Below are 113916 nucleotides of genomic sequence, written 5' to 3'. Positions count from 1 at the left end.
GGTGCGCCCCGACAAGCCGATCTGCAAGATCGAGACCAGTGTCCGCAATGCCCAGGGCGAGCTCTGTCTCAGCGGCACGGCGACGGTGTTCACCGTTCCGCTGCAAGGCGTATGAACACGGTGGGCGACAGCCGGCTTGGCGTGGCCGCCGACAGCGAACGCTGGCGCGTGTTGTCGCTGCTTTGCCTGGCGGTCGTCCTGTCGCTGACCACCTGGTTTTCGGCGACCGCCATCCTGCCCGAGCTGAAGCAGGAGCTTGCGCTCGGCTCTGGCGCCGAGGCCTGGCTAACCAATGGCGTTCAGGTCGGCTTCGTGATCGGCGCGCTGGCGGCGAGCCTGGTCAACCTTCCCGACCTGGTGCGGCTCGGCCGTCTCATGGCAGCGGCAGCATTGGTTGCCGCGCTTGCCAATGCCAGCCTGCTGTTTCACCCCGATCCGGGCAGCGCCATCGCCGCGCGCATCGTTACCGGCGCAGCACTCGCCGGCGTCTATCCCCCGGCCCTGAAGCTGGTCGCAACCTGGTTCACGCGCGACAGGGGGCTGGCGCTCGGCGCGGTCATTGGCGCGCTGACCATCGGCTCGGCGCTGCCGCATCTCTTCCGCGCCGCCTCTAGCGCGCTCGACTGGCGGCCGGTGGTCGCTGCCGCCAGCCTCGCGACGGCCATCGGCGCGCTGATGTTCCTGCTGTTTGCCAAGGAAGGGCCCTATCCCTTCGGCAAGGCGGTGTTCGAGCCGGCGCGCATCGGCCAGGTGTTTCGTGAAAAGCCGCTGCTGCTGGCCAATCTCGGCTATCTCGGCCATATGTGGGAACTCTACGCCATGTGGGCGTGGCTGCTTGCCTATACGCGCGCCGCTTTCGAGGCGCAGGCGATCGGAACAGCCGCTGCCGCTTCGCTGTCGACCTTCTTCGTGGTCGCCTCCGGCATCCTCGGCTGCCTACTCGGAGGCTATCTGTCGGACCGCATCGGCCGAACGGCGACCACAGCCGGCATGATGATCGTGTCGGGAAGCTGCGCCCTGCTGATGGGCTTTCTGTTCACCGGGCCGCTCTGGCTGTTCATGCTGGTCGCCATCGTCTGGGGCATTTCGGTGATCGGCGATTCCGCGCAGTTCTCCGCCGCCATCACCGAGCTTGCCGACCGCCGCTTTGTCGGCACGGCACTCTCGGTGCAACTCGGCGCCGGTTTCGCACTGACGGTGCTCGCCATCTGGCTGACACCGCACTTTGCCGACCTCATCGGCGGCTGGCGCTGGGCCTTCCTGCTACTGGTCCCGGGACCGGTTCTGGGGGCCGTGGCCATGCTGTGGTTGCGAAACTTGCCGGAGAGCGTGAATATGGCTGGCGGCCTCCGTTAGGGAGGACGCTGCCGCTTCTTGAGTCGCGGCAAATGATTTTGCGGCGGGACCGAATGGAACAAACGACCAGAATGCGTGGGCGTCCTCGCTACGACCAGGAAGATGCCGGAGCCGCCGAGGCGTTCCGCTCGATCGGCTCCAAGGTCAAGCTCAACCGCGACGAGGCGGCACCGCTGTGGGTGCAATTGCGCAACCAGGTCGAGGAAGCCATCAACACCGGCCTGCTGGCGGCCAATTCGCGCATCCCTTCCGAGCAGGCGCTGTGCGACTTCTTCGGCGTCTCGCGTCCGGTCGTGCGCGCCGCGATCGGCTCGCTGTCCAGCGAAGGCCGCATCATCAAGATGCCGCGCAAGGGCATGTTCGTCGCCGCACCGCGCGAGCATGTCGACTTCATGACCGCCAATCTCGGCGTGTTCGACGACCTGACGGCGAAGGGCCACAAGGTCTCGACGCGCACGCTCGAAATCTACCGCTGCCCGCCGAACGAGAAGGAATCCAGCGTCTTCGGCATTCCCGCCAATGGCAGCGTGGTCCGCATCAGCCGCGTCTACATGACCGACGGCGCGCCGATCACCATGACGCGCATCAGCCTGCCGGGACACCGGGTGCCCGGTCTCGAAAACATCCTGTCGGAAAATCAGTCGATTTTCGGCACCATCCGCGCGGTGTTCGGCCTGACGGTGAAGCGCGCCGACCGTTGGCTGCGCGCGGCTTTGCCCACCAAGGAAGAAGCCGAGCAGATGGGCGTTGCCGCCAACACCCCGCTGATCGAGATCGAGTCGATCGCCTATGACGCGGATGGTGCGGCGCTCGAATATTACGAGGCCTTCTACAACTCCTCCGTCGCCCGCATCCACATGGCGGTCGAGCAGCCGTCGGCGACGGTGAACGGTGTCGATCGCACCTGAATCACATCCGTGAAAAAGAATCCGTTTTCTGGTTATAACCAGATTGACGCACCCAGGAAGCTTCTGTAACGTCCTTGTCATGGGGTCGGGAGGAGCCTGACCCTGGAGGCATTATCAGGATCGATCGGCTTGCGACGCCGCCTTGGCGGCGAGGGGAAGATTTTGCCCGCGTGCAAGCCTGGTCCCGATGGAGGATTTGCGTGGATTACCGGTCGCAATTCGACCTGACGGGCGAAGTTGCCGTCGTCACCGGCGGCGCCAGCGGCATCGGCTTGGAGGCCGCCAAGGCGCTTGGCACTTGCGGCGCGCGCATCGTCCTTCTCGACATGAATGCCGAAGGGCTGAAAGCCGCCGCCGACGAGCTTGCGGCGGCCGGTGTCGCAAGCGTCGACGGCCGCGTGCTGGACGTCACCGATCCGCAAGCCGTCGAAGCGATGGCCGCCCGGATCGTCAGCGATTTCGGCCAGGTCGACATACTGGTCAACAGCGCCGGCATCGCCCGCCTCAACACCGCGCTCGACACATCGGACGAGGAATGGCGCCTGGTGATGGATGTCAACGTCAACGGCGTCTACTGGGTCTCGCGCGCTTTCGGCCGCTCGATGGTCGCCCGCAACAAGGGCTCGATCGTCAATCTCGGCTCGATGTCGGGCCTGATCATCAACCGTCCCCAGACCGCGCCCTCCTACATGGTGAGCAAGGGCGCCGTGCACATGATGACCAAGGCGCTCGCCGTCGAATGGGCGAAATCGGGCGTACGCGTGAACGCCCTGGCGCCGGGCTATGTCGGCACCGAGATGACGCTGAAAATGCGCGAGCGCCCCGAACTCTTCAACACCTGGATCGACATGACGCCGATGGGCCGGCTCGGCGAGCCGCACGAGATCGCTTCGGCGATCCTGTTTCTCGCCTCGCCGGCGTCGAGCTACGTCACCGGCGCGATCCTGTCGATCGATGGCGGCTACACGGCCTGGTGACGGGCCGAGCAAGGATTGGAATATCGCATGACCGTTTCGGACCTAGAGGCACGCCAGGCAATCATCGATGCCTGCCTCAAGATGAACGCGCTGGGCATCAACCAGGGCACCTCAGGCAATGTCAGCCGGCGCCATGGCGAGGGCATGCTGATCTCGCCGACCAGCACGCCTTACGATACGCTGGTGCCCGAGGACATCGTCTTCATGGCCTGGGACGGCGAGGTCGACGGGCGCCTGCCGCCGTCGAGCGAATGGCGTTTCCATCTCGACATCATGAAGGCGCGGCCCGAGGTCAACGCGGTCGTCCACGCGCATCCGACCTATTGCACGACCATCGCCATCATGGGCAGGAAGATACCGGCGATCCATTACATGGTGGCGGTCGCCGGCGGCAGCGACATTCGCTGCGCCCCTTATGCCACCTTCGGCACGGCGGAGCTTTCGGCGCATGCGGTGGAGGCGCTGCGCGACCGCAAGGCCTGCCTGCTCGCACAGCACGGCATGATCGCGGTCGGTTCCAGCCTCAGCCAGGCGATGTGGCTGGCGGTCGAGGTTGAAACGCTGGCGCGGCAGTATCACGGCGCCCTGCAGATCGGCGAGCCGCCGATCCTGTCCGAGGAGGAGATCGAAAACGTCATCAAGCGCATGGCCAGCTACGGCCTGCGCGACAAGGAGGCTGCTGCCTGAGCGGCGGCCATCTGACACAATCCTCCGGGAAGGCCCGGAGCGATCAACAAGGGAGGAAATGAAATGACCGGATCCATGAAAGGCCTCGTCAAGGCGCTTGCTTTGGGATTGGCGGCGGCTTGCAGCCTGGCTGCCATCTCAGGCGCAAGTGCCGAGGAACTGTCGCTCAAGGGCAAGCGCATCGGCGTGTCCGCTATCGGCACCGACCACTATTGGGACCTGATGGCGTTCAAGGGCATCCAGGACCGTGTCAAGGAACTCGGCGGCGAAGTGATCGCGCTCGACGCCGGCCGCAAGGACCAGCAGCAGATCGCGCAACTGCAGACGCTCATCGCACAGAAGCCCGACGCCATCATCGAGCAGCTCGGCAATCTCGAAGTGCTGAACCCGTGGCTGCAGAAGATCCGCGATGCCGGCATCCCGCTGTTCACGGTCGACACCGCGACGCCGCACGCCATCAACAACACCACGTCCAACAACTACAACATCGGCGCCGAGATCGCGCTGCAGATGGTCGCCGACATGGGCGGCAAGGGCAATGTGCTGGTCTTCAACGGCTTCTACAGCGTGCCGGTCTGCAAGATCCGCTACGACCAGCTGAAATATGTGCTGACTTCGTTCCCGGATGTGAAGATCGTCGAGCCGGAACTGCGCGACGTCATCCCGAACACCGTGCAGAGCGCCTATTCCAACGTGACGGACATGCTGACCAAGTCGCCCGAGAAGGGCTCGATCGGCGCGGTGTGGGCCTGCTGGGACGTGCCGCAGATCGGCGCCACGCAGGCGGTCGAGGCCGCCGGCCGCAACGAGGTCAAGACCTACGGCATCGACGGCAGCCCGGAAGTCATCAAGATGGTGATGGATCCGAAGTCGTCGGCAGGCGCAGTGGCCGCGCAGCAGCCCTATGAGATCGGCAAGACATCGGTTGACAATGCTGCCAGATATCTTGCCGGCCAGAAGGTTGCGCCCTTCACCTTCGTGCCCGCGGTGCTGATCAACAAGGAAAATGCCGCCGAAAAAGGAAAGCTGTTCCTCGACGCCGCCGAAAAGGCAGGCGTTAAATAGGCGGAACGAAACAGCGGGCAGCCATCCCAGGGAAATGGCCGCCCGCCACCATCAACCAGGATTGACGGCCATGCAGACAGCAAAGCGTGAAATTGCTGTATCGATGACGGACATATCGAAGCGGTTCGGTCCGGTGCGGGCGCTGGAGAACGCGAACCTCGAGGTCGCGCGCGGCTCGATCCTCGGCCTTGTCGGCCAGAACGGCGCTGGCAAGTCGACGATCATCAAGGTGCTGGCCGGCATCATCAGGCCGGACAGCGGCACCATCGTCATCAATGGCGAGACCGTGACCTCGCTGTCGCCGGCATCGGTGGAAAAGCTCGGCGTGCATTTCATCCATCAGGACAGGCTGCTGGTGCCGACCGCGACGGTGGGTGAGGCCGTGTTCCTCGGCCACGAAATCGGCCTCGGCCCGTTCGTCAGCCGCCGGGGCATGGAGCGCAAGGCGGCCGATTTGTTGAAGCGGTTCTTCGGCATGGAATTGCCGGCGGGAACCCTGGTCAAGGACCTGACCACGGCACAGCAGAAAGTGGTGCAGATCACGCGGGCGCTGGCGCAGAAAGCGTCTGTGCTGGTGCTCGACGAGCCGACGGCGGCCCTTGTCAAACGCGAGGTCGACAGCCTGTTCGATGTGCTGCGCCGGCTGCGCGACGACGGCATCGCCGTGGTCTTTATTTCCCACTACATGCAGGAAATCGAAAAGCTCTGTGACCGCGTCACGGTGATGCGCAACGGCACCGATGTCGGCACGGTCGACCCGCGTGAGACATCGATCGACGAGATCATATCGATGATGATCGCCCGCGATGTCGGCGAGATGTTTCCCAAGCGTTCGGTCACGTTGGGCGCGCCGGTGCTCGAAGTCGCCAATTTGCGGCTTGGTGGCGGTTTCGAAAACATCGGCTTCAACGTTCGCGCCGGCGAGATCGTCGGCCTCACCGGCCTCCTTGGATCCGGCGCCAAGGAAATCGTGCAGTGTCTGTTCGGCCTCAAGACCGCCGATGGCGGCTCGATCAAGGTCGAGGGCAAGCAGTTGTCGCTGTCGACGCCGGTCAAGGCGGTGCGTGACGGCATAGCCATGCTGCCGGAGGATCGTCGCGCGCACGGCGTAGCGCTCGGCCTGTCGGTGCGCGAAAATATTTCGCTTGCCAGCCTGCGCCGTTATTCCAAGAACGGTCTGGTCAGCCGCGGCAGCGAGAACCAGGCTGTCGACGGCCTGATCAAGGAACTGTCGATCAAGACACCGCATCGCGACGCCCTGGTGCGCGAGCTCTCCGGCGGCAACCAGCAGAAGGTGGCGATCGCCAAATGGCTGAGCTGCCAGTCGCGCGTCTATGTTCTGGACGAGCCGACGGTGGCCGTCGATGTCGGCGCCAAGGTCGAGATCTACAATCTGTTGAACCGGCTGGCGGGCGAGGGCGCGGCGATCCTGCTTCTGTCGTCCGACCTGCTCGAACTTGTCGGCGTCTGCGACCGGGTGCTGGTCGTCTATCGCGGCCGGCTTGCCGGCACCTTCTCCGGCCCGTCGATGAACAGCGACGCGCTGCTCGCGGCTTCGTCCGGCGCCCGCTCGAACGCTGATGGAGTAGCGGCATGAGCGCGACAACTGTCCACGTCGAAGCCGGCGTGTCCGACGAAACCAGCGCCACAGGCAAAAGTGCCGGCCGGCGCTTCGCCACCCTCGTCGTGCGGCTCGGCGCCATTGCCGCCTTCGCCGCGATCATGGCCTATTTCGTCGTCTTCGCGCCGGGCTTCACCTCGACCTTCAACCTGATCAATGTCGTCGAGCAGTCGGCGATCCTGGGCGTGCTCGCCTATGGCATGACGTCCGTCATCATCGGCGGCGGCTCCGATGTCACCGAAGGCGGCATCGACCTGTCGATCGCCGCCAATATGGGGCTTTGTGCGGCCGTCTACGCGACGCTGCTGTCGATGGGCTATGGCGACTTCCTTTCGGTGCTGGCGGCCGTCGCCGTCGGCATGGTGGTCGGCGCGCTGAATGCCCTTGCCGTGGTCGGTCTCGGCATCCTGCCGCTGCTGGCGACGCTTGCCGTGCTCAACGTCGCCGCCGGCATGGAACTCACGCTCACTCAGAACACGGTCGTCGGCGCATCCTCCCCGCTGCTCGGCTTCCTGGTTTCAGGCAGTTTCCTCGGCATCTCCGCGCTTGCCTGGGCGCTGATCGTCTTCTCCGCGATCATGATCGTGATCATTCACGGCACCGCCTTCGGGCTTCGGCTTTACGCGGTCGGCGGCCATCCCGAGGCCGCGCGCGCGGCCGGCCTCAGCGTCCCCTTCTATGTATCATTCACCTATGTGCTGAGCGGCTTCTGCGCGGCGGTGGCAAGCATCCTCACCGTTTCGCGGCTCTCGGCCAGCACGCCCGGCTCCGGCGAACTGCTTTTGTCGGTGCTGGCGGCGGCCTTGCTCGGCACCGTCTTTTCCCGCCGCTTCGTGCCGACCATGGGCGGCACGCTGCTCAGCGTGCTGTTCATCGGCCTGCTCGCCAACGGCTTCCAGTTGCTCAACGTCTCGAGCTACTGGGTCAACGGCGTGCAGGGCGCGTTGATCCTGCTGGTGGTCGCCATCACATCCTTTGCTCGCGGTTCGGAGGGGTCACGATGAGCGTCTCGGCCAACGACAGTCCCAAGGTGGGCCTGCGCGCCTTCCTTGCCAAATACAGCGTGCTCATCGCTTTTGCTGCGATCGTCATTTTCTTCGCGGTGGCGAGCCCGACCTTCCTGACGCCGGCGAACCTCTTCAACGTGTTGGTCAACAATGTCGTCATGCTGGCGATCGTGGCGCTCGGGCTCACCATTGTCATCTCGTCCGGCGGTATCGATCTTTCGGTCGGCGTGTCCGTCGACATGGCGAGCATGGTCTTCGTGATGCTCTTGGCTGCCGGTTACAGCGGCGTGGTCGGCGTCGGTGGCGGCCTGGGTGCTGCCCTGGTCGTCGGCATCCTCAACGCCATCCTCATCACCAGGCTCAACATCAGTCCGTTCCTGGCAACACTTGGCGTGCTGTTCATTGGCCAGAGCACACAGCAGCTTGCCACCAGCGGCGGCCAGCCGATCTACCTCACCAGCGGCTATGCCGCCGACCAGTTCAACGCCATCGCCCGCACCGCGCTCTTCGGCGTGCCGACACCGGTGATCGTGCTGATCGTCTCAGCCATCGCGGTCCATGTCTTGCTGCACCGCTCTGTCTTCGGCCGCTATGTGCAGGCGATGGGCGCGCAGCCGGGCGTCGCGTGGTACTCCGGCATCCGCGTACCGCGCGAACTGTCGATGGTGCATGTGCTGTGCGCGCTGCTTGCCGGCGTCACCGGTATCCTGCTGTCAGCAACGGTCAAGTCTTACGTGCCGCTCTCCGGCAACGCCTTCCTGCTCGACGCCATCGGCGCCACCTTCATCGGCACGACGCTGAGCCGTGAGCGCAAGCCCTCGGTGGTCGGCACGCTGCTCGGTGTCCTGCTGCTCGCCATCGTCAAGAACGGGTTGCTGCTCGTCGGCTGGAATTTCTACTGGCAGCAGGTCGGCATCGGCGTGCTGGTCTTCCTGGTGCTGGCCGTGAGCTTCGGCCTGCGCCGCGCTAACCATTGAGTTCGAAAGGTCAGCCAACCATGCCACAATTCGACGTCAGCTCGATCGGCTTCTATGTCCTGGACATTCTGGGACGGCCGGTGTCGCGTATCCCCGAGGGCGGCCGGGCCGACTATATCGAGGAGATCCGCATGACGGTCGCCGGCACGGCCGGCGCGACCGGCATGGATTGCGCCATCCTCGGGCTGAAGACGCGGGCCGTCACCACGCTCGGCACCGACGATATGGGGGACTGGTTCCTCGCCAAGCTGAGGAAATATGGCCTGGAGTGCGGCCTGGTGCGCCGCGACGGCAGCGTCCAGACCTCCTCCACCATCCTGCCGGTGCGGCCGAACGGTGAGCGTCCGGCATTGCATGTGCCGGGCACCGCCACCTTGTTCGAAGTCGCCGATGCCGATCTTGATGCCGCACTCGACGCCTCCGTCGTCCATGTCGGCGGCACCGGCCTGTTGAAGCGTTTCGATGGCGCGCCGACAGTCAAGCTGTTGAAGCGCGCCAAGGAGCTCGGCCGCATCACAACCTTCGATCTCATCCAGGCGACGCCGGAGACCTGGAAGCTGGTCGAGCCGTGCCTACCTTACATCGACTATTTCGTGCCTAGCATCGACGAAGCCGGCGAGATGGCGCACGACCGGGATCCGGCCCGCGTTGCCGCCTTCTTCAAGGCGAGGGGCGTGAAGAACTGCATCCTGACCCTCGGCGCCGATGGCGTGCATGTCTCGCCGCAGCATGGCGAGGATTTTCACCTGCCGGCCTTCGACGTCGAGGTCTTCGACACCACCGGCTGCGGCGATTCCTTCACCGCCGGCATCATCGTCGGCATCGTCAAGGGCTGGGACCTTAAACAGTCAGCTCGCTTCGCCAGCGCCGTCGCCGCCAAGGTGGCGATGGGGCTCGGCTCCGACGGCAAACTCGTTTCATTCGACGACACGGTCGCGGCGATGAATTCACTTCCGGTCAAGACATCAAAGGTGCAAGCAGCATGACCATTCTTCCTGAGGCCAAGGGCAAGACGGCTCTCGTCACTGGCGCCAGCCGCGGTATCGGCAGGGCGCTCGCCAAGGGGCTAGCCGACGCAGGCTTCGACGTCGCCGTCACCGACCTGCCGTCGCAGGCCGCAGAGCTTGCCGTAACCAAGGCGGAGATCGAGGCGGCCGGCGGCAAGGCCTATGTTTACACAATGGACGTCAGCAAGAAGCGCGAGATCGAGGCAACAGCGCAGGCGCTGCTCGAAGCGGCCGGCAGCATCGACGTGCTGGTCAACAATGCCGGCATCCTGAAGCCCAGCCTGCTTCAGGACCTCGACGAGGCCAGCTGGGATGCGCATTTCGACATCAACGCCAAGGGCGTGCTGATGATGTGCCAGGCCGTGCTGCCACATATGCGCGCCAGGAAATCGGGCAGGGTGATCAACATCGCCTCAATCGCCGGCCGCCAGGGCGTGCCGACGCAAGGTCACTACGCGGCGACGAAATCGGTGGTGATCACGCTCACCCGTGTGCTGGCGCAGGAGGTCGGCATGGACGGCGTCACCGTCAATGCCATCTGCCCCGGCATCATCCTGACCGAGATGGGCAAGAACAATCTCGGCAGTGAGGCGGCCATCCGCCATTGGGAAGATGTCGCAGCGCTGAAGCGTCTGGGCGCGCCGGAGGACGTCGTCGGGCCGGTGCTGTTCTTCGCGTCGGACCTGTCGGCCTTCGTCACCGGCCAGTCGCTCAACGTCGACGGCGGCATCTACTACCACTGAGGCCGGAGCGTGGCTCGCGCGATCGCCTCGCTTGAAGAGGCTGATAGAAGTGGAGGCATCCAGCCCGGGCACTCCAAAAACGGACAGCCTCCTTCCGGCCCCGCCGCCGACCGCGTAAGAGGCGGCAACCGGGAAGGGCGCGAGGCGCAACAGCGGCCAGAATTTTCCGTCCCGCGAAGCTTGAATGCGCATAGCGCCCCCGGCAAGCGTCACCCGGATGTGGAAGTCCTCCAGTTCCTTGAAGGGCTGCGAAACCGACCAGTCGGACTTGCCGTCGGTGATGACGGTGCTGAGGAAGAGTTCGCCATCGGTGAACTCCACGCCGGTCTTGACCCAGCGTTTCTCGTCGATACGAACCATGAGGCCTGCTTGATCACAGGGTACGAAATTCGCCCTGGATGCGAATCCTGGCGGTGAAGTCGTCAGTCGCCGGAAAGCCGAGGAAATGACCGCTGTCCCGGGTGAAATTGTAGTGGGTTTCTCGCCAGAAATCGGTCTTGGCATCAGTGGTCATGGTGAGGCTCGCATCCTCCGCCAACCAGCCTGCCGGCTGGTCCGAGTTATGGCTCTTGATCTAAGCAACGCATGTCGCCCAAAAGTGGCTCCGGGTTTTTTGGGAGAACGACATGCATAAAGCCATAAATCTAAAGCGCGCCGCCTGATTCTGTTCAAACGCACTGCGTTTCAGGAGAGCTTTCGCAGCAGGAAGTCGAAAAACCTTTCGTCATCTGCCCGTGACACATTTATCCGGATGCCTGCCGCCATTGGACTCTGTTTGTCGATGCAGAAGACGCTTCCAGGCGCTATGAAAATGCTCTCCTTGGCGCCCAGTCGGGCGAGTTCTATGTCGTCGATGCCTCCGGGCAGCATGAGATAGAGGTAGTAGCCACCGCCGTTGCCGGCGAAGATCGAGTAACCATTCCGGCTGAGGGCTGAATGCACGCGAGTTGCTGCCGTCTCGATGCGTTGGGCAAGGCGCTTGAGGTGGCGATCATAGTGGCCTTCGGATGTCAGGCGGTGAAGGAGCCGTTCGACGTGGCCAGAACTGTTCACTGTTGTCAGCATCTTCAGTTCTGCAAGTGCAGCGACCTTGTCGGTGCGGCCTGCGATATGGCCTGATCTCAAGCTCGCGGATAGGGTCTTGGAAAAGGTGCCGATCGAAATCACGTGGTTGAGTTGGTCGAGCGTTGCAAGCCGATTGGGTGGAACCAGCGAGAGATCCGCGAAGGGATCGTCCTCAATGATGGTGACGTTATGCCTCGCTGCGACGGTGAGAATTGAATGAGCGACCGATAGGCTAATGGAGCCGCCGGTTGGATTATGGCCAATTGACTGCGTGAAGAACAGTTTTGGCCGCTCCGCGGAAACCTTCTCCGCAAAGTCTTCGATATCCGGTCCGTCAGGCAGGCGCCGGACGCCAATGACTCGGACCTGCGCCAGTTTGAGCTTGGCGAAGAGAGGGTAATATCCGGGCTCATCAACGAGCACGACGTCGCCAGGTGCCAGGAACGCCCGAACGACAAGATCGAGCGCATGATTGGCACCGAACGTGAGCAGGATTTCCTTTTCAGTCGCTTGAATGTGTTGGTTCACCAGGCGTCGCGCAATCTGCTGCCGCAAAGGCGGAAAGCCCCAGGCGGACCCGTAGGCGTCCGCTCCCGGGGAAGGGCCGCGACCGAACAACCCAAGATGACGCCTTATCTCGGACTCCTCGGTCCATGCCGGGGGCGGGCGGCCGTCACCAACTCGAATCTCGAAACTCTCCTCCAACTGCGCATTGAGAAGCGAAGCGATGTCGACGGCTTCTGATACGTGCTTTGGCCTCGTTCCGTTCATTTGCGCAGTCTTGCTGACCGTGAATCCGGACCGTGCCTTCGGCGTCACATGACCGGATGCCGCCAATCTGTCGTAAGCTTCGACAATGGTGTTCTTCGACACGCCGTATTCGCGGGCCGCATTCCTGATCGAAGGGAGCTTGCTTCCCGGCGCCCGGTCGCCCGCTGCAATATCCTGGACCAGCCGCGCTGCGACATTCTCCGCAAGAGTTTCACCGGATTTGCCGCTTGGATTTGTCGCCCTCAACGTCGCCTCCTATGGGTACAGATTCAGACAAATTCTTGGATCTGTACCTTTCGTGAGATGGTAACAATGATCATTCTTGTTTCAAGAAGAAAAATCGCACATCGCGTGGGAGGCGCCTGTGACCGACACAGAAAACGGCGGAACGCGTCCCGCAATAAATTCGCGCATCGAGAACCTGCGGAATCTTTCACCAGCTGAGAGACTGGGCCGGGTGGGCGATATCGTGTCGCTGACCGATGCAGAGCGCAACGCCTTCGCTCCCAACGGTCTGCCCATTATGCTTGCCGATGGCATGATAGAGAACGTGATCGGCACGTTCGAACTTCCAATCGGCGTTGCCACCAATTTTACGATCAACGGCCGAGACTACTTGATACCTATGGCCGTCGAAGAGCCTTCGGTTGTCGCCGCAGCGTCCTACATGGCCCGTCTCGCCCGCAAGAGCGGTGGCTTCCTCACCTCGAGCACCGGGCCGATCATGCGGGCACAGGTGCAAGTTCTTCAAGTGCGCGACCCGCATGGTGCGCGGGCACGCATCCTGAGGGAGCGAGAGGCGATCATTGCTGCTGCAAATGTCAAGGACAAGATCCTGATATCGCTTGGCGGAGGGTGCCGCGATGTCGAAGTCCACATCTTTGATCAGACAATTGCGGGTCCGATGGTTGTCGTTCACCTGATCGTCGATGTGCGTGATGCCATGGGCGCAAACACGGTCAACACGATGGCCGAAGCCGTAGCGCCGATGATCGAAGCGATAACCGGCGGCGTCGTGCGACTTCGCATTCTGTCCAACTTTGCCGATCTGCGCATCGCACGCGCAATGGTTACAGTCGCCCCCGAGACGCTGCAGACCGAAGAGTACAAGGGTGATCGTATCGCCCGCGGCATTGTCGAAGCATGTGCCCTTGCCATCGTCGACCCCTACCGCGCCGCCACCCACAACAAGGGCATCATGAACGGTATCGATCCGATCGTGGTGGCCACCGGCAACGATTGGCGGGCCATAGAAGCTGGCGCGCATGTGTGGGCTTCGCGCTCAGGGCGCTACACGTCATTGTCGACTTGGGAGCTTGATACCAAGGGTCACCTGGTTGGTACCCTGGAAATGCCCATGGCTCTGGGCCTTGTGGGTGGTGCGACAAAGACCCATCCGGCGGCCCGCGCCGCCCTCAAGATCCTCGGCGTTGAGAGTGCTCAGGAGCTTGCCGAGGTGGCGGTGGCCGTTGGACTTTCCCAGAACATGGGCGCATTGCGCGCACTGGCCACTGAGGGCATCCAGCGAGGCCACATGGCGCTGCATGCCCGCAACATCGCAATTGTAGCCGGCGCGACCGGGGACGAGATCGACAGGGTGGCGTCGACGCTGTCTGCGAACCATGACGTGCGCGTCGATCGCGCCAAGGATGTGCTCGAGCTGATCAGGGCGGAAAAGGTCTAAGATCATGCCGTACCGCGATGCTGAAAAATCACTTGCTGCCGGTCGGCGATGCGGCGGCCGGCAATGTTCAATTGCGCGATCCAAAAATCCGGGCAGATATCTCCCAGGCTTGTTTTCTGGGAGAATGACGTGACCGAAACATTTCAAAATGACGCGATTCCAACGCGGACGGGCCCTCTAAGCGGATTGACCGTTCTCGACATCACACGTGTTGTCGCCGGCCCCTTCTGCTCCATGTTGCTGGCTGACCTTGGTGCGACCGTGATCAAGGTGGAGCATCCGGACGAACCGGACTACGCTCGTACCTTCCCGCCTTTCGTCGGCGAAGAGGGAGGGGAACTCAGCGCATTTTTTTCGCAGTTCAACCGAAACAAGCTCGGAATTACGATCAATCTGAAATCCGCTGAAGGCAAGGCGCTTTTAAAAAAGCTCGTGTGCCGGGCCGACGTGCTGGTCGAGAATTTTCGACCGGGAACCATGGACAGACTGGATCTCGGTTACGAGGTGCTGAAAGCCGAAAACCCCAAGCTGATCTATACCGCGATCAGCGGTTATGGTCGCAACGGCCCAAACGCATCAAAGCCCGCCTATGACAACACCGGGCAGGCTTCAGGCGGGTTGTGGTCGATGAACGGCTACGCGGACCGGCCACCGGTTCGCGTGGGCACCATTATCGGCGACCTCGCGGCGTCCTTGTATGCTGCTATCGGCACTCTCGCCGCCCTGCGCGAGGCGGAAAAAAGCGGCCTCGGACAGGTGGTTGACGTCTCACAGCAGGACTCTGTGCTTACGCTGACGGAAAATGCCGTCGTCCGCTACACGGCGAAGAACGAGATCGCGTCACCACTCGGTAATGAACATCCCTTCGTGCGCCCCTACGGCCAGTTTCCCTGCAAGGACGGCTACGTGTTCTTCGGAGGCTACACGGACAAGTTCTGGGCAATTACCTGCACTCTCTTCGGCGAGCCGGACAAGGCGTCCGACCCTGCGATCGACACGATGGAGAAGCGCTTCGATCCGACAGTGGCGGAGACGAAGGTCAATCCGCTGCTCAACCGCTGGTTCAGCCGCTACACCAAGGCCGAACTGGAGGAAATTGCAGGCGACAAGATCCCGCTGAGCGCGATCAAGACGATTGCGGAAGTCGTCGAGGACCCGCACATCGCCGCGCGGAACATGATCGTCAAAGTTCCGATTGCCGGCAAACTTATCGGCATGTTTGGGCTGCCGATAAAGCTTTCGGGAGCGGTTGAGGCCGCGCCCCAATCGGCGCCCGCGCCAGGAGAGCACAATGAACTGATCCTCGGGAAATTGGCAGGCCTTTCTCCAGGGGAGCTGCATGCGCTCAAGGCCGGGGGAGCGATCTAGATGGGGATTGATCTTACCCAAGACGGTTACGTCGCCACTGTCCGGATCAATCGGCCCGAGAAGCTCAATGCGCTGACCTTGGCCATGTATGAGGATCTGGGCCGCGCCTTCAAGGCCGCCAAGGATGATGATGGCATTCGGGCAGTCGTCCTCGCGGGCGGCGAGCGCGCCTTCTGCGTCGGAGCCGATCTGAAGGAATCCATTCCGGCGCTTGCCGCGGATACGCTCGACATCTCCGCCTGGGACCCGGCCCATATCAAGTTTCCCGGATTCTTCAAGCCGATCATAAGCGCGATCCGGGGCATGTGCCTTGGCGGCGGCTTCGAGATCATGCTTGCGACCGATATCCGGATTGCGGCGCATGACGCCATTTTCCAACTGCCCGAAGCGACGCTCGGTTTTGTGCCTGCCGGCGGGACGCTGGTGCGCCTCGTCAGGCAGATCGGTTACGCCCACGCGATGGAGATCATGTTGACCGCGCGGCGCTTTACGGCGGCCGAAATGATCGCCAAGGGCGTGGTCAATCACGCGGTGGACGGCCAGGACGTCGAGCGTGTCGCTCTCGAAGCAGCGCACCATATTGCAAGCCTGAGCCCGACCGCCGTCCAGACGATCAAGGAAGCGGCACTCACATTGCAGGACTTGCCGCTGGCAGAGGCGTTCCGCCAGGAAGCGATACTCGGGCAGCGGACTTTCAGGAGCGACGATGCCAAGCGTGGCCTTGCCGCTTTCGCCGGAAAGGGGAAGTGACCGTGTCGAGCACCCCTCAAAACCTGGCATCGAATGTCACGCGCAAAGGCGTCGGCCATCGCATGGGCGTGACGCAGGAGCTGATCGTATTCCTCGTATCGATCGCTCTCTTCGCCTATTTCTCGATCACGCTCGACAATTTTCTCAGCCGGGACAACATCCTCAATCTGATCCGAAATGTCGCCATGCTCGGGATGCTGAGCCTCGGCATGGCTGTCGTCGTGATCGGCCGCGGTGTGGATCTTTCGCTGGTCGCGGTGATGGCCGTGTCGCTGACGTTTTCGATTGTTCTCGCCAACCAGGGCTACGCGTTTTCAACGGCTCTGGTGCTCGGTCTTGCCTTCGTCATCGTCGTCGCGATCGTCATGGGCTTTCTGATCGCCTATGTCGAAATCCCCGCGATCTTCGCAACGCTTGCTGTTTCGGCGATCGTTTATGGACTGGGGCGCGGCGTGATAGCCACGCTCGATGTCAACAATGTGCCGGACAATCTGAACTGGTTCCTGTTTCTGGGCCGCGGTAGCTTTCTTGGTATCCCGATACCGATCTGGCTTTTCGCGGTCTGTGCTGCCGCCCTCTATTTCTTTCTTCGCAGGACGGGGCTCGGACGGTTCATCTACGCTATCGGCGACAACATCTCGACTGCGCGGATCACAGGTATTCCCGTCAGGCCGGTCATCATTCTCCAATACGTGCTCTCGGGCGTGATGGCCTTCCTGGCTGGGTGCGTGACGGCGGCCTCGGTCGCCAGCATGAATATGAGGATGGTCAATTCGACACTCATCTACGATGTTCTGCTGGTGGTCATCCTGGGAGGCATCGGCCTCACTGGCGGACGGGGAGGCGTCCGCAACGTGCTGGTCGGCACGATTCTGATCGGTCTCCTGCTCAACGGCATGACGATCCTCGACATCTCCTACACCGTCCAGAACCTGGTCAAAAGCACGGTGCTGCTTGGCGCCTTGATCGTGGACGCACTTCTCAACCCTCGCGATGAACAGACTTCGCAGCAGGGAGATATCTGACGCTCAATATCATCCAACGGGAGGAAACCAACATGATGATAGTCAAGTATGCCGCAGCGGCGGTAGTGGCCGGCATTCTCTCATTTGGCGCCGCCCACGCGCAGGATGGCATGGTCGACGAATTGAGGCAGCCGACGTTTGATTCACTCGCCGGCAAGAAGGTAGTCTTCGTGCCGATGTCCATGAGTTTCGATCTGCCGGAGGGTTGGGCGGCGATCATGCAAAAGGAGGCGAAGCGGCTGGGCTACACCCTCGATATCCGCGACGCCAACTGGAGCACGGATACCGGCACGCGAGCATTGACCCAGGCGATCACCGAAAAACCCGACGTGATCGTGGTGCAGAATTTCGACGTCGCGTCCTACGCACGCACGCTGAAGAAGGCCGAGGATTCGGGGATCAAGGTCATCCAGGTCAACATGAAGTCGAGTTACCAGACGGACGCTTTTGTCGGGGCGGACTGGTATGGCATCGGCCAGTATGCGGCCAATCGCATGATCGAGAAATGCGGCAAGGCGAGCGGCAAGAGCGGCAAGATCGCGATCATCCAGGGGCCGGCGACGGCTGCGGCAAGTGTCTATCAGCTCAATGCGATCTCCGAGACGCTGAAGGGTCATGACGACATCAAGATCGTTTCCAGCCAGACCGGCGACTGGGATCAGTCGAAGGCACGCGGTATCGCACAGACTGTGATCCAGCAGAATCCCGACCTGTGCGGCATCATCGGCTTTTGGGATGTGATGGACGCTGGAACGGGCGCCGCGATCCAGGAGTCCGGAAAGGATATTTATCTGATCACATCCGGCGGCGGCAACAAGACGGCATGCCAAGGGGTGGAAAACGGAACGTTCAGGGAAGTCATCTCCTACGACGTCGAAGGCCAGGGCCGCGATCTGAACAATGCGATCAAGGTGCTGCTGCAATCGAAGGAAGCAGCAGGCGCTGTGAAGTTCGCGCTGTACACGCCAAACAAGATCATCAGCAAGGAAACGATGTCGACGACCAGCTGTTGGGATCTGGACCAGCTCAAAAAGTGATGTCCCATCAGGTCATCGCGTGTGAACGCGGTGACCTTTTCAGCAGTGTCTGCAGTTAGGGTTTTCAGATGGAAGCGATCGAGCGCCTCTACTTTCGCTATTTTCCCGAAAAGGTGCTTGGCGAAGTGCTGACCAAGCGCTGGAGCGACAACGCCGTTCCCGTGCTTGCGACGATCTTGACGATCGGATTTTTTCTCCTCCAGAATCCGCATTTCTTCACGCTGTCGAGCCTGACAGAGACGTCGCGCCAGCTGTCGGAGTTTTCGCTGGTCGTCGTCGCCATGGGCATAGTATTGCTTGCAGGTGGTCTCGATCTCTCGGTTGGCAGCGTATTTGCCCTGGCCAATATCACGGCCCTTGTTTGCATCACCTTGCTAGAATGGCCGGTCTGGGCCGCCGTGATTGCCACGCTGGCTGTTGGCGCCCTGTGCGGCGCAGTCAATGGCTTCCTGATTGGCTATCTGCGCATCCGGGCGTTCCTGACAACACTGGTTACGCTCATCATCATTCGATCGATCGTCGATATCATCCTGCTGCGTTACGCAGTTCAGATATCGGCGGTTTTCCCAGAGTCCGACCTCTGGTTCTTCATCGGAGAAGGCCAGGTCCTTGGCATTCCCTTCTCGTTCCTCGTCGCCATCGTCGTCATAGGGCTCTGGCACGTCATCCTGACCAGGGCACGCGCCGGGTGGCATATCACTGCGGTCGGCGGCAGCCGTCGGTCCGCCTACAATGCCGGCCTGCGGGTCAAGTTCACCATCTTCACCACCTATGTCTGGTCGAGCGTGCTTGCGTCATTGGCCGGCGTGTTTTTCGCGGCACGCCTTGGCAGTGCTGGATCAGATACCGGAGTCGGCCTCGAGATCGCGGCGCTGACCGCCGCCGTTCTTGGAGGCAACAGTCTGGGCGGCGGCCGTGGGTCGGTGGTAAAATCCGTACTCGGTGCGGTTGTTGTGCTCATTCTGACCGACAGCATGGTTCGCGTGGGGATCAGTGGCGGCATCAGTTCGATGATCCTCGGCATTGTTCTGCTCGCAGTGGTGGCCATCGACGTCCGTTGGCTGAAGAACCGGCACAAGCTTCTGAACAAGGTGTATGTGTCGCCCGGTTACTTCCGTCTCCCGGCTCTTCCCGAGACAGACGCAGGATCTGGAAGCCCCTACGCGCTCAACGATCGACTGAAGGACGTGTCGCTCATCGGCAAGGGCGAGATCGAAGGTCCAGAGGACGTAATTTTCGATCGCAACGACAATCTCTACTGCCCAAATAGGCACGGCGACATCGTTCGCTTCTTCGCGCCGGACTACATCAAGTGGGAGATATTCGTTCATATTGGCGGCCATCCGCTGGGCCTGGCGTTTGACGCCAACGAGAACCTGAATGTCTGTATCGGTGGCATGGGGCTCTATCAGGTTTCGCCGGATCGGCGGGTCAGAAAACTGACCGACGAGACCAAGCGGACGGTCCTTTCGGTGATCGACGATTCCCGCTTGAAGCTTGCCGACGATCTCGACATCGCACCGGATGGCCGCATCTTCTTTTCGGAGGCAACCATCCGTTACGACATGCACGACTGGGCGACAGACGCGCTGGAGAGCAGGGGCAACGGTCGCCTGATCTGCTTTGACCCACGCGACGGTTCGACCAAAACCATCCTCAGAAATTTGCAATTCCCGAACGGGGTCTGCATGGCCGGCGACGGTCAATCGTTCTTCTTCGCCGAGACTTGGGGCTGCCGTGTAAATCGATACTGGTTCGAAGGTCCCAAGAAGGGCACGTGTGAAACGACGATCCCAAATCTTCCGGGGTATCCCGACAACATCAATCGAGCCTCGGACGGCAGCTTCTGGGTGGCTCTTGTCGGCATGCGATCGCCGGCTCTCGATCTGGCGATGAGAATGCCGTCACTGCGCAAACGTATGGCCAAGCGCGTTGCCCGCGATGAATGGCTGTTCCCGAACATCAACACGGGGTGCGTGCTCAAATTCAAGCCGAACGGCGAAATCGTGGAATCCTATTGGGACCTAGGAGGCAAGAACCACCCGATGGTGACATCGATGCGCGAGCACAAGGGATATCTGTATCTCGGCGGGCTCTACAATGATCGGATAGGTCGTCTCAAGCTGCCCGGTGCCGATCCAACCTGGACGTCACAAGCCTCCTACTGGGGAGCAAACGCATGAGCATGTCTGGCCGCATCGGCAGTATCTTTGACAAATTCATGGGTGGGCGCGGCGATCATTCCATCACGGTTCCGGTCATGGACGGCGCACTCAAGCCCAACAACTACCTGGAGCGTATCGACAGCGTCTCGACAGTAGAGGCGGCGGACAATCTGACGACTGCGAGTGGGCAAGTACTACTCACGTCGGGCAATCGGCTGGTTGAACTTCACGACAACGCAAGCACCTCTGTCCGAGGCACTTACGATGCCGAGATCACCTTCTTGTCCGCATCCCCGCAGGGGGCTCTTGCCCTGGGATTGGACAAGCTTGGTATCGCGATCGTCGGTGGCCGCCATGACGGCAAGCGACTTGCCGCGAACCTGTCCGGCCAGCAGCTCAACTGTCCAACGGCCGCTGTTTTCCTGGATGAAGACACGCTGGTCGTTTGCAATGGTTCGAGCGCCCATTCGGCCCCCGAGTGGAGCCGCGATCTCCTGAATCTTGGCCGCAGCGGAAGCGTCGTGAAAATTGATCTGGGAACTGGAACTGCGAGCCTCATCAAGGGAGGACTGGGATTTCCCTCGGGCGTTGGCGTTGCGAGGGACGGCAAGCTGATCATCTCTGAAGCGTGGAAACATCGGCTTTTGGCGCTGGACGTCGGCGGTGGCGGCTTCAAAACCGTGCTTGCGGATTTGCCCGCGTACCCCGGACGGATTCAGCCAGCCAGCCAGAATGGATACTGGCTGACGATGTTTGCGGTCCGCTCCCAGCTGCAGGAATTTGTGCTGCGCGAAAACCGTTACAGGCGCGAAATGATGGAAACCATCGCGCCGGAATATTGGATCGCGCCTACGCTTTCCAGCGGACGCAGCTTCAAGGAACCGCTGCAAGCAGGCAGCGTCATACGGCTGGGCATCCACAAACCCTGGGCGCCGACACGCTCCTATGGCCTCCTGCTTCGCGTCGATGACGGCCTTCAGCCCATTTGGAGCGCCCACAGCAGAGCCGATGGCCACCGGCATGGCGTCACATCCTGTGTCGAAATCCGCGACAGGCTGCTCATCGCCTCCAAAGGCCGAGGCGAAGTCCTTGCGCTCGGTCATCTCGCGCCGACCGAGCCGGACGACCTCTCGGTTCTTGTGGGGTCCGCAGCATGACACCGATTGTCGAGCTCAAGGCCGCTACAAAGGATTTTCGCGGCAATCCCGCTTTCTCGGACGTCGACTTTCAGCTGCTGCCCGGTGAGATTCACGCGCTGCTCGGCGAGAATGGCGCCGGAAAGTCGACACTGACGAAGATCATTGCCGGCGTCTATCCGCTCAGCAGCGGCAAGATGTTCATCAATGGCCGTGAGGAGAAGCTCGCAACGCCGGCTGAGGGGCTCGCGAAAGGGATAGCCATGGTCTACCAGGAAAACAGCCTGGTTCCGTCGATGTCCGTCGCCCAGAATATTTATCTCGGAAAAGAGAAACCTCTGAACCGGCTTCGTGGCATTTACATTTCCGCCCAGCAATTCCTCCAGTCCCTGAACTTCCATGTCGATCCTTCAGCCATCGTGGGCTCTTTAGGCGCTGCACAGAAGCAGATGGTCGAGATCGCGCGAGCAGTGCACCACAAGGCAAAGGTAATCATCTTCGACGAGCCGACGGCGACCCTCACGCCGGAGGAAAAGAGCTACTTCTTCAAGCTGATCAGGAAGCTGAAGGACGAGGGTGTCTCCATCATATTCATTTCGCATGCGCTTGAAGAGGCGCTCATGGTTGCGGATCGGATTACAATCCTGAGAGATGGCAGGCTGGTGGCCTCGGACAAGGCCGCCGCGTTCGATCGTCAGATGATCATCCAGGCGATGGTCGGTCGAACAATGACAGATGAGATCTACAGTAATGCCTCGCGCATGCGCGCCCCGAGGCCGCGTGGCACAAAAGTGCTCTCGGTGGAGAATCTCTCGATGGGCAACATGGTGCGTAACACATCGTTTTCGCTGTATGCGGGGCAGGTGACCGGGATTTTCGGTTTGGTCGGCTCCGGCCGGACCGAAACGCTGAAAGTGGTGTGCGGGGTACTGAAACGCGATTTCTTTCATGGGGGAGAGGTCAAGATCGATGGCCAATCCAGGCGCTATCTGGTGCCCGCGCCGGCCGTGCGTGACGGCGTTGTCTATGTGACCGAAGAGCGAAAGGCAGAAGGCTTCTTCGAGACGATGAGCATTGCCGAGAACATCTATATAGGCCAGCTCGGCGGACAATCCTTTGGCGGTTTCAACATCGTATCGATGAAGCAGGCACGGTCCGTCGCCGAGGAGTGGCGCAAACGCCTCAATGTGCGGGCCATCGACCCGGACGCGAAAGTCATCGAACTGTCCGGCGGCAATCAGCAGAAGGTCGTGATCGCCAAGGCGCTCGTCCAGAAGCCAAGACTTGTGGTCTTCGATGAGCCGACGCGCGGCGTCGATGTCGGCGCTATCGCCGAAATCCATACCTTCATAAACCAGCTTGCCGACCAGGGGATCGCGGTCGCGGTGATCTCGTCCTACCTGCCGGAGATACTCAGCCTTTCCGACCGCATCCTCATTGCCCGCCAGGGCAAGATCGTCGAGGAAATGGACCGCCGGATTGCCACGGAAGAAACGATCATGTACGCGGCCGTCCATTAATGAGCGGCGATCGCAAGGTCACGATTGTCGAAGTGGGTCCTCGTGACGGCCTGCAAAATGAGAAAAACATCGTCTCGACCGAGGATAAGCTTAAGCTCATCCGTCTGCTGGCAGATGCGGGTCTCTCTCGTATCGAGGTCACCGCGTTCGTCTCGCCAAGATGGGTGCCCCAGATGGCCGATCATGACGCGGTGATGCGGCGGACGCCGGCGCGAGAAGGCTTGATACGCTCCGTGCTGGTGCCCAACGACAAGGGTGCCATAGCCGCGATTGCCGCGGGCGCCGACGAGTTGGCCGTCTTTACCAGCGCCTCGGAGACCTTCGCGTCCAGAAACATCAACTGCACCATAGCCGAAAGCCTGGAACGGTTCGTGCCGGTGATCAGCCTCGCGAGGTCGCATGGCATTCCAGTTCGCGGCTACGTGTCTTGTGCCGTCGATTGTCCTTACGAGGGCGAAATCGCGCCCGACGCAGTCGCAATTGTTTCTTCGCAACTGATGGACCTGGGTTGCCATGAGATCTCGGTAGCGGAGACGATCGGCCGGGGATTGCCGGAGCGCGTAAGTCTCATGCTGGAACGCGTACTCGACCGGGTTCCAGCACCGATGGTGGCCTGCCACTTCCATGACACTTCCGGGCGAGCTCGTGCGAATGTGGACGTCGCGTTGGATTGGGGCATCGCTACGTTCGATAGTTCCGCGGGCGGTCTAGGGGGCTGTCCTTATGCTCCAGGTGCTGCAGGCAACATTGGCACCGGAGTTATCATCTCCCATCTGATGCAAAGAGGCTATGCTACCGGGATAGACTCCAATATACTGCAACTTGCTGAGGAGTTTGCTTTGAGTTTGAGGAACGGTTGCAACTCTGGCAACTAAAAGAGGTGAATAGCTCCTAGATTTGTGGACGCCTTCTTTCCAAATCTTGAAGCATTGAGGCCTTGATGGGGACCAGCAGTTTCGGTGACGATTCAAACGCGATGCGGCCGCGAGCACGGCGGGTCCGCTGCGGGTCTCTCCGGCGTGCTCGCCATATGAATGGCATCTGCGCTGCGGTCGTGAAACTCCCGCGACTGTTTCCGCCGCGAACCTTGAGGCAGTCAACGTCGTTTGACAATCACCTTTGGGCTTTGCTGAAGGGCTGGCAAGAACACTGCCCGACAGTTGACGGCCCGGCAGCGATGGGCGACAGCCGTGGAAAGGCCGCCGCCCCACGCCGGTTATCAAGGCAGGTGGTTCAACGTAAACACGTGCACCACCATCCCCCACGTCACTTCTACGGGTTCAGATCCATCGAGAACCACTTTTCGGAGATTTTGGCCAACGTGCCGTCTGCGCGCGTTTCCTCGACTGCCTTATCGAGTATTGCCTTGAGCTCAGGCTCCTGCTTGCGGATGCCGAGCAGGCATTGGTGGCCATGATGCCGCCCGTGAGCAGAGGGCCGCTCGCCTTCAACGCGCCATTGCTTGCCTTGGCGCGATCATTGACGAACACGACATTGTCGAACTGGCCATCGATGCGGCCGCCTTCGAGATCGCTTTGTTTGGCCGATTTGTAGGTACGGACTTCTACGGCGCCGGCAAAGTTCTCCTCGACGAACTGCAACTGGCTGGTGGACAGGGATGCGCCGAGCGTCATGCCCTTCAGCGCTTCCTTCAGATCCGCCACGGCCTTCTGGCCTTCCGGCGTATCGGTCGACAGTCTTTCTCCAGTGTGCGGCAGGCGTGCCGGTCGCCGGCGAGTAACGCTCAGGCTATGAAGATCATGGACAGTTTCGGGGTCGGTGGCTCCCTTACCGAATACTACGCAATAGACTTTGCGGCGGATGTGGTCCTCACTGGCCACGATGGCCCGGGTCACGCGAAGATCGCCAAAGGGCGCACGAAGGTGCGCCCTTTCCAAGTCTATCATGGCAAGGTCGGTTCCGGCATGAGCGTCGAAATGTCTATCAAGCGCGGGCCGGTAACGCTACTTTCCGTTGTCGAGAGGGACGGCAAGGTCCATCTGCTCCGTGCCGAGGGTTCGTCTGTTGCCGGGCCGATCCTGGAAATCAGAAACACCGGCTTCTTGATACCAACAGGATGCCCAATACCATCGGAAATACCATCCCGTTGGACCAAGTGCGCCCAAATCTTCGTGAAATGCGGCTAGCCACGACATTCCCTATAAAAAAATAAGCGATTTCATAGATTTGCAGACACAGAAGCGTAGAGGCTTCGGCGAGAGGGAATGTCGGGAGAAAAGGGGATGGTGCCCAGAGGCGGATTCGAACCACCGACACGCGGATTTTCAGTCCGCTGCTCTACCAACTGAGCTATCTGGGCCTGTTCCGGCTAAAGAATTCTCATTCGCCGGATTTCATGGAAGCGCCGTGGGCACCCCTTGAAAGCGGGTGGGTTATAGCACGGGAATCCGGCCTGTCCAGCGCCTAAGCGTTGATTTCCGAAGGAAAAGAAAGCCGGTCCTGCCAACCCATAAACCACCAGCGATCATGGGGGGTGACAGCCCTATAGATCGGCCTCATTTCGGCTCGTCGGGGTCCGTTTCTTCCTCGTCGTCGCGGGCTTTTATAACATAGGCGCCCTTGAGCCAGCGGTTAAGATCGACGTCCTTGCAGCGCGTCGAGCAGAACGGATAGGTCTCGCGCGCCGATTGCTTGCCGCATTCGGGGCAGGGGCGCCGGGGACGGAGCGGCGTGACGTTATCGTCCGAGCTCATGACCGCGCGGACGTCCAGCTGGTGTGCACCTTGAAACCTTCGCCGGCCAGCAGCGCCACGGTCTCGTAGAGCGGCAGGCCGACGACATTGGTGTAGGAGCCGACAAGCTTGACGACGAAGGAGCCCGCGAGGCCCTGCACGGCATAGCCGCCGGCCTTGCCGCGCCATTCGCCCGAGGCCACATAGGCGTCCATCTCCTCGCGCGGCAGCCGCTTGAACCGCACGCGCGTCTCGACCAGCCGCAGGCGGACCTTGCCGCCCGGCGTGATCAGGCAGACGCCCGAATAGACCCGGTGCGAACGGCCCGAGAGCAGTCCGAGGCAATTGGCGGCATCGTCGATCGTTTCGGCCTTGGGCAGGATGCGCCGCCCGACGGCAACCACCGTATCGGCGGCCAGCACGAAGCCGGGCGCATAATCGGCTTCCGTCTTGAGCGAGGCCAGGGCCTTCTCGGCCTTTTCCTGCGACAGCCGCTTGGCCAGTGAGCGCGGATGCTCGGCACGCAACGGCGTTTCGTCGACATCGGCGGGCAGCACACGGTCGGGCTCGAGGCCGGCCTGCTGCAGCAGTTCGATCCGGCGTGGCGAACCCGAAGCAAGCACGAGCTTCTGCAAAATGCTCATCGCGATTCCAGCCGAGCTCTTGGGGTGTGCTTACTTGAAGCGATAGGTGATGCGGCCCTTGGTCAGGTCATAGGGCGTCATTTCGACCAGAACCTTGTCGCCGGTCAGCACGCGGATGCGGTTCTTGCGCATGCGGCCAGCCGTATGGGCGATGATTTCGTGTTCGTTTTCGAGTTTCACCCTGAACATCGCGTTGGGCAACAATTCCGTGACGACACCCGGAAACTCGAGGACTTCTTCCTTCGGCATTCGATACCTTTGCTTGGATGACGGTTCCGGCGCTTAGAGCATGATGCCGAAAAGTGTGCAGCGGTTTTCGGACGACATCATGCTCTACTTCTTGGTTTAGAGGCGGATTCAGATTTCAGGTCGAACAGACCTGAAATCATCCGACTCTAGCCGGAATTTCGGCGGAACCTATATGATAAACGTCCGCTTGTGAACACGCTTAATCCGTCGCGTTTTTTGCGTCTGCGAGCAAAAAACGTCGACTTATCCGCGCCCTCAGCCGTTCACGAACATCGCGATAGGCAGCCATGATCTGCTCGCGCGTGCCGCCGACGTCGGTCGGGTCCGGCGTCGGCCAGTATTCCACCTCGACAGCAAGCGAGCGGGTCAGTTCCAGCGCGGTATGATGCGCCTCCGGCGCCAGGGTGACGATCAGGTCGAAATAGTCGTCCTCGAGATCGTCCAGCGTTCGCGGCTGGCGTTCGCCCAGCGACAGGCCTTCCTCGGCAAGCACGGCATCGACGAACGGATCGCGTTCGCCGCTGCGCACGCCGGCCGAGGCGACGAAGGTAACGGCCGGCAACATCTTGCGCGCCAGCTGCTCCGCCATCGGCGAACGCACGGCGTTCATGCCGCACAGGAACAGGATCGAGCGGGGCAGAGCGGCTGGCAGTTCAGCCTCGCCAGTGCAGCACGCAGACCAGCGTGAAAAGCCGCCGCGCCGTATCGAAGTCGATATCTATCTTGCCGGCAAGCCGGTCCATCAATGTCTGTGAGCCCTCGTTGTGCAGGCCGCGCCGGCCCATGTCGATCGCCTCGATATGGCTGGGCGTCGAGGAGCGGATGGCGTCGTAATAGCTCTCGCAGATCATGTAGTAGTCCTTGACGATGCGCCGCAGCGGCGTCAGCGACAGGATGTGAGTGACGACAGCGTCGCCATCCTCGCGCGTCACGGCAAGGACCAGGCGGGATTCGGCCAGCGATAGTTTCAGCCGGTAAGGTCCCGTGCCACTGTCATTGATGGGCCGGAAGCGGTTTTCCTCGATCAGGTCGAAAATCGCCACCGCGCGCTCATGCTCGACATCGGGCGTCGAACGGCCGATCGATTCGTCGAGTTCGACATCGATCAGCTTTGCGCGGGTTTGATCGGAGCCCGTCATGGTCGTCTACATGTTCAGCCGTATGGAGACGGAGCGTCCGTGCGCGTCGAGGCCCTCGGCCGTGGCAAGCGCGATAGCCGCTGGTGCCAGCGCCCGCAACTGCTCCGGCCCGAGCTTCAGGATCGAGGTGCGCTTGATGAAATCGAGCACGGAAAGCCCCGACGAAAAGCGCGCCGAACGGGCGGTCGGCAGCACATGGTTGGAGCCGCCGACATAGTCGCCGATGGCTTCCGGCGTGTGGCGGCCGAGAAAGACGGCGCCCGCGTTGCGCATGCGCGAAAGGAAGCCCTCGGCGTCCTCGATGGCAAGTTCCACATGTTCGGCGGCGATGCGGTCGACCAGGGGCAGGGAGGCCTCGATTGTCGGGACCAGGATTACCGCGCCGAAGTCGCGCCAGCTCGCCGCCGCGGTTTCGGCACGCGGCAGGCTCTGCAACTGGCGCTCGACCGCCTGCTCGACCGCCTTGCCGAAGGCGGGGTCGTCGGTGATCAGGATCGATTGCGCCGACACGTCGTGCTCGGCCTGGGCAAGCAGGTCGGCGGCGATCCAGTCCGGATTGTTGCTGCCATCGGCCACGACCAGCACTTCGGACGGCCCCGCGATCATGTCGATGCCGACGGTGCCGAACACGCGGCGCTTGGCGGCCGCGACATAGGCGTTGCCGGGGCCGACGATCTTGGCGACGGGCCTGATCGTCTCGGTTCCATAGGCAAGGGCTGCAATCGCCTGGGCGCCGCCGACGCGGTAGATTTCGGACACGCCGGCAATGTCGGCCGCGACCAGCACCAGCGGCGGTATGGCGCCGCCCGAGGCCGGCACGCATATCGCGATGCGTTCGACGCCAGCAACCTTGGCCGGGATGGCGTTCATCAGCACCGAGCTTGGATAGCTTGCGGTGCCGCCAGGCACATAGAGGCCGACCGCTTCGATCGCCGTCCACCGCCAGCCGAGCTCGACGCCGGCGGCATCGGTGTAGCGATCGTCCTTCGGCAGCTGCCGCTCATGATAGGCGCGGATGCGGTCGCGCGCGAATTTCAGTGCCTCTACTGTCTGCGCATCGGCGCCGTCATGGGCGGCGGCGATTTCGTCCTTCGAAACGGCGATGCCGACGCTTTTCAGGTCGGCGCGGTCGAATTTCCTGGAATAGTCGATCAGGGCCGCGTCGCCTTCGGCGCGCACGCGCGCGATGATGTCGCGCACCGCGGTGTCGACATCTTCCGACACCTCCCGCTTGGTCAGCAGGAAGGCGGAAAATTTCTGCTCGAAATCGGCGTCGGTCTGGCGAAGCGTGATGGCCATCGGATGCAGCTCAGGCCTTGTGCACGGGGCGCGATGTCGCTTCCCAGGCGCCGCCGATATCGGCAAGGCGCGCCTCGATGCACTCGACATCGAGCATGATGGTGCCGCCTCCCGAAAAGATCAGTTCGACAATGCCGGCGGGCTTGCTGATCTCGACGAAGCTGATCGCCAGCAGCGACAGGACCTCGGCTGGCTTTTCACGGGCAATGCCGTTGGTCTTGGCGCCGAGCACGCGGTCGAAATGCAGCACGGCCTGCCGCCGCTCATTGTGCTGGCGGAATAAGCCCGATTTCGCTTCCCAGACGAAGCGGTTCATGGTCAGCACGAAGCGCTTGGCCGAAGGCAGGAATTCGAGGTCGCCGATCTTCATCACGGCGTCCTGGACATGGGCCGAGACGATGCTCAGGTCCTGGTCGTCGAGCGCGACAAGCTTGAGGGCATTCATGCGGATTTCGCACCTGAAAGTTGATCTTCAACCTTCTGTTATGCGGTCTTTCCAGTCCGTGCAACCGCGCGGCGGTTCTGTGGACCTAGCTATGCCGAAATCCGCTCGATCACCGCGCCGCAGCCGGACAGTTTTTCCTCCAGCCGCTCGAAGCCGCGATCGAGGTGATAGACACGGTTTACCGTCGTCTCGCCTTCTGCCGCGAGGCCAGCGATCACCAGCGACACCGATGCGCGAAGGTCTGTCGCCATCACAGGTGCGCCCTTCAGCTTCGAGACACCATCGACGATCGCCGTCTGGCCGGAAAGCGTGATGTGGGCGCCGAGCCGGGCCAGTTCCTGGACATGCATGAAGCGGTTTTCGAAGATCGTCTCGGTGATGCGCGACTTGCCCTTGGCCATGGTCATGAGGCCCATGAACTGCGCCTGCAGATCGGTCGGGAACGCCGGGAAGGGCGCCGTCGTCACGTCGACCGGCGAAATGCCGGCGCCGTTGCGCCTGACGCGGATGCCGGAATTGGTTGGCGTGATCTCGGCACCGGTCTGGCTGATGATGTCGAGGGCGGTCTGCAAAAGCTCGGGACGCGCGCCTTCAAGCACGACATCGCCGCCGGTCATGGCGACCGCCATGGCATAGGTGCCGGTCTCGATGCGGTCGGGAATCACCCGCACGCGTGCACCGGACAGCGATTCGACGCCGTCGATGGTGATGGTCGGTGTGCCGGCGCCGGAAATTTTCGCGCCCATGGCATTGAGGCATTCCGCGAGGTTGACGATCTCGGGTTCGCAGGCCGCGTTTTCGAGAACCGTCTCGCCTTTGGCGAGCGCCGCCGCCATCATCAGCACATGGGTGGCGCCGACGGAGACTTTCGGGAACACGTAGCGGTTGCCGACAAGGCGGCCGTTCCTGGTCTTGGCGATGACATAACCGGTATCGACGTCGATATCGGCACCCAGCGCCTGCAAGCCTTCAAGGAAGAGATCGACCGGGCGCGTGCCGATGGCGCAACCGCCCGGCAGTGACACCTTGGCTTCGCCCATGCGGGCAAGCAGCGGGCCGATCACCCAGAACGACGCGCGCATCTTCGACACCAGTTCGTAGGGAGCAGTCGTGTCGACGATGTTGCGGGCCGAGAAATTGATGGTGCGCGAATAGCCCTCATGCTGCTTTTCGCGGCGGCCGTTGACCGAATAGTCGACGCCGTGATTGCCGAGGATGCGGATAAGCTGCTCGACATCGGCCAGGTGCGGCACGTTTTCGAGGGTCAGCGTGTCGTCGGTCAGCAACGAGGCGATCATCAACGGCAGCGCGGCGTTCTTGGCGCCGGAGATCGGAATGCTTCCGGCAAGCTCGTTGCCGCCGACAATTCTGATGCGATCCATGGAAGAATGTCCCCTCGGCCGAAAAAGCCGGTTTCAATCGTTTGAGTGTCGGCCCGTCTAGACCATTGGCCAGTCTGGTTCAAGAAACCGTCTGGTTCAAGAAATAGGATTTCCTGGCGTCCGCACCAAGAGTGGCTGATTTGAGTTAATCTTTTTGCAATTCCTTTGATGCGCCAAGCCCGTCCGGCCGCTGGTCGGCCTCGCCGGTGCGCCGCGAGCGCAACTGCGCCTTGCGCTTCTGCAGGTTTGCCCGCAATTGCTCGGCCAACCGGCCCTTGCGGTCGGTGCCGCCCTTTTTTGCTGGATTTGTCTTGTCGTCCATCGTTTCGTCCCGGCCGGCGATCAGCCGGCGCACTATTCAGGCATAGTCAACATTGTGGCGCGGCCATGTCCGCAAAACCAGTTGGCCCATGCTTTCCCACAGCTGTTGCTTTTGGGCTTGTTCCTGGCTTGCGCTTGTCGGTTCGATATGGCAGAAGCCCCGCCATCGGCTGCGGTAGCTCAGTGGTAGAGCACTCCCTTGGTAAGGGAGAGGTCGAGAGTTCAATCCTCTCTCGCAGCACCATTCTCCAACGACTAACATTATCGCCGGACGTTGTGCCCTTTCATCGCCTCTCGCATCGCCGAAGAGCCACGTCTTCGGGTGCCAATCGCCGGTGCTCTAGACCCAGAGCTCAAGATAAATCGTGCCTACCAGCAGCGCGCCCATCACCAGCAAGAAGACTATGTAGCCCATGCCAAAGGGTTGCGTTCCATCGTCTTCCGTCTCGTTGCGCTTCATCGTCTCGCGTCCCTCGGCTCCTTGAAGTGTTAACGGTAACAGAAACCAATTGGGGATTCCACGTCGACCTTCGTCGGCGAATGAGCATCCGGGTGTGACGGCTCAGTTGTGGGTATGGCCCGGTTCGTCTCGAAGGCCATGGCCGACTTTGTCACGGAAATCTTGCCGGGAGCCAGCGGATGGTTCTGTAAGATAATTTCCAAATTTGACAATATTCTGCAAAATTGTAAGGTAACCATCTTTCCGTCAGCGAGAGGCGATGACCATGTCGATCCGCGAAGAACTGGCCAACACGACCTTGGCGTTCACTTCAGCGGAAGCCAAGATCGTTCAGGCCCTGCTTGCCGACTACCCCATGTCGGGGCTGGGAACGGCGACCCGCCTTGCGCGACGCGCGGGTGTCAGCGACCCGACCGTTATGCGCCTGATGATCAAGCTTGGCTATGCCGGCTTTGCCGACTTCCAGACAAAGCTGCTCACGGAAGTGGAATCCAGGCTGCACTCGCCGCTGCTGATGATGGAGGCCAAGCGACCCGGCGGCTCCAGCGAGGGCACCGCACTTGCCTATTTCCACTCGGTTTCCGACAGTCTGGAACGCACGCGCACGGCCGTGCCGCTGCAGGCCTATACGCGCGCGGTCAACATGCTGCTCGATACCAAGGGCCAGGTCGTGCTTCTGGGCGGCCGCTTCAGCCGGCATATCGCATCCATGCTTGCCGGCTATTTGCTTCAGTTCCGCTCGGGCGTGCGCGACATCGGCTCGCTGAGCCCTGCCGATTTCGACCTGTTGATCGATCTTGGCAAGCGCGATCTTCTCGTCGTCTTCGACTACCGGCGCTATCAGGCGGATGTCGTGCGCTTTGCGCAGCAGGCGCACGAACGTGGCGTCTCCATATTGCTGTTCACCGATATATGGTTGTCGCCGATCGCCGAGATTGCCGACCTGACCCTGGTCGCGGCGATCGACGCCAACTCGCCGTTCGACACGCTGGCAACCGCCGTTGCCCAGATGGAAACGGTATTTGCCCATGCGCTGGAAGATCATGGCGCCGGGGTGCGCAAGCGGATCGAGGATATCGAGAATATCCGCAGCGCCAACGCGGTCACGCTCGATGCCGCCGAAACGTCGCCAACGGATGCCGCCCGGCCGCCCAAGCCGGTCGGCAAGTCCAGGGCTGGGAAGAAATGACGCCGGTTGGCGTCGCGCCCACCGCCGTCATCGCATAGCAGGGGAAACAGAATGCCGGATACTCAAGCCATCATCAGCGCCGTGCAGGCGCAAATCGATGTTGATCGCGACTGGCTGATCGGGCTTGCCCGCGACATGGTCCGCATCCCCTCCGTCAATCCCAAATTCGAACCCAATCCCGCGATCAACCGCGAGGCGGACGTCCAGGCGCTGCTTGAGCCGATCCTCAAGCGGGATGGCTTCAAGACGCAGCAGTGGGATGCGTTGCCCGGCCGACCCAACCTGGTCGGCGAATGGGCGGGCGACGAGGATCGCAGCCTGATCCTGTGCGGGCACATCGATGTCGTGCCCGTCGGCGAGATGAAGGACTGGTCCGTCGATCCGTTCGGCGGCGAGATCACGGATGGCCGCCTCCATGGCCGGGGTGCCGTCGACATGAAGGGCGGCGTCGCCGCCTGCATCGCGGCCGCGCATGCGATCAGGAAGGCCGGCATCGACCTGCAAGGCCGATTGGCAATTCATTCCGTTGTCGACGAAGAGGCCGGGGGCTTCGGTGCGATGGACGCTGTGAAGAAAGGCAAGCTCGCCAAGGCGGTGCTTGTCGCCGAACCGACCTGGGGCGATGTCCTGCCGGTCGAAGGCGGGCTCGAATGGGCGCGGGTGACGATCCGTGGCCGCAACGCGCATTCGGCGCTGCGCTACAACGAGATCTATCCGCAGCGGCACGACAAGGACCGGCTGAAGCCGGGCGTCAACGCGATCGAGATCGCCGCCCGGTTCATTGCCGCCGTGCGTCAGTATGAGCTCGACCGGACGCGGGCGAGATCCCACCCGCTGCTGCCGCTCGGTATGAACACGATCAACATCGGCGTCATGCATGGCGGCACCGGCCTTGGCGCGCACGGCCTGCCGACGGTCATGACCAACCCGGCCATCATTCCGGATGTCGCGGTGCTCGATCTCGACATGAAATTCCTGCCGGACGAGAATTCCGCCGACTATCGCCGTGAGTTCGAGAACTTCGTGCATCATTTCGCGCAGACCGATGCGTGGCTGCGGGACAATCCACCAATCATCCAGTGGGAACTCGGCGGGCTGCATTTTCCTCCGATGAACACCCCGGTCGATCACCCGCTGGTGACATCGCTGATGAAGCGCAAGGCGATGATCGGCAAGGCGCCGCAGGCGCGTGGCTTCGTCGCCGTGTGCGACGCCGCGCACTATGCCGGTGCCGGTGTCGATGGCGTCATCTTCGGCCCGTCGGGCGATGGTTTCCATGGCGCCAACGAATATGTCGAAGTCGAGTCGGTCGTCGAGACCGCCAAGGTGATCGCGGCTTCGGTCATCGACTGGTGCGGCATCCGCTAGAGCAATTTCAGGAAAAGTGTGAAAACGGTTTCCGTCCGAAATTGTGTCAAAACAGAGAGTTAGAGCGGTTCGGTGTTTCCGTGAAACGATGAGCCGCTCTAACGCGGCACCGCAATTCCGAAACGGTCAGGCCGGGCGCTTGAGGCGGCCGGCGACACCACCCCATGCTGCCTTGATCATGCCGGCAAGCCCGCTTGGGTAGGCCAGCATGACGCCGATGATCAGCACCGCCGTGATCATCGGGCGCCAAGCCCCGAAGTCGGCCATCCATTCGGCGAAGATCGTCAGCACGAAGGATGCGATGATGGCGCCATAGATGGTGCCGGTGCCGCCAAGCAGCACCATTGACAGGATGATGGTCGCGAGACTCATGCCGAAGACATCGACCGAGGCGTTGCGCTGGTAGGCGGCATAGAAGGCGCCGGCCATGCCGGTGAAGAAGGCGCTCGCGGCAAGCGTGAGCATGCGCTGGCGCACGATCGAAACACCGCGGCTGATCGCATATTCTTCATTGTCGCGCAAAGCGACGACGCTGGCCCCGGTGCGTGAGCGCACGAAGACGCGCAGGAACAGGGTGCTGGCCACCAGCAGCGCCAAGGCGATGTAGAAATAGGCGAACTTGCCGTCGCGGACCATGTTGTGGTCGAACAGATAGAGGCCGGGAATGCGCACCAGACCTTGCGTGCCGCCGGTGATATCGGACTGGCTGATGATCACCTGCATGACCAGTTGCGCGAAGCCGAAGGTGACCAGGATGATGTAGATGCCCTTCAGCCGCAGGATCGGGATGGTCACCAGGATCGCCGCCAGCGTGGCGATCACGCCGCTGGCAAAAAGCGCGATCCACGGGTCGAGTTCGGCCAGCTTGGTCAGCAGGCTGTAGGCATAGACGCCGATGCCGAACAGCGCGAGGTGGCCGAAATTGAAGACGCCGCCATAGCCGAGGCTGAGATCCCAGTTCGAGGCGACGACCGCGTAGATGAAGACCATGATCAGGACATGGCGTGCATAGGTGTCGCCGAAAATCAGCGGCAGCAGCGCCAGACAGGCAAAGCCGAGCACGAAGCCCGCGGCTTCGTGCTTCCACGGCGTGCGGCCTGGCGCGACAGGGGGTGCCGCCCCTGTGCTGCGTGGTGCGATGAGCGTTGCTGTGTCGGTCATGCGAGGCCTCGGGAACGGCTGGCAAAAATACCCTCGGGGCGCACCATCAGGGTCAGGATCAGCACGCCGAACAGCAGCGCTGGCGTCCAGTACAGGCCGAAATAGTAACTGCAGGCGGCCTCGAAGAAGCCGATCAGATAGGCGGCGAAGATCGGCCCCGATATGCTCGATATGCCGCCGAAGACGACGACGATGAGCGCCTTGAGCAGCGGATCCGCACCCATCACCGGCGACATGAAGCGATAGCCGCCCATGAAGATGCCGGCGAGACCGGCGAGCGAAGCAGCGATGGCGAAGGCGAGCCCGTAGAGCGCGGTGACGTTCAGGCCGACAAGGTGGCTAGCATCCTCGTTCTGTGCCACGGCGCGCAGCGCCAGCCCCAGCCGCGTGCGGTTGAGGAACATCCACAGCGCGGCAAGGATCAGTGGCGTGATGACGATGATGGCGATCTGATGCAGGGAGACGCCGACGCCGCCGATCGTGGTGTTGCCCTCGATCAGTGCCGGGATCTGCTTCGAGCGCGGGCCCCAGAGCGTCAGGGCGCCGTTCTCGATCAAGGAGCCGGCTGCGAGCGTTGTGATGACGACGACCAGCACGATGTTGGGTCGGCCGATCAGCGGGCGCACGACGCTTGCCTGCAGTATCCATCCGACGCCCGCCATGACGATGACGGCGATCGGGAAGGCGACCGCTGCCGGCAGGCCGAGTTCGACCAACTGCCAGGCAATGTAGGCGCCCAGCATCATGAACACGCCATGGCTGAAATTGAAGACGCCGATCGTCGTCCAGACCAGAGCCAGCCCCACCGCCATCATGGCATAGAGCGAACCCTGGAAGAGGCCGCCGAACAGGATTTCCGCCAATGCGCTCATGTTCGGGTCCTAATGGCCAAAATACATCGACATTATCTCGCCGTGGTCGAGGCTTTCACCCGGCTTGATCTCGGTCGCCACCGCGCCGTGATTGACGAGGTAGAGTTGTTGCGTCAGTTCCAGCAGGAATTCGATGTCCTGCTCGACGACGATGAGCGGTACGCCGCCGCGCGAAATGTCCATGACGGATGCGCAAAGTTCGTCTTTGATCTTGGGCGCCAGCCCCAATGTCGGCTCGTCGAGGATCAGCAGCCGCGGATGGCTCATCAGCGCCGTGCCGATCGACACCATCTGTCGTTCCCCGCCCGACAGCGTACGCACGCGTTGGCGCCAGCGCTGCGCCAGCTTGGGGAACAGCTTGACCACCTTTTCGCGGTTCTCCACCTCATGCGGGCGGGCGCGCGATGAATAGGCGCCAAGCGCCATGCAGTCGGCGATGGAGAGATCGGGAAACAGCCGGTTGCCTTGCGGCACATGGATCAGGCCGGTGCCGACGATGGCCCTTGCACTGTGGCCGACAATATCCTGTCCGTCGAACAGGATGCGCCCGCTCTTCGGCTGCAGCAGCCCGGAAATGGCGCGCAGCAGCGTGGTCTTGCCATGGCCGTTCGGACCGAAAAGGCCGACATTGCCGAAGCGGCCGGCCTCCAGTGAAATCTCGTGCAGGACGGTGACGCGGCCGTAGCCGGCGGTGACGCCTTCAACGGTGAGGACGGGGTTCACGCGGCCGCCCTCCTTGTTCCCAGATAGGCTTCGATGACGCGCGGGTCGGCAATCACGCTGGCAGGATCGCCGGCGGCCAGAACGCCGCCATTGTTGAGCACCAGCAGATGCTGCGACAGGCTCATCAAGAAGGTCAGCACATGCTCGATCAGCAGGATGGTGATGCCGCGCTCCGCGGTCCTGCGGATCAGGCCGATCGATGTCTCGATCTCCGGCTTGGTCAGGCTAGAAGCCGGCTCGTCAAGCAACAGCATGCGCGGCCGCATGGCGATCGCGGTGGCGAGCATCAGGCACTTTCGCTCGAACACGGAAAGCTCGCCGGCAAGACGTCCGAACGACGCGGAGCCCAGCCCGACAAACTCCAGCGCCTCGGCGGCCGCATCGCGGGTCACGGCGGCCGATTTTTCCTGCTTGCCATAGCTCGCGCCGATCAGCGCGTTCTCGAACACCGTCAATCCGTCGAAGCTGGTCTCGCGCTGAAATGTGCGGGCCAGGCCAAGACGGGCGATGGCGTGTCCCGGCTTGCCGTTGATCGCTGTTCCATCAAACCGGATATGGCCCCGGTCCGGGCCGAACGGAATGCCGGTGATGATGTTGAACAGCGTGCTCTTGCCGCTGCCGTTCGGGCCGGCGATGCCAAAGATCTCGCCGGCCTCGACCTTGAACGACACGCCGTCGACGGCCTTCAGCGAGCCGAAGCTCTTGGAGACGTCGTCAAGCTCGAGAAGCGCCATCAGTTATTTCATCCAGGGCTGGAGCTTGAAGGCGCCGGTAGCGTATTTCTCTGGGGAGATCAGGGTGCGCTGGCCGTCCCAGATCTGGAAGAAGGTGATCGGAATGTAGTCGTCGCCTTGCGTGGCAAGGTGGGTGGCGGGATCGAATTTAAGCCGTCCCTCGGCGACCTGCTTGTCGGTTTCCGACAGCGCCTTCATGATCGCCGCGTGGTCGGATGCGCCGCCGACCTTCTTGACCGCGTCGAAATAGACATTGGTCATCTCGTAGAGGCCGACACCATAGGTGCCGCTCTCGACGCCGTACTTGGCCTTGAACTTGGCCGCCACCTCATCGGCACGCGGGTTCTTCGGCGTGGTCAGTGCGCCGCCGAGTAGATTGTAGATGACGCCGTCCGACTTCTTGCCGGTGAGCTCGACGAATTCCGGAACGCTCGGCGCATACTGCAGGAAGACGAGGCTCTTGGTCCGCTGCTCCAGGAACTGGTTCAGGAAGGAGGCGGAATTGCCCGGCAGATAGTCGGTGTTGATGACCACATCCGGCACGTTCTCGCGCACCTTGGCAAGGATCGAACGCCAGTCGGTCACCTCGCCGAACGGTACGATCTCGTCGACGGTGATGGTCCAGCCCTTCTCCTTGAAGGTTTTCTTCATGCCCTCCGAGATGGTCTTCGAATAGGCATTGTCCGACGAGATGATGGCTACCTTCTTGGTCGGCAAGGTGATCTTGCCGTCGGCCGCAAGCTTCTCGACGAACAGGGTCACGTCGGTGTTGTAGGCGTCGAAGGAAGGTGTCAGTGACCAGCAGCACATGTATTTGTCTGGGCTCGGCGCGATGATGTCTTTGGTTTGCTGCGAGGTTGCCGCAAGCATGTACGGCATTTCCGCCTCGGCCATGTTGTCGATCTCGAAATTCGTCAGGCTGGCGTATCCGGTCAGCATGAAATGCACGCCCGGGTCGCCAAGCAGGCGCTCGACGGCGCTGGTAACATTGCCGGCGGACTGATCCTTGACGTCGCCGACCACCAGTTCAAACGTGTTTCCGGCAACGCCGCCGGCCGCGTTCGCCTCGTCGATGGCCATCTGCACGCCGCGCTGGAATTCCTGTCCGTCCGCGGCGGCGGGGCCGGTGAGCGGCGCGAGCAGGCCGATCTTGACGACATCGGCGAAGGCGCTCGTCGTGGCGAACGCGCCGATCAAGGCCGTGCTCATGAGAATATTGCGGATTCTGTTCGCTGTGGATTTCGGTGTCATCGTCTTGTTCCCTCTTTGCCTCCCATTCTTCGGGAGTTTGATAATTGACAATCTACGCACAAATGATCTTATTTGAAAAGGAATTTTCAGCGTGTGCGGGTAGGAAAATATTCTCGGACTGGACCGGACCGCAGTGACGATTTATTGCGCAAATGCTTGAAAACAAGGCAACTCGAGGCGGAGCAGGACATGGCGATTTCTCAGAAAATTCTTGAAACCAGCCACGGCAAGATCGCCGTTCGAGAGACTGGCGGAAGTGGAACTGCCGTCCTGCTCGTCCATGGCAACTCCTCTTCCAGTGCCGTTTTCCGCAGCCAGTTGGAGGGTCCGCTGGGCGAGCGCTACCACATGATCGCGCCCGATCTGCCTGGCCACGGGGCCTCCGGCGACGCGCTTGATCCGCAGCGCTCCTACAGCATGGAAGGTTATGCCGATGCCATGACCGAAGTGCTCGGACTGCTCGGCGTCGACAAGGCCATTGTCTTCGGCTGGTCGCTCGGCGGCCATATCGGGCTTGAGATGATCGATCGTTTTCCCGGGTTGCTCGGCCTGATGATCACCGGCACGCCGCCCGTGGCGCCGGAGGAAGTCGGCAACGGCTTCAAGTCGAGCCCACATATGCACCTTGCCGGGCAGGAAATCTTCAACGCCGCCGATGTCGAGGCCTATGCGCGCAGCACCTGTGGCGAGCCGTTCGAGCCCTTTCTCATCGACACGGTGGCGCGAACCGACGGTCGGGCGCGCCGCCTGATGTTCGAGAAGTTTGCTGCCGGAAGTGGCAGAAACCAACGCGAGATCGTCGCCGGCAAGACGCCGCCGCTCGCCGTTCTCAACGGCATCGACGAGCCCTTCGTCAACACCGATTTTGTCGCGAGGGTGACGTTTTCCAACCTGTGGGAAGGCAAGACCCATCTGATCGACAAGTCCGGCCATGCGCCGTTCTGGGATTCGCCGGACCGCTTCAATCCGATCTTCGCCCGTTTCCTGGAAAGCGTGGATCAGCCATAGGACTGTTCCCAGCACAACAGCGGTCGCCGAGGCTGTATGGCCTCGGCGTGGCCTGCTACTTGCGCAGTTGAGCCTCGATCTCGTCGAGGACCTTGTCTTTGCCGATGCCGGTAAGGAAGGCGAGGCCCTTGATCACCGGTTTGGTCACCGAGGCGGAGATCGGCGTGGTGGCGACAATGAAGTCAACATTGTCGGCCAACGACGGCACTTCGGTGGCCTTTGCCTGCTGTGCATTGAAGGTGAGGCCACGCTTCTTCATTTCCTCGGTGACGGCGACGTTGACGGCCGTCGAGGTGGCGATGCCGGTGCCGCAGGCAAAGAGAATCGTTTTCTGTCTGGACATATCTAAATCTCCTTGTTTCAGCCGAGCACGGCACGCACGTCTTCAAGCGTCCTGGCCGTCCTCAGGCCATCGAGCGCGGCGGGGTTCTGGATCGTTGCCATGACGGTCTGCAGCGCTTCAATCTGCTTGTCCTTGTCGTTGATGGCAAGGAGGAACACGAAGCCCACCGGCAGCTTCTCGTCGGGGTCTTCCATGTTGGCGAAGGTGACGGGCGTCTTCAACGTGCCCATGGCGATCCCTGGCTTCAGCACATGCTCCGGGTCTGTATGCGGCACGGCGACATTGTCTGGACGCTCCAGGGGCAGCCCGGTCGGGATCGTCATTTCACGACGCACGACCGCGTCGGCGTAGGAACTCTTGACGTAGCCCAGCATCTCAAGCCTGCCGGCCAGGATGCGGATGATCTGCTCATTGGTCGATGCATCGGATCCAAGCACGATCGCTTCCGGGTCCAGCAAATGCATGAGTCCATCAGACATGTTTTTTGCTCCGTCCATAAGAATCGTGCGCCCGTAAAGGGCGCACGATCGTTTCAAATTCAAGGCGCGATGAGGTTCAAGCCTTGCCTTCCACAGGCTCATCCTCCGCACCAGCGGCCCGCTCCCAGCCGAGCGGATTGCGGCGGTAGAGGACGAACAGCGCGGCGATGACGACGGCGATGACGACGATGCCGATGAGCCCAAGTCCCTGGATCGCTTCGATGATCACATAGGGCACCCACAGGAAGCCGTCGACGACCGAGGTGATCTGCAAGGCCTCCGCCGGCAGCTTGAAGCCCGATGCGACGGCAGCGCTGGTGAACAGCGGCGCCAGTGCATTGGCGACGTAGAAGCCGATCGCCAGCGTCACCGTGCCGATCACCACCATGCGGAACACGTTGCCTTTGACCAATGGCGCGGTCATGGCGACGATGAAGGGGATGACCGCGAGATCCGCGAACAGGATGACGCGGTTGCCCGGCAGGATGATGGACAGGACGATCGCGATCGGCACCAGGATCAGCGACGACGAGATCGCCGCGGGATGGCCGATCAGGATCGCGGAATCGAGGCCAACGAGAAGTTCGCGGTCGCCGGTGCGCTTGCGCACGAACGCCTGGGCTGCGTCAGAAACCGGGAGCAGGCCCTCCATCAGGATCTTCACCATGCGCGGCAGCAGTAGCATGACCGCGGCCAGCGTCATGCCAGTGCCCAGAACCTTGGCCAGCACCACGCTGAGATCACCCGCATTGTAGAAGGCGATCGCGCCAAGGACGAGGCCGATGATGAGGCCCATCACAACCGGTTCGCCGAACACGCCGAACCGGCGCTCGATGGTGTCGGTGTTGATGTTGATGCGGTTGATTCCGGGAATGCGGTCCATGATCCAGTTGAGCACTATGGCGATCGGCAGGATCTGCGCCGAAGCGAGATGCGGCACGGAAATGCCGGGCACGCCGTAGAATTGCTGCACCGCGCGCGCCGACCAGTCGGCGAAGAGCAGCGACAGCGCGGCGACAAGTGCTGCGACCGCAATGCCGTAAGCCAGATTGTCGGTCGCGGCGACGACCAGCGAGCCGACAAAGGCGAAATGCCAGAAATTCCAGACGTCGACATTGAGCGTGCGGGTCATGCGCGTCAGCAGAAGCACGATGTTGACGAGGATGCCGACCGGAATGACCCACAGGCCGACCGACGAGCCGAAAGCGATGGCCGCGGCCGATGGCCAGCCGACATCGATGATGTCACGATGGATGCCGGTGTTGGTGACAATGGCCTTGGCAACGTCGCCGATCGACGTGAACATGAGACCAAGCACCAGATTGATGCCGATGAAGGCGACGCCGATGGTGACGGCGGCGCGAAAAGCCTTGCTGACCTTGGCGCCCAGAACCACGGCGATGATGAAAATGACGATCGGCAGCAGGATCGTCGGGCCAAGCGTGTCGATGGCCCCTTTGAGGCCCGCGAGAATAGTGTCCATTCTTCCTCCCCCTGGAGCATCGATCTATCGGCTCGATGCCTCACAACGATGCTCCGTTGATTTCAACCAAGCCTCTGTTGCCGTTCCGGTACAGAGGCACTCCCCAACCCAACGCGATGCGAAACGCTCCCCGACTTGGATGTGACGGTGAACATTTGCCTTTGTTAGCGAACGAATGTTTTATTGTTGCTGTTCGCAACAATGTCAATTGGTATCCCTTTGGGCCAATAGACCCGCGGTCGGCCCGGGCACACTCACCCAAACGACTGCGTCCGTCGGAATGAATTTGTTGGAAATTGCCGCCGGCTGCCGGTTTCATTGGCAAGCCGGGCCTGATCCCTGCTAATCCGACCTTGGATCAAGAAGCAGTGGACGCTCCAGTATGACCAATGTCGCCCTGACCGGGCTTGCCCGCGATCTCGCAAAGCGCGCCGCCGAGGGCCGCCCGGTGCGCATTGGTGTCATCGGTTCCGGCGAGATGGGCACCGATCTGGTGACGCAGGGCATGCTGATGCCGGGTATTTCGGTCTGCGCCGTCTCGACCCGCCGCCCGCACACCGCGCGCGACGCCATCCGCATCGCCTATGGCGACGAGGCGATGGCGGTTGAGGCTGGCACGCCGTCGAAGGTCACCCAGGCGATCGAGAGCGGCAGGATCGCCATCACCTCCAACGAAATGCTGGTGACCAACCCATTAATCGACGTCGTCATCGACGCCACCGGAAAACCCGGTGTTGCCGCCGATTTCGACCTGATGGCGATGGAGCACGGCAAGCATCTGGTGATGATGAATGTCGAGGCCGACGTCACCATCGGCTGTTATCTGAAGCAGCAGGCCGATCGGCTTGGCGTTGTTTATTCGGTTGGCGCCGGTGACGAGCCGTCAAGCTGCATGGAACTGATCGAGTTCGCCTCAGCGCTTGGCCTGACCATCGTCTCGGCTGGCAAGGGCAAGAACAACCCGCTCAATCACGACGCCGTGCCCGACGACTATCGCGAGGAAGCGATACGCCGCAACATGAACCCGCGCATGCTCGTCGAGTTCGTCGATGGCTCGAAAACCATGGTCGAGATGTGCGCCATTGCCAACGCCACCGGGCTGGTGCCCGATGTTCCCGGCATGCATGGACCCAAGGCCGATCGCGATGATCTCGCCAAGGTGCTGATCCCACGCGAGGCCGGCGGGCTTCTCTTGAAGAAGGGCGTCGTCGACTACACCGTCGGCAAGGGTGTGGCGCCCGGCGTCTTTGTCATCGTCGAGGCGACGCATCCGCGCATCATCGAGCGCATGGACGATCTGCATATCGGGCACGGCCCCTATTACAGCCTCTTCCGGCCCTATCACCTGACATCACTGGAAGTGCCGTTGACGGCTGCGCGCATCATGCTCTTCGGCAAGCCGGACATGGTGCCGCTGCCGAAGCCGGTAGCCGAGGTCTGCGCGGTGGCCAAGCGCGATCTGGCTGCCGGCGAGACGTTCGATGCGATCGGCGAGACCTGCTACCGCTCATGGACCATGACCGTGGGCGAGGCCCGTGCGCAACGCGCCGTGCCAGTCGGCCTGCTGGAAGGCGGCAAGGTGCTGAAGCCGGTCGGGAAAGGCGAGTTGCTGACCATGGATAATGCGGCTCCCGAGCAGACAACGAGGCTGTTCGCCTTGCGCCGGCTGCAGGACGAGATGCTGTATGGGCAGGCTGAAGGATAGAGCCGGAGGCCCTACTTCCCCAGTTCGATCGACCTCAACCGCGCCGCTTCAACCGCCTCAGTCAGCAAATGTGTCAGCCGGTCCTCGCCCATCAGCACGCCGAGCGCCGCCGCCGTCGTCCCGTTGGGGCTGGTGACCTGCTGGCGCAGCACGCCCGGCTCCTCATGGCTTTCGGCCGCGAGCGAGGCGGCGCCATAGACTGTCTGCATGGCCAGCAGCTTGGCGGTCTTGGCAGGCAGGCCGGCTTTCTCGGCGGCAACCGTCAGCGCTTCGATGAAGTGGAAGATGTAGGCGGGGCCTGATCCGGACACCGCCGTCACCGCATCCATCAGGCCTTCGTCGTCAATGGTGGTCACTTCTCCGCTTGCCGACAGCAGGTCGGCGACGAAACGCTTTGTGTCGTCCGAGACCAGCTTGTTGGAAAACACCACCATCATGCCCTTGCCGATGGCCGCCGGCGTGTTGGGCATGCAGCGCATGATCGGCGCGCGATCGCCAAGGACCGCCTCGAACGTGGCGACGGGGGTACCTGCCGCGATACTTACGAACGTGGTGCGGCCATCGCTGAAGCGCTTGTAGGCGGCCGTCACGTCACGGATCACCTGCGGCTTCACGGCGATGACGATGAGCGCCGGCACGGCATCGGCCGGGATCGCGCCTGCATCCGCCGCGGTTCCGCAGCCGAGCGCCTCGGCTCGCTGGCGCAATTCGGCATTGGGCTCGACCACGAAAACCGCTGATGGCGCCAGCTTGCCGGATTTCAGCCAGCCCGAAAGCATGGCGTAACCCATATTGCCGCAGCCGGCGAGAACAAGCTTGATCGTCATGGAAGCCCTCCGAAAGAAGGCTTTCACATAGCGCATGACCCCGAAAATCGAAATCGATTTTCGGGATCATGTGCGAAGAAACGCGACGCTCGCGCATCAGTGCGAAAGCCGCTGTCAGGATGGATCGCGCACCGCGATTGGCCGTAGAGACACCTGTCTGAGGCCGAGCACGCCGAGCACGAAAAACAGCCAGACCGGGTCACCGCGATGGAAGAAGAAGCTTTCGAGGAAGGCGTTGAGCGCCGTGAACAGCACCACCATCATGAAGAAGTCGCCGAGGTAGATGTTTTCCTTCCGCAGGGGAATGCGCATGTAGTCGCGCAGCGGTGCGATAAGGAAGGTGTAGATGGCAACGCAAAGTGCGGGAATGCCCATCAGCACAGCGATGTCGAGATAGCCGTCATGGCCGTGCACGATGGTGCGAATATCCCAGGGCCGGTCGAAGGGCTGGTCCTGGTTGAGCAGCAGCGGCGTGCCCCAGAAGCTTTCATAGCCGTAGCCGGTCCATGGCTTCTTCGCCAGCATGCTGCCTGCGAACTCCCACAGTGTGGTGCGCCCGGTATAGGTCAGGTCCGGGAAATAGACAGCAGCCAGATGCTTCACCGGCGGCAGGAAGACGATGCCCAGCGTGCCGACGGCCGTGCCGATGATCGCCAGCGCGAAAAGGATCGGTGTGCCCAGCCGCATGCCCATCAGGCTCGGAAACATGACGATCAGGATCGAAAACGGCACCAGGCCCGCTGTCGTCTTGGAGCCGGTGTGGAACATGAAGATCATCGCCGCGCAGAAGATGGCGATACCGGTTTTGCGCCGCCCGCGCCGGAAGAGGTAGAGCCCGGCGAAGCTGAAGCAGGCCATGATCGGGCCGGCGATGTTCTTGTGGGTGAACACGCCGCGCCACAGGCCGGCATGTTCCGGCTCGGTCGAATTCACCGTGTGCAGGGCCTCATTGGGGAACACGAAAAGACCGACATAGGAGAGGCCCATGACCACACAGGCCGAGAAGATGATGACGCTTGAAAACGCCTCGGCGTCTCGCGGCAGCACCAGGATGGTGGCCATCGTCAGGATGCCGATCAGCGTGAAGGACGCCGCACGCATCGCCGATGGCGGATCCGTCGCCATCACCACCGAAAGCATGAAGAAGCCCAGCATCAGCAGCCAGGACGGGCTGAGCAGCGAGCGCACCACGCGTGGTTCGGCGAAGGCCATCAGCGAGAAGATCGAGACGGCGCCGAGCGAGCCGAAGCCCAGCTGGTTGACGATGTCGCCGCCATCGCCCGTCAATTCGGCGCCGGCAGGCTGGAAGGGGCGGAAGGACACGATGATGACGGTGAACAGCAGCGCGGCGATTGCGGTCGCGACGCCGTCCCGTGTGAACACAGCGCTCAGTGGCGCGCGTTCAGTTCTTCTCAGGCTGCCGATACTGCTCATTGGCATATCCGAATTCGGCAAGCACCCGGCCGAGTGCGACATGGACTGGATAGGCTGCCGCGGCCAGCGACCCCGTCCGAGCCAGCTTGATCACGCCGCGAAGCGGCGAAGCGGCAAGCAGCGCCAGGCTTTTCAGGAAGACTTTCGTTCTGGCCATCGGGGTGCCGGCCCGCTTCTTCTTTTCGACCAGCGTCGAGATCACGCCGTTGCGCAGGCTGCGGGCGCGAATCCAGTCGGCTTCGACACGTCGGGCCGGAACGGTCTCGAAGACCTTCGCTTCCGCGCACCAGCCAAGCACGAAGCCTCTTTGCGCTGAACGGCTCAGGAAATCGGAATCGCCGCCGCCCATGAAATTGAATTTGAGATCGAGAAAGGGCGGACCCATGGCGGCCAGCACATTACGTCCCACCAGAAGATTGCCCGACGAATAGAGCGCGGACACACGCCCGGTCTCGCGATAGGGCGGCGCGAAGACCGGATGCTCGGCCCATCTCGCATGGGCAGGATCGGCAAAGACCGGTACTTGCGGGCCGCCAACGATATCGGCGCCAAGCGTTTCGGCAGCCTTGCACATGCGTTCGAGCCATTGCGGTTCGGCGATCTCGTCATCGTCGATGACCAGCAGATGCCGGAAGTTCGGGAAGTGCAGGATCGCCGTCTGCCAGCCGGCATTGTAGGCACTGCAATTGCCGCGCTGATGCGCAATGATCACCATGCCGGGGACGTCGCCACGCTCGAACAGCGGCAGCGCCGCCCCGGCGCCGGCACGCGCCTCGGCTTCGTTTTCCATGACGATGACGGCGAAGCGCCGCGAGGTTTCCTGCGCCTTGAGGGATGCCAGCGTTTCCAGCACCTGTTCGGGACGCTTGAAGGTCGGCAGCGTGACGACGACGTCAACCGCTTCGGCCACAAGCCCGGCGGACCGCCCCGCGATCGATACCGAACTGTCCGATGGCAAAGGGTTCATCCGTGTCCAGCCACATGGTGAGTGTGGTTCTGGGTAGCACCACGATGATAAGGTTTCGTTAATCACCTTTCACAGAGAAGCCTGCAAACCCAGGACTTCCAGCGTTCGATTGTGCTCGCTTAATCAAGGGTTCACCGCGCTTTGCTACCGGCTACACCACAGGATAGGTGAGATGCATCTGCTGTTCGCCACATCGATCGTGCCTGACGGCGCTCTCGCCTCGGGCTACGAGATCGCCAACGCCGCGATCATCGCCGCCTTGCGGCGTGCCGGCGCGCGCGTCACCGTCATCGGCTTCAGCTGGCCGGGAAAAGAACCCGTCGACCCCGAAAACACCATCGTGCTCGGCGCCCTTGACGTGCGCACCGAAAACGCTTCGTCGCGGCGGAAACTCGTCTGGGTCGCCAAGGCAATGCTGTCGGGGCTCACATTCGCGTCGGTGAAGTTACGCGCGGTCCCTGACAGTGAGGTTCTCGCAGCCATAGGGCGTGCGGGCCCCTTTGACGGCTATGTGCTGAATTCCGTGCAATTCGCAGGCGCCTTCGAAAAGCTCTTCGACGGCCGGCCATCGATCTTCGTGGCCCACAATGTAGAACATCGCTCGGCGCAGGAGAACGCGGCTGCCGCCGGCAGCATCTTCCAGCGTTTTCTGTTTCGCCGCGAGGCACGCCTGCTCAAGACGATGGAAGAACGGCTCTGCCGCCGCGCGCGCTTTGTCTTCACGCTGGCCGAGGAAGATCGTGCAGCACTTGGTGTCGCGGTCGGCGACCGCTCGACCGTGCTGCCTCTGGTGACGTTCAAGCAGGCGCCGAAACAAAGGGGGCCGCGCCAGATCGATTGCGACGCGGCGCTGATCGGGACCTGGACCTGGCAGCCGAATCGCATCGGGCTCGACTGGTTCCTGGAAAAAGTCGTGCCGCGTCTGCGGCCGGATTTCCGCGTCAAGATCGCCGGCAGCGTGCCGTCGGGCGTTGCCTCGACGCATCCCGGCGTTAAATTCGTCGGACGCGTGCCGGACGCCGAGGCCTTTGTGCGCTCCGCCGCCGTCATCCCACTGATCAGCACGGCCGGCAGCGGTGTGCAGCTCAAGACCATCGAGACGTTCGAGTTGGGTCTGCCATCTGTCGCGACAAGCCGCTCGCTGCGCGGCATAGACCATCGCCCGGCCAACTGCGTGGTCACCGACGATCCCGTAGCCTTTGCCGGCGCGCTGGAGGCCGCGGCGGCCGACGTCAGGGACGTCGATGGCAGCGCATTCCATCGCCGGCAGGTCAAGGCGCTCGATACCGCGATCAGGCACGGCCTGGAAAAACTTGGGCCCGTCAGGCGGGAGGTCTTTGCATGAACATGCATTCCGCCCGCGCTGCGTCTGGCCTCGACAATCTGAAGACCATCCTGGGCATCTCGGTGCTCGCTATCCGCTGGGATGACGCGATCGCGCTGCTGGCCCGCCTGGTTGCCGAGCGGCGCTTCACCAAGATCAGTTTTCTCAACGCGCACAACGCCAACATTGCCTACACGGACCCGGTCTTTGCCGAGGCGCTCGACGACTTTCTCATCCTGCCGGACGGCGTTGGCGTCGATGTGGCCGCCAAGCTGCTCTACGGTGCGCCGTTTCCGGACAATCTCAACGGCACGGATTTCGTCCCCGCCTTCCTGCAGGCGTCGGCCAGGCCGCTTACGGTTGGGCTTCTCGGCGCGACCAGGCTCAATGCCGAAGCGGCCTCGGTGAAACTGGCCGCACTCGCGGTGCAGCACACTTTCGTCGTCATCCATGACGGCTATTTCTCGGCCGCGCAGGAGCAGGGGATCGTCGACCGGATCGAAAAATTGCGGCCGGACGTGCTGCTCGTCGCCATGGGCGTCCCCCGCCAGGAATTGTGGATCGCGCGCCACATCGACCAGCGCCACTGCACGCTGCCGATCGCCGTCGGTGCACTGCTCGATTTCCTCAGCGGAACAGTGCCGCGCGCGCCCTTGTGGATGCGCCAGCTACGGCTCGAATGGCTGTTTCGGCTGGTGGTCGAACCAGGCCGGCTATGGCGCCGCTACGTGGTCGGCAATCCGTTGTTTCTCTGGCGCGTTGTCCGCCAGAAATTGTCGCGCAGGAGAGATCCCGCCGGAGGGGCCTCTTGAACAGCCGTTTCGTTCCAGTCGCGGATGTCGAACCCGGCATGCTTCCCAATACGCCCACGGCGGCGATCGTGACGGCAAGCTATGCGCCGGACTTCGAGCGTTGCCGTCTGTTGTGCGAGACCATCGACCGCCACGTTTCGGGTGCGGCGCATCACTACATCCTCGTCGAACATCGTGACGTGGCCCTGTTTCGACAGTTGCAAAACAACCGTCGCACGATTGTTGACGAGCGGGACCTGCTGCCGCGCTGGCTGCATGCCTTCGACGATCCGCTCAGCCTATTTCGACGGCGTATCTGGCTCAGCCTGAAGACGATGCCGCTGCGCGGCTGGCACGTACAGCAGCTGCGTCGCATCGCCATCGCCGCGCGTGCCAGCGAAGACGTGCTGATCTTCTGCGATTCCGATGTCGCCTTCCTCAGGCCCTTCGATTGCGGCGCCTTCCGGCGCAATGGCAAGGTGCGCCTGTTCCGTCGGGATGGCGTGCTGGCAGGCAGCGGCCACGAGGAACATCGCATCTGGTCACGCAACGCCGGTGCCGCCCTTGGCATCGACGAAGCCGTGGTTTCGACCCATGACTATATTTCGACGTTGATCGCGTGGCGTCGCGAAACCGTGACGGCGATGTGCGCCGAGATCGAGAAGATCCACGGCCGCAACTGGGTTCAGGTTATCGGCTCGGCTCGCAAATTCTCCGAATGCATGATCTACGGCCGCTATGTCGATAGTGTGCTGGGCGGCGCCGGCCATTTCCACGGTTCGGAAGAATTCTGCCGTGTCCACTGGACCGGCGAAGCATTGTCGGACGACGAATTTCGCAGTTTTGTCGCGGCCATGGCGCCCGAACAGGTCGCCATCGGCATGCAGTCCTTCATCGGCACGGACATTGGCCGTATCCGCCGGCTGATCGGGCTCGGCGCCTGATTTCGAGTATCGGGCGTTTCGGGAACGGTAGGCCGCAGCAGCTAGACCGGCTTCGCCGGCTTGCGCATTGCCGAATAGGTGAGCAGCGCCGAAGCGAGATACATCAGCAGGAAGACCACGTTCAGCGACAGCACCAGATTGGATGTGTCGGATATGGTTGTCAGCACATAGGTCAGAAGCACCGCCTTCAGCCCGGCGAGCAGCCCCAGATTGATTGCCCGCACCAGCGTCTGGCCGCGCGCGAACAGAAGCTCGGCCTGGTATTCGACAAGATTGCGAAGGCCGGGAACGCAGATCGCCAGTGCCACCAGAGGCGCGGCTTCGGAGACATTCTTGCCCAGCGCGTTGGGGAAGAAATGCAGCACGATACCCAGCGCCAGCAGCGAGGAGGTGGAGACGAGGAAAACGCCGCCTTCGATGCCGCTCTTGACCGTCAGCCGGGACAACAAGTCCGGTGCTCGCATCATCCGCTGCACCAGCATCATCGAGAAGGTGCGGATGGGGATTGCCGTCAGGTCGACCAGGCGCATGATGATGGCGTAGATGCCGGCCAGATGCGGGCCGCCGATCGCCAGCACGAGCAGCTTGTCGAACTCCGACTGCAGGTAGAACAGCACTTCCGCGCCGGCTACATAGATGGAATCGGCGAGCCGCCGCAGATAGAGTTCCGTCCGCAGCCGCAGGCGCTGGCGCGGGTAGAATAAACCGAAGGCAAGCAGCAGCGACGCTGCATTGGCGCCGATGTAATACCAGGACCAGACACCAACCGTCCGCTCCGCTGAGAACATGAACAGCACGGCGCCGAGCGCCCGCAAGGCTGTCGCCAGGATCGTGAGCAAGGCGGCGCGGCCGAACTTGCCGAGGCCGTTGTTGACGATCAGCGCCACCTCGACCGGACGCCACAAAAGCGCCTCGGCAAACACGATTGCCGCGAACACCGACAGCGGCACGTTGCTGGCGAAGAAAATCAGATAGACGCCGTAGGAGGCCGCGGCCAGCAATGGCAGCGAGACGACGCCGAGCAGGAGAAAACCGGCGGTGAACGTGCCGATCAGCTTGGGGCGGATCGTGGCGGTGCGATAAAGCGCCGAGATGAAGCCGAAGGCAAGGATGCGCGACAGCATCACGCCGGCCGCCGACGCGGTGGCGAACATGCCGAACTCGGAGATCGACAGCGTGTTGGCCAGTGCGATGAAATAGGCGAGCGAAAAGACCAGCCGGCCGCCAGCGCCGCTGATCGCCGAGAAATAGTCGAGAAGCAGCTTCCGTCGTTCGGCCAGAAAGGAGCCGATCCGGGCGAGGGGCCGCCTTTGCGGTATGTCACTGGCCTGTGTCATGCGTCCCGAAAGGATAGATCGGAAAACTTAACGTGCCGTTCTGAAGCCATTGGGTGCAATGGAAAAAAGTACACAAGCAAGGCGGGGAACTTTGCTTTCAATCCACCAAAATTAACCTTTTGTTTCCTATGCCTGTTTAGCGTGGCTTAACGAATGGCCGACCGCCTCCACGCCGCCAAGAGTAAAGCTCAAAGACAATGGTCGACAGGGAAAACCGTGAAGACTGGAAGCGTGAGCGGTCCTTGCTCGCGCTCGGCCAGGCTGTGCGCGGCGAGGAGGACGTCGACGCTTCGTTGGTGTCGATCGGCGATCGGACAGACCCGTCATGGCGCGAGGATGCCGCCACGCGCCATCGCCTTGCCCGTTCACGGCGCGAAGCGCGGGCGCAGCCGATACCGACTGCGACCGCTGAGGCTGGCCAGCCTCGCGCTGACCAACAGTTCACGGCTCCCCCGATACCATCCGAAGCAGCCGCCCAGCCGGAGGAATCATCCGGGTTGGCCGGCTTGCCGTCGGGTTGGCTAGGTGGGAAACGGCCGAACGATTCCAACGCCGAATTGCTGGCGGCCGAGACAGGCCCGACAAGTTACGTGCAGACTGCTACACAGCCACAGCAGCAGCCCACTGCCGCCAACGCTTTCGGTGCCGCGCAGTCCCATATGGCTACGGAGTCCCGATACGCTGGCGAAGAGCATTCGTTTCGCGACGAAGATCCGCAGCAATGGAAGCCGCTGATCGATCCGATGCTGGTGGTCCGCGGCGTTGCCAGGTCGAAGGCGCTGATCGTAACGACGACGATCCTGGGCGCGGCGCTGGGCATCGCGATCGCCCTGTCGACGCCCAAGAAATACGAAGCCACCACCGAGCTGGTCATCGAGCCGGGCGACCTCAAGCTTTCCGACCGGGATCTCACCCAAGCGGTGGGTCAGCCCGATGCCGCGCTGGCTGTCGTCGAAACCCGGATCAAGATGCTCACGTCCGGCAACGTGCTCAACAAGGTCGTTGACAAGCTCAGTCTCGTCGACGACCCCGAATTCAACGGCCAGGGTTCGGGCCGCCTCGGCGTCATGTCACTCGTCCGGTCGATACTGTCGCGCCAGGATGGGCCCGGCGGCGCCGACGACGTCCGCCGCCGGGCGCTGGCCGTTCGCAATCTGGCCGAGAGCCTGTCGGTCGAGCGCTCCGGCAAGACTTTTGTCGTCTCCATCAGCGCCACCACTCAGGATGGCGAGAAGTCGGCTCTCATCGCCAATACGACGAGGGACGTCTTCAAGCAGGAGACTGGTCAATACCAGTCGAACATGGCCGGGCGCGCGACGGACGAACTGACGTCCAAGCTCGACGAGTTGCGCAAGGGTGTCGAAGCGGCCGAGCGCAAAGTCGAGGATTTCAGGGCCACGCATGGTCTTGTCGACGCGCAAGGCCATTTGATTAGTGACGATCAGATGCTGAAGCTCAACGAGCAGCTCTCTGTTGCCCGCGCCCGCACGCTGGAACTCAACGCCCGGGCAGCATCGGCGCGTTCCATCGATGTGAACTCCGTCCTGACCGGTACCTTGCCGGAAGAGATCAACTCCAACACCATGAGTGATCTGCGCTCGCAATATGCGACGCTGAAGCAGGAGGCCGACCGCGCCGCAGTCCGGCTCGGACCGCGTCATCCCGAGCTTCAGGCTCTCGACGCCCAGATTGCCGGTGCGCGCGAGCGCATCGCCGCGGAACTGCGCCGTATCGCCTCTTCGCTGCAGATCGATCTGAAGCGTGCGGTCCAGCTCGAACAGGATCTCGCTTCCCGGCTGGCACAGGCGAAGGTCCAAAGCGGTGACGTCAACAGCGATCTCGTCACCTTGCGCGAGCTGGAGCGTGAGGCCACCGCCAAGCGTGCCGTCTATGAGCAATATCTTCTGCGCTCCAAGGAAACCGGCGAGCAGAAGAACATCAGCACCGCCAACATCAATATGCTCACCGAGGCCGTTGCCCCGCTCGAAGCAAAGGGACCGTCGCGCGCTGTCATTGCGCTTGCTGGACTGGTGCTGGGCCTGGCCTCCGGCGTTGGTCTCGGCGCCATGCGCGGCGCCTATGAGAGCCTGCGTGAAACAGCCAATTCGCGGTCACGTCGCGGCACTGACGAGCGCCGGACACCTTTCGAGGACAAGGCCTATCAGGCGGCGCCCCCGCCCGTTGGCCCAATCGAGATGGTTCGTGCCGATCGTTCCAGCCGTCTCGGTTCTTTGTTCTCGGTGTTCCGCAAGATCATGCCTGCCAAGGCGCCAAGCAAGAGGTTCGCCGATACGCGGCCCAGCCAGCCGATCCCTCCGTCTGTTGCCGCAAAGCCCATGGCACCCCCGCAGCCCGATTACGCACCGCTGCGGCAAGGCGCCTATGCTCCCCTTCCGCAGCAGACGGCTGAGCCGCCTCTGACTGACAACATCATGCCGCAGCAGGCCACACATCCGGCCTATCCTTATCCGCATGCTCAGTCGTGGCAGATGCAGCCACTGGGTGGCTATGCCTATCCGCAGTCGACGGCGCCTTACGCCGGGCCGGCGTACTATCCACAGCAACCGGATCCTGCGCAGTCCGTTGCGCCGCAGCAGGTAGCCTATCCTGGGATTTCGGAGGCTGCCGAGCAGCAAACGCCAATCGAGGAAATCCGCGCCAGCCTGCGTGAGTTCCGCGAGGCGGTCCAGGAGCTCACGGAGAGCCGCGCACGCCGGCGCTACTTCTGAGCCACGAATAAAACATGCCTGTTTCGAGTTAACGGCATGGGACGGCGCATTGACGGGATTGCACCGCCCAATTTTCGTGAAAATGCCACGCAGCTTGTCACCCCAAAGGCCTGCCCTCGGGCTTGACCTGAAGGCGTGCGGTGGTTGGGTCGACATGCATTAAAGCACGCTCGCACGGGTCTTTCAGATGCGGCGCGATTTGGGACAGAATGGTGTACAGGGTGGTTCATGGCTGAAGTGATTGACGGAAAGAGCGTCGCCGAAGACGTGGTGCGGATAGTCAAGACCTTGACGGCCGAGCTTGCCGCGAATGGCATTGCCAAGCCCGGCCTCGCCGTTGTCATCGTCGGCGAGGATCCGGCCAGCCAGGTCTACGTCGCTTCCAAATCCCGCACCGCCAAGGAATGCGGTTTCCATTCGGTCCAGCACACCTTGCCGGCCGAAACGTCCGAGCAGGATTTGCTGAAGATCATCGGCGGGCTCAACGCCGACCCCGCCATCAATGGCATCCTGGTGCAACTGCCGCTTCCCGCCCATATCGATGCGGGCAAGGTCATCCAGACCATCGCGCCGGAAAAGGATGTCGACGGCTTCCATTTCATCAATGTCGGCAAGCTCGGCACGGGCGAACTCGAGACGGCCTTCGTACCCTGCACGCCCGCCGGTTCGATGCTGCTGATCGAGCGCGTGCGCGGCAAGGACCTGTCAGGTCTCAACGCGGTCGTCGTCGGCCGCTCCAACATCGTCGGCAAGCCTATGGCCAATCTCCTGCTTGCCGCCAACTGCACGGTCACCATCGCGCACAGCCGCACAAAGGATCTGCCGGCGCTCGCGCGTACCGCGGACATTCTGGTCGCTGCCGTCGGCCGGCCTGAGATGGTGAAAGGCGACTGGGTCAAGCCAGGTGCTACCGTCATCGATGTCGGCATCAACCGCATTCCGGCGCCCGAGAAGGGCGAGGGCAAGTCGCGCCTGGTTGGCGACGTCGCCTATGCCGAGGCAGCCAAGGTGGCCGGCGCCATCACCCCTGTTCCAGGTGGCGTCGGGCCGATGACCATTGCCATGCTGATGGCCAATACGCTAGCCTCAGCCTATCTTGCGGCCGGATTGAAACGGCCCTCCTTCTGAGAGCGCCTGCTTTGCCCAACCCCACTGTTCCTGCAGAACGGCCGGCCGTGAATGAGACCGTTCAAGGTGGCCGGCAATTCGCCTTCCTGCTGGTCGACAAGTTCTCCATGTTCTCGCTGGCTGCGGCGATCGACACGTTCCGCTCGGCCAACCGGCTGCTCGGCCGCGACTTCTATGGCTGGACCACCGTGTCCGCCGACGGTGATCCGGTCATGGCTTCCAACGGCCTGCCGCTCAAGATCGACTACAGCGTCGCCGACCTGCCGCCGGTAGACATTCTCTTCGTTTCGGTCGGCCTGACGACGGAGTTTCCCGGCAAGAGCAAGGTTCTGTCGGCGCTGCGCAGTTGGGGCCGTCGTGGCAACGCGCTCGGCGCGCTCTCTGTCGGATCCTATCTGCTCGCCGAGGCAGGCCAGCTCGAGGGTTATCGCTGCACCATCCACTGGGAGAACCGCGCCGGCTTCGTCGAGCGCTTTCCCGACATCAACTGCACCGGCAACGTCTTCGAGATCGATCGCAAGCGCTACACCTGCGCCGGCGGCACCACCTCCATCGACCTGATGCTGGAAATCGTGCGCGGGGATTTTGGTTCGAATCTTGCCAATGGCGTCGCCAACCAGTTCCAGCACGAACGCATCCGTTCCGCCGGCGACCGCCAGCGCGTTGGCCCCGAGCGTGACTTGACCGGCAAGTCGGAGAAGCTGCGGCGCATCGTCGAACTGATGGCGGATCATCTCGACGAGCCGCTCTCGGCAGTGCAGCTTGCCAAGTCGGCAGGCCTGTCGGTACGCCAGGTCGAGCGCCTGTTCCTGCGCCATCTCAGCGTGACCCCCGGCCGCTACTACATGCGGTTGAGGCTTGAACGCGCGCGCGAATTGCTGCGCCAGACCAACATGCCGATTCTCGACGTGGCGATCGCCACCGGCTTCACGTCACACTCCTATTTCGCCCAGAGCTACCGGCTGCAATTCGGCAGGCCGCCGTCCGAAGAGCGCCGCACGACATACTGAGCCGGCTTCCTGTTCGGCGGGTGCATGCTGCAATCCTCGCCTTGCCTCATCCATTTGCAGTCATCGCTCGCCGCGCGATGACTGTACTCGGGCTTGTGCCTCGCGGCCGCCTCAAATAGCTTTCGCCTGCGGACCAGAGGCTTCTCAGGAGATTTACATGGTGGGATTTTCACGGAGCGTCGCCGTGGCGCTGCTCCTTCTTTGCACCACGGTGTCCGGCTTTGCCGCCGATCGCGTGATCATCATACTCGACGCTTCCGGCTCCATGTGGTCGCAGATCGATGGCAAGCCCAAGCTCGAAATCGCGCGTCAGTCGCTCAGGACGGTGCTGCAGTCGATCCCTGCCGACAGGGAAATCGGCTTCATGGCATATGGCCATCGCGAGAAGGGCAGTTGCGAGGATATCGAGCTCATCGTGCCCCCACAGCCGAGATCGGCAAGCACGATTACCACAGCCGCCGACGGCCTGAATTTCCTCGGCAAGACACCGCTGACGGCAGCCGTCAAGCAAGCAGCGGAAGCGCTGAAATACACGGAAGACAAGGCCACCGTCGTGCTCATTACCGATGGGATCGAAACCTGTGGCGGCGATCCCTGCGCTCTCGGCAAGGAGCTGAAAGCGTCCGGGGTCGATTTCACCGCAGACGTCGTCGGCTTCGGCCTGAGCGCCGATGAGGGGAGGCAAGTCGCATGCCTCGCCGAAAACACCGGCGGCAAATACATCCAGGCTTCAGACGAGAAGGCGCTGCGCGACGCGTTGGTCGAAACCATCGCCGCGGCTGCGCCTGCCCCGGCCCCGGCCCCGGCGCCCGCGCCACAGCCAGCGCCTCCCCCGCAACCCGCTCCTGCGCCTGTAGCCGCTCCGGCACCCGAAAAGCCCGAATTCAATTTCCTGCCAACTGCTGTGCTCGCCGAGGGCGGCGATCCCCTGACGGACGGCAATGCGTGGGAGATCTACAAGGCGCAGGCCGATGGCACGCGCGGCGACATCGTGACAACCGAATACGGGGCATACAAAGGCAATCTGGAACCGGGCGACTACCTTGTTGTTGCGCGCGACGGCGAGGTGAAGACCGAGCAGAAGCTCAAGGTCGAGGCTGGCCAGGTCTACAAGCCTGTCTTCACGCTGAATGCCGGCACGCTCGTCATTCATCCGCGGCCGAATGAAGGGGCTGACGTTCTGGATGGCGCGACGGTCGAGTTTGTCTATCCGGGTGGCAGCACCACGTCCTATGGCAATTCCACGGTCATCGTGCCGGCCGGCGAACAGCAGGTCACGGTCAAGATCGGCAGCGGGACGGTTACCGAAACCATCCAGCTCGCGGCCGGCAAGACGATCGGGAAGGATGTGATCGTCGGCGTCGGAAACATCAACGTCAACGCATTCTATGTTGCCGGCGGCGACAAGGCCGATGGCTCCGGCATCGACTTCCAGATCGTCAAGGCGAAGAAGGGAATCGACGGCACAAGGGAAAATGTCGACAATTCCTACGGGCCGGACAGCAAGTTCTGGCTGCCGCCTGACGACTATGTGATGATCGCGACGGTTGATCTGGCGGTTGTCGAGCAGCCGTTCACCGTCAAGGTCGGTGAGCATCAGGAGCTGAAAGTCGCGATGGACGCCGGCGTGCTGGCCATCACCGCGCCCGGAGCCGAGAAGATCGAGATCTTCGAGCCGAAGAAGGACGTCAACGGCAACCGCAAATCCGTCGGCTATGCCTATGATCAGAAGTACCAGACAGCGATACCGGCTGGCGACTATGTGGTCGTCGCGGGAAAGTCGGATACCAGCTCGAAGGAAAGCGCGGTGACGGTGAAGGCGGGAGCACGGGCCGAACTTACGGTCCAGTAGGAAGCGTGCTTTCGACACCTCGAAAGGGCGGCCACGAGCCGCCCTTTCTTATGGAGACAAATGCCGTCAGGCCGTGCCGAAGGCGCTGGCGCCATGATCGGCGCGGCCCACCAATTGCCGGAAGCCCGCGAACAATTCGCGCCCAAAACCGAACTCGTTGCCGATGAGGTCGACCTCGGCTGGCCGGCGCAAGGCGAAATCCCCGGCCGGCACCAGAACTTCCAGTGTTCCGACGTCGGCATCGAGCCTGACGATATCACCGTCATGGATCCTGGCGATCGGACCGTTCTCGACTGCCTCCGGCGTGACATGAATGGCCGCCGGCACCTTGCCCGAGGCGCCCGACATGCGCCCATCGGTCACCAGCGCCACATGCTGGCCGCGATCCTGCAGAATACCGAGCACGGTGGTCAGCTTGTGCAGTTCCGGCATGCCGTTGGCCTTTGGCCCCTGGAAGCGGATGACGGCAATGAAGTCGCCGGTGAGCAAGCCTGCCTTGAACGCATCGTTCAGTCCCTGCTGGCTGTCGAACACCTTTGCCGGCGCCTCGATGATGCGCCGCTCGGGCTTCACGGCGGACGTCTTGATGACGGCGTGGCCGAGATTGCCCGAGAGCACCTTCAGGCCGCCGGTTGCCTGGAACGCTTTGCTGAAGGGCGCCAGCACCTTTTCGTCGCCGCTCGCGCGCGGCGAGGCCTCGCGCACCACGCTGCCATCGTCGCCCAGTCTGGCTTCGACCGCATAAGGCCGCAGGCCTTCGCCCCACACCGTCTGCACATCTTCGTGCAGGACACCTTCGTCGAGCAGTTCGCGGATCAGGAAGCCCAGCCCGCCGGCGGCATGGAAATGGTTCACGTCGGCAAGGCCGTTCGGATAGACGCGCGCCAGCAGCGGCACCGCTTCAGAGAGGTCGGAAATATCCTGCCAGGTGATGGCAATGCCGGCCGCCGCCGCCATGGCGATCAGATGGATGGTGTGGTTGGTCGAGCCGCCGGTGGCGTGCAGGCCAACGACACCGTTGACGATCGAGCGTTCGTCGATCATCCGGCCTGCCGGTGTGTAAGCATTGCCGAGCGCGGTGATCGCCAGCGCCCGCTTGGTCGCTTCCCTGGTCAGCGCATCGCGCAGTGGCGTGCCGGGATTGACGAAGGAGGCGCCCGGGGTGTGCAGCCCCATGATCTCCATCAGCATCTGGTTGGAGTTCGCGGTGCCATAGAAGGTGCAGGTGCCCGGCCCGTGATAGGATTTGGACTCGGCCTCCAGCAACTCGGCCCGTCCGACCTTGCCTTCGGCATAGAGTTGACGAATCCTGGCCTTCTCGTCGTTGGGCAGGCCGGTGGTCATCGGTCCAGCCGGGATGAACACCGCCGGAAGGTGGCCGAAGGTCAGCGCCGCGATGACCAGCCCCGGCACGATCTTGTCGCAGACGCCGAGATAGACGGCCGCGTCGAACATGTTGTGCGACAGGCCGATCGCAGCGGCCATGGCGATCACGTCGCGCGAAAACAGCGAAAGCTCCATGCCCGGCTGGCCTTGCGTGACGCCGTCGCACATGGCGGGCACGCCGCCGGCCACCTGCGCGATGCCGCCGGCCTCCCGCGCCGCGTCCTTGATCAGCGCCGGATACGTCTCGAAAGGCTGATGCGCCGACAGCATGTCGTTGTAGGAGGTGATGATGCCGAGGTTCGGCACCTGGTCGCCGCCCAGCGCCACTTTCTCGGATGGGCTGCAGACCGCGAAGCCATGGGCCAAGTTACCGCAGGCCAGCACACCTCGGTTCGCCGAGCGGTTGGATGCTTCGGCGATGCGGCCGAGATAAGCCTCGCGGCCCGGCTTCGAGCGCTGGCGGATGCGCTCGGTGATGGCTTCGATGTCGCGTCTGGCGGTCATGGTGGTCGGTCCTTTCAGGCGAGGTCCCGGAAACATCCTCCCGCCGTTTGCCGGGACCACATTAAATCTCGAATCAGGGCGCCCAGAAAACCTCTACGGGCCTCGGTGCGGCGTCGAGCACGGTACGGATCGGCTTTCGCGGTCCGGGTGCAACCGCACCGTCGAAGGCGGTGCGCTTGTCCTCGCCCTCTATATGCAGCGCGATGAAACCGGCATCGATGATCCGCGCCAGCGACAGCGTCAGCCGCGGCTCCCCGGCGCTTGCCGCATGAACCGGCAGGACGATCCTGTCCGAGGACGGATCCAGCAAGACCGGCAGGTCATCGGCATCCGGAAAGAACGAGGCGGTATGGCCGTCGCCGCCCATGCCGAGGATGACGACGTCGAGCGGCCAGGGCAATGCTTGCAGCGCCGCATTGTCGGAAGCCGCCGCGTCCTCGATGCTTGTGGCCTCATGATAGAGCGGCACGAAACGTGCCGCCTTGGCGGCGTTCTGCAGCAGATTGGCGGCAACCAGCCCGGCGTTGGAGCGCGGCGATGAGGCCGGCACGAAACGCTCGTCGACCAGCGTGACAATCACCTTGTCCCAGGCGATCGGCGTGGTCGAAAGCACCGCAAAGAGCCTTGCCGGCGTGGTGCCGCCGGAGACGGCAAGCAGCGCCGTGCCGCGCTTGGCGATTGCCTTTGTCAGCTTGTCGGCGATCTGGTCGGCCAGCGCTGCGGCAAGTTCTTCGCGCCCGGAAAAGGCGTGCCAGTCGTAGGCGGCGCTGTTCAATTGCTCTCGTGCCATGTCCGCCCATCACGTTCGATCAGCGCTATCGAGGCCGATGGCCCCCATGTGCCTGCCGTATAGCCCTGCGCCTCCTGCCGGGCACTTTCCCAGGCATTCTGGATAGGGTCGATCCATTTCCAGGCGGCCTCGACCTCGTCGCGGCGCATGAACAGCGTCTGGTTGCCACGGATGACATCCATGATCAGCCGCTCGTAAGCGTCGGGCGCGCGGCCATCGAAGGATTGCGCGAAGCTCATGTCGAGGGGGATCTGGCGCAACCGCATGCCGCCCGGTCCCGGATCCTTGATCATGATGAACTGCTTGACGCCCTCGTCGGGCTGCAGGCGGATAACCAGCTGGTTGGCGAAGATCGGCCCGGCGGTGTCGCCGAAGATCGAGTGCGGGATCGGCTTGAACTCGATTGCGATTTCCGAAACCCGGGTCGCCAGCCGCTTGCCGGTCCTGAGGTAGAAGGGAACGCCGGCCCAGCGCCAGGTGCCGATCTCGGCCTTGATGGCGACGAAGGTCTCGGTGTCGCTGTCGTGGCCGAGTTCCTCGACATAGCCTTTTACCGGCCCGCCGGCCGAGGCGCCGGCGCGGTATTGTCCGCGCACGGTATGCTTCGGCGCCTCATTGCCGTTGATGCGCTTGAGAGCCCTCAACACCTTCAGCTTCTCGTCGCGCACGGCGTCGGCGTCCATCGACGACGGCGCCTCCATGGCGACGAGGCAGAGGAGCTGCAGCATGTGGTTCTGCACCATGTCGCGCAGCGCACCGGCCTTGTCGTAGTAGGTGACGCGATCCTCCAGGCCGACAGTCTCGGCCACGGTGATCTGCACATGGTCGATATGGGCGGAGTTCCAGAGCGGTTCGTAAAGTGCGTTGGCGAAGCGCAGCGCCATCAGGTTCTGGACCGTTTCCTTGCCGAGATAGTGGTCGATGCGGAATATCTGGCTTTCGTGGAAATCGTCGCCGACCAGATCGTTCAGCGCGCGCGCCGAAGCGAGGTCGCGGCCGATCGGCTTTTCCAGCACGATGCGCGAATTCGGCGTGATCAGCTTGTTTTCCTTGAGCTTGTGCGAAATGTCGCCGAACAACGATGGCGACACCGCCAGATAAAACGCGCGGATGCTGTCGCTGTCGCCGATCGCCTTTTTCAGTTCGTCGAAGCCCGCGCCGGTCGTCGCGTCCGCCGAGATGTAGGAAAGCCGGGCAAGGAAGGTCTTCAACTCCTTGGCGTCGATGTCGGCGGCCTTCACGTGGTCGGAAATCGCCTGCTTGGCGAAGGCCTGGAATTCCTCGTCGGTCATCTTCGAGCGCGATGTGCCGATGATACGCGTCGGTTCCGAAAACTGGTGGTCGCGCTGGCGATAGTAGAGCGAAGGCAGAAGCTTGCGTTCCGACAGATCGCCGGTGCCGCCGAAAATGATGAAGTCGAAAGGGTCGACGGGGATGATCTGGCTGGTCATGGTCTGTCCGCTTTGACGCCGGTCGCTGTGACGCGGCTGATATAATCTAATCGATTTAAATTTTCCAGTGCCATGGTGTCACATCCAGGACCAATCGCCGGGTATTGATTGGGTCCACATGTACCCTTGACACCGACGCTACCTGGAGGCTTGTCGGCAAGCGATGGGCTCCCGGAAGCTTTCGCAACCGCAGCATAGAACGCGAATGTGACGAAAGCTAAGGGAGAAATCGGCGCGCTGTCTGCCACCGCTTGAGCCACGGCGGTCGGCGGCTTCCTTTGCAAGTTACGGATGGATCTCAATGGGCGGGCAAATCATGCGTCTCGAAAACAAAGTCGCCATCATCACTGGCGCCGCCTCCGGCTTCGGCGAAGGCATGGCCAAGCGCTTTGCCGAAGAGGGCGCACGCGTGGTCGTCGCCGATCTCAATGCCAAGGGTGCGGAGCGCGTTGCCAGCGAGATCGGCGAAGCGGCGATCTGGACGCAGACCGATGTCTCGTTGCGGTCAGAATTCGACGAGATGATCTATGCCGCGAAAAGCGCCTTCGGCCGCATCGACATCATGGTCAACAATGCGGGTTACACGCATCGCAATGGCGACATGCTCAAGGTCGACGAGGAGACCTTCGACCTGATCACCGCGGTCAACATGAAGGCAATCTACCATGCGGCGCTGGCCGTCGTGCCGATCATGGAAAGGCAAGGTGGCGGCGTCATCCTGACCACGGCTTCCACCGCGGGTCTCAGGCCACGGCCCGGCCTCACCTGGTACAATGCATCGAAAGGCTGGGCGATCACCGCGACCAAATCGATGGCGGTCGAACTGGCGCCGAAGAACATCCGCGTCAATTGCCTTTGCCCGGTCGCTGGCGAAACCGGCATGCTGGAGAAATTCATGGGCGCCGATACGCCGGAAATCCGCGACAGATTCCGCGCATCGATCCCGCTCGGCCGGCTGTCGACACCGCTGGACATCGCCAATGCGGCACTCTGGCTTGCATCGGACGAAGCGGCGTTCATCACCGGCGTCGCGCTGGAGGTCGATGGCGGCCGGTGCATCTGAGCGGCCCAGGCGCTTTGGCCCCATTGCCCGGCGTCGCGTCAGGCGCCGGGTTTGATATAGCTCTTGTACACCCAGCCGTGCTTGCCGTTGTAGACGATTTCGCACCACTGCTTGCAACTCACCAACTGCACCGATGTCTTGGCCGGAACGGTCACGATGGCGGCAGCACTCGTCTTCGGGCCGCTTCGCATGGTGACTGGCCTCAGAATGCGTCCGCTGCTCTTCGCCGTGGCTTTTTGAGGCTTTTCCTTGATCTGGCTACCAGTATCCCCGGCGGCCGCAGGCTGTTGTGGTGGCACTCCGGGTTGCACTTCGGGAATGGCGGCGGTCTGCGCGCCATCGGCCGAGTCGCTGGCATCGGCATTGTCGGGCGCCGCGACCTTGGCAAGTTCCGTGGCGGCATCCGTTCCGGCCGCCGGTTCGGCGAATGCCGCGACGGAAGCTGGTTTGTCGGCGGCCTCTGCCGGTTTTGCAGTCTGGGCGGGCGGCGGTGCGGCGGTACTGGCTGCCGGCTTTGCGCCTGATCCCGTCCAGCGGGGATCATCGGAGGCGAGCGCCGTGACCACCACCGCTTTTGCGGCAACAGCTGGCGACACCTTGTCTGCTTTGCGATCCGCTTGCGGCTGTGCCGGCGATGCCATGGCCGCGACCGTGGTCGCGACAGGGATCGTCGCAACCTTGGTCGTCTTTACCGGAACGGTAGGCACGGTCTGCTCGGGATTGGCAATCGCCTGCCGCTCATTGGCCGGCAACGCCAGCCATAGCGCCACGGCCGCGACGCCGAGAAGCGCCGCGGTGCCGGCCGCTGCGATCACGAGATGCGAGTTCGACTGAAGTCCCTGCCAGAACGAGGGCCGCGTATCATAGCCGAATTGCATGGCAAAGCGCCGCTGTTCCGGCGCGCCGAAACCAAAGGGCTCTTTCACTCTTGCCACCTCCATATGAGGGCCGACGTTCTTTCGATCAAATGCCGGAACTCCGGTATCCGATCGGCGTCGGTCCCAAAATCAAAAGCGGGCAGGCCCGCAGAATTCCCCGTTGATCACCCACGGCTGGCATCATTTGCCGCCGATTGTGGCATCAGTGCGCCCTTGTTAAGAATTTTGCAATGTATCGCTAAATCCTGTCCCTCAAGGCAAACCAGTTCAGAGCCAGGAAAAGCAGCGGTGCACGGAAGCGACGACCGCCGGGGAAGGGCGGTATATTCAAATCCTCGATCATCTTCAGTCTATCCCGGTTCCCGGCAACCGTCTCGGCGTAGAGCTTGCCGAAGAAATTCGACAGCATCACGCCATGTCCCGAATAGCCGCCGGCCGAGATGACATTGGGCATCACTTCGCGCACGAACGGCTTCCTCGGCATGGTGATGCCGACATAACCGCCCCAGCCATGCGTGATCTCCACATCCTTCAACGCGGGATAAAGCTCGGCGATCTGGCGGCGGATATGGATGTGGATATCCTTGGGGTCATTGACCGCGTAGACCTCACGCCCGCCAAACAGCAGCCGCCCATCCGTCGATTTGCGGAAGTAGCGTACCACGAAGCGGGAATCATCGACTGATTCGCCGCCAGGCAGCACCTTGGAATCAGCGCCCAGCGGCACGGTCGCGCCGATGAAGGAACCGATCGGCATGATGTGCGCCGCACTCACCGGTTCGAGCGTGCCGCCATAGGCATTGACCGCGACTAGGCATTTGTCGGCGGTGATCGTGCCCTTGGGCGTTGTGACCTTCACCTTGCCGCCGCTCGAGGCGATGCCGGTCGATGGTGTCTGCTCGAACAGCCCAGCGCCTGCTTGCGCTGCCACCCGCGCGGTGCCGATGAGCAGTTTCAACGGGTGGATGTGGCCGGTGCCGGCGTCGCGCGTGCCGCCAAAATATCGTGTCGAGCCCAGTCGTTCCGCCGTCTCCGCGGCGTCCATGAAGGAGATATGCTGGTAACCGAAGCGGTCGGCCATGATCTCGGCATGCGCCTTGTAGTCGTCGACATAGCGCGGCTTGTGCGCCACCGACAGCTGGCCCGGCATGTAGTCGATATCGATCTGGTTGGCGGCGGCGAATTCCAGGAGGTGGGTTTTCGCCTCTTCCGCGAGGTCGAACAATGCCTTGGCGCGGGAGAAGCCGTACTCCGCCTCCATTTCCTCGGCCCAGGCGCGCTGGCCGGTGCCAAGCTGGCCACCATTGCGCCCGGATGCGCCATCGCCGAAGCGGTACGCTTCGATCAGCACGACATCGGTGCCGGCCTTGGCGAGATGGGCAGCCGCCGACAACCCGGTGAAGCCGCCACCGATGATGACGACGTCGCACGTCCGGTCGCCGTCGAGTGCGGGGTATTCCGGTCGAGGCCCGGCCGTGTCCTCATACCAGGAGCGGCCGGGGGAGATCGGGGATTGGTAGGGCATGTGAAGTCCTGGGCTGGGCAGTAGGGCAGTAGGGCAGTAGGGCAGTAGGGCAGTAGGGCAGTAGGGTTAGAGCGTCGAGAGCTTGCGGATAAGAAGCCGCAACAGCTTCCCCACACTCTCGCTGCTTGTCATCAACGCCTCGACCGTTTCGGCAGAAGCGATCCCAACCCGCTGAGCGACAAGGAGGTGTGTCTCCAACTCCTTTAGGGATCCTTGGGCAATCCTGAGAAATTGCTGGTAGGTAGCTCGGCTCTCTCGGCTGTAACCTTCGGCAATGTTGGCCGGTACGGAAGTTGCTGCCCGGCGAACCTGCCCGGTCAACCCATAGAGTTCATCCTTCGGCCACGACTTTGTCGCCTCATAGATCGAAACCGCCAGATCCATCGCTTGCTGCCAGACGATCAGCTCTCTGTATGAGTCGATCTTGGTCGCCATCCCCCTACTGCCTTACTGCCCTATTCCCTTATTCCCCTAAACGTTCAGCAGCAGATATTCCCGCTCCCACGGGCTGATCACTTCCATGAACGTCTCGAACTCCGCCCGCTTGATCGCCGCATAGGTGGCGGCAAAGGATTTGCCGAGCAGCGCGCAGAGTTCTTGATCGCCTTCGAACAGGTCGACCGCTTCGAGCAGCCCGCGCGGCAGGTCGATCTCGGCGGCATTGGCGGTGGTCAGGACGGGCGGCTCGGCCTTGATCTTGTTGGTGATGCCGATGAGCCCGCAGGCGAGCGAGCCAGCCAGCGCCAGATAGGGATTGGCATCGGAAGACGGAACGCGGTTTTCGACACGCCGCGCCGCCGGGTCGGAACGCGGAACGCGGAACGCCGTGGTGCGGTTGTCATAGCCCCACTTGTTGTTGACCGGGGCGGAAGCCGCCTGGGTCAGCCGGCGGTAGGAATTGACGTAGGGCGCGAACATCACCAGCGCGTTGGGCACATGCTTCTGCATGCCGCCGATGAAATGGAAGAAGTCGTCGGTTTCCGAGCCGTCCTCGCCCGAGAAAATGTTCTTGCCGGTCTTCTTGTCGATGATCGACTGGTGGATGTGCATGGCGGAGCCGGGTTGTCCCTGGATCGGCTTGGCCATGAAGGTCGCATAGATCTCATGCTTCAGCGCGGCCTCACGGATCGTGCGCTTGAACATGAACACCTGGTCGGCAAGTTCGATCGGGTCGCCATGGCGCAAGTTGATCTCGAGCTGGCCGGCGCCTTCCTCGTGGATCAGCGTATCGATCTCCAGGCCCTGGCTCTCGGAGAAATGGTAGATATCGTCGATAAGCTCGTCGAACTCGTTGACGCCGGCGATCGAATAGCCGGCGCCGCCGCCGATCGCCCGTCCCGAACGTCCGACCGGCGGGGTCAGCGGATAGTCAGGGTCGGGATTCTTGCGGACGAGGTAGAATTCGATCTCGGGCGCCACGACGGGTTTCAGGCCGAGCTTGTCATAGGCGGCCACCACGCGCTTCAACACGTTGCGCGGCGTGAACTCGACCGAACGTCCGTCCTGATGGACGAGATCGCAGATGACCGCCGCCGTCGGATCCTCTTCCCATGGCACCACGGTCAGCGTCGAAAGATCCGGCATCAGCTTGAGATCGCCGTCGTCCTCCGGATAGTGGAAGCCGTTGCCGTCTTCCGGGTAGCCACCGGAGATCGTCGTCATGAACACCGCCGAAGGCAACGCCAGCGAGGTATTGGAGGTGAATTTCTTCGACGGCATCATCTTGCCGCGCGCGACACCAGCCTGGTCAGGCGTAATACACTCGATGTCCTCGATCCCGCGCCATTCCAGCCACTCGCTGACCTCTTTCCAGTTCTTCACGCCACGTTGGTTTTTCACGAAGGCAGGCGTGCGGGCACGTCCTCCGCGGCTCGACGGACGGACTTCCTTTTTTGCAGGCGGCATCAATCACCAGGTTTGGTTTCGGATGCCCGAGTATAGCCGTGCCCTGCGACCGAAGGGAAGGGGAGCCCGGTCGCCTTTACCGACATGATTGAAAATTGCTCCAGGCAGCTTAGTTTGACTTCCCAAATATCAATCGCCCAAACCTTAAGCTCAGTGACCGAATGCAGCACAATCGCAACCTCACCACGATCGGCTTCGATGCCGATGATACGCTCTGGCAGAACGAACAGTTCTTCCGCATGACCGAAAAGCGATTTGTCGGGATGCTCGCGGACCACGGCGAAGAAACGGATATCTCGGCGCGATTGCTGGATGCCGAGAAGCGCAACCTTGCCGTCTATGGCTTCGGCATCAAGGGATTTACGCTGTCGATGATCGAGACGGCGATCGAGGTCACCGGAGGTCGCGTTCCGGCTGCGGTCATCGCTGACATTCTTGCCGCGGGCCGGGAGATGCTCGGCCACCCGATCGAGGCGCTGCCGCATGCGCGGGAAACGGTAGAAAAGCTTGCAGGCGCCTATCACCTGGTGCTGATCACCAAGGGCGATCTTTTCGATCAGGAGCGAAAACTGGCCCAGTCCGGTCTGGGAGATCTGTTCGATGCTGTGGAGATCGTCAGCGACAAGAGCGCCGCCACCTATGCCCGCATCTTCAGCCGTCATGGCGACGGTCCAGGGAAAAGCATGATGGTTGGAAATTCACTCAAGTCCGACGTGGTGCCCGCCATTGAGGCCGGTGGTTGGGGTATTCATGTGCCGCATGAACTGACCTGGGTGCTGGAGCATGTGGAGCCGCCTGTGGGCGCATCTCGTTTCCGCCAGATAGCTGATCTCGGGCAGCTGCCTGGCCTGATCGAGAGCATCGCCGAATAGGCTGAGCCTGCTCCGCTCAGCCTATTTCGCGTTTATCAGCCAACTTCCGGGTTGCGCCCGAGTTCGATCAGCCGATCGATCACCGGTTGCAGCCGCTCGGTTGTGATCGGCTTGGCGACCACGACATCAACGACGCTCGACAGGCCCAGGCTTTCCGGCGTGCCGTTCTTGGTGGAAAGCAGTATCACGGGAGGGCGTGATCTCCCCGAGGCTCGACGCAGCGCCTCAATGCCTGACAGCAGGCCATCGCAGTCCCTGTTGTCGGGGCCACCATCAAGGACAACGGCGCCTGGAATAAGGGATCGCAAGGTTTTTGCCGCCGTTTCAGGCGATTCGGAGATCGGCTTCAGTCCGGATCGCTCCACGATCTTTGAAACCACCACGCGGTTGATGGGAGATTTCCCCACAACCAGCACCTGGGACAGTTCCGCGGATATCTCCTTGTCCGTTTTCGGGGACACCAGATTCAGGTGTCTTGCAGTCTCGTTCTCGCGATTCACTGGGCACATGGGCGGGCGGGCCGTTCGCTCTATTTCAATGCAGAGTTGAAATTTGAGGGACTAATGGCGTGAGATCGCGGCCCAAGTCAAGTTGAAATGAAGCGTATCAAAAAAGTTGTTGGAGCCGGTAAGATTTGTAGTGCCTCTGTACTGTTGTGTCTGCAAAAATAAAAATCACCTGCGCAGACACTGCGCAGGTGATTGTTCAATCAAGGGGCTTCTCGCTCAGTCGTGGCGCTGCTGCGTGACGATCACCGGTATCAGCAGATCGCCCCAATTGCCGTCACCGCCATGATGCCTTGCGGAGCGCACAAGTTCCACCGAGACGCCCGCCTCGACCGCCTTCATCACGGACTGGTTGAGTCTGTGCAGGTCGTTCGCCAGCATGCGGATCGTTGCTTGCTGGTCGACGCTCATGGTGGTCGCTTGTTCTTCCGCCCGTTCCTTGACGCGGCTGATCGATGCCATTGGTCTTCTCCCTGTCTGTCCATGCCCCTTCGGGCGTTTCCTCTGTCTATGTCCAGCTATTCCGCTGCCGGCTTGAACTGGGCGTGCTCGGTCGATTCATGCATGGCGGTGGTCGAAGACCGGCCGCCGGTGATCGCCATCGACACCGCGTCGAAATAGCCGGTGCCGACCTCGCGCTGGTGCTTGGTGGCGGTGTAGCCGTGGGCTTCTGCCGCGAATTCTGCCTCCTGCAACTCGGAATAGGCAGACATCTGCCGTGCCTTGTAGCCACGGGCGAGCTCGAACATGCCGAAGTTGAGCTGGTGGAACCCGGCCAGCGTGATGAACTGGAACTTGTAGCCCATCGCCCCCAGTTCCCGCTGGAACTTGGCGATCGTCGCGTCGTCCAGGTTCTTCTTCCAGTTGAACGAGGGCGAGCAATTGTAGGCAAGCAGCTTGCCCGGATGGTGCTTGCGCACGCCCTCGGCGAATTTCTTGGCCTGCGCCAGATCGGGCTTGGAAGTCTCGCACCAGATCAGGTCGGCGTGGGGCGCATAGGCAATAGCACGCGCGATGCACGGCTCGATGCCGTTCCTGACCTGGTAGAAGCCCTCGACCGTGCGTCCCGCGTCATAGTCGACGAAGGGCTGGTCGCGCTCGTCGATGTCCGAGGTCAGCAGTTTTGCTGCTTCCGCATCGGTGCGTGCCACCACCAGCGTCGGCGTGCCCATCACATCCGCCGCAAGCCGCGCTGCGTTGAGGTTGCGGATGTGGGCAGCGGTCGGGATCAGCACCTTGCCTCCGAGATGGCCGCACTTCTTCTCCGACGCCAGCTGGTCCTCGTAGTGGACGCCGGCCGCACCTGCCTCGATGAAGGCCTTCATGATCTCGAAGGCGTTGAGCGGCCCGCCGAAGCCAGCTTCCGCATCGGCCACGATCGGTGCGAACCATGTGTCGACCGACAGGCCCTTGCCTTCCGACGTCTCGATCTGGTCGGCGCGCTGTAGCGTGCGGTTGATGCGCTTGACCAGTTCGGGCGCGGCGTTGGCCGGATAGAGAGACTGGTCGGGATACATGGCCGAGGCGGTGTTGGCGTCGGCAGCGACCTGCCATCCCGACAGATAGATCGCCTTCAGCCCGGCGCGGACCTGCTGCATCGCCTGATTGCCGGACATGGCGCCGAGAGCGTTGACGAAATCTTCCTCGTGGATGAGTTGCCACAACCGGTTCGCGCCCATCTCGGCGAGGCTCTGGCGGATCTGCACCGAACCGCGCAGCCGCTTTACATCCTCCGGCGAATAGGGCCGTTCGATGCCGTCGAAGCGGCCTTCCGGTGCCGAGGGGACAAGGTTGTAAAAATCAGTCATTGGTCACTCCGAAGATTCTGCGATCTGCCTCAGGCTGCAGTCAAATGTGCTGCCTTTGTGTGACTGAGTTTACATTGCAGCGCGAAATGGGCCAGAGAAAACCAGGAATCTCGCGGAAAATAAGAGAAAACCTGTGTTGTGTTTGACAGGTGAAGGCTGTAAATTTGTCATACTTGTAAAAGATGCTGTCACGGGTATCATGCGCGGATGTCTGTAAATTCCTGTCAAGGACGATCCGATGGCTGACCAGAAGATCTTTGCCGGTCCGCGGATACGTCGCGTTCGCAACGCCAAGGGGCTGACTCAGACGGCGATGGCCGAGGGGCTTGGCATTTCGCCGTCCTATCTCAACCTGATCGAGCGCAACCAGCGGCCGCTGACGGTCCAGCTGATCCTGAAGCTGGCGTCCGTCTACAAGGTCGATCCTCACGAACTGCAGGGTGAGGCGAGGGGATCGATCGCGGCGCTGAAAGAGGTATTCACAGATCCGCTGCTGGTCGGCGAACTGCCTGGTGATCAGGAACTGATCGAGATTGCCGAGGCAGCGCCCAATGCGTCGGCCGCCGTGATAAAGCTGTTCCGCGCCTATCGCGAGCAGGCGGAACGCCTTTCCGATCTCAATGAACTCCTGGCCCGCGAGGGCAGGGCGACCGCACTTTCGGGCGCCCGGTTGCCGATTGACGAGGTGCATGAGGTCTTTCAGCGTCGTCCCAACCATTTTGCGGCTCTCGAGGAAGAGGCCCAGGCATTCACGTCGGTTCTCGATCCCGGCGACGATCTGTTCGGCGCCTTGAAAGCCTGGCTGAAGCGTGAATATGGCATTGTGGTCAAGGTGCTGCCGGTCGCCACCATGCCCAACTGGCGACGACGCTACGACCGCCATTCGCAGCGCCTTTTTCTGTCCGAGCGCCTGTCGCCATTCGATCAATTGCGCGAGGTCGCGATGGAGGCTTGCCTGATCCGCATGACGGTTGCGGTCGCCGGCGAGATCCAGGCGCTCAAGCTGAGCACCGATGAGGCCCGTCGTCTGGCCCGTTTCGAACTCGGCCGCTACGCCGCTCACGCGCTGATGATGCCATACCAGGCCTTCCATGCGGCGGCCACGCGTGCGCGTTACGATGTCGACGTGCTGCGCTCGCGCTTCGGCGTATCCTTCGAACAGGCGGCAAACAGGCTGACGATGTTGCAGCGCTCCGGCGCTTCCGCGGTGCCGTTCTTCATGCTCGAGGTCGACAATGCCGGCAACCGCTTTCGCAAGGCCGGCAGCCAGGGATTCCCGCAAGGCCGTTTCGGCGGCGGTTGCCCGAAACTCCCCGTTCATGCCGCTTTCACGCAGCCTGGCCAGATCTTCGTCGAGGCGGTGGAAATGCCGGATGGCGCGGAGTTCCTCTGCATTGCCCGTACGCTCGAAGGGCCGCAAGGCTCGTTCTCGGAGCGTCCGCGCCGCACGGCGCTGCTGTTGGGTTGCGACATCGGTTTTCGCGACGAGATCGTCTATGGCGCGGCACTTCCCGGTGCCGCTGGCGCGGCAAAGGCGGGAGCTGTCATGGCCACACCAGTTGGGCCGGCCTGCAGGTTGTGCGAACGCATCGGTTGCCTGGCGCGGGCCGAACCGCCCGTGACGCGCCCGCTTGGCCTCGACGAGATGGTCACCGGTCTGAGCGCATTCGACTTTCAATAAGATTGCGACCCACAATAAGCGCGGTGGCCTTTGCCACAACCATCGCATTTACCTGGATCACGCCCGGTCGACGACTTTGGGCTACGCGAATAGGGCAGGTTTTTGTCGTCCGTTGCGCATCGTTCCATCTCTAGAACCTCGACAGTGGCGCCCATGACCGACGCAGCGTCTTCGCCGATTGCCGTTTTGCCGATCGTTTCCCGGCGCGAAGAGTGCGCCGGCTTCCTGCTGGTGTTCCTGTCAGCGCTGATGTGGAGCTTTGGCGGTACCTTCGCCCGTTTCATCCACGCCGATGACAGCTGGACCGTGGTCTTCTGGCGTTCGGTCTGGGCTGCCGCCTTTCTTGTCTGTTTCATGGTCTGGCGCGATGGCTTGCGCGGTACCCTGAAGCTGTTCCGCGACATGGGTCTGCCCGGCATTGCTGTGGCGTCCTGCTTTGCCATCGCATCGACCTGCTTTGTCGTGGCGCTGTCCTACACCACCGTTGCCAACATCCTGCTGATGCAGGCCGGCGTGCCGCTGCTGGCGGCGCTGTTTGCCTGGGCGCTGTTTCGCGAAAAAGTGTCCGTGGCGACCTGGGTGGCGATTGCCGCCGTCATTGCCGGCGTCGCCATCATGGTGTCGGAATCCCTTGACGGCGCCGTGTCTCCCATCGGCGACGGGCTGGCGCTGCTCATTGCCGTCATGTTCTCGATCGCCACCGTCATCACGCGGCGCTTTGCCCATGTGCGCATGACGCCGGCCACCTGTCTTGGCACGGTACTGGCCGCCGCCTTCGCGGCGTCGCAGGCGTCGACTTTTGCCGTTTCCGGCCACGACATGGGCTTTCTGTTTGCCTTCGGCGTAGTCAATCTCGGCCTCGGCCTTGCGTTCTTCGCCACCGGCGCCAGGCTGATCCCCGCGGCTATAGCCGCGTTGCTCGGCACCTTCGAGCCGATCCTTGGCCCGATATGGGTCTGGCTCATTCATTCCGAGGTGCCGTCGGTGCGCACCATCATCGGTGGCGCGGTCGTGGTCACGGCACTGCTTGTTCATATCGGATTGGAATTCAAGCGTCAGACGCGACCCGTGCGGCCTGGTGTCAGCGGCCTGCCTTCTCCTAATTGATGCGGCCCACGGCTTTGCCATTGACAATGTCGCTGTCGGGCGGGCAGGCTGAGATTACGGCAACAACAAGACAGGCGTATCTTGCCAAGTCTCCCCGCTGGCCCGTTTGAGACCGGATCACATCGTTGTATTTCTGTCCGCGCAGTAGCGAAAGCCTCTGACGGCAACGGAACGCCATCCAACCCACGACATAGAGCCCTCGCCGAACCTGCGTTGGACTGCCACAATACTGGCAGTTCGCGCTTGTCGCCCCCGGGAAAGCTCAATAGTCTGAAACAAAATGCCGGCAGCGCACTTGCTGCGCCAAGCCGGCGACGGAACACTCACCAAAGGAGAACAGCATGATCCGCAAAGCGCTCTGGCTTTCGGCAACCTCGGCATTCCTGGCGCTTTTCACGCCGGGCAGTCACGCGGAGGATCGCGTGGTCAATGTCTACAATTGGTCGGACTACATCGACCCGACGATCATCGACGACTTCACCAAGAAGACCGGCGTCAAGGTCGTCTACGACACCTTCGATTCCAACGAGATCCTGGAGACCAAACTGCTCGCCGGCGGCAGCGGCTACGACGTCGTCGTACCGTCAGCCAATTTCCTTGCGCGCCAGATCCAGGCCAAGGTCTTCCAGAAGCTCGACAAGTCGAAGCTGCCGAACATTTCCAACATGTGGGACGTCATCACGGACCGGACCGGCAAATACGATCCCGGCAACGAGTATTCCGTGAACTACATGTGGGGCACGGTTGGCATCGGCTACAACATCAAGAAGGTGCAGGCCGCGCTCGGCACCGACAAGATCGACAGCTGGGACGTATTCTTCAATCCGGAGAAGCTGGCCAAGGTGAAGGACTGCGGCGTCTATGTGCTGGATTCGCCAGCCGACATCATCCCGGCGGCGCTGAAATATCTCGGTCTCGATCCGAACAGCACTTCGCCCGACGATATCGCCAAGGCCGAAGAGGCCATGCTGAAGATCCGGCCCTACATCCGCAAATTCCACTCTTCCGAATACATCAACGCGCTCGCCAACGGCGATATCTGTCTGGCGGTTGGCTGGTCGGGTGACGTGTTCCAGGCCCGCAACCGCGCGGTCGACGCCAAGCAGGGTGTGGAGATCGGCTATTCGGTGCCCAAGGAAGGCGCACAGATGTGGTTCGACCAGATGGCGATCCCTGCCGACGCGCCGCATGTCGCCGAGGCGCTTGAATTCATCAACTACATGATGACGCCGGAAGTGATCGCGAAATCATCGAATGTCGTGCTTTATGCCAATGGCAACAAGGCTTCGCAGCAGTTCGTCGACAAGGCGCTGCTGGACGATCCGTCGGTCTATCCCGACGCGGAGACGGTAAAGAAGCTCTATACCGTTGCGCCCTATGATCCCAAGACCCAGCGCGTCATCACGCGCAGCTGGACCAAGATCGTCACCGGCCAATAACATCCTCGAACAGGTCCCGGCAGCCAGCTGCCGGGACCTGGCATCGTCAGGGCGTGGGACCGAAAATGGGGACCGGTTTTCCGAAAGGAATCGTGCCCAAAACCAGACAGCTACAAAACAAGACAGCTACAGGTCGGTTCAACCACGTTGAAACGGACTTGGGGCAAGCAGAGACGGAGTGGGACATGAAATCGCTTGGCAGCATCCGCAGGGATTTTGCGCCGTGGACCGACCCCAATGCCAAGCCGTACATTCAATTCGACAAGGTCACCAAGAAATTCGGTGATTTCACCGCCGTCAACAATCTGTCGCTGACCATATTCGAGCGCGAGTTCTTCGCGCTGCTCGGCGCTTCCGGCTGCGGGAAATCGACGCTGCTGCGGATGCTCGCCGGTTTCGAGGAGCCGACCGCCGGCCGCATCCTGCTCGACGGCCAGGATTTGCGCGGCATTCCGCCATACCGGCGGCCGGTCAACATGATGTTCCAGTCCTACGCCCTGTTCCCGCATATGACGGTCGAGAACAACATCGCCTTCGGCCTCAAGCAGGACGGCATGCCGAAGCCCGAAATCGCGGCGCGCGTCGCCGAGATGCTGAAGCTGGTCAAGCTGGAGCAGTTCGCCAAGCGCAAGCCTCACCAGCTGTCCGGCGGCCAGCGCCAGCGCGTGGCGCTGGCACGCTCGGTCGCCAAGCGGCCGAAAGTGCTGCTGCTCGACGAGCCGCTTGGCGCCCTGGACAAGAAGCTGCGCGAGGAGACGCAGTTCGAACTGATGGACATGCAGCAGACGCTGGGGCTGACATTCGTCGTCGTCACCCACGACCAGGAAGAGGCCATGACCATGGCTGACCGCATCGCCATCCTCGAAAAGGGCGAGGTGATGCAGGTCGCGACACCGGCGGAAGTCTACGAGGCGCCCAGCTCCCGCTTTGTCGCCGGGTTCGTCGGCAATGTGAATATGTTCGAGGGCAAGATCGCGCGCGGCGAGAGCGGCGCGGCCAGCATCGACGCCGGCAACGGCATCACGATCCGCACGGAAAATGCCGGCAATGCCGCCCCCGGAGCATCGGTTACCTTCGCCATCAGGCCGGAGAAGATCAAGGTTTCATCAAAGAAGCCTGCCGAGACCGTCAACGCCATCGAGGGCGAGGTGTATGACATTGCCTATCTCGGCGACATGACCGTCTATCACGTCAAGCTGGACGACGGGCAGGTTGTGCGCGCCAGCACCATGAACGCATCCCGCGTCACCGAGGATCCGCTGAACTGGAGCGACCGGGCCTGGGTTTCCTTCCGGCCGGACGCCGGCGTCGTGCTGACACGGTAGGGGCGGCCATGTCGAATGTCGCCATCGCTGATACGGTCGCTCCGTCGGACGCTTCAAAGTCGATCCTGGCCCGGCTGGGCGCTGGTTTCATTAGCCGGCTTGTCATTATCATTCCCTATGTCTGGCTGCTCTTCTTCTTCCTGGTTCCCTTCATCATCGTCTTCAAGATATCGCTGTCGCAGACGGCGATCGCCATGCCGCCCTATACGCCAACGCTCGACTTCAGCGACGGCATTTCCGGGTTTTTCGCGCGGTTTGGTGGGCTCAATTTCGACAACTACGTGTGGCTGACGCAGGACGCCCTGTACTTCAACGCCTATGTTTCCAGCGTGGTCATTGCCGGCATATCGACCATCCTGACGCTGCTGGTCGGCTACCCGATCGCCTATGGCATGGCGCGTGCGCCAGCCTCTATCCGCCCGACATTGCTGATGTTGGTCATCCTGCCGTTCTGGACGTCGTTTCTGATCCGCGTCTACGCCTGGATCGGCATCCTCAAGCCGGAGGGCCTGCTCAATCAGCTTCTCTTGTCGCTGCATATCATCAGCGAACCGCTGGTCATCCTCAACACCTATACGGCCATCTTCATCGGCATCGTCTATTCCTACCTGCCCTTCATGGTGCTGCCGCTTTATTCGTCGCTGGAGAAGATGGATTACTCGCTGATCGAGGCGGCAAAGGATCTGGGCTGCCCGCCGACATCTGCCTTCTGGAAGATCACCTTCCCGCTGTCGCTGCCTGGCGTCATCGCCGGTTGCCTTCTGGTCTTCATCCCCGCCGTCGGTGAGTTCGTCATCCCCGACCTGCTCGGCGGATCGCAGACGCTGATGATCGGCAAGACGTTGTGGAACGAGTTCTTCGCCAACCGCGACTGGCCCGTTTCGTCCGCCGTCGCCGTCATCTTGCTCTTGCTCTTGACCGTGCCGATCATGATCTTCCAGCAGGCCCAGGCCCGCGCCCAGGAGCAGGACAAATGAACACCACCTGGAGCCGCTTCAACATCACCTCGATCGTGCTGGGCTTTGCCTTTCTCTATCTGCCGATCGTGCTGCTCATCGTCTTCTCCTTCAACGAGTCGAAGCTGGTCACCGTCTGGGGCGGCTTCTCGACCAAATGGTATGTGTCGCTGTTCCACAATCAGGGCCTGATGGACGCCACCTGGGTAACGGCGCGCGTCGGCGTGATCTCGGCCACGGTGGCGACCGTGCTCGGCACGCTGGCGGCGCTGACCTTGACACGCTACACGCGCTTCAAGGGCAGGGTGCTGTTTTCCGGCATGGTCTTTGCGCCGCTGGTCATGCCGGAAGTCATCACCGGCCTGTCGCTGCTGCTGCTGTTCGTTGCCGTCGGCCTTGATCGCGGCTTCCTCACCGTCACGCTCGCCCACATCACCTTCACCATGTGCTTCGTGGCGGTCGTCGTGCAATCGCGCCTGGTCACCTTCGATCGCTCGCTGGAGGAGGCGGCAATGGATCTGGGCGCGCCGCCGGTGAAGACCTTCTTCCAGATCACGCTGCCGGTCATCTTGCCGGCAATCGTGTCCGGCTGGATGCTGGCGTTCACATTGTCGCTGGATGACCTGGTCATTGCCAGCTTCACCTCCGGGCCTGGCGCCACCACGCTGCCGATGAAGATCTACAGCCAGGTTCGCCTGGGCGTCACACCGGAGATCAATGCCGCCTGCACCATCCTGATCGCCGTTGTCGCGGTCGGCGTCATCATTGCTTCGCTCGCCAACAAGCGCCGCGAGGTCCAGCGTCAGCGCGACGAGCAGGCCGCGCAGCGCGGGTAACGCGTTGGAGACAAAGCGCAAGGCCCCTGTCGAAAGAAGGCGGCCTATTCGCCGGAAATGCCGCGGCTGATCGGCGAGATGAAGGGCGTGGTCCACGTCCCGCCAACGAAGAAGGAAGATTGGCTGGGCGGCGGAGGATTGTTCGCTTGGCTGTTGGCTGGCTGATTATTGGCTGGTGGCGCCGGTTTGTCCGGTTGGATCACGCCGCCGGACAGAGCCAGTCCGCGCCCAGCATAGGATACAATGCCTGAAAGCCAGATCTTGTACTTGGCCGAATTGACTTCTGCCTTGTCGATCCTGGCGACGCCCTTGGAAATGCTGGCTTTCAGCTCGGCGCCGTCGATCGGCAGCGTTCCGTCCGAAACGTCTTCGAGCGCGAAGAACCCGCCCTGTTCGGTGTGCTTGAGGAAGGCCGGCAGATTGAGCTTGCTCAACGCGCCCGGGCCGAAGGTCGCAGAGACCGAGCCATCGGCGTTTTCGAATATGGAATTCCAGGTCCTGCCGGGCCCCTTGAGGATGAGCGACACAGTGCCGGTGCCGATCGGCACCAGTTGCGTCATCCCGGCGGCGGTGCCGAAAGCGCCGCCATCGATATCGGAGGCCAGCAGCCGTATCTCGACCTGCGTTCCCTCAGGCTTGCGGTCGAAGCGAAGGCTGCTCTGGATGTTGCCGCCGAAGGCGGAGGCGTCGGAAATATCGAACACAGCCAGACCGTTCTTGACCTGGGCATTGGCGGCGACATCGGCAAGCTGGATCGCGCCCGCCGTGGCATGTGCCGCCGAAAGCCTGAGATCGAGATTGATGCGGTCGGCGAAACTTGTGTCGACTTCGCCAGGCCCCGCTCCATCGACTGGCGCCAGGGGGGTGAAGGCGGAGAGGAACGACCACAGGTCCAGCGTATCGAAGGCGAGTGTGCCGGAAATCACCGGACGCGCCTCCCCGAAGGAGAAGTCCAGGGCTCCCATGCCGGGATTGTTGTCCAGGGCAATCGCCGTGTTTTCGAACTTTACACGTCCGGCCGTCGCGGTGATCTTGCTGGAAACGGAGACTGAGCCGATGGCTGCTCCCGGTGCTATCCCTGCCTGCGTCCAGTCGAGCAAGCGCCTGAGCGAGGGAGCTGAAAACTTCGCCTGGCCGTCGAAATAGGCATTCTCAGACATGCTGGCCGTGCCATCGAAGGAAAAGGTGGCGGGTGCTGCCTTGAAGGACAGCGTCAGCGGCGCGGCACCGCCGGCAAACAGCACCAGTGGCTTCGGCGAAGCGACATCCACGGCGACGCTTTCGCCCCGCCATATGCCCGTGGCCGACAGCGATGCATTGCTGTTCAGCGCCGCCCAGTTCGCCTGGCCTGTCAGGCTGCTCAGGACCTCGACATCCTTGCCGCCGATGGAAGCCACCATGCGGCCGTCCCTGAACTCGATGGTGCCGAACGGATCCGATGGCAGCTTGGTCAGGTCAGGCTTGCCCGGATCGGCGTTGAGCACCCCACGAGCTGTGTCCACGGAGCGCGCGATCCGTCCGCCGGAAGGCACGGCTGGCAGGAACAAGCCGCTTTCCGCGCGCTGGACCCTGATCGTCGGCCGCACCAGCCTTGCCGTTGAGAACACAACGTCGCCGCGCAGCGCCGCCATGGCGGAAAGGTCGACCTCGACACGCTCGGCTTCGATCACCGGCGGCGCGTCGGCGTCCGTCCATTGCGAAAGCGTCACGTCGGTTAGGATGGCGCGGAATGTCGGCCACACCTCGATGCGAGGCGAGCCTTCGATGGTGACCCTGAAGCCGCTCCAGGCGCTCATTTCCCACGCGATGCGGTCGCGCACGATGCGTGTCGATGCGATGAGCGGCAGCGCCGCAACCACCAGCACGGCGACGATCACGGCAGCGCCGATCGCCCATAGTCCGCGCCGGATCAAAGAGGATGGCATCTCGCCCTGTATGCTTTCATTCCGACAAATCGCCTGACGGGTGTAACCCACGGCTGACGCATTTCAAGTCTTTATGGCCCGGCGATGGCATTTGCGCACAGCCGGGGCCAGTCGGCTGAACAAAATCTTGCTCTGCTGCGTTGCAATATGCATAAGCGGGGATGACCGTGGAGGAACGATCATGACCGGCGACGCACCCCTGTGGACCCCAAGGCAAGATCAGGTCGATGAGGCGCCGATGACGGCCTTCATGAAGGCCGCGGCTGCAAAAGCCGGCACATCTTTTGCCTCCTATCCGGAGCTTCACCGCTGGTCGATCGAAGATCGCGAAGGGTTCTGGAACCTGGTCTGGGACTTTTGCGGTATCGTCGGGAACAAGGGCGGCGGACGGGTGCTCGTCGATGGCGACAAGATGCCCGGCGCCGCCTTCTTTCCCGATGCGACACTGAACTTCGCCGAGAATCTGTTGAAGAAGACCGGCCCCGGCAACGCGATCGTGTTTCGCGGCGAGGACAAGGTTGAGCGGCGGCTCTCATGGAATGAGCTGCATGCATTGACCTCGCGCCTGCAGCAGCTCTTCGTGTCGCTCAAGGTGAAGAAGGGCGACCGCATCGCGGCGATGATGCCCAACATGCCCGAGACGGTCGCAGCCATGCTGGCGGCAGCATCGATCGGCGCCGTCTGGTCGTCCTGCTCTCCCGATTTCGGCGAACAGGGTGTGCTCGACCGCTTCGGCCAGATCGAGCCCGTCGTCTTCATCGCGCCGGATGGCTACTGGTACAATGGCAAGGCGATCGAGGTCGCCGGCAAGATCGCCGCCGTCGCGGCCAAGCTTGGCACCGTGCGCAAGATCCTGGTCGTCGATTATCTGGGAACCTCGAGCGATGTCGCCGAAACCATCGACAGGGCATCGGCGCTGGAAGAGGCGCTGTCGCCCTTTCCCGCCAAACCCGTCACCTTCGAGCGACTGCCATTCGCGCATCCGCTCTACATCCTGTTCTCGTCGGGCACGACCGGCATCCCGAAATGCATTGTCCATTCGGCTGGCGGCACACTGATCCAGCATGTCAAGGAACAGCGCCTGCATGCCGGCCTGCTCGATGGCGACCGCTTCTTCTACTTCACCACCTGCGGCTGGATGATGTGGAACTGGCTGGTGTCGGGACTGGCTTCGGGCGCGACGCTGCTGCTCTATGACGGCTCGCCCTTCTATCCCGATGGCAATGTGCTGTTCGACTTCGCCGATGCCGAGAAGATGACCTATTTCGGCACCTCGGCCAAATTCATCGATTCCGTGCGCAAGGCGGGCCTCAAGCCGATCCGCACGCATGATCTGTCCACCGTGCGCACGATCTCCTCCACCGGCTCGCCGCTGTCGCCGGAGGATTTCCGCTTCGTCTATGACGGCGTCAAGGCCGATGTGCACCTGGCCTCGATCTCTGGCGGCACCGACATCGTGTCCTGCTTCGTGCTGGGCGTACCGACATTGCCCGTGTGGACCGGCGAGATCCAGGGGCCGGGCCTTGGCCTTGCCGTCGACGTCTGGGACGATGACGGCAAGCCAGTCAGGCAGGAGAAGGGCGAACTGGTCTGCACCAAGGCGTTTCCGGCGATGCCGATCGGCTTCTGGAACGATCCCGACGGAAAGAAATACAAGGCGGCCTATTTCGAGCGCTTCGACAATGTCTGGTGTCACGGCGATTTCGCCGAATGGACGGTTCATGGCGGCCTGATTATCCATGGCCGCTCCGACGCCACGCTCAATCCGGGCGGCGTGCGCATCGGCACGGCCGAAATATACAATCAGGTCGAGCAGATGCCGGAGATCTTGGAGGCGCTGTGCATCGGCCAGGATTTCGACAATGACGTACGCGTCGTGCTGTTCGTGCGGCTGGCCGCGGGCGTGCCACTCGACGCCGATCTGGAAAAGCGCATTCGCGCCAAAATCCGCGGCGGGGCGAGCCCGCGCCACGTGCCAGCAAGGATCGTCGCCGTCACCGACATTCCGCGCACCAAATCGGGCAAGATCACCGAGCTTGCGGTGCGCGACGTGGTCCACGGCCGCGCCATCAAGAACAAGGAGGCGCTGGCCAATCCCGAGGCGCTGGAGCTGTTCAAGAATTTGCCGGAACTCGCCAGCTGAACGGCCCTGCTCGCGCCGAAAGTCTGCGATCAATCAATCGCGGTGGCTTCCGGCCCCTTGGGTATGGTTACCAAAATATGTCGTCCGAATTTACCTAGATTTCATGAGTGGTACACATTGGTAAATTTTTCGCGGCGCTGGTAAGGACTTGTTAACGGCCGACGTCGATAGTCGCATGTAACTTGAGGGAGAAATCCCGTTCCTCTGATCCCCGGAGGATCTGATTCGCTCAAGCCCCGTTGTGACAGCAAATTCCATCATTTAAGGCGCCCGTTGGGCGCCTTTTCTTTGTCCGGAGCGACCCGCCTTACTCGGCAAGCACGCGCGTCGAGGGAAACGCCACCTCAACCAAAGTGCCTTCGCCAGGTGTCGAGTTGATGGTGAACCGCGCGCGGTTCGCTTCCACCATCGCCTTGGTCAGCGGCAGGCCGAGACCAGTGCCGTCGCCGCGTCCACGCTTCAGCGCGTTGATCTGCTTGAAGGGCTTCAGCGCCTGCTCGATCTCGGCTTGGCTCATGCCGATGCCGGTGTCGCGCACGCGCATGACCACATCGCCCGACGTCTCATAGGCGGTCGATACGATCACCTGGCCGCCGGCCTGGGTGTAGCGGATGGCATTCGACAGGATGTTGAGCGCGATCTGGCGCACGCTGCGCAGATCGGCCACCACTTCCGGCAGGCGCGAGGCGAAGCTTGACCGGATGATGACCCGCTCGCGATTGGCTTGCGGCTGCATCATCGCCACCGTCTCGGCCAGCGTGTCGTTGAGCGACACGGCCTCGTAATCCATCTCCTGTTGGCCGGCTTCGATCTTCGAAATGTCGAGCAGGTCGTTGACAAGGTCGAGCACATGGTTGCCCGACCGGTTGATGTCGCGCAGATAGTCGCGGTAGCGGTCGTTGGCCACCGGCCCGAATTTCTCGTCCACCATCAGTTCGGAAAACCCGATGATGGCGTTGAGCGGGGTGCGGATCTCGTGGCTGATGCGGGCGAGAAAATCGGTCTTCTGCGAGGAGGCGCGCTCGGCCACCGCGCGCGCCTGGGTCAGGTCTTCCTCCGCCCGCTTCCACTGGGTGATGTCGCGCACCACGGCGCAGAATCCACTCTCGTTGGGCAGCCTGCCGATGGTCATGAACAGGGGAATGAAGCGACCCTGTGCTTCGCGCCCGATGACCTCGCGGCCATCATTCAGCACGCTGGCGACGCCTGGTTCGGACAATCCCTCGAGATAGTCGCGCGCCGCGCGCTGGCTTTCGATGGCAAAGAGCGAAGCGAAGGGCTTGCCTGTCACCTCGTCGCTGTCGAAGCCGAACAGCGCTTCCGCGGGGCGGCTGATCGAGCGGATCGTGCCATCGCGGCCGATCAGCACGACGCCATCGGTCGCCGTGTCGATGATGGTGCGCATCTCGGCGATGCGCGCCTTGAGTTCCGGAATATCGGGCTGTGTCTGCTCGTCGGCGACGGCATGCAGGGTTGCTGACGGCGCATCGTCCTCGCCCGAACGGCGCACGACCAGCATCAGCGCTTTGCCGCCGCGCCAGGGAACGGAGCGCAGGATGGCCTCGATCGGGAATTCCTGCCCGTGACGTGTCTTCAGCTTCAGCGTGCGGTCGGTTCCATCGGAAGCACCGTCATCGGCATAGGGGTCCGCGAACAAGGCGCCGAGCCCGCCGGCATCCGCCAGATCCTCGATCGTGTCATAGCCGGTCAGGTTGAGGAACTCGTCATTCGCATAGTGCAATTCGTCGCCGGAGTGGATGAGCAGCGGCACCGGTAGCTTGCCGATGATCGACGTATCCGGAACCTCCTCGCCGGCTGAAAAGGCTGAGGGCACGAACCCTTCCACCTTGAGCGGCGGAACGTGCAACCGCGGCCGGGGACGTGCCGTCCCGCTGGCGCCGTCGGCACGGAGTGAGGCGGCTGCAGGCTCGTCGGGCCGAACCCAGTCCTCGCTGTCCTCGGCATCGCGAAAATCGGCTGATGTCATGCTGTCATCGTCATCGACAGCGCCGGTTGTCACCTTGATGGCATCCGGTTTCTGGTTCTCGGCCGCGGGTTCGGCAATCGTCCGCGGTGCCTGCTCATTGTCCGGTCCAGCGAGCGGTGCTTCATCGGCGCCAACAGCGACATTGCCGGACTCCTCCACGTGGCCGGCGTAGCTAAGCAGCGATCCGCTCGGCTTGTCGTGGGGCAGGTGATCCGGCGTCGCGCCATCGAGCCGTGCCAGATCCTTCTCATCCTCGGCATCGATGCCGGATGGCTCGCTTGAAGCCACGCCGATATCCTGGTCCACCGCGGGCACTTCGCCCTTGTGCGCCGAAATGGCCTCTTCCTGGAGCATCGCTTCGGGCGCCGGCTGGATTACCTCGGCAGGAAGTTCCACCTTCGCAGCCGGTTCCGGCTGGTTTCCTACGGCTTGTTTTTCCGCGTCGGGTTGTCCAGCCGGTGCGCTGTCTTTCTTCAGCCGCTCGCCGATCTCGCGAAACGCGCTGCGTTCCAGTGTCGACAGGCCCTTGTCATTGGCGGGTTGCCGATGCTCCGCCAGCCGGATCACCTTGTCGGCAAAGCGCCGCTCAGGCTTCGGCACGATGGTCAGAGCCGGCACTTCGCCTTTGAACGGATCCGTCGCCTTGGGTTCTTCAGGCGCCGGTTCGACGATTTCCGGCCCGGTGGTCGCCGGCGCTGCGCCATTGGGGACAAGCGCCATCCCGATCGCCTCAGGGTCGACGACCGCATCGCCGGTTCGGGCGACGCCGAAGCCACGAAAGCCTTCGAAGACGCGGCTGCGGCCGTAGACGGGCAGCGCCGCCAGATCCACCGGTATCTTCAGGTCGGTACCGGCAACGGGCCACAACACCGAGCGCCCGGACCAGGTGTCGCGCCGTTCCAGCAGGCCGGCTATTTCGCCGGAGGCATCGAGGCCGAATGTCGTGGCAACATCCTTGAAGCGCCGTCCGATCACATCGGCGGCGGTCTTGCCGACGATCTGTGCGAACTCCGGCGACAGGGTGCTGAACTTGCCTTCGGCGTCGGTACGCCAGACAAAGCGCAGGGGCGGCACCGAGCGGTCGATCTCCCGGCTGGCGGGACGAGAGGACGGGGCCGCGGCTTCGACGCCAGCTTGTCTTGGGGTTTCCGCGACGATATTCGGACCAACCGGCGGTTCGGCAGGGGCGGGCGAATCCGATTGGCGTGGCCGTTGCTCATCGTCGCCGGCATTGAAGTACCAGTGGTCATGCTGCGCCGGCGTTCCGCCAGAGGCGCTGCGGGCCTCTTCCCCGCGCTGTCCGGTCGAAGCGTGACGGTCCTGCTCCGCTGATGCCGGGATGTTTTCGACAGCCTCCGGGGTGGCAGGTTCGCCACCGGCCGCTGCCGCGACTACAGGTGTTTCCGGCTCGTTGTCCTGGCCGGGTTTGGATTGGACGCCGGCTTCGTCTGCGGCTGGTGTCGGCTCCACACCGGCTTCTGTCCTGTCGGGCACCTCATCGAAAGGCGCCTCGTCGTCAAGTTGGTCCTCGTCGATCACCACCAGCAGATGCCTGACATCCGTCAGTTTGGCGAGGCCGGCCGGGTAGGGGGCAGAGCCACCCGGAACCAGGCGTTTGACGATCCTGTCGTTTTCGCTCGCCACGTCCGCCACGAGCGCGGCCAGCGTTTCCGGCAGAATGCCCAGCGCCGCGAACCCGTCGGATGCGGCCTCGATATTGCCCCTGGCGTCGACAAAGGCGATGAAATGGCCATGTTCGGTGAAGCCGCTGATTGCCCGGGCCGCGATCTCGGCGGGACTGCGCGAGCCGGTCTGAGCAGCGGGAACCGTCAGCATGACGGCGCCTTCGCCGTCAGGCATCGTCACCGCGCTGGCGAGGAAACTGACGGCACGGCTTGTCATGCCTGTCGCCAGCCGGAGCATGATGGAGCGGTCGCTGCCAATATTGGGGAAGCCTCTTGTCGCCATGATCTGGCGCCTGGCAATCAGCGGCAGGTGCGCCGACGCGCCGATGATGGCCTCGATGTCCGCATAGCCGAATACCGCTGCCCCCGGCCCATTGGCCCAGATCACCTGCTCCAGATCCGTCGAGAGGATGGCGATGGCATCGCCGGCGGCGAAGCGCTGGCGGACCGCGTCGAGCACGGCGACATCGAGGAATGAATAGCTTTCGGGCGACATGCGCTTGGCGAACCCTCACGGAGCGGGCAATTTGCAGTTAACGCTTTGTTAATAAAAGCCGGCGGCGTGAAGGTCCACAAGCCATAACGTGCAAAGGCCGGAATTTGGCCGCGTGGTTAACGGCCTGAAAGAAAAATATGGTGCACTGCAACATAGATATTGCAATGCACAAAAAATGCCTTTATATTGCCATCATACATGAACGAGACGGCTTTCTGTCAAAGCCGCTGCCGCTGAAAAGGATGGAAAATGACCAAGACCAAGTCTGCCGACACGATCGAAAATGTTGAATTCCCGAGCTTTGACGCTTCCAAGGCCACCGACCAGATCCGCGCTTTCGCCGAAAAGGGCGTCGAGCAGTCGAAGGAAGCCTATGCCAAGCTGAAGACCGGTGCCGAGGAGACCCAGAAGGCCCTGGAGTCGTCCTACGAGTCCGCCAAGACCGTTTCCAGCGACCTGTCGCTCAAGACCATTGCCGCGCTGCGCGCCAACGCGGAAGCCGGCTTCTCGCATCTCGAAGCTCTGATCGGCGCCAAGTCGCTGTCGGAAGTGGTTGAGCTGCAGACCGCGTTCCTGCGCAAGCGCGTCGAAATGACCGTCGAGCAGGCCAAGGACTTCCAGACCGTTGCCTCCAAGGCAGCCGAGGACGTGTCCAAGCCGATCAAGACCGCCTTCGAGAAGGCGATGAAGGAAATCAAGGTCGCCTGATATTTGGGCATGATCCGGAGATGTAGCGAAAGGCCGCATTTCTTCGAGCAGGATCATGTGGAATACTCTTGACCAAGCGAATACCCGGCGGGCGGAACCTCCTCCCTCTGCTCCCCGGGGTGACCAGCCAGCACCTCCTCCCGCTGGCTCGTAACAGGAAAAGGCCGGCACCTCCTCCCGCCGGCCTTTTTCTTTGCCCGGCGAATGTCGCGCGGATGTGGGGAAGTCACCTTTGCTTTCCAAAAGCCTTGAATTAAAATCCATAAGCCCGTATGGACGCATCGCCGAACGACAGAGTGGATCACGCGGAATGAACTTCTGACTGTATCCACTCAGGCAAGCGTGCCGTTGTAGCTCAGATGGTTAGAGCGCCGGATTGTGGATCCGGAGGTCGCTGGTTCGATCCCAGCCAACGGTACCATTAGGTTTTTCAGATAAATAATTGAATTTGCTGGATAATTTCAAGTTTCTGGCCGTTGATCTCGCTTCATTTTACTTATTTGTGTTACCTATTGTGCTACTTGTCAGATAAATCTAGGGGCTCTGAACGAAACGGTTTTGGCCTGTTCGTCGATTTTCTTCGTCTCGTTGATGCCACTCGTCACACGTAGCTCACCCCCCGGTTTCGAAAGACCTTGCATCGACACGTGCGGTAATCGGCGGCAACGACGTGCAATTGGGTGGTTGTGATTTCGGCCTTGCGCACCCTCCGAGCCAGGGCTGGTTCGCCGATGGGCAAAACCATCAGGAAATCTTCGTGCCTAGAGCGCCACGCCCGCTTGAGATGTCATACTCGAAGGATCGGACGAGAGTGACCATCCCACTTTTAGCGGCCAAAGGATCGTTGAGCGGATGTCGTTAGTGCTCCTTCAGGCTGCGCAGTTGAAGCGATCGACTCTGAAATCGTCGAGCGGCGTTTCGCAACGGTTGGTCGTGATGAGTTCGGCCATGGCGTCACCCACGCCAGGACCGAGCTGGAAGCCATGTCCACAGAAGCCGAAGGCGTGGAACAGGCCTGGCGTCGTCGCCGAGCGTCCCATGACAGGCAGCATGTCCTGCACATAGCCCTCGCAGCCTGACCACGTGCGGATGAGCGAGACCTGCGCGATTGCCGGCAGCAGACGGGCGACGGCGCGCAATTGCGCCGGCAGTAGCGCGGGGTCGGCGCTCGCATGGCCCGGATCCAGGCCCACCGGCACCCTTTCGGCCGCGCCGCCAAAGACGATGTTGCCCCGCTCGACCTGACGCAGATAGGCACCATGGGCCTTGTCACGCGTCCAGATGCCGACCACCGGCAGGATCCGATGCGGCAGCGGCTCGGTCACGCCCATCTGCGGGCCGCGGGCGTCGAGCGGAACCTCTTCGCCAAACTGAGCGGCGATGCGTGCGCCCCAGGCTCCGCCGGTGTTGAGCAGGCAGTCGGCTGCGAAACTACCCTTTGAACTGGAGACAACGAAACCGAAGCCCGTGTAGGTGATCTTCCCGACCTCGGCGTCCTCGATGATTTCAGCACCCAGCTTGCGGGCAGCCTCGGCGAAGGCCGGTGCGATCAGTCGCGGATTGCCGCTGCCATCTTGCGGAGAGAATGACGCCGCGATCGCTTCGGGACCGAGACCGGGAAAACGGGCGCGAATCTCGCGTGGGCTGAGCTCCTCCAGCTCAAGCCCCCATGGCCGCGCTGCCTCGGCATACTGCCGCATGTCGGCGAGACCGCCTGCATCGAAGATCAGCCGGATATGGCCGGTGGCGCGGAATTCCACGTCGCGGCCCAGCATCTTGTCGGCTTCGCCCCACAGCCCGAGCGAGCGGTGGGCCAGCGGAAGCTGGGACAGATGGCGCCCTGTGCGCCGGATGTTGCCGAACGAGGCGACAGTTGCTCCGGTACCGATCCGGTTGCGCTCGATCAGCGTCACGCGTGCGCCGCGCCTGGCAAGGAAAAAGGCCGAAGCCGTCCCCATCAGTCCGCCGCCCAGCACAATCACATCCATAGCGGCCTCTTGCGAAAAGCAACATTCCCCGCCCGATCTTGTCCGCGCCGCGCCATTGCGTCAAAGATGGCTTTGGACAAGAACCATAAGCTTTACCTATGGAGTGCCAATGCGGGCCCGGCAGCTCGAAGTTTTTATCGCCGTCATGCGCGCGGGTACAGTGACCGCCGCGGCGCGGATGCTGAACATTTCCCAGCCCGCCCTCAGCCAGATTCTGCTTCACACCGAGGACGAACTCGACTTCACGCTGTTCGAGCGCGTCAAGGGCCGGCTGCGGCCGACCCCGGAGGCGCTCGAAATCTTCGCCGATGCCGAACGGCTGTCGGCGGGGCTCGAGGGCCTCCGCCGAAAGACCACCGACCTGCGTCTGGGCCGGACGGGGCTGGTGCGGGTCGCGGCTTCGCCGCCGCCGGCCATGGCGATACTGCCGCGCGCCTTCACCGGGTTCCGGGCGCGGCATCCCGATATTTTGCTGCGTTCTCATATCGCCCCGATCGCCGCGATCATCGACATGCTGCGCGCCGGGGATGTCAGCCTGGGCATGGCCATGGACGACCGCTTGCCTCCCGACATCGAGGCGCAGGTAATCGGCAGTGTCGGCTTCGCATGCCTGCTGCCCGCTGGACATGCATTGGACATGAAGACCGAACTGACGCTCGCCGATCTCGTTGGGGAAGAGCTGATATCCTATCGCGGAAACACCCGCCCTGCTGACGAACTGGCCCTCACGGCCCGTGCACAGGGCGTCACGCTTTCGCCTTCAATCGAGATCGACGTCTCCATCTCCGCGGTCGGCTTCGTTCAGGCTGGCCTGGGCATCGCGCTCGTCGATGCGCTGTTGCCGTGGCACCAGTTTGCCGGGCTTGCCGTCAGGCCGCTCGCGGCGGGGCCGGAATTTCCGATCGCGCTTCTGACCTCGCGCACACGAGCCCTTTCGCGCGCCGATGAGATGATGCGCGACGAAATCCGCGCGGCCTGTTCAACCGTCCTCGGTGAACATCGCGCGAAAGCATAAGCAAGACTTATAGCCTTGCTCATCATACATCTTGGACCCTGAACCCCCGCTTATGCCAGCTTCGGTTGGGCAGACAGAAGGGACGCATCATGGACAGTGCCATCGCTCGCGCGGCTGATGGGGCGCGGGACGAAGCCGACTGGAAGGTCGGCGTCGATATCGGCGGGACATTCATCGATTTCTGTGCGCTCGAAGCCCGTTCCGGACGGGTTGCATCGCTGAAGGTGCTGACGACGCCGGAAGACCCCGGCGCCGAGCTGATGACGGGTCTCACCCTTCTGGCTGAACGCGAAGGCTTTGATCCTACCCATATGACGCGCTTCGTGCATGGAACGACCGTCGGTATCAACACAATCATCCAGCGCAAGGGCGCGCCGCTCGCGCTGTTCACCAATGCGGGCTTCGAGGACGTGATCGAACTCGCGCGGCTTCGAATGCCGGACATGTATTCGCTGTTCTGCTCGCGGCCGGATCCGCTGATCTCGCGCGACATGGTGTTCGGCATCCCGGTCCGCATGCGTGCCGATGGAAGTGAATCCAGGGCACCGGACATGGCGGCGGTGGAGAGGGCGGTCGCGGCGGCGAAAGCCAACGGGGCGCAAGGGATCATCGTGTCCTTCCTCCATTCCTGGCGCAATGCCGCCCAGGAGGCCGCCGTCAAGGCAACGATCGCGCGACTCGCGCCAGACCTCTTCGTCTTCTCCTCGGCGGAGGTGTGGCCGGTCATCCGCGAATACGAGCGCAGCTCGACCGCCATTCTCAATGGCTATGTCCATCCGCGCGTCTCGGGCTATCTGACGGCGCTGGAAGAGCGGCTGAAGGACCGCGGCGTGCCGGCCCGTCCGATGCTGACGAAGTCGAACGGTGGGCTGATGAACGCTGCCGAAGGCAAGCGCGCCTGCGTGAACATGCTTTTGTCGGGAACGGCCTCCGGCGTCATCGGCGCCTCGTGGCTGGCGCGCCAGGCAGGCGAGGACAAGGTCCTTACCCTCGACATTGGCGGGACCTCGGCCGACTTCGCGCTCATCATCGACGGCGAGGCGCAGTTCGGCACCGGTGAACTGATCGGCGAATTTCCGCTCCATATCCCTTCCGTATCGGTGAGCTCGATCGGCGTTGGCGGCGGCTCGATCGCCAGTGTCGACGCGCAAGGGGTGCTGCGCGTCGGGCCGGAGTCGGCCGGCTCGACGCCTGGACCAGCCTGCTATGGCCGTGGTGGCGAGCGGGCGACGGTGACGGACGCCATGGTGGTGTGCGGATGGCTTGGCCACAGCGAGATGGCCTACGGCCAGCTCAAGATCGATACCGGACTGGCGCATCGCGCGGTCGGCGACCTTGCCGCTCGGCTCGGCCGCCCGGTCGAGCAGACCGCGCAGGCGATCCTCGACATCGCGGTGTCGGAAATGTTCGTCGAGGTCGAGAAACTCGCCTCGCGCGCCGGCGTAGACTTGCGCGATTTCACGCTGATGCCCTTCGGCGGCGGCGGCCCCATGCTCGGCGCCTTCCTTGCCCGCGAACTCGGGATGAAGCGCGTCATGGCGGCTCGCCGCCCTGGCGTGGTGTCGGCGCTTGGCGGGCTGGTGGCTGATCTGCGCGGAGACTTCATTCGCACCATCTTCACCCCGCTGTCGGGCACATCGCTCCCCGGAATTCGCGAGGCGTTCGAGACCCTCGCGCAAGAGGGCCGCGATTGGCTCGCGGCGCAGGGGCACGACGCGGCCGCGCAACTCAATCTCTCCTGCGACATGCGCTACATCGGGCAGAGCTATGAAATCGAGGTCGTGTTGTCGCCGGAATGGCTGGCGGACGGCAACACAGCAGCCATCGAGCAGGCCTTCCACCGCACCCATGAGCGGTTCTACGATTTCCACGATCCGGACGGCCAGATCGAGCTTGTGAATATCAGACTGTCCGCCGTAGGCGCGGGTCCGGCGCTCTCCTTCCCGGAGACCGACGAGATCGATGTCCCCGCCAGTCCGGCGCGCCGGCTTTCGGTCTATACGGGCCTGGGCGTCGAAACCGTCGACCTCCACGACCGGCAGACCCTCGTGCCGGGCAGCACGTTTCGCGGGCCTGCCGTGGTCGTTCAGGAAGACACCACCTTCGCCATTCCCGCCGGAGCGCAGGCAAGGGTCGACCGCCATCTCAACCTTCTGCTGACCTTCCCGGAGTGATGCCTTTGTTTGACCGGACAAATCTTCAGGTTCTGGCTAACCATGCTCGCGCGGCCGCCGAGAACATGGCCCACACGCTGCACCGCACCGCGCACTCCGCCTTCGTCAAGGAGACGCAGGATTTTACGGTGATGCTGATGGACCGTTCAGGCGCGACCTTCGCCGTGCCGATGGAACTTGGCGCCACCTGGTATCCGGGGCTTTCATATCACCGCGCGATCGCCATGGTCGACGACTACCGGCCGGGGGACGTTGCGTTCACCAACGATCCCTATTCCGGCCACGTCGCCACGCACGCGCCCGACACGCATCTGTGGAAGCCGGTCTTCGTCGATGGCGAGATCGTCGCCTGGACCGGAGGGCATATCCACAACACCGACATGGGTGGCGCGGTGCCGGCTTCGCTCAGCCGGGCGCTGACCGAAATCCATCAGGAAGGCATCCGCTTTCCGCCCATGAAGTTGGTGAACGAGGGTGTCTTCGACGAGACGATCCTGCGGATCATGAGCACCAATGTGCGCAAGCCCGACCTAAACATCGGCGACATCAAGGCGCTGGTCGGCGCGCTCAACACCGGCGAGCGCAAGATCCAGGCGATGGTGAGGAAGTTCGGCAAGGCCGGCTTCATCGAGGGCGTTTCGGCTCTTCTCGACCATGCGGAGGCGCAGGCGCGCGACGTGCTGCGCGCCATGCCCGACGGCACATGGCAGTTCGCCGATTATGCCGACGAGGATTCGGTCGAGGCCAATCCCTGCAGGCTGAAGCTGACGCTGACGATCAAAGGCGACGAGGCGGTGCTCGACTTCACCGGCTCCGATCCGCAGCTCGGCTCCTCGCTCAACGTGCCTTCAGGCGGCGACCCGCGACACACCATGCTGCTGGTGGGCGTCTATTACGTGCTCTATACGCTCAACCCGAAGATCCTGCTCAATACGGGCCTCACCAGGCCGTTCACCTGCATCACGCCCGAAGGTTCGGTGCTCAATCCGGTCCATCCCGCCGCAGTGGGCATGCGCTCGCTCACCTGCGCCCGGTTGCGGTCGGTCATCTTCGGCGCCTTCTCGCAAACGGTGCCGGAACGCCTGCCCGCGGCGCCGGCCGGCAACAACTGCATCGTCAACGTCATGACCACGGACGAGCGGACCAGTAAGACTGTCATAACGGCGGTGAACCCCGTGGTGGGCGGCGGCGGCGCGATGCCGCATCGCGACGGGACCAATGGATCGGGCGCGGATGCAGCCTATCTCAAGAACACGCCGATCGAGATCACCGAGACCGAGACCCCGGTCGAATTCGTGAAATACGGGCTCGCCAGGGACAGTGGCGGTGCGGGCCGCTGGCGCGGCGGCCTGGCGACCGAGATGGCCTTCCGTGTCTTCGCCCCCGACTCCAGGATCACGGCGCGCAACCGGGACCGCAGCTTCTTTCGTCCCTGGGGTGTGCTGGGCGGCAAAGCGGCCGGCCTGTCTGACATGGTCGTCAATCCGGGGACCGAGCACGAGCGGCGGCTTGGCAACATCGACACGGCTGTCCTGCAGCCCGGCGACGTGCTCGATATCCGCTCCGCCGGAGGTGGCGGGCGCGGCGATCCGCATCTGCGCGAGCCCTGGCGGGTCGCGCAGGATGTGCGGCGCGGCTATGTTTCGGCGACGGCGGCCGAACGGGACTATGGCGTCGTCATCAGTGGCGGCGAGGTCGACGAGCAGGCAACGGAAAGGCTGCGCGCACGCCAGGGGCCAGCCGCCGGCCATTTCCATTTCGGTCCGGAGCGCGACCGTTACGAAGCGCAGTGGACGCCGTTGGCTTACGACCGGCTCACCGCCATACTGAGGGACTTGCCGATCCATTGGCGGTTCTTCGTCAAGACGGAGATCTTCCGCCGCATGAAGGGACGTTCGGGGCCGGAGGGCGTCCAGGCGGCGTTCGATGCGGCCTGCGAGCGGTTCCCCGAACTGCCACGTCCTCGCCCGGTGCGAGAAGCAGCAGAATGATGACCGCCGGCCGCATCGTCCGGCTGACCGAGCGCGACCGGGCGCAGCTGCATTTCTTTCTCGACGGGCAGATGCGAAGTGCACTGGCGGGCGACACCGTGCTGACCGCCATGCTGACGTCAGGGCACGCGTTGCGAAAGTCTGAGTTCGGACCCGAGCCGCGCGCCGGCTTCTGCCTGATGGGAGCTTGCCAGGATTGCTGGGTATGGCAGGACGAGGGACCGCGCCTGCGGGCGTGCTCGACACTTTTCAGCGAAGGCATGCGGTTGCGCACGATGCCGCCGGAGAACTGGCCGTGAGCGAGACCTTATCGCCGCGGATCGTGATCGTGGGTGCCGGTCCCGCCGGCATCAGGGCCGCGGCGACGCTTGTCCAGGCCGGGCTCCACCCGGTGGTGATCGACGAAGGGCAGCGCGCGGGCGGACAGATCTATCGCCGCCCGCCCGCCGGCTTCACCCGCACCGCGAAGCAGCTCTACGGGTCGGAGGCGGCAAAGGCGGACGCGCTGCATACGCTGTTCGACCGGCTGGCCAAAGACGGGTGGCTCACCCATTGCGCGGCGAGCTCGGTCATCGCCGTGCAGGACGGGCGACTGCAGGTGCTGGTGGAGGGCGGTGTGCAGCTAGTTGGCTATGACCGCCTGATCCTTGCCACCGGCGCAGCCGACCGTGTCGCTCCGGTCCCAGGCTGGCAGTGCGCCGGCGTCTACAGCCTTGGCGCGGCGCAGATCGCGCTCAAGGCGCAGGGCGTGGCGCTTGGGCGGCAGATCGTTCTGATGGGATCAGGGCCTCTGCTGACGCTGGTCGGCGCTCAACTCGTCAAGGCCGGAGCGGATGTGGCGGCGGTGTTGGACTCCTCGCCCTGGCGCCAGCAGATGCGAGGGGCCTGGGGACTTGCTGCCCGGCCATTGGTTGCGCTGCGCGGTCTGGCCCTGCGAGCAAGGCTCGGCCGCCGCTACCATGCGGGCGTGACGCTCGAGCGGATCGAGGCCGACGAACAAGGTGTCACCGCGATGCGCTGGCGCGACGCCGGCGGAAGGCAGCGTCTCACCCCATGCGACATGATTGGCGTGGGTTGGCACCTGCGGGCGGAAACGCATCTGGCTGACCTTGTGGGGTGCGCCTTCACCTATGACGAGCAGTGGCGGCAATGGCTGCCGAAGATCGACGAGATGGGGCGGGCCGGCAACGGAGTTTATCTTGCAGGCGATGGGGCTCGTCTTCTGGGAGCGGACGGCGCGGAGATCGCGGGGCGTCTCGCGGCGGCGGCGTGCCTTGCCGATCTCGGATATCCGGCGCGCTCTGCCAGCGCCGATCTGCGCAAGCTCGTGCGGCTCGCGCGCTTTGCCCGCGGCCTGGCTTGCGCCTTTCCCTGGCCGGCAGCGATGGCGCAGGCACTTCCCGACGACGTGATCGTCTGCCGCTGCGAGAATGTAAGCGCCAGAGACGTGCGCCACAGTGTGGATTTCGGCGGCGGCGAGGCCAATCGGGTGAAATCGCTGTCGCGTGTCGGCATGGGGCGATGCCAGGGGCGCTACTGCCAGTTGGCTGCCGTCGAACTCGTGGCGGCGCAAGCCGGCTGCATGCCCGACGCTGTCGGCCGGTTTCGCGGACAGGCGCCCGTGCGGCCGGCGCCTATCGACGCTTTCCTGCGGGAAGGCTGAGGCCGTGCATGGATGACGATTACATCCTAGAAATCAGCGACCTTCCCCCAGGCCGAAGCGTCGAAGCGCCGGGGATCATAGGAGTCCGGATCGACGATCGGTTCCGACCCGGTCATCAGATCGGCGACGAGGTGCCCGGCGCCGGGTCCGATGCCGAAGCCGTGCCCCGAAAATCCGGCAGCCAGGAAGAAACCCGGAACGTTACGGATCTCGCCGATGGCGGGCACGCCGTCAGGCGTGCTGTCGATGTAACCGGCCCAGGCCGCGCTGATCCTGGTCTTTCTGAGGTCGGGCAGGAGTTCGAGCGCCCGGGCATGGGTCAGGCGGATGGTCGCCTGATCCGGGGCCGGATCGAGGATGCGCATCCGCTCCATCGGTGTCGGTTGGTCGAGCCGCCAGCAACCGAGCGTTTCGTGGCCCGAGCGCATGCCTTGCAGACCGCCGGGTGCGAGGCTGCGCCAGCGCTTCAGGAACATGGGCAGGAACTGCGACGAGAAGCGCAACTGCTGCGGCGTCACGTCCACGCGGCCGCGTCCGCTTATGGCGAGCGTGTAGCCGCCGTCGCCGCGACGCGTGGCCGAGATCCTTGCCGTGTGCAGCGCATCCGGCAGACCTTCAGCACCGGGCGAGACGGACAGGATGGAGGAACGGATCGACGCCTGCGGAAAGCGGAAGCCGAACTGTCGGCAAAAAGAGGAGGCCCAGGCACCGCCGGCCAGGACAGCCAGCTTCGTCCGGATCGTTCCGCTTTCGGTGACCACGCCGCTCAGGCGGCTGCCCTCGGTCTCGATACCGCGCGCGGCGCAATTCTGATGCACGGTGCCGCCCAGCTTGGGGATGGCACGGGCGACAGACGGCGCGGCGCGCGACGGGTCGGCTGTGCCGTCGGTCGGCGAGAAGACACCGCCCTTCCAGGTCCGGCCCGTGGCGCGACCCCGCTCGCTGGCCTCGCCGCCATCGAGCATGAGCGTGGTGACGCCGGCCGTCCTGGCGAAGTCACGCCAGCGCGCCCAGCCGGCCAGTTCCGCCTCGTCATTGCTGAGATAGAGCAGGCCGCAACGGCGAAAGCCGGTGTCCTCCCCGGTTTCCGCCGCGAAGCTGTCCCACAGATCGAGGCTGCGGGTCGCCATCGGCAGTTCGCGGGCGTCGCGGTTCTGCTGGCGGCACCATCCCCAGTTCCTGGAGGACTGCTCGGCGCCGATGCGCCCCTTTTCGACAAGAGCGACCTTCATGCCGCGTCTGGCCAGGTAGTAGGCCGCGAAGACGCCGACAATGCCGCCGCCGATCACCACTGCGTCCGCGGACTGTGGCAGTTCGCCAGATGTTTCGATTTGCTGCAGCGGCGCGCGCATGGTCCCTCTACCTTCAAGCGCCAATCTAGCGCGTTGCGCGGGCAGCCGCTGCTGCAGTTGAGGCAGATGCAGAATTTTATTCCGGCTGTTCGATTGAAATCGGGAGACGCTGCGTTTCAAAGGGGTATCCGCTCGGATGGACAGGCCAGCGAGCTGTGGTAGTCTCGACGGTTACGAACAGTGCAGCATTTTGTGCTGTGGCACTCTTCCTTGGAGACAAGCCGTGAAACTGGATCGGATCGATATCAAGATTCTTCACGAGCTGCAGAAGAACGGCCGCATTACCAACGTGGAATTGGCGGAGTTGGTGCATCTGTCGCCGAGCCCCTGCCTGATGCGGGTCAAGAAACTCCAGTCGGAGGGCTACATCGAAGGCTATTCGGCGCAGGTCAATATCGGCAAGCTCGGCCAGATGTTGACCGTATTCACCGAAATCACCTTGAGGAACCACCGCCAGGTAGACTTCGCCCGCTTTCTCGCCGTCGTGGAGAAGATCGACCAGGTCATCGAATGCCACCTCGTCTCGGGCGGCTACGACTACCTGATGAAATTCGTGACCTCCGGCATCGGTGAGTATCAGACGATCATGGAGCGACTGACCGACATGGATATCGGCATCGACAAGTATTTCAGCTTCGTCGTGCTGAAGTCCCCCATCGTCAAGGCGCACATGCCGCTGCCCAGCCTGTTTCCGAGGTGAGGCTTTGCCGTTTATTCAGCGGTGGCCATACCGGCTGACGAGCTCCGGGTCGCGGACGAGGCCGTCGAGCCACGTCGGATCGAGCTTCGGCACGGAAGAAAACAGGAGCTTGGAATAAGGGTGGGTGGCTGATTTCACTTTGTCGGGCGTGATCTGCTCCACCCGCTGCCCATTATACATGACCATGATTTCATCGCAGATGGCCTCGACGACAGAGAGGTCGTGGCTGATGAAGATGTAGGAGAGTCCCAGTTCGCGCTGCAGCTCCTTGAGCAGTTCGATCACGGCGGACGCCACCACCGTATCGAGTGCCGAGGTGATTTCATCGCAGATGATGAGCTTGGGGTCGGCCGCCAGCGCGCGCGCGAAATTCACGCGCTGCTTCTGGCCGCCAGAGAGCTCCGATGGATGGCGATAGCGCAGTGCCTTGGGCAGGCGCACCATGTCGAGCAGTTCATCGACGCGCTTCGAGCGCGCCTGCCTGTCGAGCCGATGATAGAAGGCCAGCGGCCGGGCGATGATGTCCTCCACCGGCTTGGCCGGATTGAGCGCGGTATCGGCGTACTGGAACACGATCTGCATTTCGCGCAGTTGATCCTGGCTGCGTTTCCTGGCCGCGCGCTGCAGTTCCTTGCCGTCGAAGACGATGTCGCCGACCGCCGCCGGATGGATGCCGGCAATGACTCGCGCCAGTGTCGATTTTCCGCAGCCGGATTCGCCGATGACACCGAGATTGCGCCCCTTCTCCACCACCAGGCTGACGGAATCGACAGCGCGGATGAGAGGCAGTCCGTCATCCCGCACCGCGCCGTAGCCGGCCGTCAAATTGTCGATACGCAGCAACTGCCTGGCTGCGGCATCGGCGTCCGCATGCGCTTGCCGTGGTTTCGGTTCGAAGGCGGCCAGCAGTTCGCGCGTATAGGGGTGCTGGGCGGCCGAAAGGATTTGAGCCGTGGTGCCGGTCTCCTGCACTTCGCCGCCCTTCAGCACAACGATGCGATCGGCGATCTGGGCGACGACCGCGAGGTCGTGCGAAACATAAACACCCGCTATCCCGCCCGCCCGCATGACCGACTTGAAAGCCTTCAGCACGTCGATCTGCGTCGTCACGTCGAGCGCGGTCGTCGGCTCGTCGAAAATGACCAGCTTGGGATCGCTGATGAGCGCCATGGCCGCAGCCAGCCGCTGCAATTGTCCGCCCGAAACCTGGTGCGGATAACGCGCGCCGATCCCTTCCGGGTCCGGTAGCGACAAGGCCCTGAACAGCTCGACCGCGCGCTGGCGCGCACGTTCGGGCGGCATCAGCTTGTGGATCCGCGTGACCTCGATCACCTGCTCCATGATCGTGGACGAGGGGTTGAAGGCGGCGGCGGCACTTTGCGGAACATAGGCGATATCGGTGCCGCGCAACCTGGCACGTTCCTTTTCGGAAAGTGCTGCCATGTTCTTCCCGTTTACGTTGATCTCTCCGCCGACGATCCGGCAGCCGGGCCGCGCATAGCCCATCAACGAGAGCGCCACCGTGGTCTTGCCGGAGCCGCTTTCGCCGATCAAGGCGATGATCTCGCCGTCGGCGATGTCGAGGCTGACGTCCTTGATGATTTCGACAAGCCGTCCGGCGTCGGTCTTCGCCTCGATCTTCAGGTTCCTGACCTCGACGAGATTGGTCATGCGTCCCGGTCCCTGATCTTCCGCGGCAGGTTGTCGATCAGCAGGTTGACGCTGATGGTGAGGCTGGCGATCGCCAGCGAGGGCACGATGACGGCAGGGGCGGCGAAAGGAAGAGCGCCGATGTTCTCGCGCACCAGCGCGCCCCAGTCGGCGAGCGGCGGCTGGAGGCCGAGCCCCAGGAAAGACAGGCCGGAAAGCAACAGCACGATGAAAACGAAGCGCAGGCCGAAGTCGGCCAGCACCGGGCGGATGATGTTGGGCAGGATCTCGGACCCGATGAGATAGAAGGTGCTCTCGCCACGGACGCGCGCGACGGTCATGAAGTCCATGGTGTTGATGTTGACGGCGAGCGCCCGCGCGAAGCGGTAGGCGCCTGGAATATAGATGACGGCGAGCGTCAGGATCAGCACCGGAACCGAAGAGCCGACCGCGGCAACGACCACAAGGCCAAACAGCTTGCTGGGGATGGAGTTCATGGCGTCCAGGAAGCGGCTGAGGCAGGTGTCGAGCCAGCCACCGGTGACGGCCGCGATCATGCCCAGCATGACGCCCGAAAAACAGGAGATAGCGACGGCGGCGAGCGATATGCCGACGGTGTAGCGTGCGCCCATCAGCACCCGCGAGAGCATGTCGCGCCCCAGATAGTCCGAGCCTAGCCATAGCCCTTGGCGCATCGGGCCGAAATAATCGTCGTCGACGATCTCGCCGATCGAATGGGGAATGATGTAGGGCGCGAAGATTGCGGTCAGCGTCCACGCCAGGATGACCAGCGAGGCCACGACGCCCACGAGATTGTAGCTATGGCCCAGGAAGGACCGTCGGGAGGCTGCGGCGCGCGCCATCGTCATCTGAGCCTCGGGTTGGACATGATGGCGATGATGTCGGCAGCGGTGATGAGCAAGAGATAGCCGAGGCAGAAGATCATCGCGCAGCTCTGGATCAGCGGCAGGTCACGGGTCGCGACCGCATCGACCATCAGCTTGGCGATGCCGGGATAATTGAAGATCGTCTCCACGATGATGACGCCGCCAACCAGATAGGACAGCGATAGCCCGACCGCGTTGACGATCGGTCCCAGCGCGTTGGGAAGCGCATGTTTGAGCACCATGCGGCTGCGCGATGCGCCCTTGAGAAGCGCCATCTCGACATAAGGCGTGGAGAGCGTTTCGATCACCGCAGCGCGGGTCATGCGGATCATCTGGGCGGAGATGACGAAGGTGAGCGTGATCACGGGCATCGCATAGATGCGCACGAGGTCGGCTAGCGAATGCGCCTCGTTGACCGAGGACAGCGCCGGCAGCCATCTGAGATAAACGGCGAACAGCAGGACCGCGAGGGTGGCGACCATGAACTCCGGCACGGAGATGACGCCGATCGAAACGATGGTGACGGTGCGGTCATAGACGGAGCCGCGCAGCATCGCAGCGGTGATGCCAAGTGTCAGCGCCAGCGGCACCGCGAGCAGCGTGGTTATGCCGGCGAGCTTCATGGTGTTGATCAAGCGCCCGCCGATCAGCGCCGCGACCGGCATGTCATTGGCATAGGAGGTGCCGAGGTCGCCGTGGAGCAGGCCGAGAAGCCAGCGCAGGAAGCGCAGGATCGCGGGATCGTTGAGATGCATAGCCTCGCGCAGGCCGGCGACCGCCTCGGGAGTCGCCGCCTGGCCGAGCAGGATAGAAGCGGTGTCGCCAGGCAGCATGCTGGTGGCGAAAAACACGGCGAACAGCACGATCAAAAGCGTGACGGCCGCAATCCCCAGCCGCTTCAGCACCAGGTTGAGAACCCGAGACGTCATGGAAGCGCTCCCCGCGGTTGCGTTCGGCTAAAACAATCTTGCGCAATCTCCAGTGCCGAGGACCGGCTGACCGGCCCCCGGCAGGCTTTTCCTAGGCTTCGAGCCAGAGATATTCCGCCATTGCGTAACCCATCATGCCACCGAGCGGGTTCGCTTCCAAACCCTTCACCTTGCTGGAGAGAGCATCCACGTTGGAAATGTAGGCCGGGATGATGGTGCCGGCCTCCTCGGAGACCATGACCTGCATCTGGTTGTAGATTTCCTTGCGCTTGGCCTGATCGAGCGAGCCGCGCGCCTCGACGAGCAGCTTGTCGAACTTCTCAGACTTGTACTGGCTTTCGTTCCAGGGCGCGTTGGAAGCGTAGAGGAGCGAGAACAGGATGTCCGGCGTCGGGCGCGGATTGATGTTGCCGAAATGGATTGGCGCCTTGAGCCAGTAATTGTCCCAATAACCGTCGGACGGGACACGCTGGACGTCCAGCTTCATGCCGATATCCGCGCCGGCGGCCTGGATGATCACCGCCATGTCGATCGACGAGGTCGCGGCGTCAGAAGCGATCACCGGGATGGACTGGCCGAGCAGGCCTGACTTCTGGAAATGGAACTTCGCCTTGTCCGGGTCGAAAGCCTTTGGCTTGACGTCGGCGTTATGGAAGATATTCGCTGGCGAGACGGGTTGGTCGTTGCCGATTTCGCCGAGGCCGCGCAATGCCGATTTGACGATCTGCTCGCGGTTGACGAGATACTTCATGCCGGCCACGAAGTCGGCCTTGCTGCCCGGATCCATGTCGAGCCGGATGTTGAGGTCCGTGTAGTTGCCTGAGGTGGTCCTCGACAGTTCAAAGCCCTGCTGGCCTCCGATGAGCTTCATCGCGCGCGGATTGATCGAAGCCGCAAAATTGATGTCGCCGGAAAGCAGGGCATTGACGCGGGCGCTGTCGTCGCTGATGGCGATGAATTCGAAAGAGTCCAGGTAGGGCTTGCCCGATTTCCAGTAATTCTTGTTCTTGGTGACCACCGACCGCACGCCGGGCTCGAACGTATCCAGCACGAAGGCGCCAGTGCCATTGCCCTTGGAGAAATCGGTGGTGCCGTCGGCGACGATCATGAAGTGATGCAGCGCCAGGATGGTCGGAAGGTCGGCATTCGGATCGGCCAGCGTGATTTCCACGGTCGACTTGTCGACCGCCTTGAAGCCGGTCATCTGCGCGGCGATCTTGGCGACCTTGGAGCCGATCGCCGGATCAAGATGGCGCTTCAGCGAGAAAACAACGTCGGCGGCGGTGAGGTCCTTGCCGTCGTGGAACGCAACGCCCTTGCGCAGCTTCACCGTCCAGGTCTTGGCGTCCTTGCTGTCGAAGCTTTCGGCCAGTTCCATCTGCGTGACGCCATCCTTGTCGAGGAAGGTCAGGCGGTTGTAGAGCGAGCAGCAGCGGACATAGTCGGTGGAAAGCGATGCCTTCGCCGGATCGAGCGTATCGGCGTTCGAGGACGACCAGCCGGCGGCCTTGAAAGTTCCGCCGGAAACCGGCGTGGCGGCGACGGCTTGCGTGGCACGGCCGAGCACCAAGCTGCCCGCGGCAACCGCGGCGCCGCCCGCCAGCAGCATCTTGAGGAGCTCGCGGCGGCTCGCGCCCCGCCGAATGGCGTTTTCGACCATTGCGTCGTCTGCTCCGGTCCAGTTCGTGATCTTGTCGGTCATATCATTCCCCTTTCTGTTTGTTTCTCCGGGATGCTCGTCTTGTCGCGGCTTTCCGGGGCTTAGGCTTAGATTCGTTCCTTCAGGCTTTGCCGCACGGCCGCCGCCAACGCGGCCATTGAGGTGAAGTGGTAGTCCGGCTTGGTAAAGCGTTCGGGCTCGATCGTGCCGCCATAGCCCTGCTGGGCATGCCGACGCTCGATCCAGCAATTGGTCACGCCAAGCGCCCGCGATATGCCGATGTCGTGGTACTGGCTTTGCGCGACGTGCAGGATGTCGTCCTTGCTGTCGCCTCGGGAGGCGACGAAATCGAAGACCTTCTGGAAGAACGCCGGATCCGGTTTTTCCGTGCCGGTATCATCGGCAGTGAAGGTGGCGAAGAAGGGCGATCCGAGTTGCTTCTCGAAATGATCGAGGGCCCATCGCCGTGCATTGGTCATGGCAATCAGCTTGTGGGATTTCGCAAGCGTGGCCAATGCCGCCGCGCTGTCGAGGAAACCTGTCCAGAGGCTGGCGGAGTCCCGCAGGCGCACGCCGTATTTCTCCTCGGCCGGCAGGCCAAGCCGTGGCGCGATGACCATGTAGACACGTACGAGATCGTCGGGAAACAGGCCCGCATCGGGCATGTAGCGAGCTTGCCGGTACAAGGCCAGTGCGGCTTCGCCATCGATGGAAACGCCAGCGTCGGCTGCAATCCCGGCCAGGCAGGTCGTGATGCCGCCTTCGAAGTCGATCAGCGTGCCGACGACATCGAAGGTCATGTATTTGAATTCGCTAAAGCCCCTGGCCAAGACTGGCTCTCCTCTGCGCGGCCGAATTGCATGGTGCTGGACAGAACAAAATTCCGTGCTGTCCGGGGCTTGGCCTTTTCTGGCCTTGTCTTAACTGCAGTCTGGCACTTCCCCCGCGCTGGATTCGCCGAAAAAGCGCAGGGCTGCGGCACAAAATTGCGAAATCGTCGGCGCCGGCGCTATTTCGAAACACGCGGTATTCGTCGCCCGTCATGCCAGGGCCTGGCGGACATCGGAATCTTCCAGTGTCTGATCGAGCGTCCGCCGCGTGCGCTCCACGATCGCATCGATGTCGCTGTCGGTGCAGCACAGCGGGGGGGCGTAGCCGATAACCCCGTTTGCAAAGGCGCGGATGATGAGGTTGTTGTCCCACGCCCTGTCGAAGACCCGCCGCGCCGGCATCGCCGACGCAGGAAGCGGTGTCTTCTTCTGCTTGTCCGTCACCAGTTCGACCGCGGCGAGCATGCCGCGGCCGCGCACATCGCCGACCAACGGATGATCGCTCAGGCCGGCCAATCCCGCCATCAGTCGGGCGCCGGCCTTGATGCCATTTTCGAGAAGCCCGTTTTCGTAGAGCTTCAACACCTCGAGCGCGACGGCGGCGCTGACGGGATGGGCGGAATAGGTATAGCCGTGGCCGACCGCTGAGTTGCCCGCGCCGTCAGCGATAACGTCATAGACATGATCGGACATGAACACAGCGCCCATTGGCACATAGCCCGATGTCAACCCTTTGGCGGTCGTCATGAAATCGGGAACGATGTCCTCATCCGTGCAGGCGAACAGGGGTCCGGTGCGGCCGAAGCCGGTGATAACCTCGTCGGCGATAAACAGGATGCCGTATGCCCGGCAGAGTTCGCGTATCGCCTTGATCCAGCCTTTCGGCGGGACGATGACACCACCCGAGCCTTGGATCGGTTCAGCGTAGAAAGCCGCAACCCGCTCAGGACCGATCGCCTCGATCTTGGCCTTCAGCGCGCCGAGCGATGCGGCGATGATCGCGTCGCCGTCCTCGCCCACCGGGTTGCGATAGGGATAGGGAGAAGGGATCTTGTGCTGCCATTCGAAGGGGATGCCGAAACCGGCGTGAAAGGCGGGTAGCGCGGTCAGGCCCGCGCCGACCACCGATGACCCGTGATAGCCCTGCTCGATCGAAATGAACTGGTCGCGTTGCGGCTCGCCCTTGGCATTCCAGTAGTAGCGGACGAAACGGATCGTGCTGTCGACCGCGTCCGACCCCCCGAGCGTGAAATAGACATGATTGAGATCCCCGGGCGCGCGCTCGGCCAGTTCCGAGGCGAGCCGGATAGCCGGCTCCGAGCCGAGGTCGAAATAAGCGGTGGCATAGGGAAGCTCGCGCATCTGCCGGGCGGCGGCCTCGACGATACTGTCGTGACCATAGCCGGCGTTGACGCACCACAGCCCGGCAAACCCGTCTACGAGTTGCCGGCCGGACGCATCGGTCACAGTCGCGCCCTTCGCCGATTTCAGCACACGCACGCCAAGCGCCTCGTGGCCGCGATATGACGAGACCGGATGAATAAGATGGGCGCGGTCGAGTTCGATCAGGGAATTGGCGAGCATTGTTATCCTCCGGACTAACCGAGCGCCTGGTTGGCGAGGGCGTAAATTTTTGGCCGGGCCTGTGCCGCGTTCTTCCTGGACGGACGGTCCATGGTCACGCCGCCGCCGACATGGGCGAGGCCGATTTCCCCGAGCCAATCGGCGATGCCGGTCCGGCTGTCGGTATCCACACGCAGGAAGGCGCCGGGGCGTGATGTGGCGAAGAAACTGATGAGTGCCCTGGCATCCTCGACGTTTCCGGCGATGACCGGGCCGATCACCTCGCCGCGTCCGAACGGGCGGATCGCGGCATAGGCCTCGATGACGCCATTGCGGCGGATGACCGCGAATTCGCCGCGCTCGGCCAGCGCATCGATCAGAGCTTCCCGGTCCGCGCCATAGGCCTCGCGGTCCATCGCCTTGATCGCCGGCGGATCATCGGCACTTGCTGCTTCCACGCCTTCTGGACCGTCAAGCTCTGCGACCTTGCCCTGATACTGCAGAACGGTGCCAGAGGGTACGAAGCCCAGTTTCTCATAGAGAGGCATGCCGTCCGTCGTCGCTACCAGCCGCAACGGACGGTCCTCGGCAAGGGCAAATGCCTCTTCCATGAGCCGGCGTCCGAGTCCCATGCCTCGCACATTCCTGTCGACGATCACCATGTTGATCATGGCGCAATCGGCGCCATAGGGCGTAACCAGGATGGTCCCGGTGACCTGGCCGTGGCCGTTGAGCGCGACCGCGCCGATCGAGAGCTGCAGCGCCATCTGCCAGTCCTGCGGGCGATGCGGCCAGTTCTCCTGACGAGAGAGTGCCACGGCACCCTCGATATGGTCCGGTCCGAAGGTCCGGATTTCGATCTCGTCGTGTTGCATGAGGCATCCTTCCGTCTGAGCCAAGTCTCGACCATCGGCGCGCGGCGGATCGTCTGAAGGCGTTGGTTTCGGCGGTATCTTTCGCCGTAGTGCGAGAGGCGCGCCGCATCTTGTGCTGGCGCCGCCCGCGATGCGTGCGCTTCAGGTCGCGAAAGGCACTCTCATTGGCCGTCAAGATGCTACAGCGTGCCAAACCCGCTGGCGGATACGGAACTTTCTGCTTTCGGGAGGCCTATTTCGGTCAGGTGGCTAGTCGCCTGCCGGCTTATGATGAAGTGCATCGCAACGCTTGTGTGCTTCCACCGGAGATCGACGGACATGGCTTCTTTCAGGCCCAAATACATCACCTTCGACTGCTATGGCACGTTGACCCATTTCCAGATGGCGGAAGCGGCGCGCGACCTCTACGGCAGCCGGCTCGACGAACCGCGCATGCAGGAGTTCATCAAGAACTTCGCAGCGTACCGGCTCGACGAGATCATGGGCGACTGGAAGCCCTATGCCGACGTAGTCCACAACGCGCTTGAGCGCACCTGCAAGCGCAATGGCGTCGCCTTCAGCCCCGACGACGCCAGGATGGTCTATGAGCGTGTCCCGACCTGGGGTCCCCACGCGGATGTCCCGGCGGGCCTCGCCAAGGTCGCCAAGGAAATTCCGCTGGTCATTTTGTCCAACGCCATGAACGCGCAGATCATGTCTAATGTCGAGAAGCTCGGCGCGCCGTTCCATGCCGTCTACACGGCCGAGCAAGCGCAAGCCTACAAGCCTCGGTTCAAGGGGTTCGAATACATGCTCGACATGCTGGGCTGCGGCCCTGAAGATATTCTTCACTGCTCGTCCTCGTTCCGCTACGACCTGATGTCGGCCCACGATCTCGGCATCAAGAACAAGGTCTGGGTCAATCGCGGCCACGAACCGGCCAACCCGTATTACGGCTATGTCGAGATATCAGACATTTCGGGTCTTGCAGGCGTGGTTGGTCTTTGAAACAGGCGGATTGCCGATGAAACTGGTCTCCTACTGGCACGACACAGCCCCGGTGTTTTCCGGTGGGGGGCCAGGCCCTGTCGAGGGGCACTACGATGCCGCCATTATCGGCGGCGGCTTCACTGGCCTTGCCGCTGCGCACCAACTGGCGAAGGCCGGCGCCAGGGTGGCGGTGCTTGAGGCGGAGCGGGTGGGCTGGGGCGCGTCCGGACGCAATGGCGGACACCTGAACAACGGCCTCGCCCACAGCTACCTCTCGGCCAAGGCGGAGCTCGGCAAGGAACGCGCGATCGCGCTCTACCGGGCGCTGGACGACTCCGTCGACACCATCGAGGCGCTGGTCGCCGAGGAAGGCATCGACTGTGCCTTCCGTCGCGCCGGCAAGTTGAAGCTTGCCTCCAAGCCGCAGCATTTTGAATCAATCGCCCGCAACTTCGAAGCCGTCCATGCCGACGTCGATCCGGATACAGCGCTGCTCTCGGCGGACGATCTCAAATCCGAGATCGGCTCGCCCTTCCATGGCGCGATGCTGTCGAAGAAGAGCGCCATGATGCATATGGGCCGCTATGTGGCCGGCCTGGCCACTTCAGCCGCCCGTCATGGCGCAATCATCCACGAGAACGCGGCGGTTACAGACCGCAAGCAGGCCGGCAACCGGCATGAGCTGACCACCTCTCGCGGCCGGATCAGCGCCGACAATGTGCTGGTGGCGACCGGCGCCTACACCACGCCGAATTTCAGCTATTTCCGCCGCAGGATCATTTCCGTCGGCAGCTTCATCATCGCCACGCGGCCGCTAAGCGACGCCGAGATCGCCGCGACCATGCCGGGCAACCGGACATGCGTGACCTCGATGAACATCGGCAATTACTTTCGGCTTTCGCCTGATAACCGTCTGATCTTCGGTGGCCGCGCACGTTTCTCGGCGACATCGGATCAGCGCTCTGACGCCAGGAGCGGGCAGATATTGCAGGCGAGCCTCGCCGCGATCTTCCCACAACTCGCCAAGGTCGAGATCGATTTTTGCTGGGGTGGGCTGGTCGACATGACCAAGGACCGCTTCCCAAGAGCTGGCTATCATGACGGTGTCTGGTACGCCATGGGCTATTCCGGCCATGGCGCGCAGCTTTCCACGCATCTCGGCATGATCATGGCCGATGCCATGCTCGGCCGCGAGGATCGCAATCCGATGAAGGGGTTCGAGTGGCCTGCCATTCCCGGTTATTCCGGCAAGCCTTGGTTCCTGCCGATGGTCGGCCTCTACTACAAGGCGCTCGATCGGATTCAGTGACGTCCGGCGGCTGGGTTTCAGCCCAGCCCGCCCATATGAAAACTCTTCATCTCGAGATATTCCTCGATGCCGGCTTGCGCGCCCTCGCGCCCAAGACCGGACTGCTTGACGCCGCCGAAGGGAGCGACCTCAATCGAGACCGAGCCGGTGTTGAGGCCCACCATGCCGAATTCCAGCGCCTCGCCGACGCGCCAGGCGCGGTTGAGGTTTTCGGTGTAAAAGTAGGAGGCAAGCCCGTACGGCGTACCGTTGGCAAGGGCGATCGCTTCCTCTTCCGTCTCGAAGCGGAAAAGCGGTGCGACCGGGCCGAACGTTTCCTCGCCGGCAAGTTGCATGTCCTTTGTGGCGCCGGTCAGCACCAGCGGCGCGACATACTGAGGACCCTCCGGCAGCGTCAACTTCTCGGTGACGATCGCAGCACCTTTGGCGAGCGCATCCTCGACATGGCGGTTGATTTTCTCGACCGCCGCCATGTTGATCATCGGCCCGATGGCGACGCCGGGCTGTGTGCCGGGCCCGACCGTCATGGCGTTGACGCGGGCGGTGAGCTTCGCGGCGAAGGTTTCGTAGACACCGGCTTGGACGAGGATGCGATTGGCGCAGACGCAGGTCTGGCCGCCATTGCGGAACTTCGAGACGAGCGCGCCCTCGACGGCGAGATCAAGATCGGCGTCGTCGAAGACGATGAAGGGGGCGTTGCCGCCGAGTTCGAGGCTCAGCCGCTTCACGCTGTCGGCCGCCCCGCGCATCAGCAGCGAACCGACCCGCGTCGAGCCGGTGAAGGAGATCTTGCGAACGGTCTCGTTCGCCATGATCTCGTTGCCGATCTCGGCCGGCATGCCGGTGACGATGTTGATGACGCCGGCGGGAATGCCCGCCCGTTCGGCGAGCACGCCAAGCGCCAGTGCCGAATAGGGCGTGAACTCGGACGGCTTGATGACCACCGTGCAGCCGGCGGCCAGCGCCGGCGCGACCTTGCGGGTGATCATCGCGTTGGGAAAGTTCCACGGCGTGATGATGCCGCACACCCCGACCGGTTCCTTCAGCACGATGATGCGGCGGTCTGGCGTGGGCGAGGGGATGGTGTGGCCGTTGATCCGGCGCGCTTCCTCGGCGAACCATTTGACGAAGGAAGCGCCGTAGCGGATTTCACCCCTGGCTTCGTCCAGCGGCTTGCCCTGTTCCGTCGTCAGGATCAGCGCCAGATCGTCCAGATGTGTCAGCATCAGGCCATGCCATGCTTCCAGCAGCGTGGCGCGTTCGGCGTTGGTCTTCTTCTTCCAGTCCCGATAGGCGGAAGCTGCGGCGTCTATGGCCGCGCGGGTCTCCGGACCAGCCATGTCGGGTACTGTGCCGATCGCCAACTGGGTCGCTGGGTCCAGGACATCGACCGTTTTGCCGGAGCCGGCAGTGACCCATCTGCCGCCGATCAGGCCGGCTTCGCGGAAGAGACTTTTGTCTTTCAGGCTTTTCATTGAAAACAACCTTGCAATCAGGTGAGCGACGCGACGACGGCGGCCGTGATGGCCTCAGTTCTGTCTTTGCCCGGAGTGGTTCCAATGCCGCGCGCGGTTGTCGCTTCGACCGCTTTCATGACACGGCTGGCCGCAGCCGTTTCGCCGAGATGATCGAGCATCATCGCGCCGGACCATATGGTGGCGATCGGGTTGGCGATGCCGAGATGAGCGATGTCGGGCGCGGAGCCGTGCACCGGCTCGAACATGGATGGCGCCGAGCGGTCGGGGTTGATGTTGGCGGAGGCGGCATAGCCGAGCCCGCCCTGGATCGCCGCGCCGATGTCGGTCAGTATGTCGCCGAACAGGTTCGAGGCGACGACCACGTCGAGGCTCTCCGGCGCCATGATCATGCGCGCGGCAAGCGCGTCGACGTGATAGCTGGTCACTGCGACATCAGGGTAGTCCGCCGCCAGCTTTCGCGTGATCTCGTCCCAGAACACCATCGAGTATTTCTGCGCGTTGGACTTGGTCACGGAGGCCAGTTTGCCGCGCCGCGTCCGCGCCCGCTCGAAGCCGTAGCGCAGGATGCGCTCGACACCGGCGCGGGTGAAGATCGAGGTCTCCACGGCAACCTCGTCCAGAGTGCCTTGATGCACGCGCCCGCCGGCGCCCGAATATTCGCCTTCGGTGTTCTCGCGAATACACAATATGTCGAAGCTCTCGGCCCGCAGCGGCCCCGTCACACCCGGCAGCAGGCGGTGCGGCCGGATGTTGGCGTATTGCACGAATGCCTTGCGGATCGGCAGCAGCAGGCCGTGCAGCGAGACGGAATCCGGCACCTCCGCCGGCCAGCCGACGGCGCCGAGAAGGATAGCGTCGAAGCCGCGCAAGGTCTCGACGCCGTCCTCCGGCATCATGCGGCCCGTTTCCTTGAAGAATTTGCAGGACCAGGGGAACTCGGTTGCCGCCAGGGCAAGGCCGGCCTGTTTGGCCGCCGTCTCCAGCACAGACCAGGCGGCCGCGGTCACGTCGCGGCCGATGCCATCACCAGGGATCAGGGCAATCGAATAGGACTTCATCGGCATCTCTTCACAGGCTGATCAGGACACTCTTGGTCCTGCGATTGGCGAGATAGGCCTCGCGGCCGAGGTCCTTGCCGATGCCGGAGCGCTTGTAGCCGCCGGTCGGCAGGATATGGTCGCGCGAGCGACTGTATCGGTTGACCCAGACGGTGCCCGCTTCGAGCTTGCGCGCGAAGCGGATGGTACGGGAGAGGTCGGAGGTGAACACGCCGGAAGCCAGCCCGTAAGTCGGATGGCTGGACAGCGCCAGCGCCTCTTCCTCAGTCTCGAATGTCTGGACGGTCAGGACCGGTCCGAAGATTTCCTCGACGATTGCAGGATTGGCCTGATCGACATTGGCAATCAGCGTCGGTCTGTAGAAATAGCCGGGACTGTCCATGGCGCTGCCGCCGGCCAGGCATTTGCCGCCTGCCTCGACCGCGGCTCGCACGATGCCGTCGATACGCGCCCGCTGCCGTTCCGAGATGATGGGCGAATACTGTGTCGTCGCGTCCCAAGTCGGGCCGGGCCGGGCCGCCTTCATCCGTTCCAGAATGGCGGCCGTCAACCTGTCGGCGACACTCTTCTCGACGATCAGGCGTGTGCCGGCCACACAGGCCTGGCCGGCATTGAAGGTGACGCTGCCGGCGATCGCTATTGCCGCCTTGTCGAGATCGGCATCGGCAAAGACGATCTGCGGGCTCTTGCCGCCGAGCTCAAGCGTCATCGGCTTGACGCCGGTGCGGGCGACGTTCTCCATGATGGCCGAGCCGGCGCGGGTCGAGCCGGTGAAGGAGACCTTGGCGATGTCGGGATGGCCGGTCAATGCCGTGCCGGTCGTCGGACCGTCGCCGAGCACCACGTTTATGAGCCCTGCCGGAAGGCCCGCCCTGATCGCGAGCTCTGCCATGTAGATGGCCGAGAAGGGCGTCATTTCCGACGGCTTCAGCACGACCGCATTGCCAGCGGCCAGCGCAGGACCGAGCTTCCAGCCGGCCATCGAAACAGGAAAATTCCAGGGCGTGATCGCGCCGACCACGCCATAGGGCTCGCTCATGATCATGCCGAGACTGGTGTCATCAGTCGGCACAAGCTCGCTGCCCTCCTTGTCGGCGAACTCGGCAAAGAAGCGGATCTGCTCGGCGGTTATGGAGATATCGCCGGCGACGAGCTGGCCTACGGGCCGCGTCGAGCACAGCGCCTCGATTCTGGCCAGCGTTTCGGCTTCCGCCTCGATCAGGTCAGCCCAGGCCTGGAGCGCCCTGGTGCGCTCGCGTGGCCGGACGCCGCCCCAGTTGCTGGTCTTCAGCGCCACTTTGGCGCTTTCCACCGCACGGTCGACGATGTCTTCGCCGGCCACTGGGCAGGCCGCATACGACATGCCATCCGACGGGCGGCGCATTTCGATCCCGCCCTCGGCCGGGATCAGTTCCCCGCCGATGAAGTGGCCGGCGGGAAGGGGGATTGTATCGGGATCGAAGCTCAGGCTCATCGACAACCACTCTGCGGCATCGGCTGGAGCCTAGCGCTTGCCGGCACGCAGCATGCGCTGTTCCGCGATCCGCCGCCGCCGAATGTTGCGTGCCAGGCATGCGAGACGGCAAAATCTTCCGCGCATGCAGGCACCTCACGCGGGTTCCGTTATCCGACCGTCACGTAGATCTTGCGCACCGTTTGGATGGTCTTCCAGACGCCGATGAAGCCGGGCTTCATGACGAAGCTGTCGCCAGCGCGGTAAGTCACCGTCTCGCCGGCGTCGGGCGTGATTTCGATCACGCCGGAGAGGATGTGGCAGAACTCGAAAATGTCGCCCTTGATCGAGCGCGTCTCCCCCGGCGTCGCCTCCCAGACGCCGGTATGGACAAGGTCGCCCTTGGCGGCATCCTGCGCCCAGGTCTTGAAGGCGGGGTCGCCGGCAATCAGCCGTTCGGGCAGCGCCTTGGATTCGCGCGGGGTGAAGTCTGGGTTGGTATCGACGGTCTTGAGCAGGGACAAGGAATGGCCTTTCGGGTTGGATTTCAATAACCGCGCAATCGGTCGACGAGCCCGATGGGATCGAGACCTGCGCGGTGGCGTTTGATGTTGTCGATGACGGCGCGTGCCGCGCTTGCCGGCTGGGTGACGCTGGCGACATGCGGGGTCAGAACGATCTTCGGATGCGACCAGAACGGATGGCTCGGGGGCAGCGGTTCAGGATCGGTCACGTCGATCATCGCCGCTGAAAGGTGACCCCTGTCGAGCGCGGCGACAAGCGCTTCGTGGTCGAGCTGCGGCCCCCGGCCCGTGTGGACGATGGCCGCCCCCTCAGGCAGTTTCGCGAACAGGTTGGCATTCAGGAGACCGCGTGTATCCTCGGTCAGCGGCAGCAGGCAGACCAGTATGTCGCTGGTTGCCAGCATCTGCTCCAGTCCGAACTCGCCATGATGACAGGTCACGTCTTCCATCCGCCGCGGCGAGCGGCTCCAGCCAGCGAGCGGGAAACCGAACGGCTTCAGCCGGTCGAGAACGGCCTCGCCAAGCTGCCCAAGGCCGAGCACGCCGATCCGGCGCGACCCGGCCGGGGGCTGGTGGATGTCACGCCATTCACCGGCCCGTTGCTGCCTCACATAGACCGGCAGGTTGCGGTGCAGGGCGAGCACGGCCAGCGTCACGTACTCCTGCATCATGCGCACTATGCCTTCCTCGATCATGCGCACGATCTTCACCT

General features: G+C 62.6%; 98 protein-coding genes, 3 tRNA genes and 2 pseudogenes (2 of these 103 only partly in view). 52 read left to right on the top strand and 51 right to left on the bottom strand.

Features of this window, described 5'->3' with window-relative positions; translation table 11 throughout:
- From ABVQ20_RS16835 to ABVQ20_RS16785, 11 genes are all read left to right on the top strand, one after another.
- A protein-coding gene (locus tag ABVQ20_RS16835; protein WP_354460636.1) for a MaoC family dehydratase crosses the window boundary here: on the top strand, positions 1–115 show its final stretch. It extends 338 nt beyond the left edge of the window; 115 of the gene's 453 nt are visible here — the last part of the coding sequence; the start codon falls outside the window, past its left edge; its stop codon occupies positions 113–115.
- On the top strand, positions 112–1356 hold the full coding sequence (locus ABVQ20_RS16830; RefSeq protein WP_354460635.1) for an MFS transporter: 1245 nt from the start codon (positions 112–114) through the stop codon (positions 1354–1356). Before ABVQ20_RS16835 ends, ABVQ20_RS16830 begins: the two co-directional genes overlap by 4 nt.
- 71 nt (positions 1357–1427) lie before the next feature.
- Complete coding sequence (locus ABVQ20_RS16825) at positions 1428–2264, top strand: GntR family transcriptional regulator (RefSeq protein WP_354460634.1); 837 nt, start codon at positions 1428–1430, stop codon at positions 2262–2264.
- Between the two features lie 200 nt (positions 2265–2464).
- Positions 2465–3241, top strand: coding sequence for an SDR family NAD(P)-dependent oxidoreductase (locus ABVQ20_RS16820; RefSeq protein WP_354460633.1), 777 nt, complete (start codon positions 2465–2467; stop codon positions 3239–3241).
- Between the two features lie 27 nt (positions 3242–3268).
- Positions 3269–3928: an L-fuculose-phosphate aldolase gene (locus ABVQ20_RS16815; protein ID WP_202325730.1), complete on the top strand. Its 660-nt coding sequence runs from the start codon at positions 3269–3271 to the stop codon at positions 3926–3928.
- Between the two features lie 63 nt (positions 3929–3991).
- A complete protein-coding gene (locus tag ABVQ20_RS16810) occupies positions 3992–4993 on the top strand; it encodes a sugar ABC transporter substrate-binding protein (RefSeq protein WP_354460632.1) in 1002 nt (333 codons plus the stop codon).
- A gap of 70 nt (positions 4994–5063) precedes the next feature.
- Positions 5064–6590, top strand: a complete 1527-nt coding sequence (locus tag ABVQ20_RS16805; protein ID WP_354460631.1) for a sugar ABC transporter ATP-binding protein — start codon at positions 5064–5066, stop codon at positions 6588–6590.
- Entirely contained in the window at positions 6587–7618 is a 1032-nt protein-coding gene (locus tag ABVQ20_RS16800) for an ABC transporter permease (protein WP_354460630.1), read from the top strand. Before ABVQ20_RS16805 ends, ABVQ20_RS16800 begins: the two co-directional genes overlap by 4 nt.
- Positions 7615–8598 carry an ABC transporter permease gene (locus ABVQ20_RS16795; RefSeq protein ID WP_354460629.1) on the top strand — a complete coding sequence of 328 codons (984 nt, stop codon included), beginning with the start codon at positions 7615–7617 and terminating at the stop codon, positions 8596–8598. The genes ABVQ20_RS16800 and ABVQ20_RS16795 overlap by 4 nt, the downstream gene beginning before the upstream one ends.
- 20 nt (positions 8599–8618) lie before the next feature.
- Positions 8619–9584 carry a carbohydrate kinase family protein gene (locus ABVQ20_RS16790; RefSeq protein ID WP_354460628.1) on the top strand — a complete coding sequence of 322 codons (966 nt, stop codon included), beginning with the start codon at positions 8619–8621 and terminating at the stop codon, positions 9582–9584.
- Positions 9581–10348, top strand: a complete 768-nt coding sequence (locus tag ABVQ20_RS16785; RefSeq protein WP_354460627.1) for an SDR family NAD(P)-dependent oxidoreductase — start codon at positions 9581–9583, stop codon at positions 10346–10348. Before ABVQ20_RS16790 ends, ABVQ20_RS16785 begins: the two co-directional genes overlap by 4 nt.
- Positions 10349–10453: 105 nt before the next feature.
- Here ABVQ20_RS16785 and ABVQ20_RS16780 read toward each other — a convergent pair.
- Both ABVQ20_RS16780 and ABVQ20_RS16775 read right to left on the bottom strand, forming a co-directional pair.
- Positions 10454–10922: pseudogene (locus tag ABVQ20_RS16780) on the bottom strand (DUF1349 domain-containing protein); the annotation flags it as partial.
- A 110-nt stretch (positions 10923–11032) separates the two neighbouring features.
- Positions 11033–12430: an aminotransferase-like domain-containing protein gene (locus tag ABVQ20_RS16775; RefSeq protein ID WP_354460626.1), complete on the bottom strand. Its 1398-nt coding sequence runs from the start codon at positions 12428–12430 to the stop codon at positions 11033–11035.
- 118 nt (positions 12431–12548) lie between these two features.
- Between ABVQ20_RS16775 and ABVQ20_RS16770 the strand changes: the two genes are divergently transcribed.
- The 9 genes from ABVQ20_RS16770 to ABVQ20_RS16730 all read left to right on the top strand — a co-directional run bounded on the left by ABVQ20_RS16770 (position 12549) and on the right by ABVQ20_RS16730 (position 23744).
- A complete protein-coding gene (locus ABVQ20_RS16770; protein WP_354460625.1) occupies positions 12549–13868 on the top strand; it encodes a hydroxymethylglutaryl-CoA reductase, degradative in 1320 nt (439 codons plus the stop codon).
- 129 nt (positions 13869–13997) lie between these two features.
- Positions 13998–15236 (top strand): CaiB/BaiF CoA transferase family protein, encoded by a 1239-nt coding sequence (locus tag ABVQ20_RS16765; protein ID WP_354460624.1) that lies wholly within the window; start codon positions 13998–14000, stop codon positions 15234–15236.
- Positions 15237–15986, top strand: a complete 750-nt coding sequence (locus ABVQ20_RS16760; protein ID WP_354460623.1) for an enoyl-CoA hydratase/isomerase family protein — start codon at positions 15237–15239, stop codon at positions 15984–15986.
- A 62-nt stretch (positions 15987–16048) separates the two neighbouring features.
- Positions 16049–17011: an ABC transporter permease gene (locus ABVQ20_RS16755; protein ID WP_354462193.1), complete on the top strand. Its 963-nt coding sequence runs from the start codon at positions 16049–16051 to the stop codon at positions 17009–17011.
- Between the two features lie 32 nt (positions 17012–17043).
- Positions 17044–18048: a sugar ABC transporter substrate-binding protein gene (locus ABVQ20_RS16750; RefSeq protein ID WP_354460622.1), complete on the top strand. Its 1005-nt coding sequence runs from the start codon at positions 17044–17046 to the stop codon at positions 18046–18048.
- Between the two features lie 68 nt (positions 18049–18116).
- Complete coding sequence (locus tag ABVQ20_RS16745; RefSeq protein ID WP_354460621.1) at positions 18117–20231, top strand: ABC transporter permease; 2115 nt, start codon at positions 18117–18119, stop codon at positions 20229–20231.
- Positions 20228–21370 (top strand): SMP-30/gluconolactonase/LRE family protein, encoded by a 1143-nt coding sequence (locus ABVQ20_RS16740; RefSeq protein ID WP_354460620.1) that lies wholly within the window; start codon positions 20228–20230, stop codon positions 21368–21370. The genes ABVQ20_RS16745 and ABVQ20_RS16740 overlap by 4 nt, the downstream gene beginning before the upstream one ends.
- A complete protein-coding gene (locus ABVQ20_RS16735; RefSeq protein WP_354460619.1) occupies positions 21367–22869 on the top strand; it encodes a sugar ABC transporter ATP-binding protein in 1503 nt (500 codons plus the stop codon). The genes ABVQ20_RS16740 and ABVQ20_RS16735 overlap by 4 nt, the downstream gene beginning before the upstream one ends.
- Positions 22869–23744 carry a hydroxymethylglutaryl-CoA lyase gene (locus ABVQ20_RS16730; RefSeq protein WP_354460618.1) on the top strand — a complete coding sequence of 292 codons (876 nt, stop codon included), beginning with the start codon at positions 22869–22871 and terminating at the stop codon, positions 23742–23744. The genes ABVQ20_RS16735 and ABVQ20_RS16730 overlap by 1 nt, the downstream gene beginning before the upstream one ends.
- A 397-nt stretch (positions 23745–24141) precedes the next feature.
- On the opposite strand, the gene ABVQ20_RS16725 is transcribed toward ABVQ20_RS16730, so the two are convergent.
- A complete protein-coding gene (locus ABVQ20_RS16725) occupies positions 24142–24231 on the bottom strand; it encodes a hypothetical protein (RefSeq protein ID WP_354462192.1) in 90 nt (29 codons plus the stop codon).
- 340 nt (positions 24232–24571) lie between these two features.
- On the opposite strand from ABVQ20_RS16725, the pseudogene ABVQ20_RS16720 reads away from it, so the two are divergent.
- Positions 24572–24926, top strand: a pseudogene (locus ABVQ20_RS16720) (arabinose isomerase); the annotation flags it as partial.
- A 187-nt stretch (positions 24927–25113) separates the two neighbouring features.
- Here ABVQ20_RS16720 and ABVQ20_RS16715 read toward each other — a convergent pair.
- The 10 genes from ABVQ20_RS16715 to ABVQ20_RS16670 all read right to left on the bottom strand — a co-directional run bounded on the left by ABVQ20_RS16715 (position 25114) and on the right by ABVQ20_RS16670 (position 31042).
- Positions 25114–25189, bottom strand: a tRNA-Phe gene (locus ABVQ20_RS16715).
- 196 nt (positions 25190–25385) lie between these two features.
- On the bottom strand, positions 25386–25583 hold the full coding sequence (gene yacG, locus ABVQ20_RS16710) for a DNA gyrase inhibitor YacG (RefSeq protein WP_227348968.1): 198 nt from the start codon (positions 25581–25583) through the stop codon (positions 25386–25388).
- Positions 25580–26206: a Maf-like protein gene (locus ABVQ20_RS16705; RefSeq protein ID WP_354460617.1), complete on the bottom strand. Its 627-nt coding sequence runs from the start codon at positions 26204–26206 to the stop codon at positions 25580–25582. The genes yacG and ABVQ20_RS16705 overlap by 4 nt, the downstream gene beginning before the upstream one ends.
- Positions 26207–26236: 30 nt before the next feature.
- Positions 26237–26455 carry a translation initiation factor IF-1 gene (infA, locus tag ABVQ20_RS16700; protein WP_006200926.1) on the bottom strand — a complete coding sequence of 73 codons (219 nt, stop codon included), beginning with the start codon at positions 26453–26455 and terminating at the stop codon, positions 26237–26239.
- 199 nt (positions 26456–26654) lie between these two features.
- On the bottom strand, positions 26655–27107 hold the full coding sequence (locus ABVQ20_RS16695; RefSeq protein ID WP_354462191.1) for an arsenate-mycothiol transferase ArsC: 453 nt from the start codon (positions 27105–27107) through the stop codon (positions 26655–26657).
- A gap of 1 nt (position 27108) precedes the next feature.
- On the bottom strand, positions 27109–27594 hold the full coding sequence (locus ABVQ20_RS16690) for a UPF0262 family protein (RefSeq protein ID WP_354460616.1): 486 nt from the start codon (positions 27592–27594) through the stop codon (positions 27109–27111).
- A 6-nt stretch (positions 27595–27600) separates the two neighbouring features.
- A complete protein-coding gene (gene hisD, locus ABVQ20_RS16685) occupies positions 27601–28893 on the bottom strand; it encodes a histidinol dehydrogenase (protein ID WP_354460615.1) in 1293 nt (430 codons plus the stop codon).
- A gap of 10 nt (positions 28894–28903) precedes the next feature.
- Positions 28904–29338, bottom strand: a complete 435-nt coding sequence (locus ABVQ20_RS16680) for a DUF2948 family protein (RefSeq protein ID WP_354460614.1) — start codon at positions 29336–29338, stop codon at positions 28904–28906.
- Positions 29339–29427: 89 nt separating this feature from the next.
- Positions 29428–30720: a UDP-N-acetylglucosamine 1-carboxyvinyltransferase gene (gene murA / locus ABVQ20_RS16675; RefSeq protein ID WP_354460613.1), complete on the bottom strand. Its 1293-nt coding sequence runs from the start codon at positions 30718–30720 to the stop codon at positions 29428–29430.
- 145 nt (positions 30721–30865) lie between these two features.
- Positions 30866–31042, bottom strand: coding sequence for a hypothetical protein (locus tag ABVQ20_RS16670; RefSeq protein WP_354460612.1), 177 nt, complete (start codon positions 31040–31042; stop codon positions 30866–30868).
- 168 nt (positions 31043–31210) lie between these two features.
- Here ABVQ20_RS16670 and ABVQ20_RS16665 point away from each other — a divergent pair.
- The 3 genes from ABVQ20_RS16665 to ABVQ20_RS16655 all read left to right on the top strand — a co-directional run bounded on the left by ABVQ20_RS16665 (position 31211) and on the right by ABVQ20_RS16655 (position 34058).
- Positions 31211–31285: transfer RNA gene (locus tag ABVQ20_RS16665), tRNA-Thr, on the top strand.
- Between the two features lie 481 nt (positions 31286–31766).
- Entirely contained in the window at positions 31767–32690 is a 924-nt protein-coding gene (locus ABVQ20_RS16660) for a MurR/RpiR family transcriptional regulator (RefSeq protein WP_354460611.1), read from the top strand.
- A 51-nt stretch (positions 32691–32741) separates the two neighbouring features.
- Positions 32742–34058, top strand: a complete 1317-nt coding sequence (locus tag ABVQ20_RS16655; protein WP_354460610.1) for a M20 family metallopeptidase — start codon at positions 32742–32744, stop codon at positions 34056–34058.
- A gap of 126 nt (positions 34059–34184) precedes the next feature.
- Here the strand turns inward: ABVQ20_RS16655 and ABVQ20_RS16650 are convergent, their stop codons facing one another.
- Genes ABVQ20_RS16650 through ABVQ20_RS16630 form a run of 5 tightly spaced genes read right to left on the bottom strand, consistent with a single transcriptional unit; the run spans position 34185 to position 38757 of the window.
- The gene (locus ABVQ20_RS16650) at positions 34185–35219 is read right to left on the bottom strand and encodes a branched-chain amino acid ABC transporter permease (protein ID WP_354460609.1); all 1035 of its coding nucleotides are present in this window, start codon (positions 35217–35219) and stop codon (positions 34185–34187) included.
- Complete coding sequence (locus ABVQ20_RS16645; protein WP_354460608.1) at positions 35216–36091, bottom strand: branched-chain amino acid ABC transporter permease; 876 nt, start codon at positions 36089–36091, stop codon at positions 35216–35218. The genes ABVQ20_RS16650 and ABVQ20_RS16645 overlap by 4 nt, the downstream gene beginning before the upstream one ends.
- A 9-nt stretch (positions 36092–36100) precedes the next feature.
- The gene (locus tag ABVQ20_RS16640) at positions 36101–36814 is read right to left on the bottom strand and encodes an ABC transporter ATP-binding protein (RefSeq protein WP_354460607.1); all 714 of its coding nucleotides are present in this window, start codon (positions 36812–36814) and stop codon (positions 36101–36103) included.
- The gene (locus ABVQ20_RS16635) at positions 36811–37548 is read right to left on the bottom strand and encodes an ABC transporter ATP-binding protein (RefSeq protein WP_354460606.1); all 738 of its coding nucleotides are present in this window, start codon (positions 37546–37548) and stop codon (positions 36811–36813) included. Before ABVQ20_RS16635 ends, ABVQ20_RS16640 begins: the two co-directional genes overlap by 4 nt.
- 3 nt (positions 37549–37551) lie before the next feature.
- Entirely contained in the window at positions 37552–38757 is a 1206-nt protein-coding gene (locus tag ABVQ20_RS16630) for an ABC transporter substrate-binding protein (RefSeq protein ID WP_354460605.1), read from the bottom strand.
- A gap of 231 nt (positions 38758–38988) precedes the next feature.
- On the opposite strand from ABVQ20_RS16630, the gene ABVQ20_RS16625 reads away from it, so the two are divergent.
- A complete protein-coding gene (locus tag ABVQ20_RS16625; protein WP_354460604.1) occupies positions 38989–39807 on the top strand; it encodes an alpha/beta fold hydrolase in 819 nt (272 codons plus the stop codon).
- Between the two features lie 55 nt (positions 39808–39862).
- Here the strand turns inward: ABVQ20_RS16625 and ABVQ20_RS16620 are convergent, their stop codons facing one another.
- From ABVQ20_RS16620 to ABVQ20_RS16610, 3 genes are all read right to left on the bottom strand, one after another.
- Entirely contained in the window at positions 39863–40150 is a 288-nt protein-coding gene (locus tag ABVQ20_RS16620) for a PTS sugar transporter subunit IIB (protein WP_227348960.1), read from the bottom strand.
- Between the two features lie 17 nt (positions 40151–40167).
- Positions 40168–40629 carry a PTS sugar transporter subunit IIA gene (locus ABVQ20_RS16615; RefSeq protein WP_354460603.1) on the bottom strand — a complete coding sequence of 154 codons (462 nt, stop codon included), beginning with the start codon at positions 40627–40629 and terminating at the stop codon, positions 40168–40170.
- 76 nt (positions 40630–40705) lie between these two features.
- On the bottom strand, positions 40706–42112 hold the full coding sequence (locus ABVQ20_RS16610) for a PTS galactitol transporter subunit IIC (protein WP_354460602.1): 1407 nt from the start codon (positions 42110–42112) through the stop codon (positions 40706–40708).
- A 382-nt stretch (positions 42113–42494) separates the two neighbouring features.
- Here ABVQ20_RS16610 and ABVQ20_RS16605 point away from each other — a divergent pair, with 382 nt between their 5' ends.
- On the top strand, positions 42495–43817 hold the full coding sequence (locus tag ABVQ20_RS16605; RefSeq protein ID WP_354460601.1) for an NAD(P)H-dependent oxidoreductase: 1323 nt from the start codon (positions 42495–42497) through the stop codon (positions 43815–43817).
- An 11-nt stretch (positions 43818–43828) separates the two neighbouring features.
- Here the strand turns inward: ABVQ20_RS16605 and proC are convergent, their stop codons facing one another.
- The 3 genes from proC to ABVQ20_RS16590 form a co-directional block, all read right to left on the bottom strand.
- Positions 43829–44644, bottom strand: a complete 816-nt coding sequence (proC, locus tag ABVQ20_RS16600) for a pyrroline-5-carboxylate reductase (protein ID WP_354460600.1) — start codon at positions 44642–44644, stop codon at positions 43829–43831.
- A 114-nt stretch (positions 44645–44758) separates the two neighbouring features.
- Positions 44759–46078, bottom strand: coding sequence for an O-antigen ligase family protein (locus tag ABVQ20_RS16595; RefSeq protein WP_354460599.1), 1320 nt, complete (start codon positions 46076–46078; stop codon positions 44759–44761).
- Positions 46047–47045, bottom strand: a complete 999-nt coding sequence (locus tag ABVQ20_RS16590; RefSeq protein WP_354460598.1) for a glycosyltransferase family 2 protein — start codon at positions 47043–47045, stop codon at positions 46047–46049. The genes ABVQ20_RS16595 and ABVQ20_RS16590 overlap by 32 nt, the downstream gene beginning before the upstream one ends.
- A gap of 172 nt (positions 47046–47217) precedes the next feature.
- On the opposite strand from ABVQ20_RS16590, the gene ABVQ20_RS16585 reads away from it, so the two are divergent.
- The 3 genes from ABVQ20_RS16585 to ABVQ20_RS16575 are packed head-to-tail and all read left to right on the top strand — an operon-like array spanning position 47218 to position 50104.
- Positions 47218–48390: a glycosyltransferase gene (locus ABVQ20_RS16585; RefSeq protein WP_354460597.1), complete on the top strand. Its 1173-nt coding sequence runs from the start codon at positions 47218–47220 to the stop codon at positions 48388–48390.
- Positions 48387–49181 (top strand): WecB/TagA/CpsF family glycosyltransferase, encoded by a 795-nt coding sequence (locus ABVQ20_RS16580; protein WP_354460596.1) that lies wholly within the window; start codon positions 48387–48389, stop codon positions 49179–49181. The genes ABVQ20_RS16585 and ABVQ20_RS16580 overlap by 4 nt, the downstream gene beginning before the upstream one ends.
- The gene (locus ABVQ20_RS16575) at positions 49178–50104 is read left to right on the top strand and encodes a DUF6492 family protein (RefSeq protein ID WP_354460595.1); all 927 of its coding nucleotides are present in this window, start codon (positions 49178–49180) and stop codon (positions 50102–50104) included. Before ABVQ20_RS16580 ends, ABVQ20_RS16575 begins: the two co-directional genes overlap by 4 nt.
- 41 nt (positions 50105–50145) lie before the next feature.
- Here ABVQ20_RS16575 and ABVQ20_RS16570 read toward each other — a convergent pair whose 3' ends face one another.
- Complete coding sequence (locus tag ABVQ20_RS16570; RefSeq protein ID WP_354460594.1) at positions 50146–51441, bottom strand: lipopolysaccharide biosynthesis protein; 1296 nt, start codon at positions 51439–51441, stop codon at positions 50146–50148.
- A gap of 197 nt (positions 51442–51638) precedes the next feature.
- Here ABVQ20_RS16570 and ABVQ20_RS16565 point away from each other — a divergent pair, with 197 nt between their 5' ends.
- The 4 genes from ABVQ20_RS16565 (at position 51639) to ABVQ20_RS16550 (ending at position 58160) form a co-directional block, all read left to right on the top strand.
- Positions 51639–54170 carry a Wzz/FepE/Etk N-terminal domain-containing protein gene (locus ABVQ20_RS16565; protein ID WP_354460593.1) on the top strand — a complete coding sequence of 844 codons (2532 nt, stop codon included), beginning with the start codon at positions 51639–51641 and terminating at the stop codon, positions 54168–54170.
- Between the two features lie 228 nt (positions 54171–54398).
- A complete protein-coding gene (gene folD / locus ABVQ20_RS16560) occupies positions 54399–55298 on the top strand; it encodes a bifunctional methylenetetrahydrofolate dehydrogenase/methenyltetrahydrofolate cyclohydrolase FolD (protein ID WP_354460592.1) in 900 nt (299 codons plus the stop codon).
- An 11-nt stretch (positions 55299–55309) separates the two neighbouring features.
- A complete protein-coding gene (locus ABVQ20_RS16555; RefSeq protein ID WP_354460591.1) occupies positions 55310–56308 on the top strand; it encodes a GlxA family transcriptional regulator in 999 nt (332 codons plus the stop codon).
- A 157-nt stretch (positions 56309–56465) separates the two neighbouring features.
- Positions 56466–58160, top strand: a complete 1695-nt coding sequence (locus ABVQ20_RS16550; RefSeq protein ID WP_354460590.1) for a vWA domain-containing protein — start codon at positions 56466–56468, stop codon at positions 58158–58160.
- A gap of 66 nt (positions 58161–58226) precedes the next feature.
- On the opposite strand, the gene edd is transcribed toward ABVQ20_RS16550, so the two are convergent.
- From edd to zwf, 3 genes are all read right to left on the bottom strand, one after another.
- Positions 58227–60050 (bottom strand): phosphogluconate dehydratase, encoded by a 1824-nt coding sequence (gene edd / locus ABVQ20_RS16545; protein ID WP_354460589.1) that lies wholly within the window; start codon positions 60048–60050, stop codon positions 58227–58229.
- 73 nt (positions 60051–60123) lie between these two features.
- Positions 60124–60840, bottom strand: a complete 717-nt coding sequence (gene pgl, locus ABVQ20_RS16540) for a 6-phosphogluconolactonase (RefSeq protein ID WP_354460588.1) — start codon at positions 60838–60840, stop codon at positions 60124–60126.
- On the bottom strand, positions 60822–62291 hold the full coding sequence (gene zwf / locus ABVQ20_RS16535; protein WP_354460587.1) for a glucose-6-phosphate dehydrogenase: 1470 nt from the start codon (positions 62289–62291) through the stop codon (positions 60822–60824). The genes pgl and zwf overlap by 19 nt, the downstream gene beginning before the upstream one ends.
- Positions 62292–62607: 316 nt before the next feature.
- Between zwf and ABVQ20_RS16530 the strand changes: the two genes are divergently transcribed.
- Complete coding sequence (locus tag ABVQ20_RS16530) at positions 62608–63354, top strand: SDR family oxidoreductase (RefSeq protein WP_354460586.1); 747 nt, start codon at positions 62608–62610, stop codon at positions 63352–63354.
- A gap of 38 nt (positions 63355–63392) precedes the next feature.
- Here ABVQ20_RS16530 and ABVQ20_RS16525 read toward each other — a convergent pair whose 3' ends face one another.
- The 4 genes from ABVQ20_RS16525 to ABVQ20_RS16510 form a co-directional block, all read right to left on the bottom strand.
- Complete coding sequence (locus tag ABVQ20_RS16525) at positions 63393–64280, bottom strand: SH3 domain-containing protein (RefSeq protein ID WP_354460585.1); 888 nt, start codon at positions 64278–64280, stop codon at positions 63393–63395.
- A gap of 190 nt (positions 64281–64470) precedes the next feature.
- On the bottom strand, positions 64471–65757 hold the full coding sequence (locus tag ABVQ20_RS16520) for an NAD(P)/FAD-dependent oxidoreductase (RefSeq protein WP_354460584.1): 1287 nt from the start codon (positions 65755–65757) through the stop codon (positions 64471–64473).
- A gap of 66 nt (positions 65758–65823) precedes the next feature.
- Positions 65824–66192, bottom strand: coding sequence for a four helix bundle protein (locus ABVQ20_RS16515; protein ID WP_354460583.1), 369 nt, complete (start codon positions 66190–66192; stop codon positions 65824–65826).
- A gap of 36 nt (positions 66193–66228) precedes the next feature.
- Positions 66229–67662 (bottom strand): glutamine synthetase family protein, encoded by a 1434-nt coding sequence (locus ABVQ20_RS16510; RefSeq protein WP_354460582.1) that lies wholly within the window; start codon positions 67660–67662, stop codon positions 66229–66231.
- 161 nt (positions 67663–67823) lie between these two features.
- On the opposite strand from ABVQ20_RS16510, the gene ABVQ20_RS16505 reads away from it, so the two are divergent.
- Positions 67824–68534, top strand: coding sequence for an HAD family hydrolase (locus ABVQ20_RS16505; protein ID WP_354460581.1), 711 nt, complete (start codon positions 67824–67826; stop codon positions 68532–68534).
- 35 nt (positions 68535–68569) lie between these two features.
- Here the strand turns inward: ABVQ20_RS16505 and ABVQ20_RS16500 are convergent, their stop codons facing one another.
- The 3 genes from ABVQ20_RS16500 to aceA form a co-directional block, all read right to left on the bottom strand.
- Entirely contained in the window at positions 68570–69043 is a 474-nt protein-coding gene (locus tag ABVQ20_RS16500) for a response regulator (RefSeq protein WP_354460580.1), read from the bottom strand.
- Positions 69044–69259: 216 nt separating this feature from the next.
- Complete coding sequence (locus ABVQ20_RS16495; RefSeq protein ID WP_227348935.1) at positions 69260–69502, bottom strand: SMc00767 family acetate metabolism repressor; 243 nt, start codon at positions 69500–69502, stop codon at positions 69260–69262.
- A 56-nt stretch (positions 69503–69558) separates the two neighbouring features.
- Complete coding sequence (gene aceA / locus ABVQ20_RS16490; RefSeq protein WP_354460579.1) at positions 69559–70848, bottom strand: isocitrate lyase; 1290 nt, start codon at positions 70846–70848, stop codon at positions 69559–69561.
- A 238-nt stretch (positions 70849–71086) separates the two neighbouring features.
- On the opposite strand from aceA, the gene ABVQ20_RS16485 reads away from it, so the two are divergent.
- The 6 genes from ABVQ20_RS16485 (at position 71087) to ABVQ20_RS16460 (ending at position 78192) form a co-directional block, all read left to right on the top strand.
- Positions 71087–72529, top strand: a complete 1443-nt coding sequence (locus ABVQ20_RS16485; protein ID WP_354460578.1) for a helix-turn-helix domain-containing protein — start codon at positions 71087–71089, stop codon at positions 72527–72529.
- 153 nt (positions 72530–72682) lie between these two features.
- A complete protein-coding gene (locus ABVQ20_RS16480; RefSeq protein WP_354460577.1) occupies positions 72683–73636 on the top strand; it encodes a DMT family transporter in 954 nt (317 codons plus the stop codon).
- Positions 73637–73977: 341 nt separating this feature from the next.
- Positions 73978–75075, top strand: a complete 1098-nt coding sequence (locus ABVQ20_RS16475) for a polyamine ABC transporter substrate-binding protein (protein ID WP_354460576.1) — start codon at positions 73978–73980, stop codon at positions 75073–75075.
- A 185-nt stretch (positions 75076–75260) separates the two neighbouring features.
- Complete coding sequence (locus ABVQ20_RS16470) at positions 75261–76400, top strand: ABC transporter ATP-binding protein (protein WP_354460575.1); 1140 nt, start codon at positions 75261–75263, stop codon at positions 76398–76400.
- An 8-nt stretch (positions 76401–76408) separates the two neighbouring features.
- A complete protein-coding gene (locus tag ABVQ20_RS16465) occupies positions 76409–77377 on the top strand; it encodes an ABC transporter permease subunit (RefSeq protein WP_354460574.1) in 969 nt (322 codons plus the stop codon).
- The gene (locus tag ABVQ20_RS16460) at positions 77374–78192 is read left to right on the top strand and encodes an ABC transporter permease (RefSeq protein WP_354460573.1); all 819 of its coding nucleotides are present in this window, start codon (positions 77374–77376) and stop codon (positions 78190–78192) included. Before ABVQ20_RS16465 ends, ABVQ20_RS16460 begins: the two co-directional genes overlap by 4 nt.
- A 44-nt stretch (positions 78193–78236) precedes the next feature.
- Here ABVQ20_RS16460 and ABVQ20_RS16455 read toward each other — a convergent pair whose 3' ends face one another.
- Positions 78237–80117, bottom strand: a complete 1881-nt coding sequence (locus tag ABVQ20_RS16455; RefSeq protein WP_354460572.1) for an AsmA family protein — start codon at positions 80115–80117, stop codon at positions 78237–78239.
- 181 nt (positions 80118–80298) lie between these two features.
- Here ABVQ20_RS16455 and ABVQ20_RS16450 point away from each other — a divergent pair, with 181 nt between their 5' ends.
- Positions 80299–82260, top strand: a complete 1962-nt coding sequence (locus ABVQ20_RS16450; RefSeq protein WP_354460571.1) for an acetoacetate--CoA ligase — start codon at positions 80299–80301, stop codon at positions 82258–82260.
- A gap of 307 nt (positions 82261–82567) precedes the next feature.
- Here ABVQ20_RS16450 and ABVQ20_RS16445 read toward each other — a convergent pair whose 3' ends face one another.
- The gene (locus tag ABVQ20_RS16445) at positions 82568–86428 is read right to left on the bottom strand and encodes a PAS domain S-box protein (protein ID WP_354460570.1); all 3861 of its coding nucleotides are present in this window, start codon (positions 86426–86428) and stop codon (positions 82568–82570) included.
- A gap of 249 nt (positions 86429–86677) precedes the next feature.
- Between ABVQ20_RS16445 and ABVQ20_RS16440 the strand changes: the two genes are divergently transcribed.
- On the top strand, positions 86678–87136 hold the full coding sequence (locus tag ABVQ20_RS16440; RefSeq protein ID WP_354460569.1) for a phasin: 459 nt from the start codon (positions 86678–86680) through the stop codon (positions 87134–87136).
- Positions 87137–87480: 344 nt separating this feature from the next.
- A tRNA-His gene (locus tag ABVQ20_RS16435) sits at positions 87481–87557 on the top strand.
- Between the two features lie 448 nt (positions 87558–88005).
- Here ABVQ20_RS16435 and ABVQ20_RS16430 read toward each other — a convergent pair.
- A complete protein-coding gene (locus tag ABVQ20_RS16430) occupies positions 88006–89124 on the bottom strand; it encodes an NAD(P)/FAD-dependent oxidoreductase (RefSeq protein ID WP_354460568.1) in 1119 nt (372 codons plus the stop codon).
- A gap of 109 nt (positions 89125–89233) precedes the next feature.
- Between ABVQ20_RS16430 and ABVQ20_RS16425 the strand changes: the two genes are divergently transcribed.
- The 5 genes from ABVQ20_RS16425 to ABVQ20_RS16405 all read left to right on the top strand — a co-directional run bounded on the left by ABVQ20_RS16425 (position 89234) and on the right by ABVQ20_RS16405 (position 95967).
- Positions 89234–90139 (top strand): LysR family transcriptional regulator, encoded by a 906-nt coding sequence (locus tag ABVQ20_RS16425; RefSeq protein ID WP_354460567.1) that lies wholly within the window; start codon positions 89234–89236, stop codon positions 90137–90139.
- 89 nt (positions 90140–90228) lie between these two features.
- Entirely contained in the window at positions 90229–92313 is a 2085-nt protein-coding gene (locus ABVQ20_RS16420; protein WP_354460566.1) for a hydantoinase/oxoprolinase family protein, read from the top strand.
- 5 nt (positions 92314–92318) lie between these two features.
- The gene (locus tag ABVQ20_RS16415) at positions 92319–94304 is read left to right on the top strand and encodes a hydantoinase B/oxoprolinase family protein (protein WP_354460565.1); all 1986 of its coding nucleotides are present in this window, start codon (positions 92319–92321) and stop codon (positions 94302–94304) included.
- Complete coding sequence (locus ABVQ20_RS16410) at positions 94301–94603, top strand: (2Fe-2S)-binding protein (protein WP_354460564.1); 303 nt, start codon at positions 94301–94303, stop codon at positions 94601–94603. The genes ABVQ20_RS16415 and ABVQ20_RS16410 overlap by 4 nt, the downstream gene beginning before the upstream one ends.
- Entirely contained in the window at positions 94600–95967 is a 1368-nt protein-coding gene (locus ABVQ20_RS16405; protein ID WP_354460563.1) for an FAD/NAD(P)-dependent oxidoreductase, read from the top strand. The genes ABVQ20_RS16410 and ABVQ20_RS16405 overlap by 4 nt, the downstream gene beginning before the upstream one ends.
- Positions 95968–95993: 26 nt before the next feature.
- Here ABVQ20_RS16405 and ABVQ20_RS16400 read toward each other — a convergent pair whose 3' ends face one another.
- Positions 95994–97319 carry an NAD(P)/FAD-dependent oxidoreductase gene (locus ABVQ20_RS16400; protein WP_354460562.1) on the bottom strand — a complete coding sequence of 442 codons (1326 nt, stop codon included), beginning with the start codon at positions 97317–97319 and terminating at the stop codon, positions 95994–95996.
- A gap of 223 nt (positions 97320–97542) precedes the next feature.
- Here ABVQ20_RS16400 and ABVQ20_RS16395 point away from each other — a divergent pair, with 223 nt between their 5' ends.
- Complete coding sequence (locus tag ABVQ20_RS16395; RefSeq protein WP_354460561.1) at positions 97543–98019, top strand: Lrp/AsnC family transcriptional regulator; 477 nt, start codon at positions 97543–97545, stop codon at positions 98017–98019.
- Positions 98020–98034: 15 nt separating this feature from the next.
- On the opposite strand, the gene ABVQ20_RS16390 is transcribed toward ABVQ20_RS16395, so the two are convergent.
- The 7 genes from ABVQ20_RS16390 to ABVQ20_RS16360 all read right to left on the bottom strand — a co-directional run bounded on the left by ABVQ20_RS16390 (position 98035) and on the right by ABVQ20_RS16360 (position 106413).
- Complete coding sequence (locus ABVQ20_RS16390) at positions 98035–99690, bottom strand: ABC transporter ATP-binding protein (protein WP_354460560.1); 1656 nt, start codon at positions 99688–99690, stop codon at positions 98035–98037.
- Complete coding sequence (locus ABVQ20_RS16385) at positions 99687–100538, bottom strand: ABC transporter permease (protein WP_354460559.1); 852 nt, start codon at positions 100536–100538, stop codon at positions 99687–99689. The genes ABVQ20_RS16390 and ABVQ20_RS16385 overlap by 4 nt, the downstream gene beginning before the upstream one ends.
- Positions 100535–101485, bottom strand: a complete 951-nt coding sequence (locus ABVQ20_RS16380; RefSeq protein ID WP_354460558.1) for an ABC transporter permease — start codon at positions 101483–101485, stop codon at positions 100535–100537. The genes ABVQ20_RS16385 and ABVQ20_RS16380 overlap by 4 nt, the downstream gene beginning before the upstream one ends.
- Before the next feature lie 91 nt (positions 101486–101576).
- Positions 101577–103187 (bottom strand): ABC transporter substrate-binding protein, encoded by a 1611-nt coding sequence (locus ABVQ20_RS16375; RefSeq protein WP_354460557.1) that lies wholly within the window; start codon positions 103185–103187, stop codon positions 101577–101579.
- A 65-nt stretch (positions 103188–103252) separates the two neighbouring features.
- Positions 103253–103945 carry an HAD-IA family hydrolase gene (locus ABVQ20_RS16370; RefSeq protein ID WP_435528420.1) on the bottom strand — a complete coding sequence of 231 codons (693 nt, stop codon included), beginning with the start codon at positions 103943–103945 and terminating at the stop codon, positions 103253–103255.
- A gap of 240 nt (positions 103946–104185) precedes the next feature.
- The gene (locus ABVQ20_RS16365) at positions 104186–105559 is read right to left on the bottom strand and encodes an aspartate aminotransferase family protein (RefSeq protein WP_354460555.1); all 1374 of its coding nucleotides are present in this window, start codon (positions 105557–105559) and stop codon (positions 104186–104188) included.
- Between the two features lie 14 nt (positions 105560–105573).
- Positions 105574–106413 carry a GNAT family N-acetyltransferase gene (locus ABVQ20_RS16360; RefSeq protein ID WP_354460554.1) on the bottom strand — a complete coding sequence of 280 codons (840 nt, stop codon included), beginning with the start codon at positions 106411–106413 and terminating at the stop codon, positions 105574–105576.
- 318 nt (positions 106414–106731) lie between these two features.
- On the opposite strand from ABVQ20_RS16360, the gene ABVQ20_RS16355 reads away from it, so the two are divergent.
- Both ABVQ20_RS16355 and ABVQ20_RS16350 read left to right on the top strand, forming a co-directional pair.
- Positions 106732–107400 carry a haloacid dehalogenase type II gene (locus ABVQ20_RS16355; protein WP_354460553.1) on the top strand — a complete coding sequence of 223 codons (669 nt, stop codon included), beginning with the start codon at positions 106732–106734 and terminating at the stop codon, positions 107398–107400.
- 16 nt (positions 107401–107416) lie between these two features.
- Positions 107417–108691, top strand: a complete 1275-nt coding sequence (locus ABVQ20_RS16350; protein ID WP_354460552.1) for an NAD(P)/FAD-dependent oxidoreductase — start codon at positions 107417–107419, stop codon at positions 108689–108691.
- A gap of 17 nt (positions 108692–108708) precedes the next feature.
- Here the strand turns inward: ABVQ20_RS16350 and ABVQ20_RS16345 are convergent, their stop codons facing one another.
- From ABVQ20_RS16345 to ABVQ20_RS16325, 5 genes are all read right to left on the bottom strand, one after another.
- Positions 108709–110166 carry an NAD-dependent succinate-semialdehyde dehydrogenase gene (locus tag ABVQ20_RS16345; protein ID WP_354460551.1) on the bottom strand — a complete coding sequence of 486 codons (1458 nt, stop codon included), beginning with the start codon at positions 110164–110166 and terminating at the stop codon, positions 108709–108711.
- Positions 110167–110183: 17 nt separating this feature from the next.
- Positions 110184–111227, bottom strand: coding sequence for a tartrate dehydrogenase (locus ABVQ20_RS16340; RefSeq protein ID WP_354460550.1), 1044 nt, complete (start codon positions 111225–111227; stop codon positions 110184–110186).
- Positions 111228–111237: 10 nt separating this feature from the next.
- Positions 111238–112701: an aldehyde dehydrogenase family protein gene (locus ABVQ20_RS16335; protein ID WP_354460549.1), complete on the bottom strand. Its 1464-nt coding sequence runs from the start codon at positions 112699–112701 to the stop codon at positions 111238–111240.
- 149 nt (positions 112702–112850) lie between these two features.
- A complete protein-coding gene (locus tag ABVQ20_RS16330) occupies positions 112851–113204 on the bottom strand; it encodes a cupin domain-containing protein (protein WP_354460548.1) in 354 nt (117 codons plus the stop codon).
- A gap of 23 nt (positions 113205–113227) precedes the next feature.
- Positions 113228–113916: the 3' portion of a 2-hydroxyacid dehydrogenase gene (locus tag ABVQ20_RS16325; RefSeq protein ID WP_354460547.1), read on the bottom strand. Its footprint extends 235 nt past the window's final position; 689 of the gene's 924 nt are visible here — the last part of the coding sequence; the start codon falls outside the window, past its right edge — the gene reads right to left on this strand; it ends in the stop codon at positions 113228–113230.

It is taken from the genome of Mesorhizobium shangrilense (genome assembly GCF_040537815.1).
GTDB classification, from domain to species: Bacteria; Pseudomonadota; Alphaproteobacteria; order Rhizobiales; family Rhizobiaceae; genus Mesorhizobium; species Mesorhizobium shangrilense.
Note: the sequence above shows the minus strand (reverse complement) of the source record. Positions and strands in the feature narration are given on the sequence as shown.

What these genes read in the sequence shown, in the direction of transcription:
- ABVQ20_RS16830 (WP_354460635.1), top strand. Translation starts at nt 112, where the DNA reads ATGAACACGGTGGGCGACAGCCGGCTTGGCGTGGCCGCCGACAGCGAA.
- ABVQ20_RS16825 (WP_354460634.1), top strand. Translation starts at nt 1,428, where the DNA reads ATGCGTGGGCGTCCTCGCTACGACCAGGAAGATGCCGGAGCCGCCGAG.
- ABVQ20_RS16815 (WP_202325730.1), top strand. Translation starts at nt 3,269, where the DNA reads ATGACCGTTTCGGACCTAGAGGCACGCCAGGCAATCATCGATGCCTGC.
- ABVQ20_RS16810 (WP_354460632.1), top strand. Translation starts at nt 3,992, where the DNA reads ATGACCGGATCCATGAAAGGCCTCGTCAAGGCGCTTGCTTTGGGATTG.
- ABVQ20_RS16805 (WP_354460631.1), top strand. Translation starts at nt 5,064, where the DNA reads ATGCAGACAGCAAAGCGTGAAATTGCTGTATCGATGACGGACATATCG.
- ABVQ20_RS16800 (WP_354460630.1), top strand. Translation starts at nt 6,587, where the DNA reads ATGAGCGCGACAACTGTCCACGTCGAAGCCGGCGTGTCCGACGAAACC.
- ABVQ20_RS16795 (WP_354460629.1), top strand. Translation starts at nt 7,615, where the DNA reads ATGAGCGTCTCGGCCAACGACAGTCCCAAGGTGGGCCTGCGCGCCTTC.
- ABVQ20_RS16790 (WP_354460628.1), top strand. Translation starts at nt 8,619, where the DNA reads ATGCCACAATTCGACGTCAGCTCGATCGGCTTCTATGTCCTGGACATT.
- ABVQ20_RS16785 (WP_354460627.1), top strand. Translation starts at nt 9,581, where the DNA reads ATGACCATTCTTCCTGAGGCCAAGGGCAAGACGGCTCTCGTCACTGGC.
- ABVQ20_RS16760 (WP_354460623.1), top strand. Translation starts at nt 15,237, where the DNA reads ATGGGGATTGATCTTACCCAAGACGGTTACGTCGCCACTGTCCGGATC.
- ABVQ20_RS16755 (WP_354462193.1), top strand. Translation starts at nt 16,049, where the DNA reads ATGGGCGTGACGCAGGAGCTGATCGTATTCCTCGTATCGATCGCTCTC.
- ABVQ20_RS16750 (WP_354460622.1), top strand. Translation starts at nt 17,044, where the DNA reads ATGATGATAGTCAAGTATGCCGCAGCGGCGGTAGTGGCCGGCATTCTC.
- ABVQ20_RS16745 (WP_354460621.1), top strand. Translation starts at nt 18,117, where the DNA reads ATGGAAGCGATCGAGCGCCTCTACTTTCGCTATTTTCCCGAAAAGGTG.
- ABVQ20_RS16740 (WP_354460620.1), top strand. Translation starts at nt 20,228, where the DNA reads ATGAGCATGTCTGGCCGCATCGGCAGTATCTTTGACAAATTCATGGGT.
- ABVQ20_RS16735 (WP_354460619.1), top strand. Translation starts at nt 21,367, where the DNA reads ATGACACCGATTGTCGAGCTCAAGGCCGCTACAAAGGATTTTCGCGGC.
- ABVQ20_RS16730 (WP_354460618.1), top strand. Translation starts at nt 22,869, where the DNA reads ATGAGCGGCGATCGCAAGGTCACGATTGTCGAAGTGGGTCCTCGTGAC.
- yacG (WP_227348968.1), bottom strand. Translation starts at nt 25,583, where the DNA reads ATGAGCTCGGACGATAACGTCACGCCGCTCCGTCCCCGGCGCCCCTGC.
- ABVQ20_RS16705 (WP_354460617.1), bottom strand. Translation starts at nt 26,206, where the DNA reads ATGAGCATTTTGCAGAAGCTCGTGCTTGCTTCGGGTTCGCCACGCCGG.
- infA (WP_006200926.1), bottom strand. Translation starts at nt 26,455, where the DNA reads ATGCCGAAGGAAGAAGTCCTCGAGTTTCCGGGTGTCGTCACGGAATTG.
- ABVQ20_RS16690 (WP_354460616.1), bottom strand. Translation starts at nt 27,594, where the DNA reads ATGACGGGCTCCGATCAAACCCGCGCAAAGCTGATCGATGTCGAACTC.
- hisD (WP_354460615.1), bottom strand. Translation starts at nt 28,893, where the DNA reads ATGGCCATCACGCTTCGCCAGACCGACGCCGATTTCGAGCAGAAATTT.
- ABVQ20_RS16680 (WP_354460614.1), bottom strand. Translation starts at nt 29,338, where the DNA reads ATGAATGCCCTCAAGCTTGTCGCGCTCGACGACCAGGACCTGAGCATC.
- murA (WP_354460613.1), bottom strand. Translation starts at nt 30,720, where the DNA reads ATGGATCGCATCAGAATTGTCGGCGGCAACGAGCTTGCCGGAAGCATT.
- ABVQ20_RS16670 (WP_354460612.1), bottom strand. Translation starts at nt 31,042, where the DNA reads ATGGACGACAAGACAAATCCAGCAAAAAAGGGCGGCACCGACCGCAAG.
- ABVQ20_RS16660 (WP_354460611.1), top strand. Translation starts at nt 31,767, where the DNA reads ATGTCGATCCGCGAAGAACTGGCCAACACGACCTTGGCGTTCACTTCA.
- ABVQ20_RS16655 (WP_354460610.1), top strand. Translation starts at nt 32,742, where the DNA reads ATGCCGGATACTCAAGCCATCATCAGCGCCGTGCAGGCGCAAATCGAT.
- ABVQ20_RS16650 (WP_354460609.1), bottom strand. Translation starts at nt 35,219, where the DNA reads ATGACCGACACAGCAACGCTCATCGCACCACGCAGCACAGGGGCGGCA.
- ABVQ20_RS16645 (WP_354460608.1), bottom strand. Translation starts at nt 36,091, where the DNA reads ATGAGCGCATTGGCGGAAATCCTGTTCGGCGGCCTCTTCCAGGGTTCG.
- ABVQ20_RS16635 (WP_354460606.1), bottom strand. Translation starts at nt 37,548, where the DNA reads ATGGCGCTTCTCGAGCTTGACGACGTCTCCAAGAGCTTCGGCTCGCTG.
- ABVQ20_RS16630 (WP_354460605.1), bottom strand. Translation starts at nt 38,757, where the DNA reads ATGAGCACGGCCTTGATCGGCGCGTTCGCCACGACGAGCGCCTTCGCC.
- ABVQ20_RS16625 (WP_354460604.1), top strand. Translation starts at nt 38,989, where the DNA reads ATGGCGATTTCTCAGAAAATTCTTGAAACCAGCCACGGCAAGATCGCC.
- ABVQ20_RS16620 (WP_227348960.1), bottom strand. Translation starts at nt 40,150, where the DNA reads ATGTCCAGACAGAAAACGATTCTCTTTGCCTGCGGCACCGGCATCGCC.
- ABVQ20_RS16615 (WP_354460603.1), bottom strand. Translation starts at nt 40,629, where the DNA reads ATGTCTGATGGACTCATGCATTTGCTGGACCCGGAAGCGATCGTGCTT.
- ABVQ20_RS16610 (WP_354460602.1), bottom strand. Translation starts at nt 42,112, where the DNA reads ATGGACACTATTCTCGCGGGCCTCAAAGGGGCCATCGACACGCTTGGC.
- ABVQ20_RS16605 (WP_354460601.1), top strand. Translation starts at nt 42,495, where the DNA reads ATGACCAATGTCGCCCTGACCGGGCTTGCCCGCGATCTCGCAAAGCGC.
- proC (WP_354460600.1), bottom strand. Translation starts at nt 44,644, where the DNA reads ATGACGATCAAGCTTGTTCTCGCCGGCTGCGGCAATATGGGTTACGCC.
- ABVQ20_RS16595 (WP_354460599.1), bottom strand. Translation starts at nt 46,078, where the DNA reads ATGAGCAGTATCGGCAGCCTGAGAAGAACTGAACGCGCGCCACTGAGC.
- ABVQ20_RS16590 (WP_354460598.1), bottom strand. Translation starts at nt 47,045, where the DNA reads ATGAACCCTTTGCCATCGGACAGTTCGGTATCGATCGCGGGGCGGTCC.
- ABVQ20_RS16585 (WP_354460597.1), top strand. Translation starts at nt 47,218, where the DNA reads ATGCATCTGCTGTTCGCCACATCGATCGTGCCTGACGGCGCTCTCGCC.
- ABVQ20_RS16580 (WP_354460596.1), top strand. Translation starts at nt 48,387, where the DNA reads ATGAACATGCATTCCGCCCGCGCTGCGTCTGGCCTCGACAATCTGAAG.
- ABVQ20_RS16570 (WP_354460594.1), bottom strand. Translation starts at nt 51,441, where the DNA reads ATGACACAGGCCAGTGACATACCGCAAAGGCGGCCCCTCGCCCGGATC.
- ABVQ20_RS16565 (WP_354460593.1), top strand. Translation starts at nt 51,639, where the DNA reads ATGGTCGACAGGGAAAACCGTGAAGACTGGAAGCGTGAGCGGTCCTTG.
- folD (WP_354460592.1), top strand. Translation starts at nt 54,399, where the DNA reads ATGGCTGAAGTGATTGACGGAAAGAGCGTCGCCGAAGACGTGGTGCGG.
- ABVQ20_RS16550 (WP_354460590.1), top strand. Translation starts at nt 56,466, where the DNA reads ATGGTGGGATTTTCACGGAGCGTCGCCGTGGCGCTGCTCCTTCTTTGC.
- edd (WP_354460589.1), bottom strand. Translation starts at nt 60,050, where the DNA reads ATGACCGCCAGACGCGACATCGAAGCCATCACCGAGCGCATCCGCCAG.
- pgl (WP_354460588.1), bottom strand. Translation starts at nt 60,840, where the DNA reads ATGGCACGAGAGCAATTGAACAGCGCCGCCTACGACTGGCACGCCTTT.
- zwf (WP_354460587.1), bottom strand. Translation starts at nt 62,291, where the DNA reads ATGACCAGCCAGATCATCCCCGTCGACCCTTTCGACTTCATCATTTTC.
- ABVQ20_RS16530 (WP_354460586.1), top strand. Translation starts at nt 62,608, where the DNA reads ATGCGTCTCGAAAACAAAGTCGCCATCATCACTGGCGCCGCCTCCGGC.
- ABVQ20_RS16520 (WP_354460584.1), bottom strand. Translation starts at nt 65,757, where the DNA reads ATGCCCTACCAATCCCCGATCTCCCCCGGCCGCTCCTGGTATGAGGAC.
- ABVQ20_RS16515 (WP_354460583.1), bottom strand. Translation starts at nt 66,192, where the DNA reads ATGGCGACCAAGATCGACTCATACAGAGAGCTGATCGTCTGGCAGCAA.
- ABVQ20_RS16510 (WP_354460582.1), bottom strand. Translation starts at nt 67,662, where the DNA reads ATGCCGCCTGCAAAAAAGGAAGTCCGTCCGTCGAGCCGCGGAGGACGT.
- ABVQ20_RS16505 (WP_354460581.1), top strand. Translation starts at nt 67,824, where the DNA reads ATGCAGCACAATCGCAACCTCACCACGATCGGCTTCGATGCCGATGAT.
- ABVQ20_RS16500 (WP_354460580.1), bottom strand. Translation starts at nt 69,043, where the DNA reads ATGTGCCCAGTGAATCGCGAGAACGAGACTGCAAGACACCTGAATCTG.
- ABVQ20_RS16495 (WP_227348935.1), bottom strand. Translation starts at nt 69,502, where the DNA reads ATGGCATCGATCAGCCGCGTCAAGGAACGGGCGGAAGAACAAGCGACC.
- aceA (WP_354460579.1), bottom strand. Translation starts at nt 70,848, where the DNA reads ATGACTGATTTTTACAACCTTGTCCCCTCGGCACCGGAAGGCCGCTTC.
- ABVQ20_RS16485 (WP_354460578.1), top strand. Translation starts at nt 71,087, where the DNA reads ATGGCTGACCAGAAGATCTTTGCCGGTCCGCGGATACGTCGCGTTCGC.
- ABVQ20_RS16480 (WP_354460577.1), top strand. Translation starts at nt 72,683, where the DNA reads ATGACCGACGCAGCGTCTTCGCCGATTGCCGTTTTGCCGATCGTTTCC.
- ABVQ20_RS16475 (WP_354460576.1), top strand. Translation starts at nt 73,978, where the DNA reads ATGATCCGCAAAGCGCTCTGGCTTTCGGCAACCTCGGCATTCCTGGCG.
- ABVQ20_RS16470 (WP_354460575.1), top strand. Translation starts at nt 75,261, where the DNA reads ATGAAATCGCTTGGCAGCATCCGCAGGGATTTTGCGCCGTGGACCGAC.
- ABVQ20_RS16465 (WP_354460574.1), top strand. Translation starts at nt 76,409, where the DNA reads ATGTCGAATGTCGCCATCGCTGATACGGTCGCTCCGTCGGACGCTTCA.
- ABVQ20_RS16460 (WP_354460573.1), top strand. Translation starts at nt 77,374, where the DNA reads ATGAACACCACCTGGAGCCGCTTCAACATCACCTCGATCGTGCTGGGC.
- ABVQ20_RS16455 (WP_354460572.1), bottom strand. Translation starts at nt 80,117, where the DNA reads ATGCCATCCTCTTTGATCCGGCGCGGACTATGGGCGATCGGCGCTGCC.
- ABVQ20_RS16450 (WP_354460571.1), top strand. Translation starts at nt 80,299, where the DNA reads ATGACCGGCGACGCACCCCTGTGGACCCCAAGGCAAGATCAGGTCGAT.
- ABVQ20_RS16445 (WP_354460570.1), bottom strand. Translation starts at nt 86,428, where the DNA reads ATGTCGCCCGAAAGCTATTCATTCCTCGATGTCGCCGTGCTCGACGCG.
- ABVQ20_RS16440 (WP_354460569.1), top strand. Translation starts at nt 86,678, where the DNA reads ATGACCAAGACCAAGTCTGCCGACACGATCGAAAATGTTGAATTCCCG.
- ABVQ20_RS16430 (WP_354460568.1), bottom strand. Translation starts at nt 89,124, where the DNA reads ATGGATGTGATTGTGCTGGGCGGCGGACTGATGGGGACGGCTTCGGCC.
- ABVQ20_RS16425 (WP_354460567.1), top strand. Translation starts at nt 89,234, where the DNA reads ATGCGGGCCCGGCAGCTCGAAGTTTTTATCGCCGTCATGCGCGCGGGT.
- ABVQ20_RS16420 (WP_354460566.1), top strand. Translation starts at nt 90,229, where the DNA reads ATGGACAGTGCCATCGCTCGCGCGGCTGATGGGGCGCGGGACGAAGCC.
- ABVQ20_RS16410 (WP_354460564.1), top strand. Translation starts at nt 94,301, where the DNA reads ATGATGACCGCCGGCCGCATCGTCCGGCTGACCGAGCGCGACCGGGCG.
- ABVQ20_RS16400 (WP_354460562.1), bottom strand. Translation starts at nt 97,319, where the DNA reads ATGCGCGCGCCGCTGCAGCAAATCGAAACATCTGGCGAACTGCCACAG.
- ABVQ20_RS16390 (WP_354460560.1), bottom strand. Translation starts at nt 99,690, where the DNA reads ATGACCAATCTCGTCGAGGTCAGGAACCTGAAGATCGAGGCGAAGACC.
- ABVQ20_RS16385 (WP_354460559.1), bottom strand. Translation starts at nt 100,538, where the DNA reads ATGACGATGGCGCGCGCCGCAGCCTCCCGACGGTCCTTCCTGGGCCAT.
- ABVQ20_RS16380 (WP_354460558.1), bottom strand. Translation starts at nt 101,485, where the DNA reads ATGACGTCTCGGGTTCTCAACCTGGTGCTGAAGCGGCTGGGGATTGCG.
- ABVQ20_RS16375 (WP_354460557.1), bottom strand. Translation starts at nt 103,187, where the DNA reads ATGACCGACAAGATCACGAACTGGACCGGAGCAGACGACGCAATGGTC.
- ABVQ20_RS16370 (WP_435528420.1), bottom strand. Translation starts at nt 103,945, where the DNA reads ATGACCTTCGATGTCGTCGGCACGCTGATCGACTTCGAAGGCGGCATC.
- ABVQ20_RS16365 (WP_354460555.1), bottom strand. Translation starts at nt 105,559, where the DNA reads ATGCTCGCCAATTCCCTGATCGAACTCGACCGCGCCCATCTTATTCAT.
- ABVQ20_RS16360 (WP_354460554.1), bottom strand. Translation starts at nt 106,413, where the DNA reads ATGCAACACGACGAGATCGAAATCCGGACCTTCGGACCGGACCATATC.
- ABVQ20_RS16355 (WP_354460553.1), top strand. Translation starts at nt 106,732, where the DNA reads ATGGCTTCTTTCAGGCCCAAATACATCACCTTCGACTGCTATGGCACG.
- ABVQ20_RS16350 (WP_354460552.1), top strand. Translation starts at nt 107,417, where the DNA reads ATGAAACTGGTCTCCTACTGGCACGACACAGCCCCGGTGTTTTCCGGT.
- ABVQ20_RS16345 (WP_354460551.1), bottom strand. Translation starts at nt 110,166, where the DNA reads ATGAAAAGCCTGAAAGACAAAAGTCTCTTCCGCGAAGCCGGCCTGATC.
- ABVQ20_RS16340 (WP_354460550.1), bottom strand. Translation starts at nt 111,227, where the DNA reads ATGAAGTCCTATTCGATTGCCCTGATCCCTGGTGATGGCATCGGCCGC.
- ABVQ20_RS16335 (WP_354460549.1), bottom strand. Translation starts at nt 112,701, where the DNA reads ATGAGCCTGAGCTTCGATCCCGATACAATCCCCCTTCCCGCCGGCCAC.